The 115,343-nt window shown below is 67.6% G+C and carries 88 protein-coding genes and 1 other RNA gene (1 of these 89 running past the window's edge); 48 read left to right on the forward strand and 41 right to left on the reverse strand.

All coding sequences use genetic code 11. From position 1 onward, the window contains the following. The first annotated feature begins 320 nt into the window (after positions 1–320). On the forward strand, positions 321–1,721 hold the full coding sequence (locus tag PLE19_03510) for a sigma-54 dependent transcriptional regulator (GenBank protein ID HPD13986.1): 1,401 nt from the start codon (positions 321–323) through the stop codon (positions 1,719–1,721). Between the two features lie 848 nt (positions 1,722–2,569). After that, a complete protein-coding gene (locus tag PLE19_03515) occupies positions 2,570–3,940 on the forward strand; it encodes a 2-isopropylmalate synthase (GenBank protein ID HPD13987.1) in 1,371 nt (456 codons plus the stop codon). Positions 3,941–4,202: 262 nt separating this feature from the next. On the opposite strand, the gene PLE19_03520 is transcribed toward PLE19_03515, so the two are convergent. Then, positions 4,203–5,096 carry a cation diffusion facilitator family transporter gene (locus PLE19_03520; GenBank protein HPD13988.1) on the reverse strand — a complete coding sequence of 298 codons (894 nt, stop codon included), beginning with the start codon at positions 5,094–5,096 and terminating at the stop codon, positions 4,203–4,205. A 145-nt stretch (positions 5,097–5,241) separates the two neighbouring features. After that, positions 5,242–6,105, reverse strand: a complete 864-nt coding sequence (locus tag PLE19_03525) for a hypothetical protein (protein HPD13989.1) — start codon at positions 6,103–6,105, stop codon at positions 5,242–5,244. A 150-nt stretch (positions 6,106–6,255) separates the two neighbouring features. Between PLE19_03525 and PLE19_03530 the strand changes: the two genes are divergently transcribed. The 8 genes from PLE19_03530 to PLE19_03565 all read left to right on the forward strand — a co-directional run bounded on the left by PLE19_03530 (position 6,256) and on the right by PLE19_03565 (position 14,720). After that, positions 6,256–6,648: a hypothetical protein gene (locus PLE19_03530; GenBank protein HPD13990.1), complete on the forward strand. Its 393-nt coding sequence runs from the start codon at positions 6,256–6,258 to the stop codon at positions 6,646–6,648. A gap of 63 nt (positions 6,649–6,711) precedes the next feature. Beyond that, positions 6,712–8,058, forward strand: coding sequence for a gfo/Idh/MocA family oxidoreductase (locus tag PLE19_03535; GenBank protein HPD13991.1), 1,347 nt, complete (start codon positions 6,712–6,714; stop codon positions 8,056–8,058). Between the two features lie 48 nt (positions 8,059–8,106). Beyond that, positions 8,107–8,994 carry a deoxyribonuclease IV gene (locus tag PLE19_03540; GenBank protein ID HPD13992.1) on the forward strand — a complete coding sequence of 296 codons (888 nt, stop codon included), beginning with the start codon at positions 8,107–8,109 and terminating at the stop codon, positions 8,992–8,994. 44 nt (positions 8,995–9,038) lie between these two features. Then, positions 9,039–10,442, forward strand: coding sequence for an aspartate ammonia-lyase (locus PLE19_03545; GenBank protein HPD13993.1), 1,404 nt, complete (start codon positions 9,039–9,041; stop codon positions 10,440–10,442). Beyond that, positions 10,439–11,344 (forward strand): NAD(P)-binding domain-containing protein, encoded by a 906-nt coding sequence (locus tag PLE19_03550; protein ID HPD13994.1) that lies wholly within the window; start codon positions 10,439–10,441, stop codon positions 11,342–11,344. The genes PLE19_03545 and PLE19_03550 overlap by 4 nt, the downstream gene beginning before the upstream one ends. A gap of 53 nt (positions 11,345–11,397) precedes the next feature. Next, on the forward strand, positions 11,398–12,387 hold the full coding sequence (locus PLE19_03555; GenBank protein HPD13995.1) for a KpsF/GutQ family sugar-phosphate isomerase: 990 nt from the start codon (positions 11,398–11,400) through the stop codon (positions 12,385–12,387). Beyond that, entirely contained in the window at positions 12,387–13,223 is an 837-nt protein-coding gene (kdsA, locus tag PLE19_03560) for a 3-deoxy-8-phosphooctulonate synthase (GenBank protein ID HPD13996.1), read from the forward strand. The genes PLE19_03555 and kdsA overlap by 1 nt, the downstream gene beginning before the upstream one ends. 12 nt (positions 13,224–13,235) lie before the next feature. Further along, entirely contained in the window at positions 13,236–14,720 is a 1,485-nt protein-coding gene (locus PLE19_03565; protein HPD13997.1) for an NCS2 family permease, read from the forward strand. Here PLE19_03565 and PLE19_03570 read toward each other — a convergent pair. The 4 genes from PLE19_03570 to PLE19_03585 all read right to left on the reverse strand — a co-directional run bounded on the left by PLE19_03570 (position 14,705) and on the right by PLE19_03585 (position 18,837). Beyond that, positions 14,705–15,862, reverse strand: coding sequence for a hypothetical protein (locus PLE19_03570; GenBank protein HPD13998.1), 1,158 nt, complete (start codon positions 15,860–15,862; stop codon positions 14,705–14,707). The genes PLE19_03565 and PLE19_03570 overlap by 16 nt on opposite strands. A 118-nt stretch (positions 15,863–15,980) precedes the next feature. Beyond that, a complete protein-coding gene (locus PLE19_03575; GenBank protein HPD13999.1) occupies positions 15,981–16,445 on the reverse strand; it encodes a GNAT family N-acetyltransferase in 465 nt (154 codons plus the stop codon). Between the two features lie 40 nt (positions 16,446–16,485). Then, positions 16,486–17,514 (reverse strand): prepilin-type N-terminal cleavage/methylation domain-containing protein, encoded by a 1,029-nt coding sequence (locus PLE19_03580; protein ID HPD14000.1) that lies wholly within the window; start codon positions 17,512–17,514, stop codon positions 16,486–16,488. 132 nt (positions 17,515–17,646) lie between these two features. Further along, entirely contained in the window at positions 17,647–18,837 is a 1,191-nt protein-coding gene (locus tag PLE19_03585; GenBank protein HPD14001.1) for a cofactor-independent phosphoglycerate mutase, read from the reverse strand. Between the two features lie 605 nt (positions 18,838–19,442). Here PLE19_03585 and PLE19_03590 point away from each other — a divergent pair. The 9 genes from PLE19_03590 to ilvD all read left to right on the forward strand — a co-directional run bounded on the left by PLE19_03590 (position 19,443) and on the right by ilvD (position 29,237). Further along, complete coding sequence (locus PLE19_03590) at positions 19,443–20,165, forward strand: hypothetical protein (protein HPD14002.1); 723 nt, start codon at positions 19,443–19,445, stop codon at positions 20,163–20,165. Positions 20,166–20,461: 296 nt separating this feature from the next. Beyond that, the gene (locus tag PLE19_03595) at positions 20,462–21,361 is read left to right on the forward strand and encodes a hypothetical protein (GenBank protein HPD14003.1); all 900 of its coding nucleotides are present in this window, start codon (positions 20,462–20,464) and stop codon (positions 21,359–21,361) included. A gap of 58 nt (positions 21,362–21,419) precedes the next feature. Then, positions 21,420–22,172 carry a hypothetical protein gene (locus tag PLE19_03600; protein HPD14004.1) on the forward strand — a complete coding sequence of 251 codons (753 nt, stop codon included), beginning with the start codon at positions 21,420–21,422 and terminating at the stop codon, positions 22,170–22,172. A 134-nt stretch (positions 22,173–22,306) separates the two neighbouring features. Continuing rightward, entirely contained in the window at positions 22,307–22,777 is a 471-nt protein-coding gene (locus PLE19_03605; GenBank protein HPD14005.1) for a hypothetical protein, read from the forward strand. Positions 22,778–22,814: 37 nt separating this feature from the next. Next, positions 22,815–23,987, forward strand: a complete 1,173-nt coding sequence (locus PLE19_03610; GenBank protein HPD14006.1) for a glycerate kinase — start codon at positions 22,815–22,817, stop codon at positions 23,985–23,987. Beyond that, on the forward strand, positions 23,950–24,867 hold the full coding sequence (locus tag PLE19_03615; protein HPD14007.1) for a sugar phosphate isomerase/epimerase: 918 nt from the start codon (positions 23,950–23,952) through the stop codon (positions 24,865–24,867). The genes PLE19_03610 and PLE19_03615 overlap by 38 nt, the downstream gene beginning before the upstream one ends. Continuing rightward, the gene (locus tag PLE19_03620) at positions 24,858–26,102 is read left to right on the forward strand and encodes a Maf family nucleotide pyrophosphatase (protein ID HPD14008.1); all 1,245 of its coding nucleotides are present in this window, start codon (positions 24,858–24,860) and stop codon (positions 26,100–26,102) included. The genes PLE19_03615 and PLE19_03620 overlap by 10 nt, the downstream gene beginning before the upstream one ends. Positions 26,103–26,119: 17 nt before the next feature. After that, positions 26,120–27,412: a hypothetical protein gene (locus tag PLE19_03625; GenBank protein HPD14009.1), complete on the forward strand. Its 1,293-nt coding sequence runs from the start codon at positions 26,120–26,122 to the stop codon at positions 27,410–27,412. A 154-nt stretch (positions 27,413–27,566) separates the two neighbouring features. Beyond that, positions 27,567–29,237 carry a dihydroxy-acid dehydratase gene (gene ilvD / locus PLE19_03630; protein ID HPD14010.1) on the forward strand — a complete coding sequence of 557 codons (1,671 nt, stop codon included), beginning with the start codon at positions 27,567–27,569 and terminating at the stop codon, positions 29,235–29,237. Between the two features lie 36 nt (positions 29,238–29,273). On the opposite strand, the gene PLE19_03635 is transcribed toward ilvD, so the two are convergent. Continuing rightward, complete coding sequence (locus tag PLE19_03635) at positions 29,274–30,242, reverse strand: hypothetical protein (protein HPD14011.1); 969 nt, start codon at positions 30,240–30,242, stop codon at positions 29,274–29,276. Positions 30,243–30,411: 169 nt separating this feature from the next. Then, complete coding sequence (locus PLE19_03640; GenBank protein ID HPD14012.1) at positions 30,412–32,454, reverse strand: hypothetical protein; 2,043 nt, start codon at positions 32,452–32,454, stop codon at positions 30,412–30,414. Between the two features lie 254 nt (positions 32,455–32,708). On the opposite strand from PLE19_03640, the gene pyk reads away from it, so the two are divergent. Continuing rightward, entirely contained in the window at positions 32,709–34,112 is a 1,404-nt protein-coding gene (gene pyk / locus PLE19_03645) for a pyruvate kinase (GenBank protein HPD14013.1), read from the forward strand. Positions 34,113–34,132: 20 nt separating this feature from the next. On the opposite strand, the gene PLE19_03650 is transcribed toward pyk, so the two are convergent. From PLE19_03650 to selA, 16 genes are all read right to left on the reverse strand, one after another. Next, positions 34,133–34,804, reverse strand: a complete 672-nt coding sequence (locus PLE19_03650; GenBank protein ID HPD14014.1) for an LptA/OstA family protein — start codon at positions 34,802–34,804, stop codon at positions 34,133–34,135. A gap of 680 nt (positions 34,805–35,484) precedes the next feature. Then, positions 35,485–39,297 carry a hypothetical protein gene (locus tag PLE19_03655; protein HPD14015.1) on the reverse strand — a complete coding sequence of 1,271 codons (3,813 nt, stop codon included), beginning with the start codon at positions 39,295–39,297 and terminating at the stop codon, positions 35,485–35,487. A gap of 50 nt (positions 39,298–39,347) precedes the next feature. Then, the gene (locus PLE19_03660; GenBank protein HPD14016.1) at positions 39,348–40,010 is read right to left on the reverse strand and encodes a prepilin-type N-terminal cleavage/methylation domain-containing protein; all 663 of its coding nucleotides are present in this window, start codon (positions 40,008–40,010) and stop codon (positions 39,348–39,350) included. A 15-nt stretch (positions 40,011–40,025) separates the two neighbouring features. Then, positions 40,026–40,910 carry a prepilin-type N-terminal cleavage/methylation domain-containing protein gene (locus PLE19_03665; protein ID HPD14017.1) on the reverse strand — a complete coding sequence of 295 codons (885 nt, stop codon included), beginning with the start codon at positions 40,908–40,910 and terminating at the stop codon, positions 40,026–40,028. Between the two features lie 22 nt (positions 40,911–40,932). Then, positions 40,933–41,568 carry a GspH/FimT family pseudopilin gene (locus PLE19_03670; GenBank protein ID HPD14018.1) on the reverse strand — a complete coding sequence of 212 codons (636 nt, stop codon included), beginning with the start codon at positions 41,566–41,568 and terminating at the stop codon, positions 40,933–40,935. Continuing rightward, a complete protein-coding gene (locus PLE19_03675) occupies positions 41,555–42,385 on the reverse strand; it encodes a prepilin-type N-terminal cleavage/methylation domain-containing protein (GenBank protein ID HPD14019.1) in 831 nt (276 codons plus the stop codon). The genes PLE19_03670 and PLE19_03675 overlap by 14 nt, the downstream gene beginning before the upstream one ends. Before the next feature lie 24 nt (positions 42,386–42,409). After that, positions 42,410–43,057 carry a prepilin-type N-terminal cleavage/methylation domain-containing protein gene (locus PLE19_03680; protein ID HPD14020.1) on the reverse strand — a complete coding sequence of 216 codons (648 nt, stop codon included), beginning with the start codon at positions 43,055–43,057 and terminating at the stop codon, positions 42,410–42,412. A 2-nt stretch (positions 43,058–43,059) separates the two neighbouring features. Next, the gene (locus PLE19_03685; protein ID HPD14021.1) at positions 43,060–43,755 is read right to left on the reverse strand and encodes a prepilin-type N-terminal cleavage/methylation domain-containing protein; all 696 of its coding nucleotides are present in this window, start codon (positions 43,753–43,755) and stop codon (positions 43,060–43,062) included. An 18-nt stretch (positions 43,756–43,773) separates the two neighbouring features. Next, the gene (locus tag PLE19_03690; GenBank protein ID HPD14022.1) at positions 43,774–44,427 is read right to left on the reverse strand and encodes a type II secretion system protein; all 654 of its coding nucleotides are present in this window, start codon (positions 44,425–44,427) and stop codon (positions 43,774–43,776) included. A 306-nt stretch (positions 44,428–44,733) separates the two neighbouring features. Continuing rightward, entirely contained in the window at positions 44,734–45,975 is a 1,242-nt protein-coding gene (locus PLE19_03695) for a type II secretion system F family protein (protein ID HPD14023.1), read from the reverse strand. A gap of 110 nt (positions 45,976–46,085) precedes the next feature. Beyond that, on the reverse strand, positions 46,086–47,846 hold the full coding sequence (locus PLE19_03700) for an ATPase, T2SS/T4P/T4SS family (GenBank protein ID HPD14024.1): 1,761 nt from the start codon (positions 47,844–47,846) through the stop codon (positions 46,086–46,088). Next, complete coding sequence (locus PLE19_03705) at positions 47,846–48,919, reverse strand: type IV pilus twitching motility protein PilT (GenBank protein HPD14025.1); 1,074 nt, start codon at positions 48,917–48,919, stop codon at positions 47,846–47,848. The genes PLE19_03700 and PLE19_03705 overlap by 1 nt, the downstream gene beginning before the upstream one ends. Positions 48,920–49,133: 214 nt before the next feature. After that, positions 49,134–50,849 carry a type II secretion system ATPase GspE gene (gene gspE, locus PLE19_03710; GenBank protein HPD14026.1) on the reverse strand — a complete coding sequence of 572 codons (1,716 nt, stop codon included), beginning with the start codon at positions 50,847–50,849 and terminating at the stop codon, positions 49,134–49,136. A 310-nt stretch (positions 50,850–51,159) separates the two neighbouring features. Next, positions 51,160–51,627 (reverse strand): hypothetical protein, encoded by a 468-nt coding sequence (locus PLE19_03715; protein HPD14027.1) that lies wholly within the window; start codon positions 51,625–51,627, stop codon positions 51,160–51,162. Positions 51,628–52,067: 440 nt separating this feature from the next. Continuing rightward, positions 52,068–53,966: a selenocysteine-specific translation elongation factor gene (gene selB / locus PLE19_03720; GenBank protein ID HPD14028.1), complete on the reverse strand. Its 1,899-nt coding sequence runs from the start codon at positions 53,964–53,966 to the stop codon at positions 52,068–52,070. After that, positions 53,963–55,378 carry an L-seryl-tRNA(Sec) selenium transferase gene (selA, locus tag PLE19_03725; protein ID HPD14029.1) on the reverse strand — a complete coding sequence of 472 codons (1,416 nt, stop codon included), beginning with the start codon at positions 55,376–55,378 and terminating at the stop codon, positions 53,963–53,965. Before selA ends, selB begins: the two co-directional genes overlap by 4 nt. 521 nt (positions 55,379–55,899) lie before the next feature. On the opposite strand from selA, the gene PLE19_03730 reads away from it, so the two are divergent. The 14 genes from PLE19_03730 to PLE19_03795 all read left to right on the forward strand — a co-directional run bounded on the left by PLE19_03730 (position 55,900) and on the right by PLE19_03795 (position 72,167). Continuing rightward, positions 55,900–56,082, forward strand: a complete 183-nt coding sequence (locus PLE19_03730; protein HPD14030.1) for a hypothetical protein — start codon at positions 55,900–55,902, stop codon at positions 56,080–56,082. A 17-nt stretch (positions 56,083–56,099) separates the two neighbouring features. Continuing rightward, on the forward strand, positions 56,100–56,600 hold the full coding sequence (gene moaC, locus PLE19_03735; GenBank protein HPD14031.1) for a cyclic pyranopterin monophosphate synthase MoaC: 501 nt from the start codon (positions 56,100–56,102) through the stop codon (positions 56,598–56,600). Positions 56,601–56,609: 9 nt separating this feature from the next. Then, positions 56,610–57,560: a molybdopterin-binding protein gene (locus PLE19_03740; GenBank protein ID HPD14032.1), complete on the forward strand. Its 951-nt coding sequence runs from the start codon at positions 56,610–56,612 to the stop codon at positions 57,558–57,560. 18 nt (positions 57,561–57,578) lie between these two features. Beyond that, positions 57,579–58,337, forward strand: a complete 759-nt coding sequence (locus PLE19_03745; GenBank protein ID HPD14033.1) for a ThiF family adenylyltransferase — start codon at positions 57,579–57,581, stop codon at positions 58,335–58,337. A gap of 9 nt (positions 58,338–58,346) precedes the next feature. Beyond that, positions 58,347–60,626: a fused MFS/spermidine synthase gene (locus PLE19_03750; protein ID HPD14034.1), complete on the forward strand. Its 2,280-nt coding sequence runs from the start codon at positions 58,347–58,349 to the stop codon at positions 60,624–60,626. Positions 60,627–60,706: 80 nt separating this feature from the next. Then, a complete protein-coding gene (locus tag PLE19_03755) occupies positions 60,707–62,443 on the forward strand; it encodes an aldehyde ferredoxin oxidoreductase C-terminal domain-containing protein (GenBank protein HPD14035.1) in 1,737 nt (578 codons plus the stop codon). Then, positions 62,424–62,690: a MoaD/ThiS family protein gene (locus PLE19_03760; GenBank protein HPD14036.1), complete on the forward strand. Its 267-nt coding sequence runs from the start codon at positions 62,424–62,426 to the stop codon at positions 62,688–62,690. Before PLE19_03755 ends, PLE19_03760 begins: the two co-directional genes overlap by 20 nt. 120 nt (positions 62,691–62,810) lie before the next feature. Continuing rightward, on the forward strand, positions 62,811–64,214 hold the full coding sequence (locus PLE19_03765) for a tetratricopeptide repeat protein (GenBank protein ID HPD14037.1): 1,404 nt from the start codon (positions 62,811–62,813) through the stop codon (positions 64,212–64,214). A gap of 38 nt (positions 64,215–64,252) precedes the next feature. Further along, entirely contained in the window at positions 64,253–64,537 is a 285-nt protein-coding gene (rpsT, locus tag PLE19_03770; protein HPD14038.1) for a 30S ribosomal protein S20, read from the forward strand. Further along, positions 64,537–65,898 carry a TldD/PmbA family protein gene (locus tag PLE19_03775; protein HPD14039.1) on the forward strand — a complete coding sequence of 454 codons (1,362 nt, stop codon included), beginning with the start codon at positions 64,537–64,539 and terminating at the stop codon, positions 65,896–65,898. Before rpsT ends, PLE19_03775 begins: the two co-directional genes overlap by 1 nt. 2 nt (positions 65,899–65,900) lie before the next feature. Continuing rightward, entirely contained in the window at positions 65,901–67,226 is a 1,326-nt protein-coding gene (locus tag PLE19_03780) for a TldD/PmbA family protein (protein HPD14040.1), read from the forward strand. Positions 67,227–67,326: 100 nt separating this feature from the next. After that, positions 67,327–69,555: a UvrD-helicase domain-containing protein gene (locus PLE19_03785; protein HPD14041.1), complete on the forward strand. Its 2,229-nt coding sequence runs from the start codon at positions 67,327–67,329 to the stop codon at positions 69,553–69,555. Between the two features lie 13 nt (positions 69,556–69,568). Then, positions 69,569–70,318 (forward strand): N-6 DNA methylase, encoded by a 750-nt coding sequence (locus PLE19_03790; GenBank protein HPD14042.1) that lies wholly within the window; start codon positions 69,569–69,571, stop codon positions 70,316–70,318. After that, positions 70,287–72,167, forward strand: coding sequence for a sigma 54-interacting transcriptional regulator (locus PLE19_03795; protein ID HPD14043.1), 1,881 nt, complete (start codon positions 70,287–70,289; stop codon positions 72,165–72,167). Before PLE19_03790 ends, PLE19_03795 begins: the two co-directional genes overlap by 32 nt. A gap of 57 nt (positions 72,168–72,224) precedes the next feature. On the opposite strand, the gene PLE19_03800 is transcribed toward PLE19_03795, so the two are convergent. The 4 genes from PLE19_03800 to PLE19_03815 form a co-directional block, all read right to left on the reverse strand. Further along, complete coding sequence (locus tag PLE19_03800) at positions 72,225–72,932, reverse strand: OmpA family protein (protein HPD14044.1); 708 nt, start codon at positions 72,930–72,932, stop codon at positions 72,225–72,227. A 64-nt stretch (positions 72,933–72,996) separates the two neighbouring features. After that, positions 72,997–73,824, reverse strand: a complete 828-nt coding sequence (locus PLE19_03805; GenBank protein HPD14045.1) for an OmpA family protein — start codon at positions 73,822–73,824, stop codon at positions 72,997–72,999. Between the two features lie 101 nt (positions 73,825–73,925). After that, entirely contained in the window at positions 73,926–74,852 is a 927-nt protein-coding gene (locus PLE19_03810) for a helix-turn-helix domain-containing protein (protein HPD14046.1), read from the reverse strand. A 58-nt stretch (positions 74,853–74,910) separates the two neighbouring features. Then, positions 74,911–75,315 carry a hypothetical protein gene (locus PLE19_03815; protein ID HPD14047.1) on the reverse strand — a complete coding sequence of 135 codons (405 nt, stop codon included), beginning with the start codon at positions 75,313–75,315 and terminating at the stop codon, positions 74,911–74,913. Positions 75,316–76,342: 1,027 nt separating this feature from the next. On the opposite strand from PLE19_03815, the gene PLE19_03820 reads away from it, so the two are divergent. The 5 genes from PLE19_03820 (at position 76,343) to PLE19_03840 (ending at position 81,853) form a co-directional block, all read left to right on the forward strand. After that, positions 76,343–77,932, forward strand: a complete 1,590-nt coding sequence (locus PLE19_03820; GenBank protein HPD14048.1) for a D-aminoacylase — start codon at positions 76,343–76,345, stop codon at positions 77,930–77,932. Further along, entirely contained in the window at positions 77,929–78,636 is a 708-nt protein-coding gene (locus PLE19_03825) for a gamma-glutamyl-gamma-aminobutyrate hydrolase family protein (protein HPD14049.1), read from the forward strand. Before PLE19_03820 ends, PLE19_03825 begins: the two co-directional genes overlap by 4 nt. Positions 78,637–78,710: 74 nt before the next feature. Further along, positions 78,711–79,523: a sugar phosphate isomerase/epimerase family protein gene (locus PLE19_03830; protein HPD14050.1), complete on the forward strand. Its 813-nt coding sequence runs from the start codon at positions 78,711–78,713 to the stop codon at positions 79,521–79,523. A 71-nt stretch (positions 79,524–79,594) separates the two neighbouring features. Next, positions 79,595–80,734: a GNAT family N-acetyltransferase gene (locus PLE19_03835; GenBank protein ID HPD14051.1), complete on the forward strand. Its 1,140-nt coding sequence runs from the start codon at positions 79,595–79,597 to the stop codon at positions 80,732–80,734. A 114-nt stretch (positions 80,735–80,848) separates the two neighbouring features. Beyond that, complete coding sequence (locus PLE19_03840; GenBank protein ID HPD14052.1) at positions 80,849–81,853, forward strand: peptidylprolyl isomerase; 1,005 nt, start codon at positions 80,849–80,851, stop codon at positions 81,851–81,853. 109 nt (positions 81,854–81,962) lie between these two features. Here the strand turns inward: PLE19_03840 and PLE19_03845 are convergent, their stop codons facing one another. Further along, the gene (locus tag PLE19_03845) at positions 81,963–82,526 is read right to left on the reverse strand and encodes a hypothetical protein (GenBank protein ID HPD14053.1); all 564 of its coding nucleotides are present in this window, start codon (positions 82,524–82,526) and stop codon (positions 81,963–81,965) included. A 207-nt stretch (positions 82,527–82,733) separates the two neighbouring features. Between PLE19_03845 and PLE19_03850 the strand changes: the two genes are divergently transcribed. From PLE19_03850 to PLE19_03860, 3 genes are all read left to right on the forward strand, one after another. Beyond that, positions 82,734–83,486: a hypothetical protein gene (locus PLE19_03850; protein HPD14054.1), complete on the forward strand. Its 753-nt coding sequence runs from the start codon at positions 82,734–82,736 to the stop codon at positions 83,484–83,486. 149 nt (positions 83,487–83,635) lie between these two features. Beyond that, positions 83,636–85,999, forward strand: coding sequence for a hypothetical protein (locus tag PLE19_03855; GenBank protein HPD14055.1), 2,364 nt, complete (start codon positions 83,636–83,638; stop codon positions 85,997–85,999). A 42-nt stretch (positions 86,000–86,041) separates the two neighbouring features. Then, entirely contained in the window at positions 86,042–88,783 is a 2,742-nt protein-coding gene (locus tag PLE19_03860; protein ID HPD14056.1) for a DUF2961 domain-containing protein, read from the forward strand. A gap of 17 nt (positions 88,784–88,800) precedes the next feature. Here the strand turns inward: PLE19_03860 and PLE19_03865 are convergent, their stop codons facing one another. The 4 genes from PLE19_03865 to PLE19_03880 all read right to left on the reverse strand — a co-directional run bounded on the left by PLE19_03865 (position 88,801) and on the right by PLE19_03880 (position 95,199). Continuing rightward, the gene (locus tag PLE19_03865; GenBank protein ID HPD14057.1) at positions 88,801–91,815 is read right to left on the reverse strand and encodes a glycoside hydrolase family 9 protein; all 3,015 of its coding nucleotides are present in this window, start codon (positions 91,813–91,815) and stop codon (positions 88,801–88,803) included. Between the two features lie 35 nt (positions 91,816–91,850). Further along, positions 91,851–92,711 (reverse strand): carbohydrate ABC transporter permease, encoded by an 861-nt coding sequence (locus PLE19_03870; GenBank protein ID HPD14058.1) that lies wholly within the window; start codon positions 92,709–92,711, stop codon positions 91,851–91,853. Between the two features lie 52 nt (positions 92,712–92,763). Continuing rightward, positions 92,764–93,702: a sugar ABC transporter permease gene (locus tag PLE19_03875; GenBank protein ID HPD14059.1), complete on the reverse strand. Its 939-nt coding sequence runs from the start codon at positions 93,700–93,702 to the stop codon at positions 92,764–92,766. Between the two features lie 111 nt (positions 93,703–93,813). Beyond that, on the reverse strand, positions 93,814–95,199 hold the full coding sequence (locus PLE19_03880; GenBank protein HPD14060.1) for a sugar ABC transporter substrate-binding protein: 1,386 nt from the start codon (positions 95,197–95,199) through the stop codon (positions 93,814–93,816). A 165-nt stretch (positions 95,200–95,364) separates the two neighbouring features. Here PLE19_03880 and rsxE point away from each other — a divergent pair, with 165 nt between their 5' ends. From rsxE to PLE19_03895, 3 genes are read left to right on the forward strand one after another with little or no spacing between them, the layout of a single operon-like run. Beyond that, positions 95,365–95,961 carry an electron transport complex subunit RsxE gene (gene rsxE, locus PLE19_03885; protein ID HPD14061.1) on the forward strand — a complete coding sequence of 199 codons (597 nt, stop codon included), beginning with the start codon at positions 95,365–95,367 and terminating at the stop codon, positions 95,959–95,961. Then, positions 95,958–96,605, forward strand: a complete 648-nt coding sequence (locus PLE19_03890) for an Rnf-Nqr domain containing protein (GenBank protein ID HPD14062.1) — start codon at positions 95,958–95,960, stop codon at positions 96,603–96,605. Before rsxE ends, PLE19_03890 begins: the two co-directional genes overlap by 4 nt. A gap of 4 nt (positions 96,606–96,609) precedes the next feature. Beyond that, positions 96,610–98,136, forward strand: a complete 1,527-nt coding sequence (locus PLE19_03895; protein ID HPD14063.1) for a hypothetical protein — start codon at positions 96,610–96,612, stop codon at positions 98,134–98,136. Positions 98,137–98,216: 80 nt separating this feature from the next. On the opposite strand, the gene PLE19_03900 is transcribed toward PLE19_03895, so the two are convergent. The 7 genes from PLE19_03900 to PLE19_03930 form a co-directional block, all read right to left on the reverse strand. Further along, entirely contained in the window at positions 98,217–98,612 is a 396-nt protein-coding gene (locus PLE19_03900) for a DUF3568 family protein (GenBank protein ID HPD14064.1), read from the reverse strand. A gap of 159 nt (positions 98,613–98,771) precedes the next feature. After that, a complete protein-coding gene (locus PLE19_03905) occupies positions 98,772–102,947 on the reverse strand; it encodes a glutamine amidotransferase (protein ID HPD14065.1) in 4,176 nt (1,391 codons plus the stop codon). 157 nt (positions 102,948–103,104) lie between these two features. Continuing rightward, complete coding sequence (locus tag PLE19_03910; GenBank protein ID HPD14066.1) at positions 103,105–104,583, reverse strand: Do family serine endopeptidase; 1,479 nt, start codon at positions 104,581–104,583, stop codon at positions 103,105–103,107. Between the two features lie 67 nt (positions 104,584–104,650). After that, positions 104,651–106,135: a PDZ domain-containing protein gene (locus PLE19_03915; protein ID HPD14067.1), complete on the reverse strand. Its 1,485-nt coding sequence runs from the start codon at positions 106,133–106,135 to the stop codon at positions 104,651–104,653. Between the two features lie 132 nt (positions 106,136–106,267). Continuing rightward, complete coding sequence (locus tag PLE19_03920) at positions 106,268–107,998, reverse strand: DUF1957 domain-containing protein (GenBank protein ID HPD14068.1); 1,731 nt, start codon at positions 107,996–107,998, stop codon at positions 106,268–106,270. Positions 107,999–108,324: 326 nt separating this feature from the next. Next, on the reverse strand, positions 108,325–109,083 hold the full coding sequence (locus PLE19_03925; protein HPD14069.1) for a hypothetical protein: 759 nt from the start codon (positions 109,081–109,083) through the stop codon (positions 108,325–108,327). A 519-nt stretch (positions 109,084–109,602) separates the two neighbouring features. Continuing rightward, positions 109,603–109,935: a hypothetical protein gene (locus PLE19_03930; protein HPD14070.1), complete on the reverse strand. Its 333-nt coding sequence runs from the start codon at positions 109,933–109,935 to the stop codon at positions 109,603–109,605. Positions 109,936–112,416: 2,481 nt separating this feature from the next. Here PLE19_03930 and ssrS point away from each other — a divergent pair. The 3 genes from ssrS (at position 112,417) to PLE19_03945 (ending at position 114,789) form a co-directional block, all read left to right on the forward strand. After that, a non-coding RNA gene (ssrS, locus tag PLE19_03935) (6S RNA) lies at positions 112,417–112,599 on the forward strand. Between the two features lie 325 nt (positions 112,600–112,924). Next, positions 112,925–114,274: a replication-associated recombination protein A gene (locus tag PLE19_03940; protein HPD14071.1), complete on the forward strand. Its 1,350-nt coding sequence runs from the start codon at positions 112,925–112,927 to the stop codon at positions 114,272–114,274. Then, positions 114,223–114,789: a 5-formyltetrahydrofolate cyclo-ligase gene (locus PLE19_03945; protein HPD14072.1), complete on the forward strand. Its 567-nt coding sequence runs from the start codon at positions 114,223–114,225 to the stop codon at positions 114,787–114,789. The genes PLE19_03940 and PLE19_03945 overlap by 52 nt, the downstream gene beginning before the upstream one ends. Positions 114,790–114,942: 153 nt before the next feature. Here PLE19_03945 and holA read toward each other — a convergent pair whose 3' ends face one another. Then, positions 114,943–115,343 carry the end of a DNA polymerase III subunit delta gene (gene holA, locus PLE19_03950; protein ID HPD14073.1) on the reverse strand. It continues 622 nt past the right edge of the window, so 401 of the gene's 1,023 nt are visible here — the last part of the coding sequence; the start codon falls outside the window, past its right edge; it ends in the stop codon at positions 114,943–114,945.

The following is a 115,343-nucleotide window of genomic DNA, read 5'->3' on the forward strand; positions in this document are numbered from 1 at the left end:
ACCGTCACGGACTTCGCCCTCCGGCTTCCTGCCTGATGGCGAAAGTCGAGCCTAGGCGTGCATGGAAAGGCTACCGCAGGTCCGGTGCGTTGTCAAAGGGAGGCGTTCGCCTCCTCCTCCTCCTCTGCCTTGATGGCCTGACGGCGCGGAAGGCGCGGGCGGCCCGAAGGGCCAAGTTGCGCCCGGCGGCAGGTGGCTGTATAACATATGCGCCGGGCCTTATCTGGGAATGGCGGGCGAGGGGCATGCGAGGGATGGTGTTGAGCAATAGCGAGACAAGGCAGGCTGGGGGCAGAGGCGCGGATAAGGCACGCCAGCGCGTGGTGTTGGTGGTGGACGACGACGCCGTCGGGCGCGAGAGCCTGGCGGAGGCGGTGTCGGAGATGGGCTACCGGGCTCTGGCCGCGTCCAGCGGCGCCGCGGCGATGGAGGTGCTGGAGCGCGAGCCCGTGGACCTTGTGCTCACCGACCTGCGGATGCCGGACATGGATGGCCTGGAGCTGCTGGCCCAAGTGCGGCAGCATGACTCGAAAATCTTCGTGATGCTGATGACGGCGTACGCTTCGGTGAGCACGGCGGTGGAGGCGATGAAGCGGGGGGCGTTCAACTACATCATGAAGCCCATTGACCTCGACCACCTGAAGGCGCACCTGGAGAATGCGTTCGGCGCGCAGGACCTGCTGTTGGAGAACATCCTGCTGCGCGAGCGGTTGGAGCACCTGAGCGGGACGCCGGACCTCATCGGCCATTCGTTCAGCATGCGGAAAGTGATGGACCTGATCAACCAGGTGGCGGATACACAGAGCACGATCCTCATCCGAGGCGAGAGCGGCACCGGGAAGGAACTGGTGGCCAACGCGATCCACCGGAAGTCGCGGCGAGCCAACGGCCCCTTCGTGAAGGTGAACTGCGCCGCGCTGAGCGAGAGCCTGCTCGAGAGCGAGTTGTTCGGCCACGAGGAGGGGGCCTTCACCGGGGCGATCCGGCAGCGCCAGGGGCGCTTCGAGCTGGCGGACGGCGGCACGATCTTCCTCGACGAGGTGAGCGAGCTGGCGCCGACCACACAGGCGAAGCTGCTGCGGGTGCTCCAGAACCGCGAGTTCGAGCGGCTGGGGGGGACCCAGACGCTGTGCGTGGACGTGCGTGTGGTGGCGGCGACGAATGCGGACCTGGAGGAGCGGGTGGAGAAGGGCGCCTTCCGGCGTGACCTGTACTTCCGCCTCAACGTGGTGCCAATCTACCTGCCGCCCCTGCGGAGCCGCCGGGAGGACATACCGCTCTTCGTCCATACGTTCATCCGGCGATTCGCTGAGCGCAATGGGAAGGACGTGGTGGGGATCACCCCCGAGGCCCTCCAGCGCCTGATGGAGCACGAGTGGCCGGGGAATGTGAGGGAGTTGGAGAACTGCATCGAGCGGATGGTCGTGACGTCCGTGAAGCGGGTGCTGGACGTGGACGACCTGCCGCCTGAGTCGTTTCGCGTGGAAGCCCCCGCCCGGGCAGCCAGTCGGGGAGCCGAGGTGGGTGGCGAGGGGGCGGCCGCCTGTCTTCCCGTGGGGCTGAGCCTCCGCGAGCTGGAGGAGATGGCCATCCGACAGACGCTGACCATCACAGGGGGGAATCGCACGATGGCGGCGCGCATCCTGGGCATGAGCCTGCGCAACCTTCACCGGCGGATTGAAGAGTACGGCATCGCGCGCCTTCGCCCCCGGCCGGAGTGACTGTCGTACGGCAGATCATTCGGCCAGACCCATACCAAGGAAACCACCGGCAGGGCCATGGGAGCGTGCCTCACGCGGATACTATGCCAGGTTGGCACGTATTTTCGCTCGCAGCCGAAGTCGTGCCGTGATGGCATAAAGATTCCAACCGCTGTTTGGGGTGGTTCGATCGCTATGCGCTCCTGTGAAATGCATCCAGTCGGTGGCGCCGATCATGCCTGTCGCGTAAGACCAAGCTGTACAGAGACATGGATTGTTCCAGTCGATGTGATGGCATCTGCCTACTGGGATAGCGCATTGCCCGGCCAGTCTTGTGGCATGTGATTTGCTGCTCGAGGAATGGTGAGGTGTGGATGTCAGACCTGCCCTACGGCAGGGGATGAGCTGTGAGCATTAGGGACGCGAATCTCGTGAGGAAGTGGAGACCCTGCCTGAAGTGCGGGCGTCTCATCCGCACCGACCGATGCCACCGCCTATGTGTGGCATGTTCCCATAGGAACGACGGAGTCCTCGACCGCAGAGGCCCAGTCCCGCACGAGCTTGCCCCAGTGCTCCGGGGCATTCTGACAGTGGACTGCGCGCAGCCCGACATGGTGGCCGCGCCAGCGTGCTTGTGCGACTGATGGGCGCAAGAGAAAGAGCAACAGCAGGTAGGTGCACGGGTGCACCTATCGGGCGTCGAGCAGGGAGTAGTTGCCGGGGGCCTACTCCCTGCAGTTTTTAACCTGCCGGCCGCAACGACCCCCAGGAAAAGCCATTCCCACCGCTTGGCAAATCTGGTATAATGCTCTTGCCGACAACGGCACCCTGGTTCCCACCCAAGCCCCATCGGACGTGAAAGGTCGCGAATGCTGCGTTGGAATAAGCACACTCGCACCCTGGAGCAGGAAGAGCATCACTTCGAGCTCCAGGACATCGCCGAGCCGAACCTCTTCCGCGACACGTTCCCCTACGTCGAGGTCCCCCGCATCCCCTTCGACCATCGGCGCGTCCCCATGTGGCCGCCCGAAGAGATCTGGATCACCGACACCACGTTCCGCGACGGCCAGCAGGCGCGTCCTCCATACTCAGTCGAGCAGATCGTCCAACTCTATAAGTTTCTCCACCAGCTCGGCGGCCCCAACGGCATCATCCGCCAGAGTGAGTTCTTCCTCTACTCCGACAAGGATAAGGAAGCTGTCCGCCGTTGCCTCGACCTCGGCTATCGCTACCCCGAGATCACAGGCTGGATTCGCGCCACCGCCAGCGACTTCAAGCTCGTCAAGCAGATGGGCCTCCGCGAGACCGGGATTCTCACCTCCTGCTCCGACTACCACATCTTCCTCAAGCTCGGAAAGACACGTAAGCAGGCCCTGGACATGTACTTAGGAATCGTCAAGTCTGCCATCGAGCAGGAGATCATCCCCCGCTGCCACTTCGAAGACCTCACGCGGGCCGACTTCCTCGGCTTCGTCGTACCCTTCGCCCAGGAGCTCATGAAACTCGCCCAGGAGAGCCGCCGCCCCGTCAAGATCCGCTGCTGCGACACACTCGGCCTCGGCGTCTGCTACCCAGGCTCCTCCGTCCCACGCTGCGTCCAGGGCGTCATCTACGGCCTCATCCAATACGCCAACGTCCCCAGCGCCTGGCTCGAGTGGCATGGGCACAACGACTTCTACAAGGTTGTTACAAACGCTGGCACCGCTTGGCTTTACGGCTGTGCAGCCGCCAACGGCACCCTCCTCGGCATTGGCGAGCGCACCGGCAACCCACCCATCGAGGCCCTCGCCATCGAGTACACCGCCCTCCGCGGCGACGCCAATGGCATGGACCTCTCGGTCATCACCCAGGTGGCCGACTACTATCGCCGCGTCATCGGCTACGAGCCTCCCCGGAGCCAGCCCTACGTGGGCGCCGACTTCAACACCACCGCCGCCGGCATTCACGCCGACGGCCTCCGCAAGAACCCCGAAATCTACACCATCTTCGACACCGAGCGCATCCTCGGCGTCCCCCCCACCATCGCCATCACCGACAAGAGCGGTGTGGCCGGCATCGCCGCGTGGGTGGACTTCGAACTGCGCGACCGCGGCGTCCACATCTCCAAGGACCACCCCGGCGTCATCGCCATCAAGGACGCTGTGGACGCCCAGTTCGCAGGCTGCCGCCTCACCGCAATGAGCCGCGAGGAGCTCCTCGCCCTCGCGCGCAAGCACCTGCCCGAGTACTTCAGCGAGTGAGGGGCCAGACACCGCGAATCTGAGCGAATGGCGCCAACCGGGGCACTGGGCGGCGCAGCGGGCGCCAAGGAAGACGCGGGCGGCTCGCAACGGCTCTGCCCAGCCAGGTCCATAATGTCCATCATGTCCAGGTGGGGCGGGAGAATGGGGCGCTCTGCGTGCCTGCCCGTGCCCGCGAATCGGTCGGAGGAGCGGCCCCACGCGGAGCGTAGGGACGAGGGGAGGGCGTCTTCTTCTCCGGATTCGCGGCCTGGTGCCGGCCTCAGGCTTCCCGCACCGGGTGGCAGTGCACGTCCACGCGGCGCACGTAGTCCATGCCGTCCACCAGCGTGTGCTCGATCTCGGTGGCGATGTGGTCGGCCTCGGCGATGGAGATGTGGGGATCCACGCCGATGGTGAGGTTCACGACGAGGTACGGGCCGAAGCGGTGGGCTCGGATTTCCTCGACCTCGCGAATGCCGGGCACACCCGTGAGGTGGCCCCTGATCTCCTCGGCCAGCTCGCGGCTCGGCACGCTGTCCATCAGCTCTGCGGCGGCGGAGCGGATGATCTCGACGCCGGTGCGCAGGATGATGAGGGCGACAATGGCGCCGGCGAGCGGGTCCACCCAGTCGAGGCCCGTGCGGCCGAGGAAGATGCCGATGGTGACGGCGGAGGCAGAGATGATGTCGTTGCGGTGGTCGTAGGCCAGGGCCATGACGGCCGGGTTGTGGGTCTGCCGGCCGATTCTCCGCGTGACGAGGGTGAGCGCAGTCTTGAGCGCGACGGTGAAGAGTGCGACCCAAAGGGTGATGCTGAGCGCCCCCTCCTCGGCGCCCGGCCGCGAGAGGAGGTCGTAGACGCGGTTCACTGCGTCCCAGAAAATGGCGATGCCGGTGGTCATAACGAACGCGCCGATGACGAGGGCGGCGATGCTCTCCATCTGGCGGTGGCCATAGGGGTGCTCGTCATCGGGCGGGCGGCCGGCGAGGCGCACGAACACGCTGACGACGATGTAGTAGGCGACGTCGGAGGTCGAGTTCACGCCGTCCGCGAGCAGGGCCGGGCTGTGGCCGAGGATGCCCACGGCCGTCTTCAGCGCGGCCAGGACCACATTGGCCGCGAGGCCGAGGTTGACGGCCAGCAGGCCCCGGTGCTCGCGCGAGTCGCGGGTCATGGGCTGTGCCTGGACAAGTGTGTGCGTCGCCACGCCGCCGGCCGGCGCGCGCCGGCCCGGGCAGGGGCCATCTTCGTGCCTTTGTAGGATACGCCGACTCCGGCACGGCGTCAAACACGTTCTTGAGGCGTGGGGTGTTCAGCGGTCAGCGCGCGGGAGGCTTCCCGGGAGCCGGCGGCGGGGTGACGTTGGGGCCGACGATGGTGGGGAGGAGGTCCCTGCCCACAAAGCGCGCGTAGCGCAGCAGGTCGGCCGGAAACAGGTCGCGGCAGTGAAGCTGGTAGAGCAGGAACAGGTAGAAGAGCAGCAGCGTGTCGTCGCCCAGCTCGTAGTAACCCACGCTGGCCTTCTCGTTGAGGACGGTGGGGACCCACGCCACACCGCCCGTGCGGACGGGCCGCTGCTCGAAATGGTAGACGAGGCCGCGGTCAAGCACACACAGGCAGTCGAGCCAGCCCTCTGGCACGAGGCGGCGGTGCAACTGGGAGAGCTCTGCGGCGAGGCGGTCCACCGGCGTGGCGCACTGGAAGGCGAAGAGGACCGTGAAGGGGGCCATGTTCTTCTGGTTGGGGCCGTAGAGACGGTGGCCGTGGTGTTGCGAGACCAGGGCCGAGCGGTCGAGCCGCTTCGCCGAGGTGACGGCGGCCACGGCCTCCTCCAGGTCGCCCAGCGAGAGCACGGGCTTCACCTCGATAGCCGCGTAGACCGCCTCGGCGGGGAACAGGCGCGAGGCCTCGGTCTCCTGGAGGAGTGGCGAATGGAACGCATCGTAGATGACCACATCTATCTGGCGGCTGCCCCAGCCGCGGGAGTCTACCAGCTCGCCGCGCGCCACGCCGTAGCAGGGCGGCAGGTGGCGCTGGAGGAAGTCGGTCACCACAGCCTCGCGGCGCATGCCCTTCTCATACGGGTGGGTGCCGCCCACCGAGTGGGCGTCGAAGGCCGCGCGCAGCATCTTGCTGACGGCTCGGAACTTGCCCGGAAGATCGAACGGTGGTTGGATGGGCATGGGCCTGCCTCGTGGACGGGTGGAGGGCCTCGGGCGCGGCGCGAATCATAGGGCGCGCCGGGCCGAATGTCAAGCTTGACAAGCCCCGCAAGCCGCGCATAATGCACACAGAGGCCGGAACCCAGGCTTTGGTCAGAGAGGAGAGGACCCATGAGCGGATGGCGTGCGTTGGCGGCAGTGGCGGCCCTGGCGTTGGCCGTGGGACCGGGCTGCGCGACCGTGCAGGTGGCCACGAACTTCAACGGGCAGGCCATCACGACCGATGCGGGGGGCGCCGTGGCGCACATCAATGTGAGCAACTGGGGCTTCTACTTCCTGCCGAGCTACGCGCTCCTCACCGGCGACACGGTGACGCAGGGCAACATCGCCGTCGGCAAGGACACGGTGACGGTGGCCTCGGCCATCGAGATGCTCACGGTGAGCAGCAAGGCCATGGGCGCGACGAAGACGACCGACATCACCTCGTTCCGCCGCAGCATCGCCGTGCTGCCGCCGATCATCTGGTTCAAGACCGTGCAGGTCTCCGGCAACGCCACGCGGTAGCCGCAGGCGGGCGCCGAATCCGTCGGAGTCGACATGGGAAAGCGGGAGGCGGAGGGTCTGCGCATGCAATCTGAGCAGCGCGCGTCGCGGCGCCGGTTTCTCGAAACCAGTGGCAAGGCCGCTGTGGCCTCGGCTCTCGCCGGGGCGGCCCTGCCCGCCGTGCATGCGGGCGAGGACAACACCATCCGCCTGGCCCTCATCGGCTGCGGCGGGCGCGGCGGCGGCGCCGCCGTCAACGCCTTCGACGCGCCGGGCGGGCCCGTCAAGCTGTGGGCCGCGGCCGACATCTTCCAGACCCGCCTCGACGCCTGCCTGAAGAACCTTCAGACCAAGTACCCCGAGAAGATGGACGTGCCGGCCGAGCGCCAGTTCCTCGGCTTCGACGCCTACAGGAAGGCCATTGACACGCTGCGGCCCGGCGACGTGGCCATGCTGTGCGGCTACGCGGGCTTCCGCCCCGCCCAGCTCGAATACGCCGTGGAAAAGGGCGTCAACGTCTTCATGGAGAAATCGTTCGCGGCCGACCCGCCCGGCGTGCGCCGCGTCATCCAGGCCGGCGAGGCGGCCGAGAAGAAGGGCCTCAAGATCGCCGCAGGGCTCATGTGCCGCCACTCCGTCGCCCGCCAGGAACTCATCCGGCGCATCCGCGACGGCGCGCTCGGCGACATCCTCCTCATCCGAGCCTACCGCATGGAGCCCGTGGGCCCCATGGGGCGCAAGCCTGACGGCGAGAGGGAACTCTTCTGGCAGGTGCGCAACTTCACGCGCTTCTACTGGGTCTCGGGCGGCCTCTACGCCGAGATGGACATCCACCAGATTGACGAAATCTGCTGGCTCAAAGACGCGCTGCCGGTCGCCTCGCACGGCGTGGGCGGCCGCGCCGCCAACAGCACGGACTGTAGCCAGAACCTCGACTCGTTCGCCGCCGAGTGGACCTTCCCCGACGGCACCCGCGCGACCGACGTCGTGCGGTATCTCCCAGGCTGCCACATGGAATTCGCCACCTACGTTCACGGCACCAAGTGCGCGGCGCAGTTCTCCGGCAGCCACCATGCGGGCACGGTCGTCATGTACAAGGACCAACGGATGGCCCGCGACAATATCGCCTGGAAGGCCGAGAAGGAGCAGTTCAGCCCGTGGCAGGCCGAATGGAACGTGCTGCTCGACGCCATCCGCAACAACAAGCCTCACAACGAGGCGAAACGCGCTGCCCTGTCGAACCTGGCCGACATCATGAGCCGAGCGGCCATCCACTCGGGCAAGATCGTCACCTGGGACGAAGCGATGGCCTCGAACTTCCAGTTCTGCCCCACGATTGACGCGATGACGCCCGACAGCGAGCCGCCCGTGAAGCCCGACGCGAACGGCCGGTACCCCGTGCCCATCCCCGGCGTGTGGACGGAGATCTGAGCCCTGGCGAGACACGCGAGCGCCCAATCGAAGGCGTCGCCGCTCCTCCTGGGCGCGCACATGTCGATCCAGGGCGGGGTCCACCGCGCCATCGAGCGGGGCCAAGCCCTGGGCTGCACGGCCCTCCAGATTTTCACCCGAAACCAGGTCCAGTGGCGGGCGGCTCCGCTGACCGCTGACGACTGCGAGCGGTTCCGGGCCGCCTGGGCCGCATCGGGCATCGGGCCGATCGTTGCCCACGCGAACTACCTGATTGACCTGGCAAGCGCCGACGAGCGGGTCGCCCGCCTGTCGCTCGACAACCTGATCATCGAGTTCCAGCGGGCGGCGGCGCTCGGCCTCCGATGGGTTGTGTTACACCCCGGCTGCCATCAGGGGCGGGGCGAGCAGGCGGGGCTACAGCAGGTGGCCGAGGCGGCCACGCGGGCGATGCAGGCCACGCGCGACCTGCCGGTCGGCCTCCTCCTGGAAACGACGGCGGGGCAGGGGACCTCGCTCGGCTGGCGCTTCGAGCAGCTCGCCTGGCTGCTCGAGGCCATTTCGCCGCCCCAGCGGCTCGGCGTGTGCTTCGACACCTGCCACGTCTTCGCCGCCGGCTACGACCTGCGGACCCCGGAAGCTTACGAGGCCACTATGGCCGACTTCGACCGCATCGTCGGGCTCTCCCGCATCCACGCCATCCACCTCAACGACGCCAAACGCGAGTTGCGCAGCCGCGTGGACCGTCACGAACAGATCGGGAGGGGCAAGCTGGGCCGAGGCGCGTTCCGCTGCCTGCTTCGCGACAGCCGTCTCGCCGCCGTGCCCAAGATCATCGAGACGCCGAAGGAAGATGGCGAGCGCGACGACTGGGACACGGTGAACCTCCGGCTCCTTCGGCGCCTCGCCCGACCAGCGGCGGCCCGAGGCATTGCACGGGCATCGGGGGCGCGTTAGAATGAAGGCCGCGCCGGCAACTCCGCCGGCCCCGGAGGCATCCAATGGGTGAGTTCCGCATCGAGAAGGACTCTCTGGGGGAGGTCCCCGTGCCCGCGGAGGCCTACTACGGCGCCCAGACGCAGCGGGCCGTGGAGAACTACCCGATCAGCGGCGTGCGGCATCCCAGGCATTTCGTGCTCGCCTGCGCCTACATCAAGAAGGCGGCGGCCCTGGCCAACCGCGATGTGGGGAACCTCGAGCCCAGACTGGCCGAGGCCATCGCGGCGGCTGCCGACCGCGTGCTTGCCGGCGAGTTCGCCGACCAGTTCGTCGTGGACGTCTACAACTCGGGCGCCGGCACGTCCTTCCACATGAACGTCAACGAGGTGCTCGCGAACGTCGCCATCGAGGGCCTGGGCGGCCAGCGGGGTGACTATCGGCTCGTCCACCCCAACGACCACGTCAACTACGGGCAGTCCACGAACGACGTGATTCCCACGGCGACGCGCCTGGCCGCGCTGCTGATGCTGCGCGAGCTGATGCCGGCGCTCGACCGCCTCGTGGCGGCCTTCCGCGGCAGGGCCGAGGCCTTCGACGGCATCATCAAGGCGGGGCGCACACACCTCCAGGATGCCGTGCCGGTGCGCCTCGGCCAGGAGTTCGGCGCCTATGCCGTCGCCGTGGCCAAGGCGGCCAGAGCCATCGAAGCGGCCGGCGCATCGTGCGCGGAACTCGGCATCGGCGGCAGCGCCACGGGCACAGGGATCAACACCCACCCCGAATATGCCGACAGGACCGTGGCCTACCTGTGCCAGCACACAGGGCTCGACCTGCGCCCAGCCCCCGACCGTTTCGAGGCGATGCAGAGTCAGGGCCCGGTGGTGCAACTCTCCGCCGCCCTGCGGGGACTCGCCGTCGAGCTGATTCGCATTGCCAACGACCTGCGCCTTCTCGCCTCCGGGCCCACGAGCGGCCTGGCCGAGATCCTCTTGCCCTCAGCGCAACCCGGGTCGTCCATCATGCCCGGCAAGGTGAACCCCAGCATCCCGGAGATGCTGAACATGGTCTGCTTCGGCGTGCTGGGCAACGACCTCACGGTCGCCACAGCCGCCCAGGCGGGGCAGCTCGAACTCAACGTGATGATGCCGGTCATCGCCTACCGCCTCCTCGACTCGCTCCTGATCCTCACCAACGCCATTGCCGTGTTCACGAAGCGCTGTGTCGAGGGCATCCAGGCCGACGCCGCGCGATGCCGCGCCTATGCGGAACGCACTCTGGGCCTGGCCACGGCGCTCAACCCTTACATCGGCTATCGCGCCGCGGCAGAAGTAGTCAAGGAGTCCCTCGCCACGGGCCGCGCGATGCGCGACATCATCCTGGCGAAGGGCCTGCTCGGAGCCCAGGAACTCGATCGCATTCTTGACCCGCGAGCCATGACCGAACCGAAAGGAAGAGAGGGAACATGAGGAAGGTCGGCTTCATCGGCCTTGGGATCATGGGCCTGCCGATGGCCCGCAACCTTGCCAAGGCCGGCTTCGAACTCACCATCGTCGGCGGCCACGCGAGGGACGCTGTGGCGGAACTCCGCGCGGGGGGTGCACAGGTGGTCGCCGCGCCCGCCGATGTGGCCAATGGCTGCGAACTGGTCATCACCTGCCTCCCCGACACGCCGGACGTGCGGCAGGTCGTCGCGGGTCCGGGCGGCCTCCTCGACGGCGCCAGGCAGGGCCTGATCGTGGTGGACCACAGCACCATCGCGCCGATGGCAGCCCGTGAGATCGCCGAGGCCTGCGCCGCGCGAGGCGTCGCCTTCCTGGACGCGCCTGTGAGCGGCGGGCAGCAGGGCGCCATCGCGGGCACGCTCTCCATCATGGTCGGCGGCGACGCCCAGGCGCTGGCCAGGGCGATGCCCGTGCTCGAGGCCATGGGCAAGAAGATCGTCCACGTGGGCGCCAGCGGGGCAGGGCAATTCACCAAGGCCTGCAACCAGATCATCTGCGCCGTCACATGGCAGGCCATCGGCGAGGGCATGGCGCTCGGGGCCAAGGCGGGCGTGGACCCCGCCAAGATGCTGGAGGCGGTGAGCGCGGGTGCCGCCCGCTGCTGGGCACTTGAGGTGCGCACGCCGCGGTTGCTCGACGGGGACTTCAAGCCAGGGTTCATGGCCAAGCTCCAGTACAAGGACCTCGTCATCGCCACCGAGGCTGGCAAGAAGCTCGGCGTGCCGCTGCCCGCAACGGCGCTCGTCACGGAACTCTACGCGGCGCTGAAGACAGCCGGCAAGGGCGACTGGGATACGTCATCCCTGGTGACGATCGAAGAGCAGCTCGCCGGCGTGGAAATTCGCCGCGGCAAGCCCGCGGTTTGACACAGCGCCCCGGCGGGCTATAATCGGCGAGCGGACGAACAAGAGGAGGCCGGATGGGCGGTACCCCGTTGGACTCGCGGCAGGCCCTGGCTCAAGCGCGTGCCGTTCTCGATGCCGAGCTCCAGGCGCTCGCGCGGCTGAGCGAGCGCCTGGACGACGCCTTCGTGCGGGCCGTCGAGGCTGTGTTGAGTTGCACGGGCAAGGTGGTGGTCGCCGGGGTCGGCAAGTCGGGCATGGCGGCACGCAAGCTGGCCGCCACCTTCTCCAGCACGGGCACGCCGGCGGTGTTCCTGCACGCGGGCGAGGCGCTCCACGGCGACCTGGGCCTCCTGCGGCCCGAGGACGTACTCATCCTCATCAGCCACAGCGGCGAGAGCGACGAGGTGGTTCGCCTGCTGCCGGCTGTGGCGACCATCGGCCCCACCGTCGTCGCCTTCACCGGCGCGCCTGACTCGCGGATCGGCAAGGCGTCGGACATTGTGCTCGACTGCGGAGTCGAGCGCGAGGCCGACCCGCTCAACCTCGCCCCCACCGCCAGCGCCATCGCGGCGCAAGCCCTGGGCGATGCCCTGGCCATCGTGGTGGCCGCGCACAAGCAGCTTACCCCCGAGCAGTTCGCACTCTCGCATCCGGGCGGGGCGCTCGGCCGACGCCTCACGGTCAGGGTCGAGCACCTCATGCACGGCGGGGCCGAACAGCCCATTGTGCGCCCCGACACGCCGATGCGCGAGGTGGTGGTCGAGATGACCTCCAAAGCCCTCGGCGCGGTGAACGTGATTGACGGCGAGGGCCTCCTGGTGGGCATCATCACGGATGGCGACCTGCGGCGCGGCCTCCAGAAGCACGACAACCTGCTCGCCCTGCGCGCCGGCGACCTCATGACGCGCAACCCGATCCGCGTGCAGGCGGGCACGATGGCGATTGACGCTCTCCACCTGATGGAGGACCGCCCGCGCCAGATCATGGTGCTGCCCGTCGTGGATGCGGCAGGCAAGGCGGTGGGTCTCCTGCGGGTCCATGACATTGTGAAGGCGGGGCTCTGATGCGGGTGAAGCGCGTTCAGATTGCAGAGGGTGTCGTGGCAGGCGACGAGCGGCTTCTGCTCGTTGCCGGGCCATGCGTCATCGAGTCGGCCCGCCAGTGCCATGCCCTGGCTGCACGGCTCAAGGCTATCGCGGCCGAAGCGGGCGTGATGTTGGTGTTCAAGGCCTCGTTCGACAAGGCCAACCGCAGCTCGCTTGGGTCCTATCGGGGGCCGGGCCTGGCCGACGGGCTGGCGATCCTGGGCGAGGTGAAGGCGCGCCACGGCGTGCCCATCCTCACAGATATCCACGAGACGAACCAGGCCGAGCCTGTGGCCCGCGTGGCCGATGTGCTCCAGATCCCGGCTTTCCTGTGCCGCCAGACCGATCTCATCCAGGCCGCGGCCCGCACGGGGCGCGTGGTGAACATCAAGAAGGGCCAGTTCCTGGCCCCCGGCGACATGCGGCACGCCGTCGAGAAGGCCACGGCCGCGGGCGCCGGAGGAGTGATTCTCACCGAACGCGGCACATCGTTCGGCTACCACAATCTGGTGGTAGATATGCGCTCGCTGGCCATCCTGCGGGAACTCGGCTGGCCCGTGGTCTTCGACGCAACCCACAGCGTCCAGCTCCCCGGCGGCGCCGGCACCCACTCGGGCGGGCAGCGTGAGTTTGTGCCTGTGCTGGCCCGCGCCGCGGCCGCCGTGGGCATGGACGGCCTCTTCGTCGAGGTCTCGGCCCGACCCGATGCGGCGAAGAGCGATGCCGCCAATTCGCTGCCTGTGCGCGACCTGGGCGGCTTGCTGCGGACCGTTCTGGCGATCCGACGCGCTTGCCAGCCTGCACACCACCACTAGCGAGGACGGGGAATGGAGGCGTTTCTCCGACGTTTCTTCCTGCTGGACGAGCGGGGGACGACGGTAGCGACTGAGGTGCGCGCCGGCGTCGTCACCTTCATGACGATGGCCTACATCATCGTTGTGCAACCCATCGTCCTGATGAACGCCGGCATGCCGCTCAAGGCTGTGATGCTGGCCACGTGCCTGTCGAGCGCCTTCGCCACCGTGCTGATGGGCGTGCTCGCAAACTACCCCATCGCGCTGGCCCCGGCGATGGGCCATAACTTCTACTTCACCCTGCTCGTGACCAGCGGCGTGGCGCCCAACTGGCAGGTGGCGCTGGGCGCGAACTTCATCTCCGGCGCCCTGTTCATCGTGCTGTCGCTGTTCGGCTTCCGCGAGCGGATCATCCGGGCCGTGCCCGATTCGCTGAAGTACGCCATTGCCGTGGGCATCGGTCTGCTCATCGCGCTCGTGGGCTTCCAAATGGCTGGCTTCGTGGCCGTGAACGCCGAGAATCCCATGGCCACGGGCCTCAAGATGGGCACCCTCGGCAAGCCGGCGCTGCTGGCGGCCATGGGGTTGGCCCTCACCAGCGCCCTGATGGCCTTCAAAGTGCGCGGGGCCATCCTCATCGGCCTCGTCGGCACCGCCGTGCTCGGCATTCCGATGGGCCTGGTGCGGCCCGCCGCCAGCCTGATCAGCGCGCCGCCGTGGAGCGAACTGCTGCACACCGCGCTCGCGCTCGACATCGCGGGCGCCCTCCGGCTCGGCCTCGTGGGGGTGATCTTCACGTTCTTCTTCCTCGACCTCTTCGACACGGTGGGCACGCTGATCGGCGTGTCGCAGCAGGCGGGGCTGATGGTCAACGGCCAACTGCCCCGAGCTCGGCAGGCCCTCTTCAGCGACGCGGCCGGCACCGTGGCCGGTACGCTGCTGGGCACCTCCACGATCACGAGCTACATCGAGAGCTCGGCCGGTGTGTCGGAGGGCGGCCGAACCGGCCTGGCTAACGTGGTGACGGCGCTGCTGTTCGTCGCCGCGGTTTTCTTCTCGCCGTGCGTCGAGATGATCGCCGGCGGCGCACCGACCACGGAGGAGTTCCGGCTCGAGCACTTCGACGGGGCGTGGGAAGCCAGACGCAGCACCGACGGGCAGGCCGCATCCTCGGAGACCCCCTTGGCGGCCCCCAAGGACTCCGCTCTCGTGGTGCGCCGCCTGAAGGTCCTCAGCCCCGTCACCGCGCCCACGCTCATCCTCATCGGGTGCCTCATCGTATCGGCCGTCGTGCATATCCCCTGGAACGACTGGACGGAGGCCGTCCCCGCTTTCCTGGCGATTATGATGATGCCTCTCACGGGGAACATCACGGAGGGGATCGCCTTCGGCTTCATCGCCTACGGCTTCCTGAAGCTCATCACGGGGCGCGTGCGCGAGGCCAGCCCCTGGCTGCTCGTATTCGCAGCGCTGTTCGCGGCACGGTATGCCTATCAGGCGCTTCACGGGGCGATCTGAGGGGCGTCGGTCGGGCCGGGCGGCAGAGCATCGGGCCGCCCCGAGGGCTCGGCAGCGGACTTCCTGGGCGTGGGCTTGGGCGGGAACCTCTTGAGAGCCTGCTGGATCGTCTCCCCATCCGCATTCAGGCTGGTGTACGCGCTCTCGATCCACTCGCGGCGTGGGTCGCCCTCGGGTAGCCCGCGGTAGCGCTGGACGATGGCCTCCAGCATCTTCGGGTCGGGGTCGTGGCTCAGCAGATCGTCCGCCGCCTTGAGATGCTCGACGCGCTCGGCGCTGAAGAGCAGGTCAATCAGGCGTGCTTGCGGGTCCTCCTCCTTGCGGGACACCTCGGCGTCGGGCGGAGGGGCCTGCCGCACGCGCGGGAAGAGACGCTGCACGGCCTGCTCGATGGATGCGCCGGTGAAACGGAGGTGCGCCGCGGCGAGGCGCGGCCGGCGGGGATCGTCCTCCTTCAACTCGAAATACACCGTGGCCAGGCGGTCCATGTCGATCTGCGCGCGATCGCGGATCATCTGGCAGCCGTACTCGAAGTCAGCCGGGCTCTCGCTGAGCAGCAAGCTCTCGATCACCAGCGCCCGGCGGTGGCGTGCGGTGCCGACCGACACAAGAACAGCCGTGAGGGCGGTGAAGGTGACGGCCAGCAGGACGACGGTGAGGGCGAGAGACCGGTGCGCCCCGACGCGGCACGCCAGGGCGCAGTGACGGGCGAAGACGAAGGCCGTGAGCCACGGGGTGAAGGCCAGCAGGCCGCTCAACAGGTCGCAGTGCACGAGGGCGAAGGGCAGCAACACCAGCCCAAGTGCAGCCGAGAGGAGGGCGCCGACGGCGAACGGCCCGGCGAGCAGCATGCCGAGCGCTGACCGGCGCATGCCGCTGAGGCCCCAGAAGGCCAGAGCCGCGATCAGCGCACCCTCGGCCACGTAGGTCGGCATGGCCAGGTAGGGAGGCAGGGCGGCCCGGTCGGCCACGCTAGGCACGAACAGCGCGGGGTCGGCCAGGAGCAAGGCCACGGGGGCCAGGATGCCGAAGAAGAGGTCGAAGGCGACCTGCCCGCCCGTCGGCCCCATGCCCACACCGCCCGACCCGTACTCGGCGTCCAGGATGTCCTGCCGGACCTGAAAGTCGCGCTCGTCGCTCATGGGCGACCTCCGTGGCACCGGGGGTGACGTGCTGCCCAAGATTATAGCACGGCGCGGCGCAGATTTCGAGGCAATGGGGGGAGGAAATGGGTGAGGATCGCGACGGGTCGGGGGCGACTCATAGCGGACGAATGTAGTGAATCTGGCGGGCCACCTCGGTGAAGCCCAGCTTGGGGTAGAGAGCGACGCACCGCTGATTCTGCTCGAGGGTCTCGATGCGGGCGTACTTCATGCCCTGGGAGCGCAGATAGGCCAGTGCGGCATCCAGAAGCTGCCTGCCGATCCCGCCCCCCTGGTGGGCGGGGTGAACAGCCAGATTGGGAATGGACCCAATCGCGGTCGTGGGGTTGATGCGACAGGACACGTAGCCGACGACGCAACCATGGGCCTCGCAGACGAAGATGCCCGATGGGTTCGCCGCGATGTCGGCCTCGACGTGGCTGGCCTTGCGCTCCTGCCAGCGCACACCGTTGATGACGCCGTGCAACGCCTCGATGTTCTGGTCAATCGAAACGCCGTCGAAGGCGAGCTTCGTGACGCGGAGCAGGTCGTCACGATCGGTGGGGCGATAGGGGCGAATCATCGAGCGCGCCGTCAGGGGAGGGGGCAGAAGGCCAGGCGCCTCACGGACGCAGCACGAACCAGTGAATCCGCGGGCGGGCCGTCACCGTGTCCTTGGCGAATGCCGTGTGGTCGGGCTCGGCCCAGTCCTTCTGGTATTCCTGTCGGTGCATGAGGTTCACGTGGCCGTCTACGAAGAGCACATTGGCGCGGCCGCCGTGACGGAAGCGGAAGCCGCGGAGCCCGTCGTTCACCAGGTTCGGCGCCACGTCCGCCTTGATATAGTCCATCATCATCATTGTGCGGGAGGCCTCGGGGACCGTCGAGAACTCGCCAAGGTAGCTGTAGGCGCAGGGCCACGTCTTGCGTGGAGCAGTGCCCGTGTCGCAGTTGCAGTACTTGACGCCGCCCGAGTCTTTGGAGCTGTCGTACATGTGCTTCGGCCTTCCGGCCATGACAATGCCGGCGCCCCAGCCGCCCGAGGGTGCGCTGGCGCGGTAGTAGAAGCTGTTGCCGATGGCGCCCCACTTCCAGGTGGGCACGTCGGTGTTGGGGATGGCGGGCACCGTCTCGCGGCTCGTGCCGATGGGTCCCGCGTACTTGAAGCCGAAGTTATTGTAGCCAAAGTTGTCGTCGAAGACGCGGTCTTTGTCGTTGGTGCTGCCAACACTGTTCACCTGCGTATAGTTCCCCTTCACGCGGGTCTGGTCATAGGGGTCGGCGCTGGCGGGGCAGCGCAGCGCGTTGTGTTCGGGGGGCAGCCAGTTGCCGGCAAGGGGATCCTTCGTGGGGTAGAGGGTCTTGGAGACCTTGCGGTACCACCACTGGTCCTCCTTGAGGCCATAGTCAACGAGCTGAAGGGGATTGGCGGTGGTGTCAAGCACGACGCAAGACGGGTATTTACCGTAATTGGAGTTGGCGATGAGTTGGAGGGCCACGTAGACCTGGCGACAGTTGTTGCTGCATGCGCGCGCCAGGGCCGCATGCTTGACGGTGAGCAGCACTGGGCTCACCATCGAGGTGAGGATGGTGAGCAGGGACACCACAGTGAGGAGTTCCGTAATGGTGACGCCCCGATTCTTGCGTCGCATGGCTGATTCCCCAGATTTCAGGTCATGCACGCCGTGCATCCTACGTACGCCCGCCCATTTTCATTCTATCCCTGGGGCACAGGCCTGTCAACGGGAATTTGCCCAAGACACGACGCCTCAGACACTTGCAGTTCATTCGCGCCCGAGGAACAGCGGCATCAGTCGGTGGCCGGGTGCGACCTTGAGCCCCGTCTCCGCCGCGTTGGCCTCTGTGAACCGGCGCCCGCTGGGCTCGGCCACGTCGCTGCCACCGTAGGCGAAGGGGACAGGCTCGGCCACGTGGGTGCGGACTTCGAGCGGCGTGGGGTGGTCGGGCAGGACGAGCAGGCGATAGTCGCCGCGAGCCTCCAGGGCGGCATGAAGGGGGCCGACGATGTGCTTGTCAATGGCTTCGATGGCGTCCACCTTCGCCTGGATGTTGCCCTGGTGGCCGGCCTCGTCGGGGGCTTCGATATGGACGAAGACGAGGTCGTAGCGGGCGAGGGCGTCAATGGCGGCCTGGCCTTTGCCGGCGAAGTTGGTCTGGATGTACCCCGTGGCGCCCTCGACGCGGATGACGTCGATGCCCAGGCAGGTGGCGAGGCCGCGGACGAGGTCCACGGCCGCGATGGCGGCGCCGCGGAGGCCGAAGCGTTCGGCGAAGGGCTGGAGGGTTGGCTTCGTGCCGCCGCCCCAGAGCCAGATCATGTTGGCGGGGTTCTCGCCGAGGTCAATCCGCACGTCGTTGATGTCGTGGTGGGCGAGGAGGTTACGCGACTGGTCCATGAGGCGGCAGAGCAGGTCTGCCCCCGGGCCTCGGGGAAGGTGCCGGGCGATGGGCTGATCGAGGATGTCGTGGGGCGGGGTGCACTCGGCGGCGAGAGGCTCCTTGCCGCGGTAGACCAGGAGGTGGCGATAGCCGACGCCGGGGTAGAAACGCAGGGCGTCGGAGCCGAGGCGTTCGTTCAGAAGGTCCACGAGCACGGCGGCCTCGCGGGAATCAATGTGGCCGGCGCTGTGGTCCACCAGGGTATCGCCGTCCACGGTCACCAGGTTGCAGCGGAAGGCGACGTCGGTCGGCCCGAGTTCGATGCCCATGCTGGCGGCCTCGAGGGGGGCGCGGCCGGTGTAGCACTCGGCGGGGTCGTAGCCAAGCAGCGAGAGCATCGCCACGTCGCTGCCGGGAGGCAAGGTGGGGGGGGTGTGGGAGACGGTGCCCAGGCGCCCGTGAGTGGCGATCCGGTCCATGTGGGGCTTCGCGGCGACCTCGAGGGGCGTGCGTCCGCCGAGGCGGGCCACGGGTCTGTCCGCCATGCCGTCGGGCACGACGATCGCGTACTTCACAGCGTCCTCCGTCGCATGGGGTGGCGCCAACTGCCGCCGATGATAGCAGGCCCTGGCGTGGAGAGTCAAACGACCCGCCGCGTGAATAGGGCGTCCTCTCTGTGCGTCAGAGAAGCGGAGCGGAGCGAGTAGCTTGCCCTTTGAAAGCCTGCGGCGGCTCAGTATAATGATGGCGGCTGGCGCTCGTCGCATGAGGGTGAGGAGCGGCGGCCGCTTGGCGAGCCACCAGGAGTGGGTGCAATGTGCGCGGTAGCTAAGCGTGTCGTGGCTCTCGGCCTCGTTCTCGGGGCGGTCCTGAGCTCACTGGCTTGCACACCTACCCAGGAGGGCGCTGTGATCGGCGGTGCCACAGGGGCCACGGCGGGCGCCATTCTTGACCATCACCACCGCACAAGGGGCGCCGTGGTGGGCGGTGTGGCGGAGGTATCATCGGGGGCGTGATCGGCTATACCTATGAGATCAACCGGTTCTGCCCCGCGTGCGGTCGGCGCTATCACTACTCGAAAGCCTACTGCCCTTACGATGGCGCCGCGCTGCAAGAGGTCCGCTGAGCGCCTGGCGTCGGCGCTGCCGCTCCACACGCTGGCTGCAACTTCGGATGGCGTATGACATCCCCTGCCGTCGAGGAAATTCCTCTCACCCGTTCCGACCTGCCGCGGCACACCCAACGGGTGCTGCGCGACGCGCGGGGCGCCAAGCCGGCCATCCTGCTTGTCGAGCGGGCAGGTCGGCGCCTGATCGTGAAGGACTTTGCCCATTCCCCGTGGCTGATTCGTCACACCTATGGGCGCTGGATCGTGGCCAACGAGACACGCATCTACCGCCACTTAGCCGGCGTGGAGGGCGTGCCTGCCTTCCGGGGGCGAATTGACGGCTTCGCGTTTGCAGTAGACTTCGTGGATGCGGCAGACCTCAAGCTGCGTCGCCGAAAGTCGCTGCCAGGAGGGGTCTTCGATCGGCTTGCGGAGCTTCACGCCGCGCTTCACGAGCGGGGCGTGGTGCACCTCGATGCCCACCAGCGCAAGAATATTCTGCTCACAGGGGAAGGCAAGCCGTTCCTCGTGGACTTTGCCACGTCGCTGTATCTCGGCAGGGGGTGGTTCTCGAGGAGCGCCCTGATTCCGCTTCTGGCGCAGGCCGACCGGCTGGGCCTCCAGAAGCTCAGAGCCCGGTACTCGGCCGACCGGCCTCCGCCCGACGAGGCCCAGCGCCACAGGATTCGGTGGTTGCTGGGATGGCTGTGGCCTTACACCGCCCTACGCAGGCTCAAGCGCATCATCCGGCGTCGCGCCCGGAGGCGGGCACGCTGTTCTCAAGGGCGCCCCTAGCCCAGGCGCCCGCGCGCCATCGCCACAGCGAAGACGAGCGCGACCGCCACCAGCGCCAGCACGCCCCAGAAGCCCAGGGCCGGGGAGTGGCGCGTCATCCAACGCTTCCAAGCGCTGCACACGGCTGGTTCCCTTCACAACCAGAAGCTGCCTGGATTGTAGCTTACCCCCCGGTGGGCGTCAACTGGGATGGCCAGCGGTTGACGCCGCGGGCCGCGACGCCTAGAATACTGAGGAGGCGGTAGCCGCGCGGCGCGTGCCAGCGCATCTCGTGCCTGCTGTAGAGGGGAAGAACCATGGCGTGCAGAGTGAGTTTCGCGGGCCTGCGGAACTGCCGCAAGCTGGCCAACGGAACTGCCGAGGTGGTTGTGACGACCGACATCGGGCCGCGCATCCTGTGCTACAGGTTGTCGGACGGCGAGAACATCCTGGGCCTCTGCCCGCCGACGGCGAAGGTGACGACGGAACTGGGCGACTGGCGGCCGGTGGGGGGACATCGTCTGTGGACCGCGCCCGAAGCGATCCCCCGGAGCTATGTGCCCGACAGCGCCCCCGTTCGGTGTGCGGAGCGCGGCAGCCGGTCGCTGCACCTCACCCAAGGCGTCGAGGTGCAGACGGGCATCCTCAAGGAGATGACCGTCACGCTCGATGCGAGAGGCACGGGGGTGGAGGTCGTGCACCGCATCACCAACACCGGGCTGTGGGCCATCGAGGTGGCTCCCTGGGCGCTCACCATCATGAACGGTGGCGGCTGCGTCATCGTGCCCCAGGAGCCATTCCGCTCGCACGACGACTATCTGCTCCCGGCCCGGCCGATGGTGCTGTGGCACTACACGGACCTCAGCGACCCGCGGTTCACCCTGGGCCCGAGGTATCTCCGGCTGCGAACCGACGAATCGCTTGCGGAGCCCCAGAAGATCGGCATCGCCAACAAGCAGGGCTGGGCCGCCTACTTCCGGCAGGGCACGCTCTTCATCAAGGAGTTCGCCTACGAAGAGGGCCGGCCTACCCCGACTGCGGCTGTAACTGCGAGAGTTACACGGCGGGCTCCTTCATCGAGCTCGAAACAGTGGGTCCGCTCCAGAGGCTCGAGCCCGGCGAGTCGGCCGAACACGTGGAGCGCTGGCACCTGCTCGCCGACATTGACATCGGCACGACCGAGCAGTCGCTCGATCGGGCGCTCCGGCCCGTCCTGAAGAAGCTCCGCGCCCGCTGAGCGTGCCGAGTGGATTGACTACCGAGGAGAATGCGCACATGCGACTGACCCGAAGGCTGTTCCTGTGCTTTGCGGCGGCCGTGGCAGTCCTGAGCCAGTGCGGCTGCACGATGTTCATCTTTTGCGACGGCGGCGGGCCGCTGGCCCACAACGAGCTGGGCGACTGGCTGGGCATGGAGCCGCTGCCAGCGCCGGAACCCCAGCAACTCGCGGCGCTCGTGGCGGATCTCAAGCAGGTGAGCCACGCGGGCTTCTCTGGGCGCTACTCGCTGCCGGGCGATGCGTCGGTGTTCTCGATGAACTTCATCCAGATCTTCAGTGTGCCGTTCACCCCAGCCCCGGGCTTGATTGTGAAGGGGCGGTACAACCCGTGGAAGGCATTCGTCCCTGGCAGCCAGCACGGCGACTGGCTCTATTTCGACCCCGGGAAGCCGGGCAAGCGGCAGTTCTATGCGGCACAGAACGGATGGGACTGCATTGTCGTGTGGAGCGATCGGGCCGATGCGTACGACGTGGCCACGCGCCAGCGGGTGGCCAGCCGGCGGACCAACGAGGTGGTAGGCCTGGGCCTGGGCTGGACCCGCTACCGGGAGGTCGCTCCGCTTGACGAGGAGGAGCAGCCGGGCGTCCAGGCGCTGGCCTCGCCCGCGACGGATCCCACAAAGGTCAGGTACCTGGTGAGGGATGGCAACATCGTCCTGCTCGGGATCGTGGGCTGGGGGCGGGTGAATCACACGCGGTACATCCAGCTCCTCTGGATCCCGATCCCTGTGGGGAAGGCCGGCGTGTGATGAGGACAATGCCGCGCTTGGTCGCCGTGGCCCTCCTGCTGGCGCCGCTGGCGGGGTGCTGTGTCGCATTCCGCTCCGCCGGGCCTCGCCGGATCACCCCCTGGCCGCCAGGGTCCCCGCCTGAGCCGGAGAAGATGAAGGCGGTCAGCATCGACTTCAACGGCCTGACGGGACCCACGGCAGACGACCTTCTGCTGCCTCCGCGCTCGCAACTGATCTACCGGAACGCGAGCCACTGGGCCTACTATCGGTCGGGGCGCTTCACGCACGTTCGCCCGGAGCCTGCGCCGGCCGAACTGCACGCGGAAATCCGCCTGTACGAGGAGCAGGCGCGCTCGCCGCGCTTCGTGCGCGCGCTCAATCTCCTCTCGCTCGGCCTTGTGCCGGCCTGGGAGCGGCGCGACATCGTGCTGGTGACAACGATCACAGATCAGAGGAATCGGCGCCTCGGGCGTTTCCGCGAGGCGGCCTCGGTTACCACGTGGCACCATCTCCTGCTGCTCCTCGCGTTCCCGTTCGGGCCACCGCCCGGCGTCGCGGCCGATACGGTGTACGACTTGAACCGGGCCACGATCGCCGAGGCGTATGATCAGGGCATCTACTGACGCGGCGAGCCCAGTGCCGGCAACAGGCGGACAGGGATTGAAGATCGTCATCGCTCCCGACTCGTTCAAGGAGTGCCTGCCGGCGGAAGCCGTTGCCGCGGCGATGGCGCGCGGCGTTCGGGCGGCCGCGCCAGGCGCGGAAGTCATCTGCGTTCCGATGGCGGATGGCGGGGAGGGCACCGTGCGGGCCCTCGTGGCCGCCACGAGAGGGCGCCTCCTGAGCGCCCGAGTGACCGGCCCGCTGGGCGACCCCGTGGAGGCGGAGTATGGGTTGCTCGGCGATGGTCGCACGGCGGCGCTCGAGATGGCCGCCGCCTCGGGCCTCCCGCTCGTGCCTCCTGAGCGGCGCGACCCGATGGCCGCGACGACGTTCGGCACGGGCGAACTCATCGCGGCTGCGCTGGATCAGGGCGTCGAGCGCCTTGTGCTGGGGATCGGCGGGAGCGCGACGGTGGACGGGGGGGCCGGGATGGCGCAAGCCCTGGGGGCGCGCCTGCTCGATGCCCGGGGAGCCTCGGTCGGGCGTGGCGGCGGAGCGTTGGCCCAGGTCGAGCGGATTGATGTCTCGGCGCTGGACCCGCGGCTGCGCCGCGTGGAGTGCCAGGTGGCGTGCGACGTCACGAACCCGCTGACGGGACCCCGTGGCGCCGCGCGAGTGTACGGCCCGCAGAAGGGTGCCACGCCCGAGATGGTCGAGCTCCTCGATGCCGCCCTCGCCCACTGGGCGGAGGTGATCGAGCGCGACCTGGGCGCCCACGTGAGCGACACCCCGGGGGCAGGGGCGGCAGGGGGGCTGGGGGCCGGCCTGATCGCGTTCTTGCGCGCAGAACTGGTTCGGGGGGTGGAACTCGTCATCCAGGCTGTCGGCCTCGACGAGAAGCTTCGCGGGGCGGATCTCGTGCTCGTGGGGGAGGGGCGCCTGGACGCGCAGACGGCCTATGGCAAGGTGCCCGTGGGGGTGGCCCGCGTGGCGCGCGCGGGCGGCATCCCGGTGGTTGCTCTCGCAGGCTCGCTCGGCGAGGGATATGAGGCCGTGCGCGAGCAGGGCATCGCCGCCTGCTTCAGCGTCGTGCAGAGCCCGATGGCCCTGCGAACCGCGATGGACCATGCCGACGAGTTGCTGGCTCGTGCCGCGGAGGAAGTGGTGAGGCTTTTCCTGCAAGGAAGAATGCGTGATTGCACTGTCCACAGCGTGGTACCCTCGCAGTGACCCCCGGCCCGAAGCCGCCCTGGAGGCGATTGCCCGCATGGGCTTCCAGGCGGTTGAGATCGGCATCGCGGATGCGATGCCCTTCAGCCTGAAGAGGATTCAGGCCGCCGTTGCGAAGACGGGGCTGAGAGTTGTCAGCGTCCATAACGTCTGTGCGGAGCGGAGCCTCGATGGCTCGAACCGACGCGGCGACTGGCTGGCGTCTACCGACGCCGAGCGGCGGCGCGAAGGGGTGGAAGCCACGCTGGAGAGCATCGCCAACGCCAGGGCGCTAGGCGCGTCCGCAGTGGTCTTGCACCTGGGCTCGCTGCCCATCGAGGCGAAGTGGGAGAAGCAGGCGCTGCTGGACAAGCTGAGCCGCGGCGGCGCCGCAGAGGCCGAGCGCCTCGGAGTCTCCCGCTCCGAGATCGTGGCCGAGCGCGAGTTCCTGGTCGCGCCCCGTTTCGAGGCGGTGTGCCGCAGCGTTGAGGAATTACTGGCGCGCTCGTCCGACATCCGCCTTGGGCTCGAGTGCCGCCTGGGCTGGCACGAACTGCCCAACGTGAAGGAGGTCGGAGAACTCCTCCACAGGTTCCCTGACCCACGCGTCGGCTACTGGCACGATGTCGGCCACGCCGTGATTCAGGATTTCCTCGGGCTCGCCGACCAGTATGAATGGCTCCGACGATACGGCGCACGGACGATTGGAGTCCACCTGCACGACGTTCGCGAAGGCAGCCGCGACCATTATCCGCCGGGCCTGGGCGAGGTGGATTTCCGGCGCGTGCTCAAGCTCGTGCCGCGCGAGGCGTTGCGGGTGATGGAGATCAGCGCCGGCTTCATCGAGGAAGAGGTGGCCCTGGGCAGACGGCGTCTCGAGGAGCTCGGCTCTTGCAGTTGAGGCGCTCGAAACTGATCCTGGCCTCGGCCTCGCCCAGGCGGCGGCAGCTCCTGGCGCAGTTGGGGTACACGTTCGAAGTTGTGCCGCCCGAGGTGGACGAGTCGGTGGACCCCGCGCTCGCGCCGGCCCGCCAGGCCGAGGCATTGGCCGTGCGCAAGGCTGAATCGGTCGCCCCACGGGTCGGTGACGCCGTGATCCTGGCCGCCGATACCCTGGTCGCCTGCGAAGGCCGTGTGATCGGCAAGCCTGCGGATGAGGCCCAAGCCCGCGAGTTTCTTCGGTGGCTCACCACCCATCGCCACGCGGTTATCACCGGCGTGTGCGTGCTCGACACGGTTCACGGCACGCGGCAGGTGGCGCATGACATCACCTGGGTTCGAATGACGCCTATGACAGAGGCCGAACTGGACGGGTACATTGCCAGTTGTGGCTGGCGGGACAAGGCCGGAGCCTACGCCATCCAGGAAGGCGGCGACCGATTCATCCAGTCCATCGAGGGCAGCGAGACCAATGTCATTGGGCTGCCGACGGAACTGGTTGAGAAGCTAGTGCCGCGCCTCTTCGGAGAACATCTGCGGAAGCTGCGTCGGGACACCGTCGCCCAACACCGCGGCTTGCTCCTCACCGAGGACGACCTTGCGGTGCCAGACTCCCTCGCCCGGAGCCTGGGCCGGCAAGCCGCGCCGTTGGAGGTGGAGATCGGTCCGGGGAAGGACGACTTCACCCTTCGGGCGGCCAAGGCATCGCCTGTGACGTGTTTCCTCGCCGTGGAGCGAGTGCGGGAGAGGGTGGACTCCCTTTGCCGCAAGATCGAGCGGGCGAAGCTGAGCAACGTGCGCGTGTACTTCGGCGACGCTGGAGCCGCGATTGCCGGGCTGCTCAAGCCGGGCAGCGTCCAGGCCTTCCACATACACTTCCCTGATCCGTGGCCGAAGCGCCGCCACGCACGGCATCGCCTGATACAGCCGGCAACGGCGCGGCAGCTTGCCGAACGACTTCGCCCCGGGGGCACGCTGACCGTGATCACGGACGACAGGCCCTATGCCGAGCAGATCCTGGCTTGCCTGGGGGCTGTCCCCTGCCTCGTCAACCGGGTGGGGCCAGGCCAATGGGCCACCGAACTGCCTGGCTACCACCAGAGCGTGTACGAACGCAAGAGACGCGCGGCAGGCTGCGTGATATACTACTTGCTGTTTGCCAAGGCAGCGTCTTCCGAAGAGCGAGAGCGCCCGTGAGCGAACGCATCCTGGTCGTGGGGCTCGAGGCCGAGGGCGAATCCATAGATCAGGCCCTCTTCGAGGCAGAAGTGCCTTTCGACGGGCACAGGTGCGTGGTTGTGGACCCGAGTGCGGTGCCGCTGCTGTGGCATGGCCTGGCCAGCGGACAGCCAGCCAATGCCGACGAGCGAGCCGAAGAGGCAGGCCGGGTGGCCAACGTGCTGCGCCGGCGGCGCCGCGAGGCTACGACCCTGGTGCACAGGGGCGGTACGCTCGTGTGCATTCTGCGCCCGGTCGGCGCCCCGTTCCGAGCCGAGCGAGGCGCGCCCCAGGGCAGCGCCCCGGCGATTCTGCACGCCTACTCCTGGCTGCCCGAGGAGCCGTCGCTCGCGCGTCTCATCATTGCGGCATCGGCGGGCGGCGAGGTGCTGCCCGTGGATGAGGCGCATCCTGCCTGGAAAGCATTCTGCGCCGGCGCACAGCCCGGGGCGTGCATCGTGAACACCGAGCTTCCTGCGCACTGGCACCCCATAGCCAGGGACGCGCAGGGGCGCCTCCTGGCGCTCGAGGTCCGAATCGACCATGGCCGTGTGCTGTTCGTGCCGCCATTGGGGTCGGAGACCCCTGCCGGGCGCGGTGCGCGTATCCAGCGGTTCCGGATGGCGGGCGACGCCGCACGGGCCAGGCCCGCAGGGCCGGAATGGGCTCGGTCTATCGAGTTGCCCGGGCAGAGTGAGCTTGCAGAGCGTCTCGCCGCGCTCGCGGCTCAGATCGAGGCGCTCGAGAGGGAGTTCGTGGATCTGCGCCGGCGCCACGCGTGCTTGCAGCGGCTCAACGGCCTGCTGCTTGCCCGCACGGCGCCTGAGTTGGCGGCCTCCGCTGAGGAGTGCTTCCGGCTCCTGGGCTTCAGCGTCGAGCCGAGCGCAGGCGGCGCGCTGAAGCTGCACTGCGATGAGGGCGCGGCGCTGGTGGTGGTGGCGACGGCGGAAGGGGCGATGGACGCCGAGCCCTACTGGGACCTCGTGCGGCAACTTGATGCAGGCTCGGGCAAGGCGATCAAGGGAATCGTCGTCGCAAACGGCTACTGCTCGCTCCCTCCCGCCGAACGGGGCTCGCCATTCCCCGAGTTGCTTTGCCGCGGCGCACTTCACCGCGGTGTCTGCCTGGTCGCTGCCGGGGACCTGCACATGGCGGCTCGCGCGATCCTCGAGAGCGGAGGAGACCGGCTCCTGGCGGGCCGGCTCCGCAGAGTGCTGCTTGAAGCGACCGGGCGGTGTGCCCTCCCTCTTGCTGCGCAGCATGAAAACGGAGGAGGGGATGCGCAATGACGTTCACTGAGCCCATCCGGTCGGCGCTCGCCGTTGGTCGCCACCGACAGGGGCAGGCTCTCAGCTCGCTCTGGCGAGGTTGACACGGTAGCGCGAGCAGCCTATAATCACAAGCCAAGCTTCCTATGGCCGTTGTGTATACCAGGAGAGACTCATGCGAAGCGACATATTGGTCCAGGGCCTGGAGGCGGCGCCGCACCGGGCGCTGCTCCACAGTTGCGGGCTCCGGCGCGAGGACTTCGGCAAGCCTCTGATCGGCCTCGCTTCGAGCGCCACCGACCTGATCCCAGGTCATATGCACCTTCCGCGACTCGAGCGCGCCATCGAGAAAGGCATCCATGCCGCCGGCGGCATTGCCATGAAGTTTCAGGTGGCGGGCATCTGCGACGGCATTTCGATGGGCCACAGCGGCATGCACTACTCGCTGCCCTCGCGCGAGTTGATCGCCGACATGATCGAGAGCATCATGCTTGCCCATTCCCTCGACGGCATGGTGCTGCTCACCAACTGCGACAAGATCACGCCTGGGATGTTGATGGCCGCCGCTCGGCTGGATGTTCCGTCCATCGTTGTCACTGGCGGGCCGATGCTCTCGGGCATCCGGCGGATGCGCCACCTGGACCTCGTGCACGATGTGTTCGAGGCGATGGGGCGCCGAAAGAAGGGCGAGATTGACGACGCGGAGCTGGCCGCACTGGAGCTCGAGGCCTGCCCTGGCGCGGGCGCGTGCGCCGGCCTCTACACGGCGAACACCATGGCGTGCTGCACCGAGGCCCTGGGCATGTCGTTGCCCTACTGCGGCACGGCGCTCGCCGTGTCGTCGGAAAAGGACCGGATCGCGTACGCCAGCGGCGAGCGGATTGTCGCGCTGGTGCGCAAGGGAATCACCGCCCGCCAGATCATCACGAAGCAGGCCATCGAGAACGCCCTGAAGGTGGATGTGGCGCTGGGCGGCTCCACGAACGCCTGCCTCCACATTCCGGCCATCGCCCACGAGGCCGGGGTGAACGTGCCGTTCCAGGCGATTGACGACATCAGCCGCGCCACCCCCACCATCACCAAGATTCGCCCGGCCGGCGACCACTTCATGGAAGACCTGCATTACGCGGGCGGCATCCCCGCGGTGCTCAAGCAGCTTGGTTCCCGCATGCACGACTGCGCGACCGTGAGCGGCCTGACCACGCGCCAGATCGCCCGCAAGGCCGAGGTCTACGATGAGAGCGTCATCCGCCCGGTGAAGCAGGCCTACCGAGCCGAGGGCAGCCTCGTCGTGCTCTGGGGCAATCTGGCGCCAGAAGGCTGCGTCGTCAAGCAGACCGCCGTGGCGCCCGAGGCCATGTGCATGACGGGCACCGCACAGGTCTTCGACGACGAGGAGGCCGCCATGAAGGCGATCCTCGCTGGGAAGATTCAGAAGGGCATGATGGTCGTCATCCGCTACGAGGGCCCCAAGGGGGGGCCCGGCATGCGCGAGATGCTGCATCCCACTTCGGCGCTCGCCGGCATGGGGCTGCTGACCGGCGTGGCGCTGATCACAGACGGGCGCTTCTCCGGCGGCACCCGCGGGCCGTGCGTGGGACACGTCTCGCCCGAGGCGGCGGCGGGCGGGCCCATCGCGCTGGTGAAGACAGGCGACAAGATCACCGTGGACATTCCGGGCCGCCGAATCGAGCTTCACGTGCCCAAGGCTGAACTGGCCCGCCGCAAGAAGGCATGGAAGGCTCCGAAGCCCAAGATCACGACCGGCTGGCTCACCCGCTATGCGCACCTGGTGACGTCGGGCGCGCAGGGCGCGGTGCTACGTGACCCCAGCCAGGACCAGTGAGGTCGGCGATGGCCTCGGGCAGCGAAGAGGGCGTCTTCAGACTGTCGGAGGCTCTGCATCCGCCTGCCTGTCGGCGGCTGCGCGCTGAAGTCGGGCGATGCTCCCCTGGCAGATGATGGCCCGCACAGGCGAACTCGGCTCCAGGGCGGCCTTGGCGAACGCGGCCACTGCCTCGAGACGCGAGGCCAGCGGTTGCCCCTGCTCGACCGCTTCGCGGGCCTCGGCCGCCAACCCCTCGACGACCCTGCGGAAGGCGTGATCCCTGGCTGGATCGCCTGCGAAGGCATCTATCCGCTCCAGCACGTCGGGGGTTCGCTCGCGCACGCTGGCCTCCGTGGCGGCAGAGGAGGCGGTCGCAGTGTCAGCCATTGCCTCGCGCGCTAACGATTTGACGTCGGCCATCAGCGGCGCCAGTTCTTCAGCGCTCAGGCTGGCGCGGAAGATGCCGTGTGTCACGTAGCTCAGCAGACGGTGGGCGAGCCAGAAGGACCTGCGGTCGGCGGCGAGCCGGAGCGCCGGGTAGTTGGCTACAGCTTCCGCGCGGGCCCGTCGGCGCTCGGTGTCATCGAACGGGGTCGCGTCGCCAGTCTCGCGTGCTTCTCCCTCGATCTCGCGCAGCGCCTGGGCTAGCTCGTGGAGTTCGTCGAGGGAGACGTCCAGGAGCGCGGCGAGCAGGGGGTTACTGTCAAGGGGCACTGACCCGTCGGCGAGTTCTGCGATGGAGTAGTGGATGAGGGCGAGTGCCCCCACGTCATCGGGAGAGCCGGCGCGGGTTGCCGCCGAGTCCAGCGCGCTATTGAACAGGTCGAGGAGTTCATCGTCCAGCACCTGGGCGAGGACGTAGGCGCGCACCCTCTGCGAGCGACGGGCCGCCATCTGGGGTGCCAGAAGCGCCTGGAGGTCCTTCTGTGTCAAGGGTAGGATCGCCTGGTGAAGCTCGCCCAAGTCGGGGCGCAAGAGCCGGAACTCGGCCCAGTCGCGGAGCATGGCACGTAAGCGGCTCATGTGGCGGTCGAAGTCGTCCTCGCTGACACGGTCACTCTTGAGCCGGTCTGCCTGGCGCCTGATCGCTACGATGTTAGCCTCTCTCGGTGACAGTCGCTCGCCTCGTGGCCAGCCTGAGCCCGCGGCGGGGTGATGATGCTTCTTCGACATCGGAGTCTCCGCTATCTGATCAGTTGGCCCTTTGACAGGTGAGGGCGGTGACGGAGCAAGGGGCGAATGTGAGACTGAGCTGGCGGCCCGCGGCGCGTTCGGTGGTGTCGAAGAGGCGGACGCGGTCGGGCTCCTGCCAGGTGTTCAGGTCGCGGTAGTGAGACCCTCGAAGGGTCTGAACGCGGCACTCCCGACGCGGGCGGAAGGCGTCGAACAGGATGGTGGCGGGGATCGGCCTGTCGTGGTGGCGATTCACCGCGAGCAGTACCAGCTTGTCCCCGGTTTCATCCAGGAGAGCGACGGCATCGAGATAGGGCGCGCCCTTGACCTCCGGCAGGCCGCCGCGGGCGGGCACATCGGTGGCGGGAGCCGTGACGCGCAGTGCGACGGGCCAGATGCCCGGCTGGGTGGCGTACAACCGCGATGTGAAGTAGACCGGGTTCGGGTAGACGATTTCGCGGGTCTTGCGCAGGCCGCCGCCGTGGTTCATGTTGGCTGTGTGGGTGATGAGCTCGACGAGGCCGCCGGAGCGGATGGCCGTGTGAAGGATGCCGGCCAGGAAAAGGGCTTCCACGATCTCGCCGTTGTTGGGCAACTGCGGCTGGTTCGTGAAGACCTGGAGCTCGGTGATCGCGAGCCGCGGCTTCTCCACGTGGGGCGCCATCTGGCTCCGCAATCCCTCCAGCACGCCAGCGTAGGCTGTCGGGTAGGCGAGGAGCGACTCGAAGGCGCCCAGGGCATCGCGGGTGCCGCGCAGGCCGCTGCCCATCAGGCTGTGGATGGAGACCGACTCGACCAGCTTCCCTTTGCGGGTGACCAGCGGCTCATTCCACTGGATGTCCTGGCCGCAGGCGATCAGGTGGATTGCGGGGTCGGCTGCCTTCATGGCACGGTAGAACCGCTCGTAACGTTCGGCGTACTCTTCGCGGGTGCAGTGGCCGATCTGCCAATCGCCCCAGAGTTCGTTGCCAATCTGCCAGAGCCTGACATTGTAGGGCTTGGGGTGGCCGTTCTGAGCGCGAAGGCGGCCGTAGCGCGTCTCGGGGCCTCCATTGCAGTACTCCACCCAGGCGGCGGCCTCCTCGGGTGTGCCGTCGCCTGCGTTGACGCAGAGGAACGGCTCGCAGCCGACGGCGGCGCAGTAGGCCATGAACTCGTCGGTGCCCACGTGGTTCGGTTCCGGCTGGTTCCAGGCGCGGTTGAAGACCGTGGGACGCTTCTCGCGATGGCCGACTCCATCCTGCCAGTGGTAGCCGGAGGCGAAATTGCCGCCAGGGTAGCGCAGCAGCGGCAGGCGGGCCTCGCGCCAGAGGCGCACCGCATCGGGGTCGAAGCCGGCCACGTGGTCGGCAGGGAAGAGCTCCGCGTCATCGAGCCACAGCGTCCCCGGGCCAGGCAGAGCGAGGGTGAGGAAGAACACCTCCCCCTGCGCGTAATTGCCCTTGGGAAGCGAAAGCAGGAGTTTCTCCTTGGACCAGCGGTCCCCCACACGGCGGAATTGGCCGCGGGCGACTGCCTGCCCGTCCGGAGCGCTGCGGCGCAGCGAGACCTCCAAGCGCAGATCGGCGGCTCCCTGACCCCGGATCGCCAGGCTCAGCTCGAAGTTCCGCACGCGGTGGAGTGGCAGGCAGATCGGCTGCGCCACGCCCGCTGCCCCTCCAGGAGGCACGCTGGTGACGGTGAGCCGCTGAGACGTCGCGGAGTTGAAGGGCTGGGTCCTGTCCAGCTCGTACGCAATCTCTCCCTGACCCCACGGAATCCAGGGGAAGGCAATGCCGCGCTCGCGGCTTGCGGCGAGGCCCTTGACCTGGAACTCGCGCTCGAGCCCAGCGGCCCGGTGGGCGATCTGGTCGTCGTTTCCGAACAGGTGCCACGGCTCGAAGCCCGGGTTGCGCAGAATCTGCGCCCAGATTCCATTGTAGATGTTGCTGCCCAGGTGCTCGCAGAACTTGCCGTAGAGCCGCCTGCTCACGGGCTGCTCGGCGCGCCGGCCGGCGAACACCTCGATCTGCGCGCTCCAGTCGGCGGCGCGCCGCTCTTCGTACAGGGACGGACTCGCCATGGCCTCTCCTCCAATGCAGTGCTGCGCCGCCACAGCGGCGAACACGGCAAGTGCATGTCCAGTCCTGAGCATCCTGTCTTCACCGTTGGGTTGGGATGTTGGGCTGTCGTGGACGAAGCGTGATTCTATCGGGTTATGCGGCGCATCACAAGTGGCGTTGCCGTGGCGGGGTCGGCCCGCTATAATCGCGGCGTCGGCGCGGCGTGGCTGCGTGAGGAGAATCGCCTGCCGGGCCTTCGGAGGAATCGGAAGCCATGCGCACCAAGATCGTCGCCACACTGGGTCCTGCGAGTGAGACGCCCGAGCTCATCGGTGCGCTCCTCGAGGGCGGAGTGGATGTGTTCCGGCTCAACTTCTCGCATGGCTCACACGACGAGCATGCCGCGCGCGTGGCGCATATCCGCCGAGCGGCGAGGCGGATCGGCGCCAATGTGTGCATCCTTCAGGACCTTCAGGGGCCGAAGATTCGCACGGGGCGGCTCAAGGGCGGCAAGGCCGTAATGCTGGAGGCCGGGCGGCGCCTGACCATCACCACCAGAAGCCTGATGGGAGACGCGGACTGCGTGTCCACGACGTACAGGGCGTTGCCCCGGGATGTTCGCCGCGGCGACCGCATCCTGCTGGACGACGGCCTCCTGGAGCTGAGGGTCGTGGGCAAGACCCGGGAGGCGGTGCACTGCGAGGTTGCCGTCGGCGGTCCGCTGGGGCAGCACAAGGGGATCAACCTGCTGGGCGTGCTCGTGAGTGCGCCGGCGATGACCGCCAAGGACCGGCGCGACCTCGCCTTCGGCCTCCAGCTCGGAGTAGACGCGATCGCCCTGTCGTTTGTGCGCCGTGCGGCGGACGTGCAGGCGGCGCGCCGCGCGATCCGCCGCGCGGGCTGCGACACGCCGATCGTGGCCAAGATCGAGCAGCCGGAGGCGGTTGACGATCTATCCGCCATTCTCGACGCATCCGACGGCGTGATGGTGGCGCGGGGCGACCTCGGGGTGGAGATGCCGCCCGAGCGCGTGCCTGTGCTCCAGAAGCGCATCATCCGCGAGGCCAACCAGTGGGGCAAGCCCGTGATCGTGGCGACGCAGATGCTGGACTCGATGATCCGGAACCCGCGCCCGACGCGGGCCGAGGCATCCGATGTGGCGAATGCCATCTTCGATGGGACGGATGCGGTGATGCTCTCTGGGGAGACGGCCGTGGGCGCCTACCCGGTGGAGGCGGTGCGCATGATGTCGCGCATTGCCGAGGAGGCCGAGACCGTGTTCCGCCCTGTGCGCTCGGCGCCGGAGGATGAGCGGCCGCTCTCGGTGCCGGCCGCGATGGCGGATGCCGCCGTGCGTGCGGCGGAAGACATCCGCGCCGCCGCTATCGTGGTGTTCACGCTGTCTGGCGCGACGGCGCGCCTGGTGGCGCAGCGGCGCCCCTCGTGCCGCATCCACGCCTTCTGCCCTGTGCCGGCGCAGTGCCGACGCCTGGCCCTTGTGTGGGGGGTGGAGGCTCACGCCGCCGCCATGGCGCACAGCACCGACGCGCTGGTGGCCACGGCCGACCGGCAGTTGCGCCACCTGGGCGCTGTGAGGCGGGGGGACGTGATCGTGCTGGTGGGCGGGGCCACCCCGCTGCCGGGCGCTACGAACTCGCTGAAGGTGCTGCGCGTGTGAGGATGGCCGTGCGGCCGTGCTCAGGGCTGCTTGGCTTCGGGAGGGGCGGGCTTCGTGCCGGACTCTTCCTTGCCCTTGGGTTCCTGCTTCGACTTGGGTGACTCCACCCGCCTGGCAGGCTTGGGGGGGCCTGTGGGGATTTCGCCGCGGATGACGGGATTGCCGATCAGTTCGTACTCGCCCTTGTCGGGGAGGAAGATGATGGTGTCGGCCTCTCCGTTGCCTGAGGCGCGCCAGAGCTGAGGGCGCGGCTTGCCCTCGGCGGCCGTCATCACGATCTTGCCCACCTTGAGATCGTAGTCGGCGTGGGAGCAGAGCGCGCGCCAGGCGTCGGGCGCATCGCTCGTGGTGGCCGGGCGCTCGGTCGAGGGGCCGACCTTGATGGTGTCCACGGTCGAGAGGCGAACGTCCCCCGTGGCGACAATGCTGATGAACTGGCGAGTCTTCGGGTCCACCTTGCCGTCCATCTGGGTGCAGTCCACCCGCAGGGCGCCCTTGAGCACGAGAACCTTGCCCGTGAAGACGAAGTTGCCTGTGTCGGATTGGTAGACGATGCGGTCTGCCCACACCTGAAGGCGCTCGCCCTGTTCCGTGGCAGCAGCGGTCGGAGGCGCGGGCGGCTCGATGGCCGCTGCGAACGCCGAGCCGTACGGCAGCGCAATCAGCAACCCGAGAACGGCAATTCGACCCATCGAATCGCTCCTTGGGAGAAGGGGCCGCAGGCATCCTCGACGCCCTATTCTACGCAAACAGGCGGAAAAATCCAACCCATTCGTCCCCGGCGGGCGCAGGTCAAGCTGCTACCAGTCCGGCCACGAACCCGTTTGCAGTGGGCAGAGCCACCGTGCGTCGGCCAGGGCCTCTAGCGTAGTCGCAAGCGTCCCGCTTGCGGTGGTGTTCGACGAGCGAGAAGCTTGTCGCTACACGGAAGAAGGTGAACTGGTTTGCGGCCGGAGTGGCAGGGGCCGGGCGGCGTGGGCGCGACGGCCTGCTACAGTTCCTGCCCGCGCCCGGTGGGTGCCGCGCATGTGGGACTTGGGCAACATGCGCCCATGCTGTATCACCTGCGTGGGGGAGAGAGTGATACAGCATGGCAATAGCGGCCACAGAAGGGCTCAAATCGCCAAAGCGCCTTGCTGTATCACCTTGCGGCGGGGGGCGGCGGTGATACAGCATGAGGCCAGAGAGGAGACGGCCCGCCTCGTGAGCCCGCGGCGAGGTGTGCGACCCGTCCACCTCGGCGGTCGGGCGCCCGTGGCAGGCGGCCCCCGTCGGGCTGGGTGGGCCTTCGGGCTGCGTAGGAGGCCGGAGTGAGACGGGGCCCGGCGCCTGGCGCCGGGCCCCGCGTGAGGGCTGTGTGATGTGGCCGAGGCTACTGCCAGAAGTAGAAGACGACGGGGCCGAGGTACGTGATGGTCACGTCCTCGACCACGGGCGTCTGCCGGCCCTCGAGGAGGCCCGGCTTGTTATCACCGTCCACGGTGCCCTGTCGGGGGAGAAGGTAGATGCGGTATTGGAGGCTGGTGGCCGTGTTGGCGATGATCCTCTCGTCCGAAGCTTTGCGAAGCCTGCCGCCGCCGAAGACGCCGGGCTGCTCGGCGGTGGCGGCGGGCGCGTTCTGGGGGACTTCGAGGCTCCATGTGCCGCCCAGAGCGGCCTGGCCGCGGATGGGGAACTTGTTGGTCCGGCTGATCGGGCCGCCCCAGCGGTCCTCCTCTTTCATCCAGGGGAGGAAACCTGTCCACGAGATGGTGCCCAGAGTGATGGCGTCGCCGCCGGTGTTCGGGATGGAGATGGAGCGCGACTGGTATTCGGCGTACTGCGTGTTGTCGGGAGCGCCGACGTTGAACCCGTCATAGCGCCCCTCGGGGCTGATGGTGAAGTTGAGCTGCTTGTCGGCGTGGGTGCGGACGATCACGCTGTCTACCGTGGCATTGGCGTCGCCGCACGGGCGCAGAACGGCGCTGTTGGCCGGGGGATAGAAGTTGAATGCCTTGAGGCTGTTCTCCGCCGCGACCGCCGAGCTCTTGGTGTCTACCCACAGGCGCACGATGGACGCGACCTCGGGGTCGAGCTTGTAGTCGGGCTTGCCGCCCACGCCGCTGGTGTCGTCGTCGCGCCAGTCGGTTCCGAGGTTCCCGTCGGTGTTGCCTCCTGGCGGGCCGACTCCCGGGTCGTCGTTCGAGCATTCGTACCAGGCGAAAGCGATGTGGTGCCACTCGCCGATGCGCCAGGTGCTGATGTTGCTGTAGGAGGCATCCTCATAGTAACCGGTGTCGGTCTGGTACTGGACCGGGGGCGCGGTGGGGAGCATGGGGAGGTGGTTTCCGTCGGTAATGGTGCCCTCGTAGTCTCTGGCCTTGGTGAAGGTGAGCTTGAGCTGGAGCTTGGCGGCGAGGGGGTTGGTGGCGGTAGTGACGACCTGGAGTGCGAGTTCCTCCTGCCCGTCCTCGCCCTGGATCTTGATGATGTTGCGGGTGCCGGAGAAGAAGCCCTCCTCGGGGCGGATCCAGAGGCTCACGTAGCCGCCGTCGGTGCGGTTGTTGCTGATGAGGGGCGTGCTGACGCTGTATTCGACGTAGCGGCCTGAGCCGCCGGTCAGGCGCAGGCCGTCGGAGAGGAGCATGCCGTTCTGCGTGAAGACGTCCTTGATGATCTCGCTCTGTGTGGGGTTGGAGGCCACGTAGGCGCCTCCCTCTTCGGGAGCGAGGGTGGGCTTGGTGAAGTTGAGGCGCAGGGCGTTGGCCGGGGCCGTGGGTTCTTTGCGGCGGGCCGCGATCCAGCCATCCACCCGCGAGGGTTGGATGCCGGCCACCAGGGAGCCGTTGGCGTCGCGCGCGTGGTTGGGGCCCGTGGCGGCGTAGGTGAAGGTGCTGGAGCTGGCCGCGGCGGCCCGGCCGGACCCGAGGGTCTCGAAGTCCTCCTGCGTGGTGTCGTGGACGACGTCGTAGGCTTTGAAGGCGCCGCTGTGCTCGACCACGCCGTCGCAGCCGAGGATCATGTAGGCGATGTAGTTTCCCGGGCTCGCGGTGAAGAGGCTGAGGTCGAGGTCGGGGGCGAGGATGAGCGACTTGGTCGCCCGATCGGTGCCGATGATCGTGCGCTCCTGGATGGAGTTGTCGTCAATCGTCTCCACGGTGCCGCTGAGGGTGGCCTTGTAGAGGACGATGCGGTGGCCGTTCCACTGGCCGTCCTCCCAGTTGGCGATCCAGTTTCCCGCCGTGTCGGTCTCGGTGTCGGTGAGGATGTGCGGCAGGGGGGTGGAGATGGACGACTCTTTGCCGGCGGCGGGCACGCGGTCGGAGAAGGCGCCGGGCCCGACGATGTAGTAGCGGGTGCGGAGGCACTTGGGGTCGTTGTTGGGGTCGGTGCTGGTATCGAAGTCGTCGCTCAGGCCGGGGACTCCGATGTCGCGCCACTTGTCCACCACGAGGGTGCGGCCGTTGTTGCCGCCGAGGTCGTTCTTGATGTAGACGATGCCGCGCATCTGGCCCTTGCCCTTGCCCTCGTAGATGACCACGGTGTAGCCGCGCCACTGGCTGGGGCTGGAGAGCCAGGTTTTCGCGGAGCCGTCGAAGTTGGCCGCGGTGAGGGTGTTGGCGGTGACGCCGCTGGCCAGGCCCTGGTCGCACTTGAGGAAGGTGTAGGTGCGGCTGTAGACCTCCTGGCGGCCGAGCGACGAGAAGCAGACGGGGTGGTTATAGCAGGAGGAGGACAACTGGTTCTTGCCGGTGACCTGGGGCGCGACGTCGGGCGTCGTGGCGTCCGCGTCGCGCGAGATCTGCTCACGGAAGGTGGTTTTCGTGCCGGTGTCGTCGCCGCTGTCGCGGCTGATACGCGAGTAGCTGATGTGCGCCCGCGTGTAGCCTGCGAGGCCGGTGGCGTAGACGTTGGGGGAGAAGGCCGCGAGGATCGCCTCGACCTTCTTGTCGTTGAGCACGGTGTCGGGGAAGGGGTCGGAGTCCGCGCTGGCTCCCTGGTGGGGGAAGGCGGTGGTGCGGGGCGCGAGGCCGTAGAAGAAGTCGATGGCCTCGTTCCACGAGTTGAACGGGCCGACGGGATAGGCGCTCCAGCCGGCGATCTTGCGCTCGAGCATTCGGTCGTAGGTGGGATTGGTGGTTTCGACCCAGTTCTTCCAGGCGGCGGTCATGGTGGCGTTGGGCCAGTGGTCGAGGCGCTCGGGGCCGCGCTTGCGCACGAGCCAGAGGGCCACCTCCTCGGCGTCGGTGTCGTTGATGAGCGTGCCGTCGCTGGCGACCACGCCCCGGAGGAGGGCGTAGATGAGCTCCTTGCCCGCCGTGTTGAGGTTGATGGGGCTACGGCAGTAGGTGATGGCGCCCGCGGCGCTGCTCTTGCGCTCGAGCGTGGTGCCCTGGGGGTCTATGGTGTAGGGGGCGAGGTCGGAGGGGGGCTGATGGGGCCAGGAGTAGATGGTGAGGTAGTGCTTGAGGATCTCATACTCGCGGGCGGGATGGTAGGGCGGGGTGGAGGTGACCGGCAGTTGGTCCAGGACCTTGGTCTTCACTTCGTCGAGGGTGCCGAAGCGCTGGTTGGGCAGCTTGCTGCGCTCCTGAAGGAGCTTGGTGGCAATGCCGGTAGCCTGGGCGCTGGTGTAGCCGAGCTTGACGAGAAGGGTGTGCAGCGTGGCGTAGAGGCGCGCCGTGGCGGCGTGAGTGGAGGGGTCCGGGAGGCTGGCGGGGACGGCTCCGTCGCGGTCGTTGATGTTGAGCTTGCCGGCGCAGTCGAAGACCTTGATGTTCGACACGCCGAGGCGCGCGCCGAGGTCGTCGTGCACGAGGGCGTATGAGTTGCAGCGGAGGTTGCAGTAGTGCTTCTTGCCTCCGGTGTCCACGTAGCCGGTGGAGGAGATGGTGGGGTCTACGAACCAGGGGTCGGCTGGGCTGTCGGAGGGGTCGGCCACGGCGCCGGTCTGGTAGGTGCGGTAGTCGGCCGCAGCGCCGGCCGGCGCATGGGCCCAGCCGTAGCGGATTTCGCCAACGGCGTACTGCATGGCCGCCTGGGCGATGAGGTCGCTCTGGGCCGAGGCGCGGTACGAGCCGGAGATGTCGTGGTGCAGGCGCGCCAGCACGGCGAAGCCGAAGCCGATGACGGCCAGCACGGCCAGGAGGCCCACGGTGATGATGAGGGCGGTGCCGCGTTCGGTCTTCTGTGCTCGAGGTCGCATGATTGGAGCTCCGTTTGCCTGGTTCGTTCCCGCCGTGGTTCGGGCGCCGGTCACGTGCCGCTGCCGCCCAGTTGTGCTCCGCAGGAGATCACCATGGAGATCGTGCCGCGGTTGTCGGCGAGTTTCAGTTCGACGAGCACCGCGCGGGGCAGATGCGGGTCGGCAGAGGCACTTGTGAGGCTGAGGCTCGCATCACTGGGCGTGCCGGTGGGCGATGAGTAGCTGATGTACTTGACGTCCATCTGCTGCACGCGCACGCCCAGGGAGCTGCAATAGGTGCTGGACTTGTAGGTGTCGGGGTCAATGGGGGGGCCGCTGAGGGCCGGAGCGCCCGCGTTGTCGGGCGGCAGGGCGAGGCGGTAGAGCATGCCATCGCTGTCCACGAAATAGGCCACGTGCACCATCTCGCCGTCTGCGCCCACGGGGGCGACGAACTGGATTCGGTCGAGCGAGGTGGAGGCGTCGTTGAGGATTTTGAAGTAGCCGACATCGAGGGTGGCGGCGCTGCCCAGCTCGTGGCACAAGCGGTCGAGCACGGCGCGGCCGCCGGAGACGAGCTCGGCCTCGGTGAACATGGTGGCCGAGAAGCGGGTGGCCGAGGTGTAGAGCTGGAGGATGCCCCACATCAGGAGGGCGGTGAGGCCCACGGAGACGAGCAGTTCCACCAGCGTGAAGCCTCGGGCGGTCCGGGAGCGATGGCATCGCGCGTTCATGGTCGGGTGCTCCATTTACGGCTTCTTCCCCACCGGAATGTAGGTGACGTAGCGGCCGATCACCTGGGAATTGACGACCGAGGGGTCGGGGTAGTCGCCAGCAGGCGCGCGGTACGGGAAGCCGCTGTAGACGAAGACGTCGAGGCGGCACATTTCGGGGCGCTCGGCGGCGGGAGCGCTCAGGATGCAGCCATACGAGTAGCGCCACTGGTCCTTGGGCTGGGTCGAGTCGCCGTAGGTGGCCACGGGCATGGTCCGCGTCTCATCTTTCTCGGGGTCGGCGCCCTTGACGGGGTCGGATACGGCGTTGACGCTGCCGCCGAGGAACCTGGCGGGGTAGCACTGGGTGGCGGAGGCGTTCTTGATGCCGATGATGGCGAAGCAGTCGCCCACACGCACCTGCTCGTATTCTTTCTCGGTGGGGGTGACGTTGAATCGGACCCCGCTGCCGACGTTCACGACGTCGTCGGTGCTGCTGGTGATGGGGTAGAGGTGCCCCTCGGCGGAGCCGGTGGTCATGACGATGAAGTAGCCGGCGAGGCTGGCGTTGCAGTTGGTGCTCCACTTCGGGCTCTGGCCGCCCATGACGGCGCACTGGAGGCTGTTGGTGTTGACGGCTTTGATGGTGCCGGTGCGGAGAGTCTCGGGCACTTTCGAGAGGGGCTCGAGGGCCAGGTCGGGCGCCTTGATGTTGTTGAGGCAGCCGTAGACCCGCGCCACCGCGTGCCGTGCGGCCAGGGCGGCGATGCTGCGCTCGACCGACTTGCGGGTGAGGCGGTACCCTGTGGGGAAGAGCGACAGGATGCCCACGATGCCCACGCTGAGGACGAAGATGGAGATGACGACCTCGATGAGCGTGACGCCGTGGCGGCCTCGGGGGTGGAGCGGACTGCGGAACATGCTTTCTCTCCAGCCGAAGGGGCTACTTGGTCTTCGGCAGGTCGTCGGGATCGGCCTCGTCCGAGCCAAAGGAGCGGAGGACGCCTGTGATGGGGGTGACCTCGATGAAGCAGGCGCCCAGGTTGATCTCGTCGGCGCTGGCTTCGCGCAACGTGTGGAAGCGAATGAGGAACTGGCTCGTCAGTTGATTCGAGTTGAGGGATGTTGTGGTGGTGCCTTCTGAGTAGGTGACCGCCCGGATGGTGGCGTCGTTGGCGAAGGTGATGCTCAGGCCGGTGATCTCCGTCGTCCATTCCGCGTTGCCGGCATTGGTGCGGACCGCGACGAACTCGGGGAGCTGGTACCACTCGAACTGGGGCGAGCCTACGTTGGAGGCGACCGCCCATTGCTCGGGGTTGGCCTTGATGCGGGTGGCCTCGAAGCGCACGGCGCGCCGCTGCTGGATGGCCTGGACGCGGGCCGAGTCGAGCGCGGCGCGGAAGCGGCGCGCGGCATCCTTGGTGCTGGCCGAACGAAGCGCCGGGCCCACGGCCAGGATCGAGATCGAGAGGATGAACACGATGATCCCGATGCTCGCGAGGAGCTCGACGAGGGTGAAGCCGCCAGGCCGAATCCCCTGGCGGACCGGAGGATGGGAGGAGCGGCTATTGGCTGACATTGCTGCCTCCGAAGTTATTGATGTCGTCGGGGTCCAGGCCGCGGTCGCAGGCGTCAATGATCGTGCGGTTGACGCTGGTCGGGTCGGTCGCATAGTCGTTATCGCTGTAGTAGTCGGTCTTCTGGTCGGGGCCTTTGGAGTGCATCTGGAAGGTGGTGGGGTTGTAGAAGACGCTCAGGCCGGCGCCGGGTTTGTAGTAGTCGTCCTTGGGATACAGGCGGGCGGTGCCGGTGGGGCCTTTGGTGTCGTCCCAGAAGTTCGTGGTGCCGAAGTAGTTGGGCAGGGGCTTGGTGCCGTCCTTGAGGGGCGTGTAGTCGGTGGAGTCGTTGATGCGGACGCCAAGGAGGTAGCAGGTGGACGGGATGTAGTAGTAGGGCACGCCCCAGGGGTCCACGATCTGCTGGCGGGTCTTGGAGTCGCCGCGGAGGAATTCCCAGTCGTCGCGGGCCCGTCCCCAGCCCCTGGCAGTGCCCGAGCCGCTGGGGCTGTAGTCCTTGTCGGTGAGGGACTTGAAGAGGACGTAGTCCATGTAGTCGCTCTGCGCCGGGTTGTCGGGGTTGGCTGGGGCGTAGGGCTTGAGGGGGAAGAAGCCCATGTCTTCCTTGAATTCGACGAGGACCATGGAGATTCGCTGAATGTCGGCGCCGGCGGCCTTGCGCATCGCGCTGGTGCGAATACCGGGCACGAGCACGATGAGGGTGGCGGCGAGGACGGTCATGATGGCCATGACGATGAGCATCTCGGCCATGCTGAAGCCGTTGCGGACGCGGCGGCCGTGAAGGGCAGGGGGGCGCGAATGGCCGCGGGGTGCACTCATGTTCGTTCCTTCCTCTGGTCAGCTCTACCAGTTGCCAATATACCGGTTGATGTCGCCGGTCTCCTTGGCGCCCTGCTTCACCCGCTCGCCGTCGTGGGTGTACTTCTTGCCGTCGTTGACGAGGGCGTCGGTCTGGTACTTCTTGGCATTGTTCGGGCTGCCGACGACGAGTTCGGCGAACGCCCCGCAGGAGAAGAGGTCGAATGTTCTCGGGTTGTTGATCGGCTGGACGCCGTTCTCGCCGTTGCTCTGGCCGGGGTTCTGCTGGGGGGCCTTCGTGATGTCGGCGACGTAGCGGGTGTAGATGAAGGGGCGGCCCCAGGCGTCCACCACGGCGTCGCGGATGCGGTCGTTGTCGGTGTCAATGAACGAGCTCTCGCGCACCTTGAGCAGGTCGCCGAGCTGGGAGACCACCGTGCGGTTCGCGAAGTCGCTGCCCACGGGGTAGTAGCCACGCATGTCCTTGAAGAGTTCAATGGCGACGCTGAATTGTGCAAGGGTGATGCGCGAGGTCTGGGACTTCGACGACCAGAGGGCGGCTCGCACGCCGGGGAAGAGGAGGGCGACGAGGATGGCGATGACGCTGATGACCACCAGCACCTCGATGAGGGTGAAGCCGTGCAAGGGGCGGCGGGTGCCCGCGAACCGGGAGATGGCGGCTGTGCTACGCATGGTCATTTCTTCCAATTGCAGATGTCGTCTTCCTGGTTGCCGTCGTCGGCGTTATCCATGGCCCTTGTGCAGAAGAGCGCCATGGTGGTCGGGCCGAATTCGGGAAGGTCCTTGCCCGCCCCGGTCTGGCCGTCGGGGCCGACCGAGTAGAGGTCGTAGGTTTCGGCGTTGTGCTTGGGGTTGCCGGCGAAGTTGTACTCGGTGTCGGGGACGGCAGGGAAGGCTCGGCGATTGTAGAGGATGGGGCGGCCCCAACTGTCCACGATCTCGGGGAAGCCGTTCGATTGAACGTCGCTCGCCTCGATGGCGAGGCGCAGGGTGAGCATGGGATGCTCGCGGCTGAGGTAGCGGTGACAGAGGTAGTAGTAGAGGGCTTCGGCGGGGTAGACGTTGGTGATTGCGGGGATCACGGTGTACGTGGGCGGGGTGCCGCCGAGCGTGCCCTGAAGGTTCACGACGGGCTTGCCCTGGTTGATGAAGTCGGGCGGGTAGTACGCGTAGGCTTTGTGATAGGTGTCGAGGGCGACGGCGACGCGCTTGAGAAGGGCCTCGGTGTTCGACACCTTGGTCTGCTGGGAGACGGCGAACATGGCCGGGAGGAGCATGCTGGCCAGGACGGCGATGATGCCCATCACCACCAGCAGCTCGATCAGCGTGAAGCCGCGCGTCAAGGGTCGGTGAACGGTGCGGGTTCGCATGGGCTTCATCGCTCCTGGCTACTTCCAGTTGGTGATCCAGTAACGCTCTTCCATCTTCGGGTCGCCTGCGTACGGGCCGCGGGACCACAGATCGTAGGAGTTCTTGTTTCGGCTGGGCAGGTTGTTGCTGATTCGCCAGTCCGCGGTGCCGAGGTCGGCGACACCGGGGAAGACGGAGGGCATCGTGGTGCCGGGGTCAATCAGCTTGCGCTTGTAGATGAAGGACCGGCCCCAGGTGTCTATGATCTCCGGGATGCCGTTGCCGTTGGTGTCGTCGCACTCCTTGCCGGCCTGGAGCTCGATGAAGGGGCTGGAGGGCGTGGCGTAGGGGTTGGCGAGGCAGTAGTAGAGGGCCTCAGAGGACTCGGAGGTGCCTGGGAAGCCCGCCCAGACCTGGTCGGCGCTGAACTTCTTGGCCTTGGCGAAACTCGATGGGATCTTGTCGGGGGGGTAGTAGCCCCAGCTCTCGTTGAAGCGGTCAATGGCGGCCTCCAACTGGGCGAGGAGGTTCTTGGTCCCCGCGATCTTGGCGGCGCGGCGTGCGGAGTTGATGACGGGCGCGAGGATGGCGACCAGGCTGGCGAGGATGGCCATGGTCACCAGCAGCTCGATAAGCGTGAAGCCATCGGCCTGCCGGGCCGAAGAAGCTCCGGGAAGCCTGGATGGCCGCATCTCTCGACTTACCAACCGCTTATGAGCCATTTGATCACCTCTTCTGGTCGGCTGGTCGCATCGTTTCGGCTGCTGCTGGGGCGGGCGAGCGAGTCACACCACCCTCCATAGCGATTCTACCGCGACGCCCATGCCAGTCAAGGGTTTATGATTCCAGGGCAGTGCGGGGCAGATGGTCGCTGGGAAAGGCGGCACGGCCGGAGGCGAACGCCGGTTGAGTGGGCGGATTTCCCCCTCCAAGGAGTCGGGCGCGGGACGCTATCGCAGTGTCCCGCGCCCGGGTTTGGTGGTCTTATTCCGTGGTGGTCACGAGCCGCCGAGCTGCTGCATCAGCGAGATCAGCGGCAGGAAGAGGGCGATGACGATGAAGCCGACCGCTGTTCCCAGGACGATGATGAGCAAGGGCTCGATGAGGCTCATCATGCCGCTCACCAGGGCGTCCACGTCTTCATCGTACGTCTCGGCGACCTTGATGAGCATCTTGTCGAGTTCACCGGTTTCCTCGCCCACGTCCACCATATTCAGCACCATGGCATCCACGATCTTGGTCTGGCCCAGCGGGCCGGCGATGTTCTCGCCCTCGCGGATGCTGTCGTGCACGCGGCCGATGGCCGTCTCGAAGACGGCATTGCCCGTGGCCTCCTTCACAATGGAGAGGGCCTCGAGGATCGGCACGCCCGATGAGATCAGCGTGCCCAACGTGCGCGCGAACCGCGAGATGGTGGACTTGCTGATGATCATGCCGAACAGAGGCATCTTGAGCTTGACCTTGTCCAGCACGTAGCGTCCGGTCTTGTTTGCCCCAATGATCTTCATTATGACGAAGATGCTGAAGGGGATGACCGGGATGAGGAACCACCAGTTCCGGATCCAGTTGCTGAAGGAGATCAGCATCTGGGTCATCTGGGGCAGGGTCATCCGCATGTCCTTGAACATCTCTTCGAACTTGGGGACGACCAGGATCATGATTGCCGCCAGAATGCCGCCGGCGGCGGTGATGACGGCGGCCGGGTAGATGAGGGCCGACACGACCTGCTTTTTTAGGCGCTGGGACTTTTCCATGAAGCCGGCGAGACGTTCCAGGATCGAGTCGAGCACACCGCCCGCCTCTCCGGCACGCACCATGTTAATGTAAAGTTTGTCGAAGGTCTTGGGGTGCTTCGCAAGCGCCTCCGAGAGCGCGGAGCCGCCCTCGACGTCCTCGGCGACGTCTCCGAGCTGGTTCTTGAGCACGCCGGGCTTCTGCTGCTCTTCGAGGATCTTGAGGCTGCGCACGATGGGGAGGCCGGCGTCCACCAGCGTGGAGAGCTGGCGGGTGAAGGCGGCGAGCTGCTTGGACTTCACCTTACCGAAGGCGACGGCCTTCTTGCGCTTGCGTGGGCCGACGGCTGCGGCGCGGGCCTTGCGGGCCGCCTTCTCCTTGACGTTGGTGGGGAAGTAGCTCTTGCCGCGGATCTTGACGATGGCCTCTTCGCTGGAGGTCGCCTCGATCTCGCCGTGGACCACCTGGCCCTGGCTGTCGAGCGCCTCATACGAGAAGGTGGGCATTGTCGTCTCCTTAGGGACACCGCCGCTCGGGGCGCCCGTGGCCGCCCCTGTCCAACTGATTGTATCGCGTCGCCCACGAATGTCAAGCCACAGCCCGATGCAGCGCGGGGTTAGACCATGACTTGTGTTTCGCGGACCACCTCCTCGATGGTGCTGATGCCGTCGTAGATATGGAGCATGCCGCTCTCGCGGAGCGTGCGCATGCCTTCCTGACGGGCGACCGCGCGGAGGGCCGTGGCCGGCTCGTGACGCATGATCATCTCGCGCAACGTGTCGCTGATGACCATGATCTCGAAGATGGCGGTGCGGCCGCGGTAGCCGGTGTTGTTGCAACGCTGGCAGCCCTTGCCGTAGCAGAACTGCTTGCCCTCCAGGTCGGCCTTGGTGAGGCCCACGGAGGCGAGGGCCTCGGCGGAGGGTTCGTAGGGGGTCTTGCAGTTGGTGCAGATGGTGCGCACGAGGCGCTGGGCCACGATGGCCTCGAGCGTGGCGCACAGCAGGTAGGGCTCGACGCCGACGTCAATGAGACGCGTGATCGTGGTGGGCGCGTCGTTGGTGTGCAGCGTGGAGAGCACCACGTGGCCCGTCAGGGAGGCCTGGATGGCGATCTGGGCCGTCTCCAGGTCGCGGATTTCGCCGACCAGGATCTTGTCGGGGTCCTGACGCAGGATCGAGCGCAGGCAGCGGGCGAAGGTCACGCCGATGTCCTCGTTGACCTGCACCTGCATGATCCCCTCGAGGTCGTACTCGACGGGGTCCTCGGTGGTGATGATCTTGATGTCAATCTTGTTGGCGTAGTTGAGGGCCGAGTAGAGCGTGGTGGTCTTGCCCGAGCCGGTGGGGCCGGTGACCAGGATGATGCCGTGGGGCTTGTCCACGAGGCCCTTGACGATCCGCAGCTCGTCCTCGCGCAGGCCGAGCCGCTGAAGGTCGAGGGAGACGACGCTGCGGTCGAGCACGCGCATGACCACGCTCTCGCCGTAGATGCACGGGAGCGTCGAGATACGCAGGTCCACGGGGTTATGGCCCATGTTGAGCTCGATGCGGCCGTCCTGCGGCAGGCGGGTTTCGGCGATGTTGAGGTTCGACATGACTTTGATGCGCGAGGTGATGGCCAGGGCCAGGTGCCGCGGGGGCGGCATCATTTCGTACAGCACGCCGTCCACGCGGTAGCGGACCTTGAACTCGTCTTCGAAGGGCTCGAAGTGGATGTCGGACGACTGGTCCTTGATGGCCTGGATGAGGATCAGGTTGAGGAGTTTGACGACGGGCATCGAGTTGGCCAGCTCCTGGAGCTGCTCGATGTCAATGGAGGTCGTCTGCTGGCCGTACTGGATGTCGTAGGTGAGTTCTTCGCGGGACTCTTCGATCTCGTGGATGATCTGTTCGACCGACTCGCGTTGCCCCGCGTAGAACTTCTTCACCGCGCGGTCTACGGCGGCCTCGGTGGCGACCACGCCCTCGACGTCGCAGTTGAGCATGAAGCGCAGGTCGTCCAGGGCCTGCACCTGGAGCGGGTCGGCCATGGCGACCGTGAGCACACCGTCCTCGAACTTGACGGGGGCGATGCGGTACACTTCGGCGATCGAGACCGAGACGCGGTCAATCACGTCCTTGGGGACTTCGATGGTGTCGAGGTCCACCACGCCCATTCCCGCCTGCTCGGCGAGAACGTGGACGAGTTGCTCGTCGGTGATGATGCCACGGGCGACAAGCACGGCGCCGAGCACCTTGCCTTCGGCCTTGGCCTCCTCGACGCAGTCCTGGATCTGCTGTTCGGTGGCCCAGCCCTTCTCCTGGAGCAGTTCGCCCAGGATCTTGCGGCTGCGGCGCCGCCGGGTCCGCCGGGAGCTTTGCTCGATCTCGGACATTATTGGCTGCGCTCCTTGTACTTGCGCTGGAGGTCCTCGGGGCGCTGGGAGGCGGTGATCATCGTCTTGTAGTCTATCACCCCTTTGGCGAACAGCTCGTAGAACAGGAAGTCGTCGAGCAGCACCATGCCCTTCGAGCGGCCGGTCTGGATCTCGGAGTCGATTCGCTCGACCTTGTTCTCGCGGATGAGGTTGGCGATGGCGTCGGTCATGACCATGATCTCGAAGCCCGCCACGCGGCCCTGCCCGCCGACGCGCGGCAGCAGCACCTGCGAGAGGATGGCGAGCACCGACACGGCGAGCTGCGAACGCACCATGCCCTGCTGCGTGGTGGGATAGGCATCAATGATGCGGTTCACCGTGCGCGCCGAGCCGGTGGTGTGAAGGGTGGCGAAGACGATGTGGCCCGTCTCCGCGGCGGTGATCGCGGCGCTCATGGTCTCCAGGTCGCGCATCTCGCCCACCAGGATGACGTCGGGGTCCATGCGGAGGGCGCGGCGCACGCCTTCCTTGAAGCTCGGCACGTCCACCCCGATCTCGCGCTGGGTGACGATGCACTTCTTGTGGTCGTGATAGTACTCGATGGGGTCCTCGATGGTGATGATGTGGCGCTCCATGTGCTCGTTGATGAAGTTCACCATCGTGGCCTGGGTGGTCGTCTTGCCGGAGCCGGTCGGGCCGGTGACCAGGACGAGACCGCGGGGCCTCGTGAGCAGCTCCTTGAGGTGGTGGGGGAGACCGATCTGTTCGAAGGTCAGAAGCTTGTTGGGGATGAGACGCAGGGCGATTCCAATGCAGCCCTTCTGGTGGTAGGCGCTCACGCGGAACCGGGCCTGGTCCAGAAAGGCGAAACCGAAGTCCGTCGTCCCCACCTCCTGGAGTTCCTGCTGGTGGCGGTCGGGCGTGATCGCCTTCATGAAGCTCACGGTGTCCTCGGGAACCAGCGGAGCCGTGTCGAGCTTAAGCATCCGGCCGTTGAGCCGCACCGTGGGCGGCCGTCCCACGCACATGTGCAGGTCCGACGCGCCGCGGTCTACAATGAACTGCAACAGGCGATTGACTTCGATAGGCATTGCTACTCGCGCCAATTCCAGGGGCTAGGACTGTCGGCGGGCGCCAACATCATTTCCCCCGCCCGGCCAAAGGAAGAGAGTGTGGCGATGTCCCACAGCACGTTGTTCGTCGCCCAGACGGCCCGACGGCCCCCACCCCATGGGGCGCACCCGACGGCATTCCCGGCGTCGCGCATTGAGCCTGAGTCCACCTTGCCACGGGTGGGCGCCCTCCCTAGGTGGTCGCGGCCAGGATGTCGCCCGCGACGTTGCTGAGGACCTCTTCGATTGTCGTCAGGCCTTGCAGCACCTTGCGGACGCCGTCCTGAAGCAGGGGCCGCATGCCGGACGCGATCGCCTGGTCGCGGATGCGGTTGGTGGGGGCTTTGTTGAAGGCCATGTCGCGGAGCTGTCCGTCCATCTCCATGAGCTCGAAGATGCCCACACGGCCCTTGAAGCCTGTGTGGTTGCATTCGCCGCAGCCGGCCCCCTTGTAGAAGGTCACGTGCGCCACGTCCTCAGGGGTGAGGTTCACCATCTTGAGCTCGACGGGCTTGGGCTCGTACGGCTCCTTGCAGTTCGCGCAAATCCTGCGGATGAGGCGCTGGGCCATGATCGCCTGGATGGACGAGGAGACCAGGAAGGGCTGGACGCCCATGTCGATCAGACGGGCGACGGCGGACGGGGCGTCGTTGGTGTGGAGCGTGGAGAAGACCAGGTGGCCCGTGAGGGCCGCCTGGATGGCGATTTCGGCGGTCTCCTTGTCGCGGATTTCGCCGACCAGGATCACATTGGGCGCCTGACGCAGCATGGCGCGCAGGATTCGGGCGAAGGTCATGCCGATCGGCTCGCGGACCTCGGCCTGGTTGATGCCCGTGAGGCTGTACTCGACAGGGTCCTCGGCCGTGATGATCTTGCGGTCGGGCGTGTTCAGCTCGTTCAGGGCGGCGTAGAGCGTGGTGGTCTTGCCCGAGCCGGTGGGGCCGGTGACCAGCACGATGCCGTTGGGCCGCTTGATGATAGCGCGGAAGCGCCGGTAGTCGTCGTCGCCGAACCCGAGGTCCTGCACGCCGAGCAAGACCGACTGCTTGTCAAGAATACGCAGGACGACGCTGGGGCCGTGGCTGGCCGGAAGGGCGGAGACGCGCAGGTCAATGTCCCGGCCCAGGAGCTTCATGCGGATTCGCCCGTCCTGCGGGCGCCGCCGCTCGGCCACGTCCATGTCGCTCATGATCTTGATACGCGAGACGATCGCGCCCTGAAGGCTCTTGGGCGGGTTCTCCACCTCGAAGCACACGCCGTCCACCCTGTAGCGGATGCGCAGGCGGTTCATGAGGGGTTCGATGTGGATGTCGCTCGCCCGGGAGCGCAGCGCCTCTGTGATGATGAGTGTGACCAGGCGGATGACGGGCGCATCGTCCGCAGAGTCGCCTTCCCCCAGCTCGTCGGCGTTCTTGTCTGTGAAAGCGATGTCGCTCTCGGTGAACTCCTGGAGCATGTTGTCAACGGTCTCTTCGCCCGTTTCGTACTTCTGGTGGATCGCTTCCTCGATGGCGTCGCTGGCCGCGATGACGTAGTCAATGTCGCAGTTGGTTGCGAAGCGCAGGTGGTCGAGCGCATACAGGTCGAGCGGGTCGGCCACGGCCACGGTCAGCCGGCCGTCGGCCCGGCTGATGGGGATCAGGTGGTGCTCGCGCGCCATGGCCTTGGGCACCGCGGCGAGGGCCTCCTGGGCGATGTCGAGCGTGCGCGGGTCCACCACCTTGCGGCCAAACTGGAGAGAAAGAGCGTGCGCAATGTCCCCAGGGGTGCAATAGCCCAGCGTTAGCAGCGCATCGCCGATGCGGACGCTGGAGTCCTTCTGGAGGTCCAGCGCCTCCTGGAGCTGTGGGTGTGTGATCACGCCCAACTCGGTCAGGATCGTACCCAGTAGCTTCCTGCGGTGGGCCATGCGTCTCACTCGGCCTGGTAGCCGGATCGTTTGCTGACGGCCTGACGCCTCCGTCATCCCGATAAAGCTAGATTGTAGCGCACATGGCAGGCGGCGTCAACACCTCATTCGCCTGTGCAGCCGATGCGTCGGGCGATGCCAAGACAAAGCGCCGTCCCGCCCGTCCAGCCGGCGGTGTCCAAGGGGCCGGAGGGAAGCCGCACGCCATGGCACGGGCCCTGTGTCTCCCCCTGGCTCGGCAGCGCGAGCGCGCAACGGCCGCGGCAGGCCGGGCAGCCGACGGTCGGGCGCAGGCGCCTGTGCGCCGCGGCTACTTCTCCTCAGCAGGCTTGTTCTCGCCCCCCGCGGCCTCCCCGCCCGCCTTGTTGCCCGCCTTCTTCTCGCGGGCATCGTCCCACTGCTTCTGGAGCTTCTCTGCGTACGCGCGGGCGTCCTCTTCCTTCTTGAAGGTCTGGGCTATCTTCTGGAGCAGCTTGGGGCCCTTCGGGGCGGGTTCCTTGAACTCCTCTTTGCGCTTCTGGGCGTCGCGCTTCGCCCGCATCCAGTCCTCGCCAGCCTTCTTGTACTCTTCCTCATACTCTTTGAGGCGTTCGCGGGAGTCGAGGTCCGACACAACTTCGAACGTCACCTCACCGCTGACGCCCATCACCTGGAACACGTAGTAGCGCTGGGGCTTTCGTTCGCGTGGGGCATTCGTGCCGGCAGCCAGAGCGCCGGAAACCCACATTGCCGCCGCCATCGCCAAGATGCCCCCACAGACTCGTCGGGACACCACCATCTGGGCTCTCCTGACACTGCCTCCTTTGGCCTGCTGCGGCGCGTTTCTGCGCGTACCGCAGCGTGTCAACAAGAGGATACCAATGTCTGGGATTATACTGCAAGCGGCTCCGCGAGGCAAGGGAGCAACCCCGTGGGGGTGTGGGCCGGATTTGTAGGCAGGGTGATTGTCTCTGGAGCCTGAAGGGCTCGCATGGGATAGCCCAGGACAACGCCCGTATCTTCTCCCACACGTCAGGGCTTTGTGGCCCGCGAACGCGGGCGACCGGGGCTACCCTCAAACGCCCCCTCGGGGGCAAGACCCCGACCCCCGGAAGATGTGGGCTACCCTATTTCGCTCCTTCGGAGCTCCCGCAGCCACCCACAATTCCGGCCCGCAGCCACCGTGGGCGGCGCGGCCGGCATTCTCCCGGCGCGGATGCCAGGGCAGGAGGCATGGAGTCAGGTTCGGAGACGGCGGAAATCGCCGTCGCGGACGATGTTCCGCGTGGCGTCGAAGTGCTGCATCAGGCCCAGGGCGTAGCGGCGGGTGGTGTTGAGCAACTGGCGGAAGTCGCTCATGGTGATCTGCCCGTGCTGGCGCAGGTAGGCTTCGAGCTTACGCCACGCCTCCTCGACCGCCTGAGGGTGGAAGCCACAAACCTCGGCATCCACCAGGCCGCCGCTCTTGAGGAGCGCCTCGTGGACCGAAGCGATCTGGGCCGCGGGGAAGGGCAGGGCCTTCTGGAGGTCGGCCAGCGTGGGCGGCGCAAAGGGCGCGGCGAGGCAAGCCGCGAGGATGGCCTCGCGCACCTCGGCCTGGCGTGGGTCGAGTTGCACGCGGTGGCTGGCCAGCGCATAGGTGTTCTCCACGCGGCGGAAGCGCCCGGCCGCCACCCCCTCGTCCAGGATCGCGGCGAGGAGGTCCTCGGTGAACCGACGTTCGGGGTCTATCTTGGCCGCCAGCGCCGCCACGGTGAGCCCGGTGGCCAGCAGGGGCTTGGCCTTGTGATGCTGTGACAGGGCAGCGGCGGCCTGCTCGATAGCCGCGTCGCGGAGCGCGAGATCGTAGAGCCAGGCATCGGCGCCGGTGGACAGAATGCGGATGCGGTCGCCGCAGGCCTGCAGAACCGCGGCGGGCGTCTCGGCCAGTTCTTTGCACACGGCGCTGAGGCGGAGCGGCCCCGCGGCCTTGCGGAGTTCGTTGCTGATGGCGGCCTGGAGGCCGCCGTTGGCCAGGGCGAGCAGGGCCTCGGCCGCGTCGGCGCGCTGGCGCCTGTGCTTCAGGGGGTGCGCGTCCAGCACCTCGCCCCCTCCGAGGGTGGCGTCGCCGCCGGCGGTGCGCACGATGAACCGATCGCCGTGGCGGGCCACCACCTGCCCCGCCAGGCGCAGTTGCGCCCAGGCCTCGCTCCCGGGCTCGAGGCGAAGGCGATCCAGCAGAGCGACGCGGGCGTGGACCTCGCTCGTGCCCAGGTGGAAGGTCACCGATGCCCCGTGCTCGATGGGGCGGGGCACCGCCGCGTCCAGGACGAGTCGCCCGTCCACCATCGAGGTCGGCAGGAAGGCGTCGCGCGCACACAGCACGTCGCCGCGCTCGAGTTCATCATGCTTGATGCCCGCGAGGTTCACCGCGGTGCGCTGGCCGGCGTAGGCCGCTTCGACGGCGCTGCCATGCCACTGGAGGCCGCGGACGCGGGCGCGCTGCCCGCGCGGCAGGACTTCGACCTCGTCGCCCACGCGGAGCACGCCGCCCACCAGGGTGCCCGTGACCACCGTGCCGTGGCCGGCGATGGCGAACGAGCGGTCTATGGGCAGCCGCGCGAGCGCGCCGCCGGGGCGCTCGGGGATGCGGGCCGCCACCCGGGCGATAGCCTCGCGCAGCGCGTCGAGGCCCTGGCCGGTCACGCTCGACACGGGCACGATGTCGGCCCTCGCAAGGAAGGTGTCCGCGACCAGCTCGCGCACCTCCTCGACGACCAACTCGACCATCTCGGCGTCCACAAGGTCCACCTTGTTCACGACCACCAGCCCATCCCGGATGGCGAGGAGCTTGAGGATGGCGAGGTGCTCCCGTGTCTGAGGCATCACGGAGTCGTCCGCGGCGACGACCAGGATGGCGAAGTCAATCCCCGTGGCGCCGGCCACCATCGTGCGCACGAAACGCTCGTGGCCGGGCACGTCCACGAGTCCCACGCGGGTTCCGTCGGGCAGGTCCAGGAAGGCATAGCCGAGCTCGATCGAGATGCCCCGCCGCTTCTCCTCGGGCAAACGGTCCATCTCGATGCCCGTCAGGGCCTTGATGAGCGAGCTCTTGCCGTGGTCAATGTGCCCGGCGGTGCCGGCGACGAGGTGCTTCATTGTGTGGCGGCCCTCTGGGCGGTGGAGCGCCCGGTTGCGAGGGCTTGGACGCAGTCCAGGATGTCGCGGGCATCGTCGGGCAACAGCGTGCGCACGTCGAGGCCGAAGCGGCTGCGCCGGAACCTGCCGAAGATCGGCGGCTCGTGGGCTCGAAAGGCGGCGTCGAGCGCGCCGGCGGGGTGGCCGGCAGCCTCGAGCCAGACGACGACGGTGGGCACAGTTTCGCCCGGGAGAGAGCCGCCTCCGATGGAACTCTCATCCGCCTCGGGCGAGGCGGCCCACCGCGGCGCCACGCGGCGGATGGCTTCGGCAAGCGCTTGGGCATCCTGCGCCACGTCTTCCACCGGCCGGCGGATCAAGTGCATCGTCACCGTGTCGGGCGCGCCGGCGTGGAGATGGGCGCGCAGCGTGGCCTCGAGCCCCGCGAGCGTGACCTTGCAGACGCGCAGGGCGCGTTTGAGAGGGTGCCGGTTGATGCTCTGGACAAGGGCGCGCCGGCCGACAAGGGCGCCGCCCTGCGGGCCGCCGAGGAGTTTGTCGGTGCTGAACGTCACCAGGTCGGCGCCGTCTGCCACCGCCTGGCGGACGACCGGCTCCTGGGCGAACACGGCTTCTCGGCCGGGGAGGAGAAGGCCCGAGCCTGTGTCGAAGAGCAGCAGGGCGCCCGAGCGGCGGGCCAGCTCGGCCAGGGGCTTCACCGCCACGTCGCAGGCGAACCCGACGATGCGGAAGTTGCTGGGGTGGATCTTGAGGATGGCGGCCGCACCGTGGGTCAGCGCGGCCTCGTAGTCGGCGAGGCGGGTGCGGTTGGTGGTGCCGACCTCGACCATCTGGGCGCCGCTGCACGCGATGATCTCGGGCAGACGGAACGAGCCGCCGATCTCGACCAGCTCGCCCCGCGAGCAGAGGACCCGCTGGCCTGCCGCCAGCGCCGTGAGGGCCAGCACGAGGGCCGCCGCGTTGTTGTTCACCACGGTGGCGGCCTCGGCGCCCGTCAGGCGCATCAGGAGGTCGGCCACGTGGGTGTCGCGATGGGCGCGGCTGCCGGTGGCCAGGTCCACCTCGAGGTTGCAGTAAGCGCCTGCGACCTCGGCCATGGCCTTGATGGCGGCCGGGCCGATCGGCGAGCGGCCGAGGTTGGTGTGGATGATGACGCCGGTGGCGTTCACCACGCGCCGCAGCGAGCGCGGAGCCTTGACCCCGAGGCGCGCGGCCGCCATCTCGGCCACCTGCGCCGCCGTCTCGTCGGTCGTCGTCCCCTCCCCGGCGGACCGCTGGCGGTCGGCGCGCACTGCGGCCACGCACTCGCGCACGCACTCCACCACCAGCTCGCGCGGCAGCTCGGCCAGCAGCGCCCGCAGGGCGGGCTGGCTCAGCACCAGCTCGACGCTGGGAATGCCCAGAACGTTCATCGCGTGGCACCTCGGGCGCGCTGGGGCGGTTCGTTCGCCCGTATTGTAACCGCCGCGCTGGCAAGGGTCAAGGCTGCCTCCCCGGGCGCCAGCCGTCCAACGCGGGCGGCGACAGAGGCGAGGGAACGTGGCGCCCGGCGCCTGCGCCCCCATTCGCCGTCGAGTTGTCTTGGAAACCAGACACGGCGCCGCCATACCTGCTCATTCTGCCATTCTCGCTCTGGTGAGCAAGTATGGCGCTTTGGCGATCCGGGCGGCTCTACGGCCTTTCCGCCCATACTTGCTCAATTTCCTCCCCCTCACAGTTGAGCAAGTATGGCGCCTGGCCGACCCTGGCCCCGGTGGCCGTCCCCGGCCATCTGCGTCACATGCGCTCTCACAGGGTGACACAGCCGCGGAGCAGGCAGTGCCCGGATGCCTCGGTGGCGAAGGTGGCCAGGGATGTGGGCATCCTCGAGGGAGCGCCTCAGTTGACCCGAGCGTGTCCACGGCTTATACTTAGGTGGGAAAGGAGGGAGCGCATGCCGAACCGCCGCGTCCAGTGTCCCGAGTGCGGCCACGAGTTTCCGGCCGAGGCGAAGTGGGGGCCGAAAGACTGGGGCCTCTACGTGCTCGCCGTGGGGCCGATCGGCCTGATGGCCCTCGTGGTTGCGGGCCTCGGCGTCGCGGCCCTGCTGCGCCTCGTCGGCATCGGGGGCGACTAGACCAACAGAGAGCAGGTGTGGGCAAGTCCGCAAGCCTTTCAGACCGCCACGCCCTCACGCACGTAGATGGAGAGGGCAGGGCGCGGATGGTGGATGTTTCGGCGAAGCGCCCGACGCGTCGGCGCGCCGTGGCCGAGGGTCTGGTGCGCGTGGGGCGCGAGGCGGCCGCCGCGATCCGAGCCAATGCGGTCGCCAAGGGCCCCGTTCTCGAAACCGCGCGCATCGCGGGCATCCAGGCCGCTAAACAGGCCGGCGCGCTCATCCCGTTGTGCCACCCTCTGCCCCTTGAGCACGTGGCCGTAGACCTGGCGCTGAAGGGGGATGACGTGCACATCCGGGCCGAGGCGGTCGTCACCGGGAAGACGGGGGTGGAGATGGAGGCCCTGACGGCCGCGTCGGTCGCCGCCCTGACCGTCTACGACATGTGCAAGGCGATCTCCAAGGGAGTCGAGATCCGCTCCCTCCGGCTCCTTGAGAAGTCGGGTGGCAAGTCGGGCACGTGGAGGCGCAACCCGTAGCGGCTCACCATGCGCATCGAGGCCATCTGCGTCAGCGAGTCCAAGGGCGTCCCCAAACGAGCCATCGAGCGAGCCCTCTTCGTCGCAGGCCACGGCATCCAGGGCGACGCCCACGCGGGCGCGTGGCATCGGCAGGTGAGCCTCCTGGCCGCCGAGGAGGCCGATGCCTGGCGCCGCCAGCTCCCCGACCTCCAGCCCGGGGCCTTTGCAGAGAATGTCCTCATCGCGGGCCTGGACACGGATCGCCTTGGTCTGGGCAGCCGCCTCCGCCTGGGGGCCGAGGCCGAACTCGAGGTGACCCAACTCGGCAAGGAGTGCCACGGCCACCGCTGCACCGTGTTCGAACGCATGGGCGACTGTCTCATGCCTCGGCGGGGCCTCTTCGCCCGCGTCACGCGGGGAGGCGCGGCGCAGGTGGGCGACCCCGTCGAAATCCTTCAGACGGTCCCGCGGGATGTCATCCAGGCCGTTGTGCTCACCGTGAGCGACCGCTGCTCGCGGGGCGAGGCCACCGACACCGCAGGCCCCGCCGTCGCGAAGCTGCTCTGCGCGCGCCTGGGCTGCCACGTGTACAGGTTAGAGATCATCCCCGACGATCGGCCCCGCATCGAGGAGCGCCTCCGCCATTACAGCGACGGGCACAGCATTGACCTCGTGGTTGCCGTGGGCGGCACAGGCTTCGCCCCGCGCGACGTGACGCCGGAGGCGACCCGCGCCGTAGTGGACCGGCCCACCCCCGGGCTGGACGAGGCCATGCGCGCGGCCTCCCTGGCGAAGACGCCGCACGCCGCGCTCTCGCGCGGCTTCTCGGGGATTCGCAAGAAGACCCTCCTCGTGAACCTCCCCGGCTCCGAGCGCGCCGCCGTGGAGAACCTCGAGGCCATTCTCGCCGCACTGCCGCATGGACTCGCCAAGCTGCGGGGCGACCCGTCCGACTGCGGGCGCCCGCCCAAAGCCTGAAGCTCCGGAAGCACTGCCTTGCCCGATGCGCGTTACATCCGCCAGGAGATCTTCGAGCCGATCGGGGCCGAGGGGCAAAGCCGCATCATGGCCGCGTCGGCAGCCGTCATTGGCTGCGGCGCGCTCGGCTCGCACATCGCCAGCTGCCTGGCCCGCGCGGGCGTGGGCCGCCTCCGCATCGTGGACCGCGATGTGGTGGAGCTCGACAACCTCCAGCGGCAACTGCTCTTCGACGAGGAGGACGCGCGGCAGCGCCGTCCCAAGGCGACGGCTGCTGTGGAGCGGCTGCGCCGTGTGAACTCGACCATCGCTCTCGAGGCTCGGCCGTGCGAGGTCACTGCGGCGAACGCGGCGGAGCTGGTTCGCGGATTCGACGTGGTGATGGACGGCACCGACAATGTGGAGACCCGTGTGGCCCTCAACGACGCCTGCCTGGGAGACCACATCCCGTGCGTGTTCGCCGGGGCCGTGGGCGCGACGGGCCTCGTCTTCCCCGTCGTGCCCGGCCGGACGCCGTGCTATCGCTGCCTGATGGCCGAACTCCCTGCTCCAGGGACGGCGCCGACCGCCGGGACAGCGGGCATTCTGTACTCCACGGTGGCCGTGGTCGCAGCTCTCCAGTGCACGATCTGTCTGCGGCTTCTCCTCGGGGACTTCGAGCCGGGGGACGAAGCCCTCTGTGTAGACGTGTGGGACGCCGAGCTCACGCGGGTGAGAGTCCCGCGGCGGGCGCAGTGTCCCGCCTGTGGCCCGAAGGGTTCTGCAAAGCCGGTTTAGGGGATTTCCGTGTTGCTGTACGCGTCGGCGATCTTCCTGGGCGCGTTCCTGCTCTTCCAGGTCCAGCCGCTGATCGGCAAGTTCATCCTGCCGTGGTTTGGCGGCGGCCCGGCGGTGTGGACCACGTGCATGCTCTTCTTCCAGGTGCTGCTGCTGGCGGGCTACGCCTACGCGCACTGGCTGAGCACGAAGCTGGAGCGGCGCCGGCAGGCGGTGATCCACATCGCGCTGCTGGTGGCGGCCGTGGCCACGCTGCCCATCATCCCGTCGGCGCGGTGGAAGCCCTTGGGCGGCGCAGAGCCCACCTGGGGCATCCTGGTCCTCCTCACGGCAACCGTGGGCCTGCCCTACCTGGTGCTGGCCACGACCAGCCCGCTCCTCCAGGCGTGGTTCAGCGTGGCCCATCCCGGCCGGTCGCCGTACCGCCTCTATGCGTTGTCGAACCTCGGCTCGCTGCTCGCGCTGGTGAGCTACCCGTTTGCCGTGGAGCCGGGCCTGGCGTTGAGGGCGCAGGGGTTCCTGTGGTCGGTCGGGTTCGGGCTTTTCGCCATCCTGTGCAGCTACGCGGCACTGCGGATGCGCCAGGCGGAAGCCGCGCCGGCCGCAAACGCGGGGGGCGAGACCGCGGCCTCCGAGACCGAGAAGGCTCCCGGCCTGGGCGTGCGCCTGCTGTGGGTGGCCCTGCCGGCGTGCGGCTCGATCATGCTCCTCGCCGTGACGAACCAGATGTGCTGCGACGTGGCCATCGTGCCGTTCCTTTGGGTGTTGCCGCTGACGGTGTACCTCCTGACATTCATCCTGTGCTTCCACAGCACGCGCTGGTACCCGCGCGTCTTCTGGTGGGTCCTGCTGTTCGTGGGCCTGGGGGGCGTGGAACTCGCGCGCCGCGTGCTGCGCCTGCCGGTGCTCGGCGTCTTCGCCATCACCGGCACGCCGGAAGCCCCGGCTGGGGATCTGACCTTCGCGCACGGCCTGTGGACCTTCGTGACGGGCAGCGGCTACCTGGGTTCGGACCTGGGCTGTTCCGAGGCCCTGTCGGCCGTCCTCGGCGGCATCCCCTGGGTGATGAGCGAGGGGGTGGACGTCTCAATCCTGGGACAGATTATCAGTTTCTCCGCCGTGTTGTTCATCGCCTGCATGGTGTGCCACGGCGAACTGGTGCGCCTGAAGCCCAACCCGCGGCACCTGACATCCTTCTACCTGCTCATCTCCGTGGGGGGCGCCCTGGGCGGGGCCTTCGTGTCGCTGGTGGCGCCGCGCATCTTCCCCGCCTACCTGGAACTGCACGTGGGGCTGTGGCTCTGCGCCGCCCTGGCGATGGTGGCCTACTGGGCCGATCGCAAGCCGCATCGGGGCTGGCCGCGGCGCTGGTGGACCATCCTGTACCTGCCCGCCTTCGTGGGTCTGCTGGCGGTGCTTGCCGTGACGCTCAAGCGCGACGCCGATGAGATGATGAAAGGCTGCCTGTCGCTCTCGCGCAACTTCTACGGCGTTCTGCGCGTCAGCGAATACCACAAGACGGACCCCGAACGGCACTACTTCAGCCTTCAGCACGGCCGCATTTCGCACGGGAACCAGTTCGCGGACGTGGAGCGGCGCCGCTGGCCCACGAGCTACTATGGCGAGAAAAGCGGCGTGGGGCTGGCCATTCTGAACCTGCGCGGCGACGGCAAGTCGCCCCAGCGCGTCGGCGTCGTGGGCCTCGGCACCGGCACCATCGCGGCCTATGCCCGTCCGGGCGACTGCTACCGTTTCTACGACATCAACCCGGCCGTGCCCCTGATCGCCGCCACCTGGTTCCACTACCTCGAAGACAGCCGGGCCGCGGGAGCCGACGTCCAGGTGGTGCTGGGCGACGCCCGCCTGTCGCTCGAACGCCAGGAGCCGCAGCACTTCGATGTGCTGGCACTAGATGCCTTCAGCAGCGACGCCATCCCCATCCATCTCCTCACGCGCGAGGCGTTCGACGTCTACCTCAACCGCCATGTCAAGCCCGACGGCGTCCTGGCCGTTCACATCTCGAACCGCTACCTCGAGCTCGAGCCCGTAGTGCTCGCGCAGGCAGACTACTTCGGGTGGCAGGCCGTCGTCGTCGAGTCCAAGAGCGACAAGTCGCGCAAGGTCGACTCGGCCACCTGGGTGCTCCTGACGCGGAATGCGGAGTTCCTGGACTCGGAGCCCATCCGCCGTGTCATCGAGAAGGCCGAGGACGAGGGGGAAGAGCCTGTCACCACGCGGCGAGTCCTGTGGACGGACGACTACAGCAACCTCTTCCAGGTGCTGAAGTGAGGTTGACACGCCCAAACGCTCCGCTAGAATGGCTTGGGCGGGGATAGGGCGCAAACCCTCCAGACGCAGGAGGCCATGGCATGGGAGCGTTGATCCGCGTGAGGATGGGGTCACTCACCGCGACGGCTGAGGAGGTGCCCAGCCGCCTTCGTGCGCTCGGGGGCAGGGCGGTCACCAGCGCCATCGTCGCCAGCGAAGTGCCACCGGCCTGTCACCCGCTGGCCGCCGAAAACAAGCTGGTCATCGCGCCCGGCCTCCTGGCCGGCACGGCGGCCCCGTGCAGCGGCCGCCTGTCCATCGGCGCCAAGAGCCCCCTCACGGGAGGCATCAAGGAATCCAACTCCGGCGGCACCGCGGCGCAGGCCCTGGGGCGGCTGGGCCTGGCCGCCATCGTCGTCGAAGGCAGGCCGACACGCGACGTGCCCTACCTCCTCTTCGTGGACAAGGCAGGAAGCCGCCTCCTGGAGGCCCCTGAACTGAAGGGCCTGGGCAACTACGACACGGTGGACCTGCTTCACAAACGCTTCGGCGCCAAGGTCGCCTGCATCACCATCGGCATGGCCGGCGAGATGCGCCTCGCCGCCGCGAGCATCGCGATTACGGACGTGGATGGCCGCCCGACCCGCCATTGCGGCCGCGGCGGCCTGGGCGCCGTCATGGGCTCGAAGGGCCTCAAGGCCATCGTGCTCGACACGGACGGCCTGCCTCGACCCGCTAGCGCCAACGCGGAGGCCTTTGCCGCTGCCGCCAAGCGCTTCGCCAAGCATCTGGCGGCGCATCCCGTGACGGGCCAGACCCTGCCCCTGTACGGCACCAATGCCCTTGCGAACGTCATCAACGCCGCCGGCGCGTACCCGACCCGCAACTTCTCGGCGGGCACCTTCGAAGGCGTGGAAGCCATCAGCGGCGAGACCGAGCGGGAAACCATCCTGGCGCGCAAAGGCAACCCCCGACACCCCTGCCACCCCGGCTGCACCATCGGCTGTTCCAGCGTCTATCCCGACAGGGACGGCAACTTCCTTTCCAAGGGGCCCGAGTACGAGACCGTGTGGGCGCACGGAGCCGACTGCGGGATCGCAGACCTGGACGCGATCGCGCGCATGGACCGGGCGGACGACGATATCGGGCTCGACACGATCGAGATGGGCGCGACAATCGCCGTCGCGATGGAGGGCGGGCTGCTGCCTTTTGGCGACGCCGAAGGCGCGCTGCGACTCCTCGACGAGGTGCGCAGGGGCACGCCGCTCGGCCGCATCCTCGGCTCGGGCGCGGCGACCACCGGCAAGTGCTTCGGCGTCAGCCGCATCCCGTGCGTCAAGGGCCAGGCGATGCCCGCCTACGACCCGCGCGCCGCGAAGGGCATCGGCGTAACCTATGCCACCAGCCCGATGGGCGCCGACCACACGGCCGGGTACGCCATTGCACAGAACGTGTTGGGCGTGGGCGGTTCAGTGAACCCGCTTAAGCCAGACGGGCAAGCTGCCTTGAGCGCCGCCCTTCAGCAGGCCACCGCCGCGATTGACAGCACGGGGCTCTGCCTCTTCGTTGCCTTCTGTGTGCTCGACGTCCCTGACGCTGCTCAGGCCGTGGTGGACCTCATCAACGCCCATCGCGGCACGAGCTGGTCGCCAGAGGAATACCTGGAGACTTTGGGCAAGGCCACGTTGCGGCACGAGCGCGCGTTCAACCGTCTCGCAGGCTTCGGCGCCCTCGACGACCGCCTGCCGGAGTTCATGAAGACCGAGCCTCTCGCTCCCCACAACAGCCTCTTCGACGTTCCTGACGAGGACCTGGACCGTGTGCACGCCGGACTCTGAGAGCACGATCACGGTGGAGGTGACGCTGCGGTCCGTCCTGGCGAAGTACCGCCCGGACCCGAAGGACCGTAGACCGTTCCCGTGCAGGCTGGCGGCGGGGAGCACGGTGGGCGATCTGCTGGCCACGCTGGGGGTCCCCGAGGGCGTGGCCAAGCTCGTCTTCGTGGACCACATTCGGTGCGACCCCTCGGCGGTGCTGGGGGATGGAGCCAAGGTGGACGTGTTTCCGCCCATCGCGGGAGGGTGAAGACCGAGGCCTCGGGACGTTTGACTTTGCCGCCCGGGTGCGCTATAGTCATTGGATTCCAGGAGACACCGACCGATCGTGCCCTGCGTCGTGCGGGCCGCGGTTGGGAAGGAGGCGGGCGTGGACGCGACGAAACTGACCGAGAAGGCCGCGGTTGCTGCGGAACGAGGCAACTACGACTATGCGATTGATCTCTACTCGCGTCTGCTGGAGCTTCAGCCGCAGCACGTGGACGCACGCAGGGCGCTGCGTGCCGTGGAAATCCGGCGTTGCCAGGAGGCGGGGGTAACCAAGTCGGGCGTCTCCGGGTGGATACGCGGGCTGGGCCACCTGTTCACGGCGCTCGTCTACGTGGCGATCCGAAAACCCGAGAAGGCCATGACCGCCTGCGAAGGGTTTCTGAAGAACGACCCCTACAACCGGATCATCCAGCGCCTGCTGGCCTATGCGGCGGAGAAGGCCGATTACCCCGAAGTGGCCATCCTGGTGCTGGAGGACGTGCGCAACAGCGCCGGCACCGTGCCGACCAGGGGCCCCGCGCTCCGTGGCCACGTGAGGGTGTTACGGAAGCTCGGCCAGCTCTACGTTCGCACCGAGAAGCTCCCTCTCGCGGCCGAGCGCTACGAGGAGATTCTTAAGCTCCTGCCCGGCGACCGCGAGGCCGAAGGCCGCATCCGCGACATCGCGGCGCAGCGCTCCATGGTGGAGGGCGGATGGGACAAGGCGGGCAAGGCGGGCGGCTACCGCGAAGTGCTCAAGGATGAGGAGGCCGCGAAACGCCTCGAGGACACGCAGCGCGACATCCGCACCCGCGAGGACGTGATGGCCGCGATCGAGCGCGTCAAGCTCGACCTTCAGAAGGACCCGAACAACACCCGCCACCTCATCCAGCTCGGCGATTTGTACAAGATGCTCAGAGACTGGAACCAGGCGCGCGCTCAGTACGAACGGGCCCGCCAGATTGACCCACACAACTTCATGGTCTCCGAGCGTCTGGGCGATCTGCGGTTGGCCGAGATGGACCACGAGATCGAGGAGTTGGAGAGCGACCCCGACGCGAAGGAACGCGTGGCCCAGTTGCGTAAAGAGCGCTTGCGATTCGCCTTCGAGGAGTACCAGCGGCGGGCCAAAGCGCGGCCTCAAGACCTGCCCACGCGGTTCGCACTGGCGAACATCCTGTTCAGCACGGGGAACTTTAAAGAGGCTTCGGCGCAGTTCCAGCTCGCGTCGCGTGACCCCCGTCACCGCCGCACGGCGCTGTACCGCCTCGGCATCTGCTTCCAGCGCCAGGGCCTGGTGGACCTGGCCGTGGAGCAGTTCCAGAAGGCCGTTGCCGGGGCCAGCCTGGTGGACCAGGAGGTCAAGGAAATCCTCTATTCGCTCGGCGAGGCCCGGGAAGGGCAGAACCGGCTGAACGAAGCTCTCGAGGCGTACAAACGCGTCTTCGAGGTGGACATCAATTTCCGCGACGTTTCCAGCAAGATCGAGGAACTCTACAAGCGGGGCGCCAAGGACGCCACGTAGGCGCGCCAGCCCCTTCCGCCAATCCGTTGGAGAGAGGAATGCCCAGGTCTTTCACGACGAAGAAGCGCATCCGACAGAACCTCCGCCGGCGTCTGCACAACCGGGCGGCCAAGGGCGCGGTGAAGCTCCAGGTGCGGCAGTTCGCGGCCGCGTTGGAGGGCGCGGACGCCGAGGCCAAGGTGCAGGAGTTCCGCAAGGCTGCGCGCGCGCTCGACAAGGCCGTCGCACACGGCGTGATGCATCGCAATGCCGCTGCCCGCAAGAAGTCCCGCCTCGCGGCGCAACTGAAGAAAGCCACCTCTACGCCCGCCGCGCAAGCCTGATGGAAACACTGGCCCGACAGGCCCTCGCCCACGCGCGCGCCGACTATGCCGAGGTGCGCATCGAGCGCAGGGCAACCACGCATGTCACCTACGTGGGGCGCGAGTTGGAGGACCTCTCCACTTTCACGTCGGTGGGAGGGTGCGTTCGCGCCCTGGTCAAGGGCGGGTGGGGATTCGCCTCGTTCAACGACTACGCCGATCTGCCCCGCTGCGTGCGGCTGGCGTGCGAGCAGGCCGCCTTGGTGGGCTCTGGCCCGAGCCGCCTGGCGCCTCCGATGCCGGCCCCCGCGCGCGTCTCTTCGGGCTGCGTGGTGGACCCGCGAGAAGTGCCTCTTGAACAGAAGGAGGCGCTCTGTCGCCGCTACAACCAGCGCATCCTTGCGCACCCGCGCATCCAGACGTCCAGTGTGCGTTACCGCGACTCGTGGGTCGAGACCACCTTCGCCTCCACCGACAGCCGGTGCCTCTGCCAGGAGGAGGTCTTCTGCGGCGTCTCGCTGGCGGCCATCGCCAAGGACGGGATGAACGTCCAGCGGGCACACAAGGGCGTGGGCGACCTGCGGGGCTACCAGATCGTGGAGGGTCTGGAGGCTGACTGTGAGCAAGTGGCGAAACGGGCCATCGCGCTCCTGGCCGCTGAGCCGGTGCGAGGAGGGCGCTACACGGTGATCGCCGACCCGCTGTTGGCGGGCGTGTTCGCGCACGAGGCTTTCGGGCATCTGAGCGAGGCCGACTTCGTGTACGAGAATCCGCCGCTACGCGAGATGATGCAGATTGGGCGGCGTTTCGGCCAGGACCATCTGAGCATCGTGGACGATCCGACGTTGCCCGGCGAGGCGGGCTCGTATGGCTTCGATAGCGAGGGCATGCCCGGTCGGCGCACGGAGTTGATCCGTGGCGGGGTGCTGGCGAGCCGGCTGCACTCACGCGAGACCGCCGCGAAGATGGGCGAGGAGCCCACGGGCAATGCCCGCGCCATGGACCACCAGCATCCGCCTGTGGTCCGCATGTCGAACACCTATATCGAGCCGGGCAACTGGCAACTCGATGACCTGCTCGCCGACACGGGCCAGGGCCTCTACGCACGCGGCAGCCTGGGCGGTCAGACCGACATGGAGATGTTCACCTTCTCAGCCGAGGAGGGCTTCATCATCCGCGACGGGAAGCTGGCCGAACGCGTGCGCGAGGTGGTTCTGACAGGCAACGTGTTTGAGACGTTAGCCAACATAGACGCCGTCGGGAACGATCTGGCCTTGTACGGGGGGCTCGGGGGCTGTGGCAAGGGCGACCAGAGCCCGCTGCGCGTGTCCACGGGCGCTCCCCACATCCGCATCCGCAACTGCCTTGTGGGGGGACGGTGACCATGCCCTCCCTGAGCGCCGCCGCAGCGGCGGAACAAGTCGTCGAACGTGCACGACGCCGGGGAGACGCCGCCGAAGTCCACGTCGCCGAGAGCGAGGCGCGCCCGATCCAGTTTGAGAACAATCAGTTGAAGTGCGTGCACACGAAGTGCACCCGCGCACTCAGCGTGCGGCTGATTCATCGCGGGCGGATCGGCTTTGCGAGCACCACCGACACGTCCGACCCCGCGGGCCTTCTCGACCGGGCGACCGCCAGCGCCGCGTTTGGGCAGGAGGCGAAGTTCGCCTTCCCGGGGCCGTTGCCGTACCCCGATGTGGCCGTCTACGACCCGCGCGTGGCCGATTTCCCTATCGAGCGTGGCATCGAACTGGGGCGTGAAGCGATCGAGCAGGTCCTCAGCCAGTACCGCGACGTGCAGTGTTACGTGGAGGTGAACAGGTCGGTCGGCGCCGAGCGGCTGTTGAACACGAGCGGTCTCGACGTGCAGATGAGCCTCACCGGCTTCGAGTCCTCGCTCACGGCGGTGCGGGTGGGCGAGGGAGGCCTCCTGTGGGTGAGCGACGGCGAGAGCTCTCATGCCTTGGTAGCTGACCTCCCGCGCTACGCCTCGAAGGTGATCGCCGACATCCGGTTGGCTGAGCGGGAGGCCCCGGTGCCAGCCGGCGCGCGGCCTGTGCTCTTCACCGCGAGGGCGGTAAGCCTCCTCCTCCAGTTCATCGAGTCGGCTGTGAATGGCAAGCTCGTGCAGAAGGGAGCGTCTCCGTTGACGGGCCGGCTCGGCGAGCAGGTGCTGGGCGCGGAAGTGACCTTGTACGACGACGGCACCAGAGACTACGGCGACGGCAGCGCACCCTTTGACGCCGAGGGCACGCCAGCGCAGCGGACGCCCCTCTTCGAACGCGGCATTCTCCGGAATTACCTCGTGGACCTCCAAACCGCAGGGATGCTGGGACGTGCCGCCACGGGCAATGCGGCCAGGGCCTTCGCCGCAGCCCCCAGGCCCGAGGCCACCAACCTCGTCCTCGAGCCGGGAAGCGATTCCTTCGCCAGCCTCCTGGCGGGAATAGACCGCGGGCTTCTCGTGGACGATGTCCTCGGGGGGGGCCACTCGAACATCCTGGCCGGCGAGTTCTCGGTGAATGTGGGCCTCGGCTTCCTTGTCGAGCACGGGCAGATCATCGGCCGTGTGAAGGACTGCATGATTGCGGGCAACGTCTTCGAACTCTTCCGTCGGGTGCGCGGCATTGGGAGCCCTCAAGAGACGCACGGCTCGACCGTGACGCCGCCGGTCTGCTTCGACGGAGTCCACGTGGCAGGCGGGGACTGAGAAGGAACTTGGCCGGGCGAGCACCCTGAGGATTGAGCGCGCCCTTCGGGGTGCAGCTCCACGAAGCCATTGTGCCGCCCGGCCATTCTCTTGCCTCACTATGAGCATACAGGACGCAATTCTGGCCGACCTGACCCCCGAGCAGCGCGAGGCGGTGACGCACCGCGACGGGCCGCTGCTGGTGGTGGCAGGGGCCGGCAGCGGCAAGACGCGCGTCATCACCCGCCGTGTGGCGCACCTGGCCCTGCTGGGGGTGAAGCCCTGGCGCATCCTGGCCGTCACCTTCACCAACAAGGCGGCTGGCGAGATGCGCGAGCGCATCGAGCAGATGGCCGGCACGCGAGGCGTGTGGGTCTCCACGTTTCACGCCCTGTGCGCGGCGATGCTGCGCACGTCCGCTGAGACGATTGGCCTCGACCGCAACTTCACCATCTACGATCGCGACGACCAGCTCAAGGTGGTGGCCGAAGCCTTGAAGCGCCTGGAGTTCGACAAGGCGGACCTGCCACCGGCCAGCGCGCTTCAGGCGATCAGCAATGCCAAGACGCGACTCGAGAGCCCGGAGCAACTGGCGCGCAGCGCGATGAACTGGCGCGACGAACGGATCGCCAAGGTCTACGCCCAGTACCAGAAACTCCTCGACCACCACGCCGCGCTGGACTTCGACGACCTGCTGATGCGCGTCGCGCTCCTGCTCCGGGGCGATTCAGGCTTCCGGGAGCGCTGGCAGGCACGCTTCGAGTACCTCCTGGTGGACGAGTACCAAGACACGAATCACGCCCAGTACCTCATCGCTCGGGAGCTGGCGGCCCCCCATCGCAACCTCTGCGCCACCGGCGACCCCGACCAGGCCATCTACTCCTGGCGCGGCGCCACGATTCGAAACATCCTCGACTTCAAGGACGACTACCCCGAGGCGAAGGTCGTGAAGCTCGAGCGGAACTACCGCTCGACCAAGGTCATCCTCCGGGCCGCGGACAGCCTGATCACCCGGAATCTGCAACGCCACGAACGCGCGCTGTGGACAGAGAACGCCGAGGGCGTGCCGGTGCGGCTCCTGCTGGCCGATGACGCCGAGGAGGAGGCGGCGCAGGTGGTAGGCGTGCTCAGGAGCCTGCGCGAGGCGGGCCGGCCCTGGCGCGACTTCGCGATCTTCTACCGCACGAACGCCCAGTCGCGTTCGTTCGAAGAGACCATGCGCCACGCCATCCCGCACCGCCTCGTGGGCGCCGTGCAGTTCTACGGACGGCAGGAGGTGAAGGACGTTGTGGCCTACCTGCGGGTATGCCTGAATGAACGCGATGACTTGAGCCTCCAACGCATCATCAACACCCCGCCGCGCGGCATCGGCGACCGAACGGTCGAGTGCATCCGGGAGTGGGCCGTGCAGAACAACATCCCGCTGCGGGCCGCCCTGGGCCGCGTGGAGGACGTGCCTGGTCTGGCCACGCGAGCGAAGAATGCCGTCCGAGCATTCGCGGACCTCCTCGACGCGTTCCAGTTGGTCCCCACAAGACCCGTCCGGGAGTTCTGCGAACATGTCCTCGAGGCATCGGGGTACCGTGCCTGGCTCGAATTGCCCGAGAACAAGGAACGACGGGAGAATGTGGACGAGTTCCTCGCCAAGGCGGCCCGATTCGATCAGGAGAACCCGGAGGCCGATCTGAGCGCGTTCATGCAGGAGATCGCGCTGGTTTCTGACGTGGACAACCTGGATCGGACCTCGGACGCAGTGACCCTGATGACGCTGCACGCCGCCAAAGGGCTCGAGTTTCCTGTGGTCTTCCTGACAGGTCTCGAAGAGGGGCTGCTGCCGCACTACAACTCGTTGAACTCGGAGGCCGAGGTCGAGGAGGAGCGTCGCCTGTGCTACGTGGGGATGACCCGGGCGCAGGAGGAACTGGTCCTGTCCGCGGCCCGATGGCGGCTCCAGGGCGGCCAGGGGGCCGAACGGGAGCCCTCGCGCTTCCTTCACGAGGTTGGCTCCGATGTGTTCGACGAGGGCGGGAGAAACGCTCTGGCTGCGTTGGCGACTCAGCGCGAGTGGGGCGGCTCGGCGCCGGGCGCGCCAAGCGTGCTCGGGGCCGGCAGACTTCATGGCCGCCCGTTGGCATGGAGGACGGAGCCGAAGGAACCCGAGGCCGCATCAGCCACGCCTCCGACGCGAGGTCATCTGAAGGTGGGCGACAGAGTGCGCCATCCGCAGTTCGGCGAAGGACGCATCGTGGCGCTCCAGAACTCCGACAAGCTGACTCTGGCGACCGTGGCCATGGCCGGCGGCGGCAAGCGGGTGTTCGCGCTCGAGTACGCCAAGCTGGAAAAGCTCTAGGCTCTGCACTACAATGGGTTTCAGGGCAGGCCGTCGGGAACTGGCGCAGTACTTCACGCCCCAGGTGGTTGCCCGGTTTGTGTTCGACGCGCTGCGCGAACTCGGCTTCTCGATGCCGCGCCCCCGGGTGATTGACCCAGCCTGTGGCGAAGGTGTGTTCGTGGCCGAGGCCGCGCGGCAGCTCCCCGAGGCGGATGTCTGGGGCTGCGACGTGGATGAGAACCTGCGTGGGCGCTGGCGGCAGACCCACCTCGAGCGACGAGGCATACGCCTCCTGATTCAGGATGGGCTGGCGGATTCTTCTGAGGCAGGGATTGCGGCCGGGAGGTTCGATCTGGTCGTAGGGAACCCGCCCTATGGGCTGGGGCTCCGCCGGCCTGTGAGGGGGGAGCCCATCGAGTCCGCCTTCGTTCGGCGGTTTGTTGATCTGGCTCGGGAGGGCGGCTGGCTGGCCGTGGTGGTGCCGGAGGGCATCCTCGCAAACGAGAGGAGCCAGCCATTGCGCGAGTGGCTGCTGGACCGAGTGGCGCCCAGGGGCGTGGTGTCCCTGCCCGAGAGTACCTTCGCCGCCGCTGACACGCGTGCGAGGACCGCTTTGCTCTTCGCACAGAAGGGCGGCGAGCCGAATGGAGAGGTGCTGATGGCGGCGCCGCTCGGAAACTGCCAGGGCAAGGGCGCGCTCAGCAGCTATCTCGCCAGTGTGCTGACCAATATCCGGGAGCACGAGAGCCGTGTACCGTCTGGTCGTCATCGGCGGGCCTGAGAGCGGCAAGGTCTTCCACCTGCCGCCGGGCCAGTACGTGGCCGGCCGCGGGGCCGGCGCGGACATTCTGCTGGCCGATGACTCGGTGTCGCGGCGCCACGCTTCGCTGACGGTGAGCGAGGACGGTGTGACGCTGCTCGACCTCGGCAGCCATAACGGCACCCGCGTCAACGGTCAGCCCGTCAAGTCCGCGCAGATTGTCGAAGGCGACGAAGTGCGGTTCGGCGACAGCCGGGCCGTGCTGGAGCGCTCGGCGGCCGGGGCCGGCGCGACCGTGATCCTGCCGCCGGAGGGGCGGCCGTCGCTGGTGCGAAGCCGGCAGGGGATCGCTCTGCCCGAGGACAGCCGCCGTCTTGCCATCCTCTACGACGTCGGCACGGCCATCAACAGCACGCTGGCGCTGTCCGATGTTCTTGGCAGAATCCTGAGCACCATCTTCGAGGTCGTTCCCGCGGAGCGTGGGGCGGTTGTGCTATGGGACCCCGCCGAGCGCCAGTGGCGGCCCGCTGCGACGCACACGCGCGAGGGAGCTGGCAGCGGCGGCGACATCGTGGTGAGCCGGGCGATCATCGAGAAGGCATTCGAGGCTGGTAGGCCTCTGTTGAGCGGGGACGCGCGGAGCGACGCCCGCTTCGGGCACTCCGATAGCATCGAGGCGCTGGCCATCCGGTCCACTATCTGCTGCCCCCTGGTGGTGCGCGGCGAACGCCTGGGGGTGCTGCATCTGGATACGCGCGGAGCCACGGAGGCGTTCACCGAGGCCGATGTGCGCCTGGTCGGCGCCATTGCCAATCAGGCGGCCATCGCCATTGCGAACGCGCGGCTTCACGACGTGCTGCGCCAGGAGAACGTCCAGTTGCGCCGCGCGCTTGGCGCGCGGCATTGCATCGTGGGCGAGAGCGCGGCGATGCGGGAGCTGATCGCGCTGATCCGCCGAGTAAGCCAGACGGATGCCACGGTGCTCCTGCGGGGCGAGAGCGGCACCGGCAAGGAAGTGGTCGCGCGCACGCTGCACGCACTGGGCCCGCGTCGGGCGCGGCCGCTGGTGTGCGTGAACTGTGCCGCGGTGCCGGAGGCTCTGCTGGAAAGCGAGCTCTTCGGGCACGAGAAAGGGGCTTTCACGGGCGCCATCGAGCGCCGGATCGGGCGGTTCGAGCAGGCGAACGGCGGCACCGTGTTTCTCGACGAGATCGCCGAGATGCCGCCCACGACGCAGGCCAAGATCCTCCGCGTGCTCCAGGAGCGCGAGTTCCAGCGGGTGGGAGGCACGACGCCGCTGAAGGTGGACGTGCGGCTGATTGCCTCGACGAACCGCGACCTCGAGGCGGCGATGGCGTCGGGGGGCTTCCGGCGCGACCTGTACTATCGGCTGAAGGTGATTGAGGTCACGCTGCCGCCGCTGCGGGAACGCAGGGAGGACATCCGGTTGCTGTGCGCCCACTTCCTGGAGGAGATCGCACGCGAAATGGGGCGGCAGGCGCCCGCCGTGGATGAAGCGGTCCTCCGCATCCTGGAGGCATACCCCTGGCCCGGCAACGTGCGGGAGTTGCGCAACGTGTTGGAGCGGGCCGTGGTGCTCGGAGCCGGCGAGCGGCTGATGCCGAGCCACCTGCCGCGCGAGGTCCGCGGCGGCTACCCCGGGCAGGGGGAACTGCCCGACGACTTGACGCTGGCAGCGGCAGAGCGCCGCCACGTGTCGGATGTGCTCGCCCTCACGGGGTGGAACAAGAGTCGAGCGGCTGCCCTGATGAGGATCTCGCGCCCCCGCCTGGACAGGAAGATTCGGGAGTATGGCCTGGAGCGACCCGAGGGCGGCGAGGGAGAGGCATCGCACCGTCCGCCGCAATAACAGAAGAGGCCGGCAGGCAAACCCTGCCGGCCTCTGGCGGAACGAAACGCCCGAAGGCTATTTCACGTCGGGGCGCGGAATGGTGGATGCCGGGATGAAGAGAATCTCGACGCGGCGGTTCTTCACCCGCGAGGCTTCGGTGGCGTTGCTGGCGACGGGCCACGAGGCGCCGAAGCTGCGGATGAAGAGATTCCTCTCCGGGATCCCCTTCTTGACGAGGTAGCGGAAGACGGCCAGCGCGCGGTCAGCGGCAAGGCCCATGTTGTCGCCGTAGGCCTTGATGCTCTCCGGCCGCTTGAGCGGCGTGGCGTCCGTGTGGCCGTCCACCTGGATGAGCACGTCCTTGCCCTTGAAGGCGGCCGCGATCTTGTCCAGCGCCTGCTCGCCCTTCTTGCTGATGGACGTCTTGCCGGGATCGAAGACGAGTTCGCCCTGGAGCACGAGGCGGCCGTCGCGCACCTCGCCGATGCCGAGAGCGCGGACCTGATCCTCGAACTTCTTGCTCTCGTCGGTGAGTGCCTTCACGGCCTTCTCGGTCTCTGGTTTGGGCGCCGCGGCCTGCTTCTTGTAGATGTCGAGCTGGCGCGAGACGTCTTCAAAACGCTTGCGGAAGGAGTCCTGCTGGGTGTTGATCTCCTTCTCTTTCTCGTCGAGGAGTTTCTTGAGGTTGTCGTTTTCGGCCTGGACGGCTTTGAACTTGGCCTGTGGCACCAGGCAGCCGGCGCTCAGGACGAGTGCGGCAGGCAGGAGGAGTAAGGAGGGCAATCCCTTGGCTCTCATGGGCATCTTCGTCCTTTCCAATGGTTTGCCGGGAAGTGCCCGGGCCTAGTTACTTCGTCTCCGGCGCGGGAGCGGGGGCCGGAGCAGGGGCAGGAGCCGGAGCGGGAGCAGTCTCGGCCTTGGGCGCCGGGGTGGCCTTAGGTTCTTCCTGCTTGGGTGCGAGGACTTCCGGAGGGAAGAACATCACTTCGACACGGCGGTTCTTGGCGCGGCTCTCGGGGCTGGTGTTGGGGAGGCGTGGACGGTACATGCTGAACGCTCGGAGGTACATGCGGTTCTCGGCGATGCCGGCCTGTGCGAGGATGCGAAGGACGGCACGGGCCCGGAGGGCCGACAGGCCCCAGTTGTCGCCGAACTTCGCGACGGTTTCGGGTTTGGCGACGCGGACGTCGTCGGTGTGCCCGTCAATCTGGATGGCTTCGTTGCTGGCCTTGAACTGGTTCGCCACGTCCTGGAGGAGCTTCTTGCCTGCGTCGGAGACGTCGGCGCTGCCCAGGGCGAAGAGGAGCTCATCCTTGATGATGAGCGTGCCGTCCACCACCTCCGCGCCGGGGTTCAGCCTCTGGATCTCGTCCAGCTTCTTCATCAGGCGCTCGTAGTCCTCCCGAGCCTTCTGGGCGAGGGCGCCGGCGTCCTTGTACTTGTCGACGTACAGCGCGATCAGCTGGTCCTTGGCCTTGAGCTGGTCGCGCAGGGCGTCGATGCGAGTGTTGGCGTCGGCGAGCTGGCTATCCTTGGCGGCGAGCTCGCGCACGGCCTCGTCGTACTTGCGCTTGAGCGTGATGTACTTCTTCCAGGGCACGACACAGCCCGGTGTTGCCATCACGAGCGCCAGCAGCGCCGCCACAGTCATCCTGCACACAGTGCCCTTCCTCATGACGTACTCTGCCTCCTTCACGGGGACGTGGTTTGGGAGCGACATCGGATGCCGATGCCCGCGGGCATCGGCCAACGGGGAGATCATTCGCGGCCGAAACACTACGGGGCGACGCCGGGGGGCGTCACGCCGAGAAGATCCCAGAAGAACTGCATCACGCTCTTGAGGAACTCCCAGTCGGGCACCTTCGAGCTGGCGACGCAGTAGAAGAAGAGCGCCCCCGGCACCACGAGCACGAAGGCCGCAATGGCGCTCATCACCGTGTACAAGGCAGACGGCTGCTCGCGGATGAAGAGGGCCTCGCCGGTGCCCATGGCCGAAGCAGGGGTGGCGCGGCCTGTGCCCGAGGCAGCGTCGGGCTGGAGCTCGTCGAGGGCGGGCTGAGGCCCCGCCCCCTCGAAGGGCGCGGTGGCCTCTTCGGTGTCGGTCCCCAGCTCGCCGGGCTCGAGCGAAACTTCCTCGGTCACCACGTCCTCGGTGCCGGCGGAGTCGTCATACTGATCAAGGCCGAGGACCATCGTGGGCACCTCGGTGTCGCCCGTTGGGCTGGCGGTCGGAGCGTCGCCGAGGTCAAGCGTGGGCACGGCGGTGTCGCCGGTGGCCGTGTCGGGCGCGGTGAGCTCAATCGTGGGGACCTTGGTGGAGGGTTCCCTGGGAGCGGCCGGAACGCCCGGCTCGAGCGAAAGCTCGACGTCGCCGCCCGCCGGAGGTCCAAAGCCGCCGCCCACCAGGGTCTCCGACGTGTCGTCGAAGTCGAACGGCTCGTCTGCAAGCAGATCGGCGCCACGGTCGGTGGAGGGGACGACCTGGGGCACCGCCGTGTCGTCGCCCGCCTTGCTGGGGACGACCACGGGGCCTTCGATGCCGCGCTGCTTGCGCACGGTCTCGATGTCGCCGCGTCGGAACTTCAGCATGTTGCCGTCGCGGAACGCGCGGAGTTTGCCCTGGGCCACGAGGGTGCGCAACTCGGCTTCCTGCATCCCCAGAGCCCGAAGGGCGTCCTCGAACGACAGATACTCGTCAGCCATCTCGGCTCACCTAACTGGTTAGGACAGGGCCATTCAAACAGGCGCAGACGGCGCAAGCTCACTCGCCTACGCGCTTATACTCTTCCTCTGTGCTGCCGGGGCCAAGGGGGCGCAGGCCGCTCAAGGTGCGGACGCCTCGCAGCGCGTACTCGCGCTTGGTGGCAAGCAACAGGTCCCAGCGATAGAGGCGGCCGGCCAGGAACTCGAAGGCACCGGTACGCATGTCCTGGGACTTGCCCGGCCCCGGCTCGTGGAAGCCGTAGACCAGGATAACCTCGCGGCTCGTGTCTATGAGGTAGAGAACGCTGCCCTCCGGATGAGCGGCGGCAAGAGCGATCATCTTCCCCGCCTGCCCCTCGCTCACCTGAGCTTCGGCGGCGGGCTGCCGAACCAAGAGCAATGCGACCAGGAGGGCGCCGATGGCACCCAGAAGGGCGCTGCTCAACCACAACTGCTTGCCCACGAGCAGCATCTCCGCCCCACGGACAGCCGTTCCATCCACGCGCTATCATTATAGTTGGGACGCCTTGGGTTGCAAGTGTTTTTTCGCAAAAATGGGCACTGACCTGGCAACTTTGGGCGTCTGAGGCCGTTGGGCTGAATGCGGCTGTGAGGCGAGAGCGGCGCCGTCTGGCGGCCGCAGTCAGGGTGCTGCACGCATGTGGGTCAGCCGTTTGGGCTCTTCGGGGTTCGGCGATCTTGCCTCGACTGGCCGGCGCAGGGGGTTGGCACGCTGTCCCATTGCGGACCTGGTGGTTCCTGGGGAGGGCTCCGCCGAATGCCTGGCTGGCGCAGCCTGTCCATGCTGTATCAACCCTGTGAGGAGGGAAGTGATACAGCATGGGCAGAAAGGCGAGGATTGGCGGTTCTCGCGGTTCCAGCCATTCCCGCTCATCTGCGGGGTGAGCAAGTATGGGGCGGGAGCAGCCGGAGGACGTAAGGGATTGCGGTATAGAGGGTTATAGGGAAACCTCGCCGGCGCCGCAGCCTCCGTCCCACGCTCTCCGGCGACTGCCACGTCAGGCGCGCCAAACCCTGATGAGCCGCGGTTTGAGACCCGCCCGCGGGTGGACAGCGAGATCCGGCGTTCGGTCGTCCGCGCTCAGTAGGGCTTGCATTTTGCCGGCGTTCGGAGATAATGCCGTCGGTTGGCGAGGATGAGGCGAGTTACCCACAATGCCATTGCACCGCACTGACGAACGCGGCGAGGGATTGGGCATAGCCTTTGTTCAACAGGTTATCCACAACGCGTCTACAGCGTGCTGGAACATCCTCCATTACCAATTGATGGGAAATGACTTACGGCGAATGCGCCCGTTATCGGTCGTTCGCCCTGCCTGTTTTTCCTGTGTATTCACAGCCGATGTGGCCATGCTCAGTTTGCAGCGCCGCCGGCGCTGCGGGGGTATTCCACACGTTACCCACACCGGAGCGCCCGGCAGTGAGGGCTCCTGTCGTGAGGTGCGTAACGCCTGAAGGGGTCAACTGATATGGGCTTGGACTTGGTGCTGAGAGGCGGCCTGATCGTGGACGGCACTGGGGGGGCGCCGTTTGTCGGCGATCTGGCGGTTCGGGGTGAACGCATCGAGGCCATAGGGCCACTGGCGGCTGTGCCGGCGGCGCAATGGCTCGATGTGCGCGGGCTGGTGGTGGCCCCGGGTTTCATTGACATCCATGCTCATGGCGATTTGTACCCGCTCCTGTGCCCGGAGGCGCCAGGGCGACTGCACGACGGCGTGACCACGGAGGTCATCGGCAACTGCGGCGAGTCGCCCTTTCCGCAGTCGCCCGCCATGCTGGCAGAACGCGCTGAGAGTGCGCGCCGACACGGGATCGCGATTGACTGGGACACGTTCGATGCGTATGCGGCACGGCACGACTCGATCGGCTGCGGCATCAACCGAGTAGCGCTTGTGGGCCACGGCAACGTGCGGCAGGCGGTGATGGGCGAGGAGGACAGGGCGGCGTCGCCCGACGAACTGGCCGCCATGTGCCGCGAGGTGGAGAAGGCGCTGGATGCAGGGGCGTTCGGCATCTCCACCGGTCTCTACTACACGCCCGGGATGTTCGCGCGCGCCGGCGAGATTGACGCCCTGTGCGCGATCGTCGCTCGGCGCGGCGGCCTGTACGCGTCGCACATCCGCAACGAGGGTGATGCCATCGAAGAGGCCATCGAGGAGTTCACAGGCGTCGGGAGGCGGACAGGCGTTCGTCTGCAACTCTCTCACGTCAAGGTGTCCGGTCGGGCGAACTGGCCGAAGGCCGACCGTGTGATCGAGCGCCTTCAGGCGCTCCGAGCATCCGGGCTCGACCTGGCTTGCGACCGGTACCCCTACATTGCATCGTCAACGAGCCTCTCGTCGCAGTTGCCCGGCTGGGCGCGCGAGGGTGGCCGCGCGCCGATGTTGGAGCGCATTTCGGCGCCGGGCACTCGCGCGAAGCTGGTCGAGGCGCTGGTGGCCGACTTCCCGTCGGACGAGGCCTGGGCGGCGCTGCGCATCGCCGATGCGGCCTGCGACCAGTGGCGCGCAGCCGAGGGGCGATCGATTTTGGAGATTGCCGCGGGCTCGGGCCGCGAGCCCGCAGAGATGGTGCTGGACCTGCTGAGCGCGAGCGAGGGCCGCGCGAGCATCGTGCATTTCACCATGTGCGAGGAAAACCTTGTTAAGTGGCTCAAGCTGCCGTTTGTCGCCATCGGGTCCGATAGCTCGTCGAGGGCGATTGACGGGCCAACGTCCGTCGGCAAGCCGCATCCGCGCAGCTATGGCACGTGCGCGCGCGTGCTCGGGCGCTACGTGCGCGAGAAGGGCGTGCTCTCGCTGCCCGAGGGCGTGCGGCGCCTGACCGGCCTGCCGGCGAGCCGGCTCGGGCTCAAGCGACGCGGGCTGCTGCGGCCGGGTGCCGTCGCCGATATCACGGTGTTCGACCCCAACGAGGTCGCCGACCGCGCGACGTACGAGGTGCCGCAGCAGTATTCGGTCGGGGTTCGACACGTCCTGGTGAATGGGGCGCTGGCGGTCAAGGACGGCGAACTTACCGGTACCCGCAACGGGCGCTTCCTGCGCAAGGGGGCCGAATGACGCACCCAAGGATCGGGCTCAATTGCGACATCTCCGCCGCACATGGCACTGAGGTGGCCAAGGTCAACTGGGCATACGTCTCCGGGGTCGTCGCCGCGGGGGGCGTTCCCGTGCTCCTTGCTCCCGTGGATGAGATGCGGATTGCTTCGATGCTGGACGTCCTGGATGGCCTCGTGTTGACGGGAGGACGCGACTACGATCCGGCCGGTTACGGGCGGCCGAGAGACGAGAAGTGCGTGCTGCTCGACCCGCGACGCGACCGATTCGACCGCCGGCTGGTCCTTGCCGCGCTGGCGCGAGGGATTCCGACGCTGGGAATCTGCGGCGGCGCGCAACTGATCAATATTGCGAAGGGGGGAACACTGTACCAGCACATTCCCGACCGATTCGGCGCGGCGATCCGACACGAGTGGTCGGGGGGCGAAGAGCCGTTCCACGAGGTCGAAGTAGAGGAGGGATCGCGGCTCGCCAGCATCGTTGGCGCGGGGCGCCTTGAGGTGAACAGCTCACACCATCAGGCGGTGGAACTCGTGGGAGAGGGCCTGCGCGTTGTGGCCAGGAGCGCCGACGGCGTGGTGGAGGCTATCGAGGGCGTCGGCGAGCCATTCCTGCTTGGCGTCCAGTGGCACCCCGAGCGCCTCCCGCACCGTCCTGTGCATCAGGCGCTCTTTCGCACCCTCGTCGAGGTGGCGAGGCGGGCTTGACTCGGCGGGGCTTTGGCGCCATAGTCACGCGGCATGGGAAGCGTTCGGTGCCCGACGCTGGAAGGAGTTTCCCGATGAAGGTGGGACTGAGTGCGCTGGTGACGCCGAGAGAGTGGAGCTTCAGCGAGCTCGTGGGGCAGGCCAGGGGCGCGGGTTACGAGGCCCTCGAGGTCGTGCCCCGCGAGGGGAGTGAACTGACTCTGGATACGCCGGAGGCCGCGCTCGCCGCCTTGAGCAACGTGGCCAGGGACGCAGGGATTGAGATCACATCGCTGTGCGGCAGCGGCGGCAAGCCCTCGAACCTGATGACCAGCGACGAAGCCGAGCGGCGGGCGGGGATCGAGACCACGAAGGCGATGTTGCGCACGGCGAAGGCCCTGGGCGCCGATACCATCCTGCACACGATCGGCGGCAGGCCGAACGCGGACCTCTACTACCACGTGGCCTACGCCAACGCCCTGCGGTCGCTCCAGGAGCTGGCTCCTGCGGCGGAGGCGATCGGTGTGAACATCGGCGTGGAGTACGTGTGGAACGGCTTCCTCACCAGCCCCTTGGAGATGGCGCAGTTCCTCGACCAGGTGGGCAGCCCGCGGGTGGGCTTCTACTTCGACCCGGGCAACATGCGAATCTTCCACCAATCGGAGCACTGGGTGCGAATCTGCGGGCGGCACATCAAGAAGGTGCATGCCAAGGACTTCTCGTGGGAGAAGATGGTGGTGCAGTGGCCGCCGCTGCTGAAGGGCCAGGTGAACTTCCCTGCGGTGATGCGCGAGCTGCGGGCCGCCGGCTACGGGGGCGCGCTGATCTCCGAGGTGCCGCCGTCGGTGGCGTCGCTGGCCGACACGGCGGCGGCGATCCGCCAGCTCATTGAGATGGCGGGTGCGTGACCGGCCCCGCCGGTGGGCAGCCTATGGGTGTGGAAATACGGGAATACAACGCAGAGCAGGATGCGCGCGGAGTGTGCGACCTGCTCAACGAGGTGTTCGCCTCCGCAAGAGTGTCGCCCGAGGGCTGGATGCGCTGGACCGAGCGCGGGTTCACGGCGCCCGTGGCGCGGGTGAAGGGCAGGGTCGCGGGCGCCATCCCGCTCTTCCGCCGCGTCTACCGCGTGGCCCCCGGCGCCGAGGTCGTCGCCTTCGTGGAGAACAGGGTGGGCGTGGCCGAGCCGCTGCGCGACCAGGGCATCGGCACAGGCATGCAGGCCTGCGCCAAGGAGTTCCTCAGGGGACGAGGCGACATTCTGCTTGTCTACCGCGGTGCCGAGCGCAGCAAGGGCTACCGCTTCTACGAGCGCAATGGGCTGCATGACATTTCGTACCCCCTTGCCGTCACGCTGGAGCCCGCAAGCGCAAGCGCCCCCGGGACGCGGTGGGTCAGCGAAGACGAGTTCCTGAGCCACGCGAAGCTATGGCACGAGATTTTCGCCGCGTGCTACGCGCGATTCGGCGGATACCCGGCGCGGCACCCAGGGTATCTGGGGGATATTCTCGGCAGCGTGACATGGCGAGAGGCGATGCGTCAGGAGTTCTCCCATTGCGTGCTGGAGGAGGGCGGCCGCCCGATCGGCTACCTGGTGCTTGGCCTGCGCCACGGCGTGTTGCAGGTGATGGAACTGGCCGTGCTGGGCGGGTCGCCGGAGGCGGCCAGCGCCCTGCTGGCCGCCGCGCGCGGCCGGGGAGCGCCCGTGCGCTGCTATGCGACCCGCGGTTGCCTGCTTACCCCGGCCCTGCGGCGGCTCGGCGCGAGTTTCCCTGCGCGCGAGACCGGCGCGATGATGCTGATGGTGCACGTGCTGGACATCGAGGCCGTTGCCCGAAAGGTCTGGCGCGACGTGCCGGCCCTCCGCGACGTGGAGGTGCGGGTGTGGACGCCCGAGCGGGAGGGTCTCCTGCACGCTCCGGCGAACGCCCGGCGCTCGGTAACTCTCGAATTGAAGGAGCCCACGCTGGCCCGGCTGCTGATGCGGCGCCTGGACGTGGCCCGCGCGGTGTCGGAGGAGTGGATCACCCTGGCGGGGGATGAGCCGGGCGACGCCGAGGCCCTGTCCGACGCGTTCGACCCCTGCCCCTGGGTCTACCACCCGATTGATTACCTTTGAGCCTGTTCCCTCTTGCGAACGGGCGGGTGCTGTGGTAAACTGTGGCAGCCACGCGCGGAACCGCGTGGCAGATGGTGGAAAGGTGTCCATCCCTCTTTTTCGGAGGCAGGCGGCATGCAGCTTCGTAACGCGGTCGGCGGAGTCATGCTCTTTCTGGCCATCGGGACAGCCGGTTCGCTGAGCTGGGCGGCCGATGCACCCGCGAAGGAGAAGGAGCCGGCAGGCAAGGCCGAGGAGCCCAGGAAGGCCGCCAAGGAAGACGAGGGCCTCTCGGAGGACGTGGTTGCGAAGGTGGACACCGTGATGATCACCCGCGCCGACCTCACGCTCGTGCGCCGGCAGATTCTCGCGGTGAACCCGAACGCGCAGATGCCCAACAACAAGCAGCTCGTCGAACAGTTGATCGAGCGGGTCCTCTGGTCGCGCTACTTCGAGAAGGAAGGGCTGCGCGCCTCGGGCGCCGACATTCAGCGCGCCATCCAGCAGCTCGACGCCGAGCTGCGCCAGCGCGGCGCCAACTACCAGCGTTGGATCGCCTCGCGCGGCCTCACCGCGGAGGAGCACGCCGGCATGCTCGCCTTCGAGTTGGCCACCGCGCGCCTCCGCGAGCGCCTGGAAGGGGACGTGAAGGAAGAGGATATCAAGAAGGAGTTCGAGGCTCACCCCGAGTGGTATGACGGCAGCCGGGTGCGCCTGAGCCAGATCTTCATCGAGACATCCGACATCCAGCACGACCCTGACAAGCTGAAGAAGGCCGAGGAGCGGATCAAGAAGATCTACGATGAGCTCAAGGCAGGCAAAGACTTCGAGCGCATGGCCCGCGACTACTCGGACGGCGTGGCCAGCATGCGCGGGGGCGACCGCGGCTGGTTCACCCGCAAGGGAGCCGAGGAAGACGAGGTGCTGATGGCCGCAGCCTGGGACCTCAAGGTGGGCGAGTACACCAAGCCCATTCAGGGCAGCCGCGGCTGGCACATCATCAAAGTGACGGATCGGGAGCCGGCGCGCCTGACCCCGTTCGGCGCCCGGGCCAACGTGGTGGCCGAACTCATCCGCCGCCGGGCCACGGCTATCCTCGACGACCTGAAGGCGAAGACGACCATTGAGCGCCGCATCTGACGCGGATGCGGAGCGCAAAGCAGCGGTTTCGGATACCAAGACAGGCACGCCGACGCGAACGCGCGGCGTGCCTGTCTGCGCAGGCTACGGTGCCGGCTCAAGCCCGGCCCTACTCCTTGGGCTTCTCCTGCGAATCCTTGCCCGACGGGGCCTTCTCCTTGCTCTTCGCCGACGAATAGTCTACATCGCGCGCCGGCAGCCAGCCGAAGGTCGGCTTGCCCTTGATCTCCGTCGTGACGCCGATCCAGGCATCCTTGACCCTCTGAACAGTCAACACCGTGCCCTCGGGCACCGACCCGACGATCTCGTCGCCGACTTTGAGCTTGGCCTCCTTCGAGATCACCACGACCCGGTCGTCGGCCACGAAGGGGCACGACGGAGCCGCCTTCTCCTCGGCCCCGGAGGGCGCATCAATATCCTTCAGGCTTATGTAGCCGGCGTACTGCTTGCCTGCGATGGTGTAGTAGATGAGCGCATAGCCGCCGTCTTTGAACACCCAGTTAAGCTTGACGCGCTGGCCCTTGTTCAGCGTGGCGACCACGGCGGTGCCCTTGCGGATCTGCGCTCCGTCCTTATTCACTGTGACGAGGTCGCCCGCCTTCAGCTCGGCGCCCGCCGCCGCCTCGACGAGTGCCAACACCAGAAGCCCCGTCAGCCACCTGCTTGTGCGCATCGCATGTCTCCTTCCTCGCGCCCCCCTTACTTTACCCTGCACGCCCCGAATGTCAAGCCCCGACCGAAGTAGCTGGCGCGCTGTGTGTTGCGGACGCGGCGATTTCTGTTGACTCCCCTTGCGCACCGGGCTATACTCAAGGGTGGACCGGGGGCTCATGTGTGAACGGCGCCTTCGGCGCGTTGCGCGTTGTGAAGGAGGCGGCTGATGAGGATGGTCTGGATAGCTGTAGCGCTGGCTCTTGGGATGGCCGCGGCATCAGGGCTCGCCGCTCAACCCACCGAGGCAGAGGCCGAGAACTCCCTGGAGGCAATCACCCGCAAGCTGGCCGCTGCGCGCATGGAAGAGGTGAATGTGGACAAGAAGGACCCCGATGCCGTCTTCGACCTCATCCGCGATAGGGCCAAGGTCAACCTAGTGGTGGACCCCGAGGCGCGGCGCCAGCTCGAAGGCAAGAGCGTCAGCCTCAAACTGCGGGGGGTCACCGCACTCTCCGTCCTCCAGCACGTGCTGCGGCAGGTGGACTGCGTGACGGCGTACGCCGACGAGGCCCTGGTGGTGACCACGGCGGCTGCGGCTCAGCCGCACCCGCAGATCACCATCTACGATATCCGCGACATGACGATTGCCCCCAAAGGGTCGCGGCTGCCGCCCACGCTCTTTGGCTCGCAGATTGATCCCCTCTACTACTACTGGATCCGCACCCAGCTCGGCCCCACGACTGGCGGGCCCGGTGTCCGCGATCCGTTCTGGGAACTGGAGCTCATAGACAAGTACCCCGACGACCCGATTGGCGAGGTCATTGCCAGGACGATCCAGGAGAAGTTCAAGGGCACCGGTGTTTCGGTGAGCTATTACGATGGCTACCTGGTGGTGGTCGAGCAGCCCAAGGCGGCGCGCGTGCCCGTGCTGCCTCCGCCGCTTCCCGAGACGCCCAAAGACGCCCTGCCGGCGAAGTGACCCGTGGCAGAACCCGACGGCAACACAGGAGCGCACCTTTCGCGGGTGCGCTCCTTCGTGTACAGTACGCAGTGGGAACCGGCAGGGATGCTTGCACCCCGCGCCGCAAGTATGTAGACTACGGCGCGCAGCCATGGAGGACCGCTACGGTGCGGACACTCAGAGCGTTCCTGCTCACCGTGCTGGCCGGCGGGCGCGCCGCAACCCTTGTGGCATCCGAGGCGCCAGCGGAGGCCCTCGCAATCGAACTCGACTGGCGCATGCAGGACGGCATCGGCACCGAGCGGAACCCCAGCACCTATGCCGCCGCCACCGCGAGGACGCTCGAACGCGGCGACGCGCTGATCGCCGAGTTGAGAGCGACTGGCGCTCCGTTGCAGGATCTCCCCACGAACTGGCGCGCGCTCCGCGAAGAGCACGCCAAGCTGGCCGCTGACCCCAAGGCGAGCGATGATCAATGGCAGGACCTCTGGCGGCGGGTGCATCAGGCCCGGCGGCGTCTCGTCTTCGCCAACCCTCTGGCCCAGACCGGGCCGCTCCTATTTGCCAAGCAGGTGCCCAGCGTCTTCAGCCACCAGCTCACCCAGTACTACGGTGCCTGCGCCAAGCCGGGCGGCGGAGTTTTTGTGCTCGAAAAGCCGGGAGAGTCCCTTGCCGTTCGTGAACTGACGGCGGGCAAGCTGCCCCTCGGGAGCTATCAGACGCCCGAGGTGTCCCACGACGGCAAGCGCGTGCTGTTCGCGTACTGCGAGACGCCCACCGCTCCGCCCAACCGCACCACCCACCTCGACCGCTTCTACCACATCTACGAGATGAACGCCGACGGTTCGGGGCTGCGGAAGCTTACTGACGGCCCCTTCGACGACTTCTCGCCCCGCTACCTGCCGAACGGCAAGATCCTGTTCCTCTCGACCCGCCGCGGCGGCTATCACCGGTGCGGGGCGGGGCCGTGCCCCGTCTACACCCTCGCCCTCATGAACGCTGATGGCTCGGACCCGCGGCCCATCTCCTACCACGAGACCCACGAATGGGACCCCGCCGTGCTCAACGACGGGCGTGTCATCTACACGCGCTGGGACTACGTGGACCGCAACGCCGTTCACTATCAGCAGCTCTGGACAGTGCGTCCCGACGGCAGCGACCCCCGCATCTTCTACGGCAACAACACCTGGAACCCCGTGGGCGTGTGGGAGGCGCAGGCCGTGCCCGGCTCCACCCGCGTCATGGCCACGGCCGCCGCACATCATGCCATGACGGCGGGCTCCATCATCCTGCTCGACGTGGCGAAGGGCGTGGATTACCTGGAGCCGATCACGCGGCTCACGCCCGACGCGCTGTTCCCCGAGAGCGAGGCACCTGTCTCGAATGGCGCCAAGGGCTTCTGGCACGCGCCCCAGGGCGTCGCCAAGATGCCGCCGATGCCTCCCGAACAGGCGCGCTGGCCGGGCCACTGCTACCGCAGTCCGTGGCCGCTCTCCGAGAAGTTCTTCCTGACCGCCTATAGCTTCCAGCCGCTCATCGGCGAGCCGAATGCCAACCCGGCCAACATGTTTGGCCTCTACCTGGTGGATGCCTTCGGCAACAAGGAACTGCTCTACCGCGACCCCGACATCGCCAGCCTGTGGCCCATCCCATTGCGCGCGCGCCCGACGCCGCCCGCCTTGCCGCCGGCAGCCGAGATCGCGGAGAGGCCCGAGGGCACCTACTTCGTGCAAGACGTCTGGGCCAGCTTCCCGCCCCTGCCGCAAGGCACAGTGAGGAAGCTACGGATCGTGCAGGTGCTGCCCAAGACCACGCCACACATCAACAACCCCTCGGTCGGCCTCGCCAACGCATCGCCCGGCAAGCAGGTGCTCGGCACCGTGCCCGTTGAGGACGACGGCTCGGCCTACTTCCGCGCCCCGGCCGGCATTGCCCTGGCCTTCCAGGCCCTCGACGAGCGCGGCATGGCCGTCCAGGTCATGCGGAGCGTCAGCTACCTCCAGCCCGGCGAGGCGGCCTCGTGCGTCGGCTGCCACGAGAGCCGCTCGGCGCCGCCGCCCGAGCGCCGCGCCGCCAAGGCCCTCCTGCGGCCGCCCTCGACCATCGAGCCAGGCCCCGACGGCTCGAAGCCCCTGAGCTACCCAATCCTCATCCAGCCCGTCCTCGACAAGCACTGCGTCTCGTGCCACAACAAGGAGAAGCCCGAGGGCAAGGTCATCCTCACCGGCGAGCCCGCTGGCCACTACACTGCCAGCTACAACGCCCTGGCCCCCCGCGTGTCGTATGCCGCCTGGGGCCACGGCGGCAACTGCGAGCCATTGGCGAAACCCGACTACTTCGGCGCACGCGGCAGTCCGGCGTTGGTCAAGACGTTCACCGAAGCGCACCACAATGTGAAACTCAGTCCCGCTGAATGGGAGCGGGTGGTAACCTGGATGGACGCCAACGCCCTCTTCTATGGCACCTTCGACCCTGCCGACCAGGCCCGCCAGCTCCGCGGCGAGCGAATCGCCGGGCCAAAGCTGGAATAGCCTGTCCATTGTGTCCATTTCGTCCATTTCTGGAGCCTTCCTATGCCCGCCCGGATAGCGCTCTCGCTCATCGTGGGTTTTGGTCCTCTCGCAGTCGCCGCCGAGCTAGACTACTGCCACTTCCTCCGCACCCTCACCGACCTCGACCGCTTGACCATCCTCGACGAGGGCGTCACCTGCAAGCAGTTCTCCAGCTACGACCGAGCCTCGAAGTACGATGCGAACGCCGACAAGTACATTGATTGGGGCGCCAATGGCGACTGCGGGCAGTACATCCGCAAGGAGGCCGATGGCGATGTTGTGATGGCCGAGATGGAGGGGCCGGGCTGCATCGTCCGTATCTGGTCGGCCAATCCCCAGGGCAAGATTCGCTTCTACCTGGATGGCGACGCCAAGCCGACCTATGAGTGGCCTTTTGCCGACCTCTTCCACGACAAGGTGCCCCCCTTCAAGCTGCCCGTCTGCGGCATGGATGGCGCGGGCGCCAACATCTACCTCCCCATCCCCTACGCCAAGTCGTGCAAAGTGACCGCCGACAAGGCCCACAACCAGTACTACCACATCGGCTACAAGACCTTCCCCAAGACCACCCCCGTCAAGTCCTTCCGCCTGCCGCTGTCGAAGGAGGAGGAAGCCCTACTGGGCACGGTCATTGAGACGTGGAAGCACGGTGTAGATGTCGATGCGACGACTGCGGCGCGCAATCGGGCACAGGAGCTGCCGGTCGGGAGGCCGGTGACATTACTTGACAAGGAGGGCCCGGGGACCGTTGTCTGGTTCCTTGCCAAACTCGTCAGCGACGAGCGCTACGCTCTTCGTCGTGTGCTCCTGAGGATGTACTGGGACGGCGAGGAGACGCCAAGCGTCGAGTGCCCCCTGGGCGACTTCTTCGGCACCGGCTTCCTCGCCAACCCCTATAGGTCCCTCCCGCTTGGAGTGGGACCCGATGGCGGCTACTGCCTCTGGCGCATGCCCTTCGCCAAGAAGGCGAAGATCGAAGTCGTCAACGAGGGAAGAGCGCCGGCCAAACTCGACTACGCCATCGTCTGTACGCCCGGCGAGTTGAAGCCCAACACGGCCTACTTCCACGCCAAGTTCCGTCGCGAAGACCCGTGCAAAGTCTTCGACTATCCCATCCTGGAGTGCGAGGGGAAGGGGCGATACGTGGGCTGCGTGCTCAACGTGGATAATCCCGACCAGGGCTGGTGGGGCGAGGGAGACGAAAAGGTCTACGTGGACGGCGAGAAGTTCCCCTCGACGTTCGGCACGGGCTCCGAGGACTACTTCGGCGATGCTTGGGGCTTCCGACACTTCATCCGCCCATTCCACGGCTGCACGCTCGGCCAGGGGCCGGGCTTCTCGAACAAGTGGTCCGTCTACCGCTGGCACATCAGCGACGACATTCCCTTCGAGAAGTCCTTCCGCATCACCATCGAGAACTACGGGAAGGACAAGGACTACAGTTCCGTAGCCTACTGGTATCAGGCAGAGCCGCACAAGGACTTCTTCACGAGCGTGCCGGTCGAGGGACGCATCCCGCGGCCGAAGGCGATCCCTGGCGTTGTCGAGGCCGAGGACCTCAAGGTGGCTGGGGCGGACGTTGTGGACGATGTGGACAGGATGGACGAGTTCAGCCGCGGCAAGGCCATCGTGCTACGCGGGAAGAGCAATGAGCTGTCAGTGCCCGTGCCGGCCGACGACGTCTACGTCGTGGTCCTCTACGGGGCGAAGGGCGAGGCCCACGCTCCGTTTGAGGTCGCCGTCGGCGGCAAGGCGGTCGGGAAGGGCGACAACGCCTTCGCCCAATCCGCGATGTTCCGCGTCGGCAAGGCTCGCCTCGCCAAGGGCGAAGCCACGCTTGCGGTGAAGCTGGCAGAGGAAAGGAGCCTGGTGCTCGATGCGATTCAACTGGAGCCAAGCCGCAAAGAGCGCGACGCGATTGAGGCCGAGAACCTTGCCGTCACAGCGGCCAACGGCCCCAAGCCTGAGGTGGAGGATGTCCGCCTGCCCTGGAGCGGCGACAGCCAGCTTCTCCTCCCCGCGACCGAGGCCGGGCAATCGGTCACGCTGGCCCTGCCCATCAAGGCTGCCGGCCGCCACGTGCTGAGCGCGCGCTTCACGCGCGGGCCAGACTATGGGCAAGTGCAGGCGTTCGTCGGCGACAAGCCGGTTGGCGACCCTGTGGACTGCTTCGCGCCGAAGCCCGAGCTCGGGCCGGTGGTTTCCCTGGGCAAGATCGAGTTGAGCCCGGAGGCGAATGCGGTGACCTTCAAGGTCGTGGGCAAGAGCGAAAAGGCGACAGGATTCCATGTGGGCATTGACTTCATCCGCCTGGGGCGAATTGTGGTCGAGAACGCCATCGAGGCCGAGAAGCTCCCGGTCGTGGCCAGTGATGGCGGCCGCGCCGATACTCAGCACATGGGGCCGTTCGGCGGCAACAACTGGAGCGGCGACGCCCAGCTCTTCTTCACTCCGAAGCAAAGGGGCGCATTCGTCACGGTCGAACTGACCGTGCCGAAGGACGGGCGTTACGACCTGGATGTCTACTACACGAAGGCCGGGGATTACGGCATCGTGCAGCTTCACCTCGATGGCACACCCGTTGGGAAGCCGTTCGATGGCTTCAACAACGGCGTCATACCGAGCGGCAAGGTGTCCTATGGCGCGGTGGAGCTCAAGGCGGGGAAGCATCTGCTCAAGTTCGAGGTCGTGGGCAAGAGCGACGCCTCGACCGGCTTCTACGCGGGCATTGACTGCCTGGCGCTCACGCCTATGCAGGAATAGGCCGTCGCGGCGCCGCCTCAGTTGTCGCGCGCGGCCAGGAAGCCCCAGTAGAAGGCCGTGGGGATGATGGTCTGGTGAATGGTGTACTCGTTGGTCGAGGGCACCAGGTAGATATCCCAGTAGCTCTCGTGGGCGGGCCAGGTGCGCGAGCCGGGGACCATCTTCTGGAGGTACCAGGTGTGCGCCCAGGCGTCGAAGCCGAAGTTCTCGGCCGGGTCGCTGATGCCGTAGACCGTGATGCCGGCGGGAGCGGGCTGGCCCGTCACCCAACTGTCAATGTGAAGCGGGAAGCGGACCGGGTCCGGGCCGAGGCTCATGGTGAGCGCGCGGTTGTCGGGGTTTGCCCCCGCTGAGAACTGGCAGGCGCGCACGGCGGCGGCGAGGTATTTCGGATCCCGCGTCAACAGCCAGGCGTGAGGCAGCACGGCGCCGATCATCTCGGGCGTCGAAAGATAACCCACGAAGCCGATGGGCGGCAGCAGCGGCACCCAGGTGGTGACGCCGAAGGCGTTGCCGTCGGCGAAGGCCAGGGCCTTGGCGGCTGTGTCGAGGACCCACTGGCGCGCCTTGTCGCGGAGCGCGGCGTCGCCCTGCCCGTCGGCCAGGCGGGCGTAGGCGACGATGGCCTTGATCTGCGTGTTGACGTCGCCAGGACCGCCGAGCAGCAGGGTCGTGGCCTTGAACTCATCGTGGAAGCCGGCCTCTCCCGTGAGGCGCCAGAGTTCGAAGGCGGCCAGGTTACGCGGGTCGCGGAAGCCGGCGGCGATCTCCTCCCGCCTCTTTCCATCGAAGCGGCCGAGGAAGGGAGCGGCCTGCGTCGCCGCCCAGTCCCACGCCTTCCGCGCGGAGGCGGCGTAGGTGGCGGCGAGAGCCTTGTCGTGGGCTGCGAGGAGCCGCGCGAGCTTGGCCGCCGACGCGGCGTAGATGAACGATGACCGCGGGTCGGGAGCGTAGGCGCTCAGGAGGAGCGACTCCTGCCAGCTTCCCTCGCCGGGGCGCGGGTGCTGGGTGGACTCGATGCCGCCGCTGACGCCACCCTCGGGGGTCTGAAGGCGGCGATGGAGATCGAGGTTCCACAGCACCTCGTCGAGGATGTCGGGGATGGCGTTCGCCGCCTCGATGGGCGGCAATGCGAGCTTCACCTTGCCGATGCGCTCGGGGAAAAGCTCGTAGAGGTCGAGGAGCACCCACATGGCCGCGGGGTGGGCGCTGTTGCGGTCCCAGTCGCCGGCGTCCATATGGCCGCCCCAGGCATCGGGCACTATGCGGTCGGTTCGGCGCTTCATCAGCTCCTTGAAGTTGCAGGCGCCTTCGCAGTCACTCACCTCGGAAGCGAAGACTTTCACGCCGTCGGCCGGGTGCATGTTGCGCGGGCGGCGATAGTCGGTGAAGGGCGGGCCCAGCTCGATGCCGCCGCGGTGGTGCAGCAGCCCCCTCATCGAAAGCTGGAAGGCTCGCAGCCACACGTCGTCCGCTATCTCGAAGGGGTAGGAGCAGCCGACGTCCTCGACATAGAGACGGTAGCGGCCTGAGGTCTTGAACGAGCTGAAGTCGAGGCCCAGGACATCGGTCTTGCTGTAGTTCCGCCCCGCCTTGAAGGCCTCTTTCTCGTCGGCGCCCTTCAGGAGCTTGGCGGCGCCGTCGAACACGGCCCTGCCCGTGCCGTCGTCGAGGAGATGGAAGCGGAGACCTTCGGCGTAGTGGTGTGCGCCGCCGGTGCCGAGCCAGAGCGAGAGGAAGCCGCGCTTGAAGGGGTCGTCGGGGCGGAAGCCGATGGCGCTCACATGGACCGCCTCGCTGCGCGTCCGCGATGGCTCGTGCACGTACTCCACCGATGCCTGGCGGAGGTTGACGCCGGGGAACTCGATGCGGTAGCGCTTCCCATCCGCCAGCGGGCGGGGAAGCTTGAGAAAGACGTGCACCTGGAATGCCTTGGACTGGAAAGCGTTGGGCTTGCGCTTCCACGAGACGCTGGCGGGCGCGGCCGGCTCCCTCCAGGCAGGGTCGTCCAGCCCCACGATGCGATAGGCCGACGGCTCGTCCACCGTCTCAACGGTCAGGTCCTGCCCGACGGCCTTGTCGTCGGGCTTGAGCATCTTGGCGTTCACCGCCAGGTTGCCCAGCCTGGCACCCTTGCGATAGACGACGACATTCATCAGCGACTCGCGGACCTGGCCGTCCTCGACCACGAGCACCTTGTCCTCGTCCCTTCCCTCGCGTTTCACCTCGTCGCCTGGCTGGGGTTCGTAGGGAATCTGGGGGACGGGGATGAACTCCTTCTCCTGGATTCGGAGGACGAGGAGATCGGGCGCGGCGGGGCCGATGTGGCGGACCTCGGGGCCGTCGGGTGGATGGGGGGCCCCGGCGAGGAGTTCCTGCTTGCGCTTCGCCCTTGCCTCTTCGGCCTGCCGGCGCTGCTCGGCCTCGCGTGCGAGACGCTTGCGCAGGCCCTCGCGAGCCGCCAAGATCTGTGGCGTCGGCTCGATCAACTCGAGCCGGCGGAGCGTGATATCCACGGGAGCGGGCGTCCAGTTGCCCATGACGATCAGTTGCCTGACGTTGGCCAGGTCGAAGCCCTCCTGCTTGCCCGCCTTGGACACCGTTCCGGGCTCTCTCAGCGAAGCCCCGTCCTCGGCGGTCACTGTCGCGGTCGCGCCCGGCCCAATGCCGTCCAGGCGAAGTGTGAACTGGTGCGCCGTATCGTCGGCATCGTGCAGGGCGACCAGGATGGCCTTGGCCTGGTTGCCCGTGCCCACGGTGACGGTGAGGGCCGGCGTGCGCTCGGCGAACGCGGAGAGGTCAGCCTTCAAGGGATAGCCCAGTCCGCCCTGGCCGTTCGGCGCGTTGACCTCGACGGCGCCCTGGGCCGCCTTGACTCTATTATCCCACCCCAGGAACGTGAACTGCGGGGGAGCGCCGAAGTCGGTGACCACATGCCCGGGCGTGAGTGGCTCGCCGGCCCCGGCGACGACTGACACGAGCGCCAGCGTGAGAACAACCGTGAGCCTTCGATGGGGGTGCCGACCGTGCATCGAGCCACGCTCCTTCCATTCGGTTGACGAGGAAGTCATGCCTTGGAGCCTGTGAGCAGCAAGGCTTTGGTGATATACCGCTGGGCGAAGAAGAAGAGAACGAGCAATGGGAACAAGCCGACGACGCTGGCGGCCATGAGGTAGTGGACGAAAGACCCGCCCTCAACCTGCTGGTACATCCGCAGGCCCAGGGCGATCGGGTAGCGCTCGTAGTCGGACAGGTAGATGAGCGGGCCCATGAACTCCTTCCAGTGGCCGATGAAACTCATAATGGCCACCGTGACGAGGATGGGCTTGGCAAGCGGGAGGAAAATGCGCCAGTAGATCTGGAAGTCGCCGGCTCCGTCAATGCGGGCGGCATCCTCGAGCTCGCTCGGGATGCCCTTGAAGAACTGGCGGAAGAGAAAGATAAAGAACGCCCCTCCGCCCAACCACGACGGCACAATGAGCGGCTTGTAGGTGTTCACCCAGCCCAGGTTCTTGAAGATCAGGTAGTGAGGGATCAGCAGCACCTGGCCGGGGAGCATCATGGTGGCGAGGAGGCACACGAACCAGAATTCGCGCCACTTCCAGCGCAGGCGGGCGAAAGCATAGCCCACGAGCGAGGCCGAGAGCACTTGGCCGATCATCGAGCCGAGGGTAATGACGAATGTGTTGGCGATGAACTGTGCGAAGGGCAGCTTCGAGAGGGCTTCGGGGTAGTTCTGCCACCGCGGCGGCCACGAGAAAAACGTGGGCGGAAACCTGTAGACCTCGGAAAGCGGCTTGAACGACGCTCCGAATGCCCAGACCACAGGAAACAGGAATGAGACGGAGAGCCCGATGGCCAGGGCGTAGAGAAACGCCTTGAAGGCCAGGCGGCGAATCCGGTACTGTCTGGCCGTCTTTGTCTTCATCTCTCTGTACCCTAACACCGAAACACCGAACACCGAACACCGCTCCGGTCCGTCACTCGCCCTCGTAGTACACCCAGAGCTTGCTCGACCGCAGCACGAGCAGGGTGAAAAACATGATGATCATGAACAGAATCCACGCCAGGGCGCTGGCATAGCCGATCTCGAAGTCCTGGAAAGCCTTGTTGTAAAGGTAGAGGACGTAGAAGAGCGTGGCCTTGTTCGGCCCGCCTCCGGTCATGAGAAACGACTGGGTGAAGACCTGAAACGAGCCGATGATGCCCATCACGAGGTTGAAGAAAATGGCGGGCGAAATCTGCGGCACGGTGATATGAAGGAACTTGCGCCAGCGTCCCGCGCCGTCGAGGTCGGCGGCCTCGTAGAGCGAGTCGGGCACGTTCTGGAGCGCGGCGAGAAAGATGAGCATCGAGGCGCCCGCGCCCCAGAGGTTCATGAGGATGAGCGAGGGCATGGCCCAGCGGTCGCTCATCAGCCACTTGGGCAGTTCCCAGGTGCGGGCGGACTCGATGCCGAGCGCGGCCAGCAGGTCGCAGCCCTTGCGGAGCGCGCCGTTGAGGAGGCCGTAGTCGGGGTTGAACACCCACAGCCACATCATGATGGTGGCGACGCCGCCGATGACGCTGGGCATGTAGAAGATGGTGCGGAAGACTGCCAGCCCTCGGATCTTCTGATTCAGCAGCACGGCGAGACCCAGGGCGACGGCCAGGCTCAGCGGCACGCTCACGAAGCTGTAATAGGCGGTGTTCACGAGGGCCGTGTGCACGTCGGGGTCGCCTGCCGCCCGCGTGTAATTGCCGAAGCCCACCCAGTGGATCGTCTTCACGCTGATGCCGTCCCACTGGATCAGCGAAAACAACAGCGAGAGGATCATGGGGCCCAGCGTGAGGATGAAGAAGCCGATGAGCCACGGGGAGGCGAAGAGGTACCCTGTGGCGTTCTCGCGGCGGCCGCGTCTGCTGAGCGTGTTGGGCATCCCGAAACTCCGCCGGAACCAGGGGGCGTGATTTTGTGGGACGTGGTGCGTGAGAAGAGAGGAGGGGAGCGCCGCCAGTCGTTTCAGCCTTGCCTTCTCACGTTTCACGCATCACGGGGTCTCCGGCATCTTGAAACACTTTGCGAGGTGCGGGTTTCTGCTGAGGCGGCGCAGTGTCTCCGCCGGCGTCTGGCGGTTGTCGAGCATCAGATCCGTCTCGCTCCCGATCTCGCGGCTCATGAGCATCCAGTGCTCGGTGATCGGCTGGAAACGGGCATAGGCCAGGGCGTCAATGAACCGCTTCGCCTGGACCTTGGGGTTGGCATGGATGAAGGCGTCCTTCGCCGCCTTGAGGGCGGGCACGGAGCGTTGGTATCTTGCCACGATCTCCTGCGCGGGGAGCGACGTGGCGAAGTGGATGAACTTCCACGCCCAGTCCTTCTTCGTTGAGCCGGCGAACATCACCAGCGCGTCCCAGGTCACGCGGGTGCCGTGGCCGCCTGGGCCGCTGGGGATGTCGGCGATGTCGAAGCTCACCCCGGCCTCGTTGAGCGGGGGCATGGCCCAGGGGCCGCTGACGAACATGGCGACGCGTCCTGTCATGAAGGCCACGTTTCCGCCCTCGGTGAGTTCGGCCCGTTGGGGCGCGACGTGGAACTTGTAGCGCAGGTCCTGCCAGAGCTGGTAGGCGGCCTCGGCCTCCGGCCCCCAGAGCGTCCAGCGCGTGCGGGTCGGGTCGAGGTAGTCCGAGCCGAACGCATACTGGAAGGGCAGCCAGTAGACCCAGCCGGGGATGTCGAAGGCGAAACGGTCCAGGCGACCGTCGCCATCGGTGTCGGCCGTGAGACGTTTGCAGGTGGCCAGGAACTCGTCCATCGTCCACTGTGGAGGGGGTTCTGGAACGCCCGCGTTGCGGAAGGCGTCGCGGTTGTAGATGAGGAGGCAGTCACCGCCCCAGATGGGGATGCCGTAGACCTGGGCGCCCCGGCGGAACGACTGGACCGCGGTGTCCCAATAGTCGCGGTCGAGCTGAATCTCCAGCCCCTGTGTGCGGCAGAAGTCGTTGAGCGGCTGGAACTTGTCGCTGGTGATAAAGCGGGGGAGCGGCTCGTCCTGGAAGAGCATCACGTCGGGCGCGTCATTCGAGAGCAGGAGCTGCTGGATTTTCTCCTCGTAGCGGTCGGTGATGTACTCGCGCTTGAGTGGGATTTCGGGGTAGCGCTCTCGGAAGGCGGCGGCGATCTCCTTCCACATTTCGTGTTCGCGGTACGAGCCCCAGTAGGAGACGCGCAGTGCCGCCTCCTTCTGGCCGTAGTAGTGACTATAGGTGTCAGCAAAGAGCCAGACGCACGAGCCGAGAACGAACACCGCGAGGCAGGCCCAGCCGGCGGCGCCCGCCAATCGGTGTGCCTCAAAGCGCGAGGCAATGGCCGCCAGGCCGGCCAGCAGCGCGGCGGCGGCCCAAAGCACAACCTCGGGGGTGATCCACTCGCCCATGTGGAGCCTTCGCTACTCGATAGTGTCGGCAGGCCACTTGCTTGGCGCACATCATAGCGGGGGAAGGTGTCCGGGGCAAGCACAATTGGCTTGACATAACTCGAAGCCTAACTATAATGCCAAGTTAGCAATAAGGGCGGCCGGACTGCAAAGGTGGAGTGCGCCGTGAAGATCGGTGAGTTGACCAAGGGGTTTTTCCGTGAGAACCCGCTGTTTGTGATCGTCCTGGGCGTGTGCCCCAGCCTGGCGACGAGCGGGTCGCTGCAAACGGCTCTGGCGATGGGGGCCGCGGTCATCTTCGTGTGTGTGGGCAGCAACGTGGGCGTCTCGCTCCTGCGCAAGGTGATCCCGGGGGGAGTGCGCATCGCCTGTTTCATCGTGGTCATCTCCACATTTGTGACCATCACCGACCTGTTTCTGAAGGCCTACTTCCCCGACATCAGCCGCACGATCGGCATCTTCATCCCGCTGATCGTGGTGAACTGTATCATGCTCGGGCGGGCCGAGGCCTTCGCCTCCAAGAACACGGTGATGGATTCGCTGCTCGACGGCATCGGCATGGGCTGCGGCTATACTCTCGCCCTGCTGCTGATGGGGACCATTCGCGAGTTGAGCGGCAACGGGAGCCTGTTCGGTGTCAAGGTGTTGCCTGGCTATAACCCGATGACGGTGATGATCAGCCCACCTGGGGCGTTCCTGCTCCTCGGCCTCCTCCTCGGGTTCTTCAAGTGGATGCAACTGCGAAAGGCGGCCGCGAGATGAGCCTGGAACGCATCTTCCTGATCGTCATCGGCAACCTCTTTGTCACGAACTTCGTGCTGGCGCGCTTCCTGGGCCTCTGCCCATTTGTGGGCGTCTCGAAGCGGACGAGCGACGCGCTCGGGATGGGCCTGGCCGTGACGTTCGTGATGGCCATGGCCTCAGTGCTGACCCACACGATCGACAGCTACGTGCTCCGCCCGCAGGCGCCGCTGCTCGTCGCGCTGGCCGGAGCGGAGAGCCAGATCGCCCGGGAAGGGCTTCAAGCGGTCCTGCGCACGCTGGTCTACATTCTGACGATCGCCGCCTTCGTGCAACTCGTCGAGATGTTTCTAAAGAAGAATATTCCCGCACTGTATCGCGCCTTGGGCATCTACCTGCCGCTGATCACCACCAACTGCGCCGTGCTGGGCGTGGCCCTGCTGAACACGCCGGAGGACCCCGCGGAGATGCTCACGCTGCCCGAGGCGGTCATTCAGGGCACGGCGGCCGGCCTGGGGTTCACCCTCGTCATGCTGCTGATGGCGGGCATCCGCGAGCGCATCGAGGCGCTCGACCTGCCCGAGCCGATGCGCGGCATGCCCATCGCCTTTGTGTGCACGGGCCTCATGGCCCTGGCTTTCCTGGGCTTTACTGGAATGGTGTAACCTCATGAGAACACACGGACGGGCCTGGCGGCTGCTCGCGACCTCTCTGGTGCTCGCCCTCGCGCCGGCAGCGGCCGCGGCCGCCGCGGGCGAGGGCACGACGTATTGGTCGCTGAGCTTCGAGAACGACACGCCCAAGCAACTGGTGCTGGAGGACGCCGGCGGCAAGCTGCGCTTCTTCTGGTACCTGGTCTACCGGGTCAAGAACCCCGAGGCCGTGCCGCTGCCGGCGCGGCTTCGCCTCACGATGAAGCTGGCCATCGAGAAGCAGTCGAGCGACTACGACGACGGCTTCGACCGCGTGGCAGAGACGCACCTGGAGGAGAAGGTGCTCGAGCGCAAGGTGAACAACTGGGCCGAGCTGCGTGCGGAACCCCTCCAGCCGGGCGAGACCCGCGAGGGCCTCGCCATCTTCGCCGTCGGGCGCGAGGCCCCCGACTTCGATAAGATGACGATCGCCGTGCACGGCCTCGCCGAGCTGCGGCCCCTGGGGCGCGAGGGCAACGTGCGCAAGTTCCGCGAGCGCGTGCTGCTTCTGCGCTACGAGCAGGTCTCGAGCCGGTGGCGCGCGGGCAAAGAGCTCAAGTACCTCCCCGAGGAATGGTCGCTTGAGGAGATCAGCGTGGCCGACCGCGGCGCGCCCGAGGGCGCCGAGGGAGACAAGCTTCGCGAAAAGCTGGACGAGGCGCTCAAGAAGGCGCGCGAAGAGCAACAGCGCAGGGAGAAGATCATCCAGGACCAGCCGCCGCCCCCGCCGAAAGCATCGGAAGGGCCGGGCGACGCGCCCCTTGTCGGCGCGGGGCCGCCCAGCGGCCGACCGGCGCCGGAGCTCCTCCAGGCGGTCCGCAAGGCGGCGCTGGCGGCCCCCCGCGTGCGGGCGACCCTCATGGAAACCGTGGGGCTCGGGGAACGGAAGCGGGAGGCAACCTGCACCGCGCTGGTGGACAAGAGCGGCAAGTTCGCCATCGAGCGGCAGCTCAACCCCGGCACCGAGCAGGCCCTCCAGGAGCATCGCGTGTTCGACGCCCAGCACCTCTGGATTCAGACGACGGCGAAGGGCGTGGGCGATGCGGTGCGGCGGTGGACGGCCGCCGCGACGAAGAAGGAGTGGTACGCGGTAGACGGCAAGCCCGAGGTGGATTTCGCCACGGTGGCCAATCCGGTTCGGGCCTGGTGTCTATTCGGCGACGATCTGGTCTACCTGGGCACCGAGCGGCTGGGGCGCGAGGCGGCCTATGTGTTCGAAATCCAGCCCGGGCCGAAGTTCGAGGCGGTCCTCAGCGGCCCGCTCTCGGGCGAGGTGCTCGGCAAGGCGATGGGCCGGCGCGTTCGCTTCTGGCTTGGCTCCGCCTCCGGCTTCCAGCTCAAGATGCAGGTCTACGACGAGCGCGGCCAGAGCCTCGCATCCCTCGAATGCCGCGACCTGGCTCTCGACGCCGCCATCCCGCCTGAATCGTTCGTGTTCCGCCCCGCCGCCGGCGTGGAGGTGGTGGACATGAACGCCTCCCTGGCCGCGAACGACAAGCCATGATTCCCCCCCCCTGGAGTCGTGAGTGCAGGTTCCCTGGCGGGGACTCCGCGCCCTGCGTGTTCGTGGGGGGCCGCGCGCGGCTACAAGTGCTTCTTGATCTGCTCGAAGATGCGGAGGGAGACGGCCTGATCGCCCCAGAAGCCCACGCGGATGCGCACCTGGGTCTCTCTGTCGCCCCGCCTCGCGGTCTCGACCACGATGCGGCGGCCATCCGGCATCGTGCCGTCCACCACGCCTGAGACGGGCTTGAGCGAATCGCTCTCCAGCGTCACGTGGAAGTCGGCAACGGCCGACTTTGCGGCGCGGTGGACCCGCTCGATCGGTTCGGAGATGTTGCCTCTGAGCCAGCCGCTCTGCCAGACGAGCGCGCCCGCGCCCATAGCCGCGCCGGTACCGACGAGGATGGCCGGGCAGCCGGCTGTTCCGAGGGAGAGAACTGCCGCCAGAGCGGCTGAGACGGTGAGCCGTGTCCTCATGGGTAGATTTCTCCTGGCGGCCGGGGATGCCGCCTCGGGCATATTCTACACGAATTGAGCCGTGAATCCAAGCGAAAACTGTGTACGGGGGGGGCATGACCATCCGGCTGGTTCGGCGCCCGGCAGCGTTCTCGGGAGCGAGGGCCGCCAGCAAAGGCGTCAGTCGGCGGCGAGGAGACGCAGCTCGGGGAGCCGGGCCTGCGCCATGAGGGCACGGTAGGCTTTGGCCCGGTCGGCCGGCAGGCGGCTCACGAGAGCGAAGGCCAGGGGCACGACCTCGCGCGTCTCGGTCGCGACCAGGAAGTCGATCACCGGCCCCAGGCGGTCAGGGGGGAGGGCGCGGAGGAGGTCGGCGAAGCGCTGCACGTCGTCCTTCACCTCGGCCTCGAGGCGCAGCACCTTGCGGTACTCGGCCAGCGCCTGGCGGCGCTGGGCGGGGGTGAGCTTGAACGACACGCCGCCCCACAGGGTGTCCATGGCGGCGCCACGCCCGCACTTCAGGCGCACGCGGCGGATCAGCCCCTGCTCCCAGGCCCGCAGGGCGTCGGGCAGCGCATCCCCCTTGCCCAGACGCAGCAGCACGGTGAGGGCGACGAGCCGGTCGGCGCCCGCGGCGAGGGCGCGCTCGACGGCGGGGATGGCGGCGGCATCGCCCAGGCGGCCCAATCCGATGAGGGCCTGTCGGGCGACCTCGGGGTTCTTCTCCTCCAGCCCCTTCTCCAGCGCGGCCCGGAACTTCGCGTCGCCGGCCATGCCCAGAATCTGGTAGCCCGCCTTCCGCAGGAAATCCTGGTTCGACCGGAGGAGCTTATCCGCAAGGGGCGCGAAGCTCGCGTCGAGGTACGGCTCGGCTCGGTCGGCCACGTCGCCGAGCAGCTCCAGGTCCTCGATCTTCTCGGCGTTGTCCACCGCCGTGGCCAGCAGGGTGCGGGCGCTCTCGGCGTCCACCATGTTCGCCCGTGCCTCCCTCAGGCGGGCGGTGAACTTCGCACTGTCGAGGTCCACGGCGTCCATCATCAGGGCTTGGGGCGTGGGCTTGGTGGGGTCGAGCCTGCGCGCGAGTTGCCTCGGGTCGTCCTTGGCCTGGGCGCCGGCGCCAAGCCACTTCACGCAGGCGGCGAGCACCTGGGGCCACTGCGGCCACTGCCAATAGGGCCGGGTGCCGGGGGCGGGGTCGCCGCAGGGGTTCATCAGGATGGTGATGATACGGCCCCTGCCAGCCGTGGCGGCCACGATGGCCGGCCGCCCGCCGGCCGTGGCGAGCACCTCGACGCCCGGCTTGAGCGGCGACGTGTCAACCGTGTAGGCGTGGACGGGGGACCCGAAATCCACGTTGCCGAAGAAGGCTGGCTTCTCGGCCTTGAGGGCGAGGCCGCGGCTGTCGCACAGGATGTCGCGGTACTTCTGAATCCGCACGGGCAACAGGTCGGCGAGGGCGGTGTTGTGGTCGGCGCCGAGCGACAGGTTCCAGTAGCCGCCGCACACGAGGAGGCCGCCGCCGGCGCGGACGAATGCAGCCACCATCGCCCGTCGCTGCGGGCCGAGGGCGAAGGCGTGGACGTCGTCCAGCGCCAGCACGTCGAGAGCGCGGAGCTGGTCCCAGGTGTCGGGGAACTCGTCCATGCAGCCCTTCGCGCCGAGCTTGAAGCCCACGAAGTCCACCCACGACGGCGTGTAGCGGCCGGCGTCGAGGAGGGCGACGGCGCTTTCGAGCGGGTTGAGCCAACTGAACGCCCCGCGGGCGTGGTGCAGGTCGAGCACGCCGTTGCGCGCGAGGCGAAACTCGGCGGGCTTCTCGTTACCCTTCAGGGCGTCTTCGTCAGCGTTGAACGCCTTCTCATAGTCCTTGTAGAACGGGCTCGTAGTGCGGGCTTCAGCCCGTTCTTTCTCCTTCTTATTGGCCGCCTCGGCCTCTCGGCGCTTCAACTCCGCCGCCGCATCCTCGATAGGCGTCGTGACGGCGAAGAGCGGCGTGGGGCCGCCCTCATAGTCGAGGGCCACGATGCTCCACGTGCGCAGGCGGGGAAGCACGACGCATTGAGCCTCGCCCTCGGCTTTCGGCTCCAGGGCCACGTGCCCTTCAGGCAGGTCGGGTGACGCGTGGACCGCTCGAACCAGCTTCGCGCCGGCGGGCGTGGCGACCTTCAGGGCCACGTCGGCGAGGGGCGTGGGGGGTGTTTGCACGCGGCTGCTGAAGGCCGCGTAGCTCGGCGGGTTGAGCAGGTGGATGAGAAGCTGCTGGCGGCCCTCGGGCGTGGTGCGCAGCCACACGCTCTCGCGCCACCAGGGCTCGCTTGCAGTGCGGGCTTCAGCCCGTAGGCCCTGAAGACCGCCTGAAGGCGGCACTCCGAGCGCGCTCACCTTGATGGCGGCCTCAGCATTGGCCACGCGCCGCGTGTCGTCCCACACAAGGGCCGAGTAGCGGGTGAGGAACTTGGGCAGTGGGCCGAAGGCGAAATCGCCCGGCGAGGTGATGTAGCAGTAGCGCTGGCCGGCGGCCAGGGCGCATAGGACGCCAAGCGTGCGGTCCTGGTTCGAGCCCATGTCGAGGGTGAAGGCGAGGGGGAGGCCGCCGATGCGCTTCTCGTAGTCGGCCTCGCGGCACAGGGCCTCGTAGAAGGGGCGAATGGTGCCGGGGGAGAAGTTCGAGTGGCTCCAGTCGCGCACGCTCTCGTCCATCAGCATGCCGTGATTGGCGGCGACCTCGTGGAAGTCGGTGGTGTCGGGCGGCACGAAGAGCCGGCTGCCCGGGTTGGCGAAGGCGATGTTGTAGCCGTGGACGAAGGTGGGGCATTTGGCCCTGAGGATTTCGAGGAAGCGCTTCTGCGCGCCCACGAAATGCCCGTCCCAGCGAATGCCGTCCCAGCCGAACATCTCGACCGACCTGATGATGGCGTGGGCGCCGAACTCGACGGTGGCGGGATTGCTCCAGTCGCACCACAGGCTGGCCCAGTGCTGCCAGCCGCCGTCGCTGGGCTTGGCGAAGAGGTTGTAGTCGTTGGCGAGCATGCGTTCGAGGTAGAAGACGCTCATCGCCTCGGAGGCGGGGCCTTCGGGGCGGTGGCCGAAGAACTCGGGGTGGCGCTGGAAAGTCTTGAAGCCCTCGATGCCGCCGGCGCAGGCTTTGCCGTAGGTGATGGCCTTGACGCCGACCTTGTGGGCCTCGGCGATGAGGTTGCGGTAGCCGGTGATCGAGCCGGGGTATTGGGTCTGGCCGGCGTAGAAGACCTCGGTTTCGGGCGCGAGGTTCGAGTAGTCGCACGGCGCCCAGGCGAAGCGCTCGAACCAGTTGGCGTAGGCGCGCTTGGCGGCCTGCATGGTATCGGCGGCCTGGGCGGGGGTGAAGGACCGCATGTCCTGCGGCCCGGCTGGCCCGCAGATGCCGATGCGAAAGACGCTGCGGCTGACGCCGAAAAACTCGCTCCGTGAGTGTAGCAGGGCATCGCCCTGGCGGAACGAGCAGCGCAGCTCGTGGCCGAACTCGCGGTCGCCGAGCTGGAACGCGAACTCGATTGGTTCCCTGGCGTCGCGGGCCGCGAGGTCCTGGGCGAAGACCTCGCGGGTGTCGCTCACCTCGGTCACGTCCTCGGCCACCAGGCGGCCCGGGCCGCCTGCGACCCACACGCGTGCCTTCACCGTCTCGCCGGGGAGGTAGTGGACCTTGTCTACCTCGACGCGGGTGACGAGGGCAGGGGAGAGGCGGAGGGGGTGAAGCTCGATGCGGTCGCACAGCAGGCGGTGGTCGTAGGCAGCCAGGCGCGCCGCGTCGCGCCCTTCGTCCAGTTCCTCCAACTCGTCGGCGCTGCGGGCCTTGGGCTTCACGAGGTCGTCGGGGGTGGCCTTGGCCGTGGGCGAGTCGGCGCGTTCCTGGTCGGAGGCGCTCCTGCGCATGCCGTCGAAGCCGCTGCCGCCGACGGCGCTCACGCTGAGGGCCAACTTGCCGCCGGCATGGGTGCAGCGAAGCTCATAGGGCTGGTAGCCCTTGCCCACGGGGAAGTGAAGCTGGCGGAGCGTGACGGCTGCGTCGCCTGCCTTCAGCGTGACGGCCAGATGGTGGAGGAGCTCGGCGGGGACGGCCTCGAGCCAGAAGACGGCCGCGTAGTCGCCGGGCGGCCGCTCGATGGTGGCCTGGATGAGGGGCTTCTCGGCAGCGCCGAGGAGCAGGCCGGCGGCCTTCTTGCCCGAAGCGCGGTCGTCGCGGAAGGCTTCCGCTCCCTGCGCGAGCGCCTCCTCGGCTTCGAGGACTTGGGCCGCCGGCGCCGCGTGTGCGGCCGCAGGAGACAGCAGCAAGAGGAGGGCGATCAGCGAACGTGTCTGTGAGCGGATAGATTTCATGGGCGGCCGGTCTCACTCCAGAATGGGGCCGCCTGCATCCTAGTGGTCGAGCGAGCCTGTGTCAACTTCATCGGCGCGCAGGCTCAAAAGAGAACCTCCCGCAGGTCTTGGAGCCTGTGGGAGGTTCCGGGAGGTCACGGACCCCCTCCGGTGGCGATCACTTCCGCGGCTTGACGACGACGAAGTGCTTCGAGCCGTCGCGCTTGCGGACGAGCATGAGGATGGACTTGGAGGCATCGGCGCCCGCGAGGGCCTTGTTGAACGAGGCCACGCTGTCGGTGGGCTGTTGTGCCACCTCCTGGATGATATCGCCCTCCACGATGGGCGCGGGCTTCGCCGCCGCGGCGGGGCCGGCGGCATCCACCTGGGTCACCACGACGCCCTTCTCGCCCTTGGCATTGAGCTGCTCGGCCAGCTCGGGCGTGAGGTCCTGCACGGTGAGGCCAAGCTGGCGGTTGAGCGCGCCCCGGGTGCCGGCTTGTGCCACGTTTTCCGGCTGCTCGGTCAGCGTGACCTTCAGCGTCAGCGTCTCCTTGCCGCGAAGGACCTTCACGGGCACCGTGGCGCCGACCTTGGCTCTGGCGACCAGCTCGCGGAACTTCTCGCCATCCGTGATCTTGGTGCCGTCGAATTCGAGGAGGATATCGCCCTCCTTCACGCCCGCCTTATCGGCGGGGTCGCCGGGCACCACCTGGTTCACCTGCACGCCGTGGTCAATCTTGAGGAGCTCGGCGGCCTCCTTGGGCAGGGGGCTGAAGACGATGCCGAGCCAGGCGCGGGTGACCTTGCCCTTCTCGAGGAGTTCCTGCATCACCGTCTTGGCCATGTTGATGGGGATGGCGAGCCCGACGCCCGAGAAGACGCCGCTGGGGGTGACGATCATCGTGTTGATGCCGATGACCTCGCCCTGAAGGTTGATGAGCGGGCCGCCCGAGTTGCCGGGGTTGATGGCGGCGTCGGTCTGGATGTAGTTCTCATACTTGTCGCGCTGGAAGCCGCGGCGTCCCTTGGCGCTGATGTGGCCGATGGTGACGGTCTGCTCGAGGCCGAAGGGGCTGCCGATGGCCATGCACATCTCGCCGGGCTGCACGATCTCGGAATTGCCCAGCTTGGCCACCGGCAGGTCAGAGCCGGTGATCTCGAGCGTGGCGATGTCGGTCTTGGGGTCCGAGCCCCGGAGCTTCGCGTCGAACTCGCGGCCGTCGCTCAGCTTCACCTTCAACTCGTCCTGGCCGCTGGCCACGTGCGAATTGGTGAGGATGATGCCGGTCTTGCCCTCGACCTGCACGATGACGCCGGAGCCTTGGCCGGGCCGGCGGAACTCCCGCGGGCCGCCCTGGAACTCACGGGGCATGTCGGGGAAGAAGAAGCGGAAGGGGTCGAACTCGGGGTGCTCGCTCATGCGGACGATCTTGGTCGTGTAGACGGTGACCACGGCGGGCCTCACACGGGCCGCCAGGGCCGCCAGGGCCTGCGACTGGCGCTCCAGGGCCTCCAGCTCCTTGTTCACTTCGGCATCCGTGAGGCGTGGGGCCGCGGGCAGGTTCTGCACCCAGTCGAGCGACACCGAGATCCCAAGACCCACCACGACGCCCATCATCAGGGCAATCAACGCACTCGTACGCGATCTGACCATCGGACTTCTCCTCCTTCAACTTGGTTGCCGGAAAAGCGACTGTTCTGCTCTGACAGGCGCGCGCCCGTCAGGGAGCGATGTCCAGCACCACATAGTGTGCTCCCTCCTTGCCTCGCACGAGGGCAAGGAGAGTCTTCTCGTTGGCCTTGCGGGCGGCTTCGATGGCCGCGCGGGCCTCTTCCACGGTGGCGACGGGCCGGCGCGAGACCTCCTTGAGCAGGTCGCCGCGCGAGATGGGGGCCGGCCGCGCCTTGGCCGCGGGGCTGCCCGGCTCCACGTCAGTCACCAGCAGCCCCCTGTCGCCCTCGAAGCCGAATTGGGCGGCCAGGTCGGGCGTCAGCGGCTGGAGCGAGAGGCCGATGTCGAGTTTCTCGCCGCCCTGGGGCAGGGGAACGGGTTCCGCGCGGCCGCCGCCCTCGGCTCCCTGCTCGCCGAGGGTCACCTCAAGCACCATCTCCTTTCCGGCGCGCAGGAGCTTGAGCGGCACCTTTTCGCCAGGCTTGCGGCCGCTCACCATCGCTCGGAAGGCACCAACGTCCGCCACCTTGCGGCCGCCGAACTCCAGAATCACGTCGCCCGCCCGGACGCCGGCCCTGGCGGCGGGTTGACCGTCCATCGCCTGGGCCACCTGGATGCCGCCCTCGATCTTCAGTTGCGCCCGCGCCTCGGGGTCCAGTGGCGCAAGCATGATGCCGAGCCAGCCGCGTCGCACCTTGCCGTCCTTTGCGAGCGCCTGCAACGTGGCTTGCGCTGTGTCGATCGGCAGCACGGCAGCCAGGTCTCTGCCGGGGCCTCTACGCGGGGGCGCGGCGATGCCGACGACCTCGCCATCGAGGTTCACCAGAGGGGCGCCCGCCATGCCGTCCCCGAGGGTGAGGTCGGCCTGGAAAACCTCCGTGCCGGCCATCTCCCCCTCGCCCGGATGGCGTTTCGTGCTAACGATGCCGATGGTGAGAGCCTCGTTTGCGGCGGGGCCGCCGAGCGCGAGCACCCAGTCGCCCGCCTGGACAGCCTCGGGCTTGCCCACCTTGACGGCGGGGAGCTTGGCATCTCGGACCTCAAGGCAGGCCAGACCTGTGACGGCATCGGTGCCTACCACCTTAGCGGCGAGGGTCCGGCCGTCGGCGAGCTTGACCATCACGGCCTGGGCGCCAGCGACAGCGGGATGCGGCGCGAGAATCAGGCCCCGTTCGCCCTCGACCTGGAGGATCAGCCCCGTGGCGCCGCCCGGCTCGGGGCGCGGCTGGACGATGAAGGGCAGGTTCTCGGGGTCGAAGGGGAACACGCGCGGCTGGCCCTCGCGCGGGGGCCAGTGGAACTCGAACCGTCGCTCTCCGGGAGCGCCAGGGCGCCGCTGCCCGAAAGGCCAGTTCGGCATGTCGAAGGGGGCGCCTTCGCGTTGCCCCTGAGGCTCGATGCTCACCACGGCCGGCCGAATAGCACTTGCCGCGGCCCGGATAGCCTCGGCGGTCGGGCGGTCAGCCGCCTGCGACGTACTCCAGCCGAGCAGGACACACGCGGCGGCGAGAAGCAAGGCCAGATGTCTGAACATCCCCGTATCCTCCAATCACGACAAGATACAAGGCGCCTTGCCGTTCCAGAGCCCCTTGTGGGGCTCCCGTCCACACATCGCACATCGTCATAGTCGCATGTCCTGGCGTCGTGCTTCAGGCGTTACAACGTGTTACAATCTGAGACGCCAGGCGTCCAGATCGAGGTCCGGAAACACCGCGTCCCGCTGCTGAAGCTGCTCGAGGAACGCCCGATCCGCGTCCGCCAGCACGCCCTGGACGGCATAGCGCTCGATGAGGGCCATCAAGCGCTTGAGGTCGTTGTAGTGGACCGATACGCGGTTCTCGGCGTAGTCGCGCGCCGACCAGGTGCTGATGAGGAACTGCCAGTCGGAACTCTCGAGCAGCAGCAGTTCACGGCCCGCCTGCTTGAGGAGCTCGGTCATCGTGCCGTCCGAACTGCCCTTGTGGGCGGCGAGCAGGGCGAGGAACTTCTCCTCGCACTCGTAGATGTGGCGCCAGGTCCACTCCGTCCATTGATTGAGCCAAATCCAGTGGAAGCCGCCCTGCCCCCAGGAGCCCTCGGGCAGGCTCACCACACCCGCCGGCGGCTGGCTGGCGACGTATTCGCTGCAGGTGACGGGGCGCACCTGGCCCGCCCTGTGCAGGCGCCGAATCACCTTCTCGACCCAGCGCGGCCCCTCGAACCACCAGTGGCCGAGCAACTCGGCGTCGAACGGCGCGCACACAACCCCTTGCCCTTTCTCGACTAACGTATCCTCATCCAGAATTCGCTCGACCAAGCCCGCGAAGTGGTCGGCGTGGGACCCTAGCCGGTCCTCGATGGGCGCGGGGTCGTACTCCTGCTTCTCGCCCAAGTCGGCCTTGCAGTCGGTGACCCGCCAGTACCGATGGCCGCCGGGATAGTGCTTCTTATGGAAGTCGAGGTAGGAGCCATCGCCCGGATAGCCGTGCTCGCCGCTCCACACCTGTAGGGCCGAGCGCGGGTCGCGCACGAAGACCACCGTGCTCCGCTTGGCCGACGGGTCGGGGCAGACGACGTAAGTTCTGTGCGGCGAACGCTCTGCGTCCTCTGCCCGTTCGGCGTACTGCTCGCTGAACTGCCCCCACAGGCGCTTGAGGGCCTCGAAGCGGTCCATGTAGACGCCCACCGGCTTGCCACCCTTGAGCAGGTGGGAGTCCACGATGAAGAAACGGATGCCTGCATCATGGAGCACCTCCTCGACTCCCGGGCGCTCGACGGCTGGCGTGGTGCCCTCCTTGTCGAGTGGCGAGCGCCACGCATAGCTGGGGCGGTAGGCGCACTCGGGCAGCCAGATGCCGCGCGGGTGGCGTCCGAAGTGCCTGCGATACGTCGCAACTGCCGTCCGCACCTGGGCTTGCACACACTCGTCGCGGCCCAGTAGCGGCAGATAGCCATGCGTAGCGCAGCACGTGATCACCTCGATGTGCCCAGCGTCCTGGAGCCTTCGGAACGCGCCCACCAGGTCGCGGCCATAGCGCTCCACGAAGTCGCGCCGGATCCCCTCGAAGTGGTTGCGCCACATCGCGGCCAGGCTCTCGAGGTGGGCGCGGCCCGTGGCGCGGAACTCCCTCTCGTTGTCGGCGGCGAACTTCACCCGCTGCTCGCAGTAGCCCATGAACTCGTCCTTGAACCCCTCGTCCGCAAGCATCTCGCACAGCACGGGCGTGATGTTGAGCGTGACTTTGGGCGAGATGCCCTCGCCGGCCAGCCGCTCGAAGGCGTTCAGCAGCGGGATATAGCACTCCGCCGCCGCCTCGTTCAGCCAGTCGGTGCCGTGCGGCCACACCCCGTGGCTCAACACGTACGGCAGGTGCGCGTGCAGCACCAGGGCGAAACTCCCCATCGGTTTCTCTGCCATCGGCTACGCATCCTTTCGCATAGGCCCTTTGACCCTCTGTCAGACCGCTCCGATTATACCAGAAGCGCGGTCCCGCGCGAAACGTCTTCCACGGCCCCGCGCGGGGCCTCGTGCGGGCAGCAGGCGCGCCATACTTGCTCATCGCGCTGGGTGAGCAAGTATGGCGCTTTGGCGATTCATGGCCGTCCATGCCCATTCTCGCCATACTTGCTCACTTTCCCCCACCCAAGATTGAGCAAGTATGGGCGCCATGTTGCGGGAATCCCACATGAGCGCCACACCCCTTTCGCCTTCAGCGGGCATCCCTCTCGAACGCTGCAATGAGTTCAGGCCGAAAGAGTGCCCTCGGTGTCCGAAGACCCCGCCGCGTGTTGACATGGGAACCGCCTCCGGCTACCATTGCCGCCAGCGTGCGGCACGGTTCCACCTCCGCCCGACCGCTGAGAGAGCGGCCCGTGGCCAAGCACCCCGCCAAGTGCCCCAAGTGCAAGACGCGGCTCGAGTACGAGTCGGCCGTGGACGGGCAAGTCGTCTGCCCTGGCTGCAAGGCAGTGCTCACCGCGCCCGGCAAGGGCCGCCGCGCCGACCCACTCCTCGGCCAGGCCCTCGGCGAGTTCGAGATTCTGGAACTCATCGGCCGCGGCGGCATGGGCGCCGTCTACAAGGGCCGCCAGCCGTCGCTCGACCGCTTCGTGGCCATCAAGGTGCTGCCGCAGCGGTTCGCCGAGGACGCGAGCTTCCTCGAGCGCTTCCACCGCGAGGCCCGCGCCGCCGCCGCCATCAGCCATCCCAACATCATCGAGGTGTATGCCGTCGGACAAGACAAAGGCCACGAGTTCATCGCGATGGAATTCGTGGACGGCGATTCCCTCGCCGGTCTCCTCAAACGCGAGGGCCGCCTGCCGCCAGAGCGGGCGCTGGAGATCATGCGCGACGTTGCCTCGGCCCTCGCCGACGCCCACGCCAAGGGCATCGTGCACCGCGACATCAAGCCCGCCAACATCCTGCTCACCGCGCGCGGGCGCGTCAAGGTGGCCGACTTCGGCCTCGCCAAGCGCGCGGGCGTGGACATCAGCGTCACCCACACCGGCGCCAGCCTCGGCACCCCGCTCTACATGGCCCCCGAGATCGCCCGCGGCGAGTTGGACAACCCCAGCTCGGACCTCTACGCCTTGGGCGCCACCTTCTACCAGGCCATCTCGGGGCGGCCACCCTTCGACGGCGCCACGCCGGCTGAGCTGATCGTCAAGCACGTCAACAACCCCGTGCCACCTCTTCAGAGCCTCGCGCCCGAGTGTCCCCCGGCTCTCTGCCGAATCATCCACCTCCTGTTGAGCAAGAACCCCGCCCACCGTCACTCGAGCGCCGACAAGCTCGTGGAAGCCCTCGACAAGGTTGGAGCCCGCCTGGCGGGCGGAGCTGGGGGCGGGGCCTCCGTGCCCCGCGTGTCCGGACCTGTGGGCGGGGCCTCCGCGCCCCGCGTCTCCGGACCTGTGGGCGGGGCGTCTCTGCCCCGCGTCTCCGATGCCACACGCACCTTGCCTGGCTCTGTGGCGCCGCCGCCCGCGCCCATGCCGCACAGCCGCCGTGTGGGCGGCGTGTCCTCACGCCGTGTCTTCCTCTTCGGCGGCATCGCCGCGGCCGTTCTCCTCGCCGTCGTGGTCTTCATCGCCCTTCCCGGCCCCGCTTCCCAATCCACAATCCGCAATCCGAAGTCGCCAGTTCCCCCTTCCGCAACCCCCGGCACCCAACACCCGACACCTTCTTCCTCCGCCTTCGAGAGCCACGCCGCCCTGTGCCTCCAGTACGCCCGCACCTGCGTCGAGCGCAAGGACTGGGCCAAGGCCAAGGAGTACCTCGACGAGCTCGCCGACAAGTACGCCGCCACCCGCGTCGCCGCCGACAACAAGTCCGCCATCGCCGCTCTCCGCTCCCAAGCCGAGGCCGTCCTCAAGCCCACCCCAATGGCCAAGGTCGGACCGAAGGTGGCGCCTGAGGTCGAGCCGAAGGGCAAGTTGGCTCAGGAGTGGACCGCGCTCGCTAACGGCTGGCGCGTGGGCAAGCCCGTGAATCTCGGGCCGGTGGTGAACAGCGCCAACATAGACAATGATCCGTGCATATCAGCGGACGGCCGCACGCTCCTCTTCTCCTCGAACCGCCAGGGTTGGGGCGGGGTCTGGATGTGCCGACGAGGCGGCATCACGGAGGACTGGGCGCCTCCCGTCAAGCTCGGTCCGCCGATGAGCACAGGAACCGATGTGTCGCCTCATCTGTCGGCGGATGGCTTGACGCTCCTCTTCGCCTCCGAGCGGCCGGGCGGGCAGGGCGAGCGGGACCTTTGGTCGAGCACACGGCGAACGCCCGACGAACCGTGGGGCCCGCCGGTGAACCTCGGTTCCAGAGTCAACAGCTCGGGTAGCGACATAACGCCTGCCCTCTCCGCGGATGGCTTGACCCTGCTTTTCAGCTCTGACCGCCCCGGCGGGCAGGGCGGCTTCGACCTCTGGATCTGCACCCGGAACACCCCCGCCGCCCCGTGGAGTTCACCGGCCAACCTGGGCTCCATCGTGAACAGGAGCCAAGGCGATGCGGCCCCTGACCTCTCAAGCGACGGGTTGACTCTGTTCTTCCAATCAGGCCGCCCCGGGGGCCAGGGCGGCATGGACCTCTGGATGTGCACCCGCCGCAGTCTGACAGAGCCATTCGGCGAGGCGGTCAACCTGGGCGCCGGGGTGAACTGCGCGTCCACTGACAGCACCCCGAGCATCTCGGCCGACGGCCGCACGCTCTACTTCGCCTCGGACCGTCCCGGTGGGTCTGGCGGCGCAGACGTCTATCGTGTGTCCCTCCTCCGACCCGAACCACCCGCCGACGAGTGGACCACGCTCGCCAACGGCTGGCGCGTAGGCAAGCCTGTGAACCTCGGGCCGGTCGTGAACAGCGCCGGCACGCTCCACTGCGGGCCAACCGTCTCCACCGATGGCCTCACGCTGCTGTTCGCAGCGCACAAAGGGTCGTTCGACCTGTGGATGAGTTCGCGCCGCAGCACTCGCGAGGAGTGGGGGGCGCCCGCCACCCTCGGGCCGCCCGTGAACGGCCCCGGCGAGGCCCGTGACCCCTGCTTGTCGAGCGACGGGCTCACGTTGCTCTTCGCCTCCGGCCGGCCAGGAGGGCAAGGGCAGAGCGACCTGTGGATGAGCGTGCGGCGCAGGCCCGACGATCCCTGGGAGCCGCCGACGAACCTGGGACCAACCGTCAACAGCGTCCACCATGACAGCCAGCCGTGCCTCTCGTCCGACGGGTTGACCCTGCTCTACTGCTCGTCCCGTCCGAGTGGTGCGGGTGGGAAGGACTTGTGGATGTGCACTCGCGCCGCGGCGGCCGCGCCCTGGGGCGCCCCCGTGCACCTCGGCCCTCGGGTGAACACCCCGGCGGAGGACCAGGACCCGTGCCTCTCCCCCGATGGCCTGGCGCTCTTCTTCTCGTCCAATCGGCGGGGGAAGGACGAACTCTGGATGTGCACGCGGCAGGCCAAATCCGAACCTTTCGGCGAGCCCGTGAACCTGGGCGCGGGCGTCAACAGCGGCGGCCATGCCCGCGGGCCGGCGCTCTCCGCCGACGGCCGCACCCTGTACTTCGACTCCGACCTGAAGCCGGGCAAGCCCGACGGCAGCGGCCTCTGGCAGGCGCCCCTCGTGCCGCCGGAAGCTGCCCAACCCGCCCCGCCCCCTGCCGACGACGCCCGCTGGGGGCCGTGGGAGGAGTTGTTCGATGGCAAGACCCTCAAGGGCTGGGAGCGCCAGCGCGGCCAGAAGTTCGACCAGGGCAAGGCCCAGGTGGATGGCGACCGCATCCTGCTGTTCGGCGGCCGGCCCGCCGCCTCGATTGGCTGGACCGGCGCGTTCCCCGACAGCGACTACGAGGTCGAGGTCGAGGCCATGCGCACGGGCCGCCAGAACTGCTTCTGCGCCATCGGCTTTCCCATCGGCCAGGGCGGGGCCACCTTCGTGGCCGGCGACATAGACGGCACCGCGGTCGGCCTTGACGGGGTGGATGGCAAGGATGCCCTCGAAAACGCTACGGGACGGCGCAAGACCTTCGCCCCCAACCGCTGGTATCGCGTGCGGGTGCAGGTGGCTCAGGGCCGCGTGCGCGCGTGGATTGACGGGGAACAGGTCGTGGACCTGCCGACCGCGGGGCACATGTTCACACATCGCGACCCCAACTTCGCCTTCCGCGTGATGGCGTGGGCCGCCGACGCGGCCGTGCGCACCGTTCGCCTGCGTCAGATCAAAGCCGTGGGCGCGCAGGCGCCCACGGCAGGGCCGGCGGATTCCGGTCTTGCATCGTGCGCGCGGTGCCTTATAATGAGGATAGGCCGGGCGCGAACGCCCGAAAACCATCCGGCGCGAAAGGAACAACCTCTGCCGTGTTCGTGCTGAGCCAGGCTTGGCAATGTCCAACCGACAACCACGCGAGGGAAGCAGCAGAACTGTCAGCGGATAACACGCCTCGGCCGAGGACGTTTGAACCTGGCATTCTGCTTCCCACCTAGCAGCGGGGTTGGCGCCGCCGGCTCCACGGCACAGTGCGGAGGTTGTTCTTTGGGCCGGATGGATGAATGGATGGGTGGATGCGTGAAGGAGACAACCGGTACTCGTCCCTACGCTCCGCGTGGGGATGGGATTCCGGACGCTCCCGCGTCCGTCTTCCTCTCGCGAAGGGCCGGGGGGCGGCCGCCGAACATGCCCCCACTCAGAGCGTAGGGGCGAGGAGATCACTCGGACACACACGGACAGGCACCGGCGCGCCGGTTCGTGGGCGATGAGCGTCCGTGTCGGTCCGTGTAGGTCCAGACAGGGCTTGCGCGGCGCTCGGCTTCGGCTTATTCTGATTGCGGATTACGGATTCCAGAACGAAGGCAAAATGGACCTGTTCGCCCCCCCATCAGACGACGAACCCCAGGTCGCGGCCAGCGCGCCGCTCGCGGCGCGCATGCGCCCGCGAACGCCCGACGAGTTTGTGGGCCAGGGGCACTTCTTCGGCCCCGGCAAGCTGCTGCGGCGCATGCTCGAGGCCGACCGCCTGGCCTCGGTGATCTTCTACGGGCCGCCGGGCACGGGCAAGACGGCCCTCGCCCATGTGATCGCCCGCCACACCCAGGCACGCTTCGTCGCCCTCAACGCTGCAGCCTCCAACGTGGCCGAGATGCGCGAACTCCTCGCCGCCGCCCGCGACCGCCATCGCGCCGGCAAGCGCACCGTGCTGTTCGTGGACGAACTCCACCGCTTCAACAAAGCCCAGCAAGACGTGCTCCTGCCCGACGTGGAGGAGGGCGTGGTGCGCATGATCGGCGCCACCACCCACAACCCCTTCTTCACCGTCACCTCGGCCCTGGTCTCGCGCTCTCAGATCTTCGAGTTCAAGCCGCTAACCCGTGACGACCTGAGGGCCATCCTCCGCCGCGCCTTGGCCGACCCCGAACGCGGCCTCGGCAGCTACAAGGTCGAACTGACCGAGGAGGCGCTCGACCACTTGGCCGAGGTGTCCGACGGCGACGCCCGTCGCGCGCTCAACGCCCTCGAGGTCGGCGTGCTCACCACCCCGCCCGGCCCCGACGGCGTAGTGCGCTACGACCTCAAGGTGGCCGAAGACTCCATCCAGCGCAAGGCCGTGGTCTACGACCGCGACGAGGACTCGCACTACGACGCGGCGTCGGCTTTCATCAAGAGCATGCGCGGCAGCGACCCCGACGCGGCGCTCTACTGGATGGCCAAGATGCTGGAGGGCGGCGAGGATCCGCGCTTCGTGGCCCGCCGCATCGTCATCTGCGCGGCCGAGGACGTGGGGAACGCCGCCCCGCTCGCCCTCGTGCTGGCCAACGCCGCGCTTCAGGTCTCGGAGTTCGTCGGCCTCCCCGAGGCGCGCATTCCGCTCGCCCAAGCCGTCACCTACATCGCCACCTGCCCCAAGAGCAACGCGGCCTACCTCGCGATTGACCGCGCGATGGAGGACGTGCGCGAGGGCCGCGTGCTCGAGGTGCCCGAGCATCTGCGCGACGCCCACTACCGCGGCGCCAAGCGGCTCGGACGCGGCGAGGGCTACCAATATGCCCACGAGGGCGAGGGGCACTTCGTGGCCCAGGAGTACATGCCCGTCGAGCGCACCTACTACGAGCCCACCGACGAAGGGGCCGAGAAGCAGATCAAGGAGAGGCTGGAAGCGTGGAGAAAGCGCAAGCACGAGAAGAAATCGCCCGACGCCTCGCCCAGTTGACCGCCGAGCAGCGCCGCGAGGCGAGTCGGCGCATTCGTCGCCTCGTGGCCGAACTGCCCGAGTTCCAGCGGGCGCGCACCGTGCTCCTCTTCGTGTCGCTGCCCGACGAGGCCGACACGCTCGGGCTCATCGCCGACGCCCTGGCCGCCGGCAAAGCCGTGGCCGTGCCCAAGGTGGACCGGAAGCGCAAGGCGATGGACGCCTGCCGGCTGCACGCCCTCGACCGCGGTCTGGCCCCCGGCGTCTTCGGCATCCCCGAGCCGGAGGCTGCCGCGGTGGTGGAGCCTGGAGCGATAGACTTCGTCCTCGTGCCGGCCCGCGGCTACGACCGCGAGGGCAACCGCATCGGGCGTGGCGGCGGCTACTACGACCGCTACATGGCCCACCCCGGCTTCCACGCCACGCGCTGCGGCATTGCCTTCGCCGCCCAGATCCTCGACTCCGTGCCCCACGATGCGCACGACCTGCCGGTGGAGATGCTGGTGACGGAGAATGGCGTGTTGCGGTTCGAGTGAGGAGGTTGGGGGGGAGCCCGTCTTGGAAAAGGGGCTCTCCTCCAGTCCCCACTCCCGAAAACCTTCACATCGGCACCTCCGCGGACCCGACACCGAAGTCTTTGGAGAGGGATCGGGGAGAAGCCTTCCTTCAGGAAGGTTCTTCCAGTTTCCTCATGCACACAGCCTGATGAGGAGGTGTTCGAGGATGTGGCGGGGGTCCATGGCGGAGGTCTTGGAGGCCAGGTCGGCCTCGAGCAGGAGGTCGAAGGCGCGCAGGAGTTCGCGGCGGGTGCGGCGGCTGGCCTGGGCAATGGTCTGCACCAGGAAGTGGCCAGGTCTCATCCGCAGCGCCCTGGAAATCTGCTCTTCCGACTTCCCGTTGTCCAGGAGCGTGCGGGTGTTGATCAGGCGCTCGAGCGCCCAGCGGACCATGCTGAGGATGTAGTTGGGGTCGTTGCCCTGGGCAAGGAGATGCTCGAGGACGCGGAGGGCCTTGGCCGGCTCCTTGTGGCCCAGGGCGTCGGTGAGCTTGAAGATGGTGGTGACGGGGAGGTCCTCGATCAGGGCGTCCA

The organism is Planctomycetota bacterium, assembly GCA_035384565.1.
In the GTDB taxonomy this organism is placed as follows: Bacteria; Planctomycetota; PUPC01; order DSUN01; family DSUN01; genus DAOOIT01.

What these genes read in the sequence shown, in the direction of transcription:
- PLE19_03515 (HPD13987.1), top strand. Translation starts at nt 2,570, where the DNA reads ATGCTGCGTTGGAATAAGCACACTCGCACCCTGGAGCAGGAAGAGCAT.
- PLE19_03520 (HPD13988.1), bottom strand. Translation starts at nt 5,096, where the DNA reads ATGACCCGCGACTCGCGCGAGCACCGGGGCCTGCTGGCCGTCAACCTC.
- PLE19_03525 (HPD13989.1), bottom strand. Translation starts at nt 6,105, where the DNA reads ATGCCCATCCAACCACCGTTCGATCTTCCGGGCAAGTTCCGAGCCGTC.
- PLE19_03530 (HPD13990.1), top strand. Translation starts at nt 6,256, where the DNA reads ATGAGCGGATGGCGTGCGTTGGCGGCAGTGGCGGCCCTGGCGTTGGCC.
- PLE19_03535 (HPD13991.1), top strand. Translation starts at nt 6,712, where the DNA reads ATGCAATCTGAGCAGCGCGCGTCGCGGCGCCGGTTTCTCGAAACCAGT.
- PLE19_03545 (HPD13993.1), top strand. Translation starts at nt 9,039, where the DNA reads ATGGGTGAGTTCCGCATCGAGAAGGACTCTCTGGGGGAGGTCCCCGTG.
- PLE19_03550 (HPD13994.1), top strand. Translation starts at nt 10,439, where the DNA reads ATGAGGAAGGTCGGCTTCATCGGCCTTGGGATCATGGGCCTGCCGATG.
- PLE19_03555 (HPD13995.1), top strand. Translation starts at nt 11,398, where the DNA reads ATGGGCGGTACCCCGTTGGACTCGCGGCAGGCCCTGGCTCAAGCGCGT.
- kdsA (HPD13996.1), top strand. Translation starts at nt 12,387, where the DNA reads ATGCGGGTGAAGCGCGTTCAGATTGCAGAGGGTGTCGTGGCAGGCGAC.
- PLE19_03565 (HPD13997.1), top strand. Translation starts at nt 13,236, where the DNA reads ATGGAGGCGTTTCTCCGACGTTTCTTCCTGCTGGACGAGCGGGGGACG.
- PLE19_03570 (HPD13998.1), bottom strand. Translation starts at nt 15,862, where the DNA reads ATGAGCGACGAGCGCGACTTTCAGGTCCGGCAGGACATCCTGGACGCC.
- PLE19_03575 (HPD13999.1), bottom strand. Translation starts at nt 16,445, where the DNA reads ATGATTCGCCCCTATCGCCCCACCGATCGTGACGACCTGCTCCGCGTC.
- PLE19_03580 (HPD14000.1), bottom strand. Translation starts at nt 17,514, where the DNA reads ATGCGACGCAAGAATCGGGGCGTCACCATTACGGAACTCCTCACTGTG.
- PLE19_03590 (HPD14002.1), top strand. Translation starts at nt 19,443, where the DNA reads ATGACATCCCCTGCCGTCGAGGAAATTCCTCTCACCCGTTCCGACCTG.
- PLE19_03595 (HPD14003.1), top strand. Translation starts at nt 20,462, where the DNA reads ATGGCGTGCAGAGTGAGTTTCGCGGGCCTGCGGAACTGCCGCAAGCTG.
- PLE19_03600 (HPD14004.1), top strand. Translation starts at nt 21,420, where the DNA reads ATGCGACTGACCCGAAGGCTGTTCCTGTGCTTTGCGGCGGCCGTGGCA.
- PLE19_03605 (HPD14005.1), top strand. Translation starts at nt 22,307, where the DNA reads ATGAAGGCGGTCAGCATCGACTTCAACGGCCTGACGGGACCCACGGCA.
- ilvD (HPD14010.1), top strand. Translation starts at nt 27,567, where the DNA reads ATGCGAAGCGACATATTGGTCCAGGGCCTGGAGGCGGCGCCGCACCGG.
- PLE19_03635 (HPD14011.1), bottom strand. Translation starts at nt 30,242, where the DNA reads ATGAGCCGCTTACGTGCCATGCTCCGCGACTGGGCCGAGTTCCGGCTC.
- PLE19_03640 (HPD14012.1), bottom strand. Translation starts at nt 32,454, where the DNA reads ATGGCGAGTCCGTCCCTGTACGAAGAGCGGCGCGCCGCCGACTGGAGC.
- pyk (HPD14013.1), top strand. Translation starts at nt 32,709, where the DNA reads ATGCGCACCAAGATCGTCGCCACACTGGGTCCTGCGAGTGAGACGCCC.
- PLE19_03650 (HPD14014.1), bottom strand. Translation starts at nt 34,804, where the DNA reads ATGGGTCGAATTGCCGTTCTCGGGTTGCTGATTGCGCTGCCGTACGGC.
- PLE19_03655 (HPD14015.1), bottom strand. Translation starts at nt 39,297, where the DNA reads ATGCGACCTCGAGCACAGAAGACCGAACGCGGCACCGCCCTCATCATC.
- PLE19_03660 (HPD14016.1), bottom strand. Translation starts at nt 40,010, where the DNA reads ATGAACGCGCGATGCCATCGCTCCCGGACCGCCCGAGGCTTCACGCTG.
- PLE19_03665 (HPD14017.1), bottom strand. Translation starts at nt 40,910, where the DNA reads ATGTTCCGCAGTCCGCTCCACCCCCGAGGCCGCCACGGCGTCACGCTC.
- PLE19_03670 (HPD14018.1), bottom strand. Translation starts at nt 41,568, where the DNA reads ATGTCAGCCAATAGCCGCTCCTCCCATCCTCCGGTCCGCCAGGGGATT.
- PLE19_03675 (HPD14019.1), bottom strand. Translation starts at nt 42,385, where the DNA reads ATGAGTGCACCCCGCGGCCATTCGCGCCCCCCTGCCCTTCACGGCCGC.
- PLE19_03680 (HPD14020.1), bottom strand. Translation starts at nt 43,057, where the DNA reads ATGCGTAGCACAGCCGCCATCTCCCGGTTCGCGGGCACCCGCCGCCCC.
- PLE19_03685 (HPD14021.1), bottom strand. Translation starts at nt 43,755, where the DNA reads ATGCGAACCCGCACCGTTCACCGACCCTTGACGCGCGGCTTCACGCTG.
- PLE19_03690 (HPD14022.1), bottom strand. Translation starts at nt 44,427, where the DNA reads ATGCGGCCATCCAGGCTTCCCGGAGCTTCTTCGGCCCGGCAGGCCGAT.
- PLE19_03695 (HPD14023.1), bottom strand. Translation starts at nt 45,975, where the DNA reads ATGCCCACCTTCTCGTATGAGGCGCTCGACAGCCAGGGCCAGGTGGTC.
- PLE19_03700 (HPD14024.1), bottom strand. Translation starts at nt 47,846, where the DNA reads ATGTCCGAGATCGAGCAAAGCTCCCGGCGGACCCGGCGGCGCCGCAGC.
- PLE19_03705 (HPD14025.1), bottom strand. Translation starts at nt 48,919, where the DNA reads ATGCCTATCGAAGTCAATCGCCTGTTGCAGTTCATTGTAGACCGCGGC.
- gspE (HPD14026.1), bottom strand. Translation starts at nt 50,849, where the DNA reads ATGGCCCACCGCAGGAAGCTACTGGGTACGATCCTGACCGAGTTGGGC.
- PLE19_03715 (HPD14027.1), bottom strand. Translation starts at nt 51,627, where the DNA reads ATGGTGGTGTCCCGACGAGTCTGTGGGGGCATCTTGGCGATGGCGGCG.
- selB (HPD14028.1), bottom strand. Translation starts at nt 53,966, where the DNA reads ATGAAGCACCTCGTCGCCGGCACCGCCGGGCACATTGACCACGGCAAG.
- selA (HPD14029.1), bottom strand. Translation starts at nt 55,378, where the DNA reads ATGAACGTTCTGGGCATTCCCAGCGTCGAGCTGGTGCTGAGCCAGCCC.
- PLE19_03730 (HPD14030.1), top strand. Translation starts at nt 55,900, where the DNA reads ATGCCGAACCGCCGCGTCCAGTGTCCCGAGTGCGGCCACGAGTTTCCG.
- PLE19_03740 (HPD14032.1), top strand. Translation starts at nt 56,610, where the DNA reads ATGCGCATCGAGGCCATCTGCGTCAGCGAGTCCAAGGGCGTCCCCAAA.
- PLE19_03755 (HPD14035.1), top strand. Translation starts at nt 60,707, where the DNA reads ATGGGAGCGTTGATCCGCGTGAGGATGGGGTCACTCACCGCGACGGCT.
- rpsT (HPD14038.1), top strand. Translation starts at nt 64,253, where the DNA reads ATGCCCAGGTCTTTCACGACGAAGAAGCGCATCCGACAGAACCTCCGC.
- PLE19_03775 (HPD14039.1), top strand. Translation starts at nt 64,537, where the DNA reads ATGGAAACACTGGCCCGACAGGCCCTCGCCCACGCGCGCGCCGACTAT.
- PLE19_03780 (HPD14040.1), top strand. Translation starts at nt 65,901, where the DNA reads ATGCCCTCCCTGAGCGCCGCCGCAGCGGCGGAACAAGTCGTCGAACGT.
- PLE19_03785 (HPD14041.1), top strand. Translation starts at nt 67,327, where the DNA reads ATGAGCATACAGGACGCAATTCTGGCCGACCTGACCCCCGAGCAGCGC.
- PLE19_03790 (HPD14042.1), top strand. Translation starts at nt 69,569, where the DNA reads ATGGGTTTCAGGGCAGGCCGTCGGGAACTGGCGCAGTACTTCACGCCC.
- PLE19_03805 (HPD14045.1), bottom strand. Translation starts at nt 73,824, where the DNA reads ATGAGGAAGGGCACTGTGTGCAGGATGACTGTGGCGGCGCTGCTGGCG.
- PLE19_03810 (HPD14046.1), bottom strand. Translation starts at nt 74,852, where the DNA reads ATGGCTGACGAGTATCTGTCGTTCGAGGACGCCCTTCGGGCTCTGGGG.
- PLE19_03820 (HPD14048.1), top strand. Translation starts at nt 76,343, where the DNA reads ATGGGCTTGGACTTGGTGCTGAGAGGCGGCCTGATCGTGGACGGCACT.
- PLE19_03825 (HPD14049.1), top strand. Translation starts at nt 77,929, where the DNA reads ATGACGCACCCAAGGATCGGGCTCAATTGCGACATCTCCGCCGCACAT.
- PLE19_03830 (HPD14050.1), top strand. Translation starts at nt 78,711, where the DNA reads ATGAAGGTGGGACTGAGTGCGCTGGTGACGCCGAGAGAGTGGAGCTTC.
- PLE19_03840 (HPD14052.1), top strand. Translation starts at nt 80,849, where the DNA reads ATGCAGCTTCGTAACGCGGTCGGCGGAGTCATGCTCTTTCTGGCCATC.
- PLE19_03845 (HPD14053.1), bottom strand. Translation starts at nt 82,526, where the DNA reads ATGCGCACAAGCAGGTGGCTGACGGGGCTTCTGGTGTTGGCACTCGTC.
- PLE19_03850 (HPD14054.1), top strand. Translation starts at nt 82,734, where the DNA reads ATGAGGATGGTCTGGATAGCTGTAGCGCTGGCTCTTGGGATGGCCGCG.
- PLE19_03860 (HPD14056.1), top strand. Translation starts at nt 86,042, where the DNA reads ATGCCCGCCCGGATAGCGCTCTCGCTCATCGTGGGTTTTGGTCCTCTC.
- PLE19_03865 (HPD14057.1), bottom strand. Translation starts at nt 91,815, where the DNA reads ATGCACGGTCGGCACCCCCATCGAAGGCTCACGGTTGTTCTCACGCTG.
- PLE19_03870 (HPD14058.1), bottom strand. Translation starts at nt 92,711, where the DNA reads ATGAAGACAAAGACGGCCAGACAGTACCGGATTCGCCGCCTGGCCTTC.
- PLE19_03875 (HPD14059.1), bottom strand. Translation starts at nt 93,702, where the DNA reads ATGCCCAACACGCTCAGCAGACGCGGCCGCCGCGAGAACGCCACAGGG.
- PLE19_03880 (HPD14060.1), bottom strand. Translation starts at nt 95,199, where the DNA reads ATGGGCGAGTGGATCACCCCCGAGGTTGTGCTTTGGGCCGCCGCCGCG.
- PLE19_03890 (HPD14062.1), top strand. Translation starts at nt 95,958, where the DNA reads ATGAGCCTGGAACGCATCTTCCTGATCGTCATCGGCAACCTCTTTGTC.
- PLE19_03895 (HPD14063.1), top strand. Translation starts at nt 96,610, where the DNA reads ATGAGAACACACGGACGGGCCTGGCGGCTGCTCGCGACCTCTCTGGTG.
- PLE19_03900 (HPD14064.1), bottom strand. Translation starts at nt 98,612, where the DNA reads ATGAGGACACGGCTCACCGTCTCAGCCGCTCTGGCGGCAGTTCTCTCC.
- PLE19_03905 (HPD14065.1), bottom strand. Translation starts at nt 102,947, where the DNA reads ATGAAATCTATCCGCTCACAGACACGTTCGCTGATCGCCCTCCTCTTG.
- PLE19_03910 (HPD14066.1), bottom strand. Translation starts at nt 104,583, where the DNA reads ATGGTCAGATCGCGTACGAGTGCGTTGATTGCCCTGATGATGGGCGTC.
- PLE19_03915 (HPD14067.1), bottom strand. Translation starts at nt 106,135, where the DNA reads ATGTTCAGACATCTGGCCTTGCTTCTCGCCGCCGCGTGTGTCCTGCTC.
- PLE19_03920 (HPD14068.1), bottom strand. Translation starts at nt 107,998, where the DNA reads ATGGCAGAGAAACCGATGGGGAGTTTCGCCCTGGTGCTGCACGCGCAC.
- PLE19_03940 (HPD14071.1), top strand. Translation starts at nt 112,925, where the DNA reads ATGGACCTGTTCGCCCCCCCATCAGACGACGAACCCCAGGTCGCGGCC.